The sequence below is a fragment of the Scandinavium sp. M-37 genome (assembly GCF_043558715.1).
Taxonomy (GTDB): Bacteria; Pseudomonadota; Gammaproteobacteria; order Enterobacterales; family Enterobacteriaceae; genus Scandinavium; species Scandinavium vulneris_A.
Window position 1 is genome coordinate 1 of sequence record NZ_JBIGIN010000018.1, and the last position, 104,246, is coordinate 104,246.

Consider the following 104,246-nt stretch of genomic DNA (forward strand, 5'->3'; position numbering starts at 1 on the left):
TGGCACTGAATGGCTTCACGCCGATGCAGCATATTCAGCGCATGAACTGATTCTACTTATCACCTCCGTTAAAAATGGGGGGATTACCGTGTAATCAGCGTTGCTGGTGTCACCTTGTGACAGAGCGATGCCCGCAACATGTGAGTTGCCGCTGATGTTGATATTGCTTTCAACATCCAGCGTAACCGCCGTGCCGATATCAGCGAAGCCCAGACGATGATCTTTGGTTTTCCCTTTGTCAGCATCCAGATAGGAATCGGTAAAGTAGAAATACTCGTAATCATCGTCAATCGTTGAATTGGCAATATTCAGAGTAAATACATCACCATCATTCCATTTGTAATCAACAGTGGTACCGTTATTCCAGCCGTAACCATTGGTGTCGACATCACCATCGCCGTTACTGCCGTAAACTTTTCCGGAAGTAATCATGCCATGAATAGTGGAGTTGGATATATTCAGCGTATTATCTGTACCCGCTGCATAGTCATTATTCAGGTAATATGTTGAAACAACGCCATTTACGACATCACCATTGAAGTTCTGATCGTAAGTACCGTTTGCTGCATTATTATAAATATAACCACTGTAACCCACATAATTGAGAGGGTCGGTATTGCCCCAATCACCCCAGCTATAAGCGGTATTGGCGTCATCGTGGTAAGTGAAAGTATCATAAATTTCTGCATTTGCCTGAGAAGCGATTGCCAAAGTGCAGGCTAATGCTATTTGTGATAGCGCAGTTTTATTTTTCCATGAGTGCATCTGTCATCCCTCCCAGGGACGTAATTTCGTTAATCCATCAATACAAATTAGAATTGCCGGGGGATTATGCTTTCGCGTGATGCAATAGTTCAATTATTCTCTGCGGAAAGTTTGATTGTGGACAATCCCATAAAAAATACAAAACAAAGATAAAAATGAGAGGCGAATCACGGTAACAATTACTTTCTCCATTCACATGAATAACAAACATCACACCCATAAAATAATGCTATTAGTTCCGTTATTAAACCGTTAAAACCCATTTGATATATATATACATCCGAAGATTAAAATACAACGAATACATAACCACCACTTTCGTGAAACATTTCCTCCCTGGTTAGGGTAAACTCGTGTGATTGTCCCATTAACATCAGGCCTATCATGACAGATTTGATCACTCGCCCTCGCCGCCTGCGCAAATCCGCTGCGCTGCGCGCTATGTTTGAAGAGACATCACTGACCCTTAACGATCTGGTGCTGCCTATCTTTGTTGAAGAAGAGATTGACGACTATAAGGCTATCGAAGCGATGCCTGGCGTCATGCGTATCCCGGAAAAACATCTTGCCCGCGAGATAGAACGCATTGCCAATGCAGGGATCCGCTCGGTGATGACCTTCGGTATCTCTCACCATACCGATGCCACCGGCAGCGACGCGTGGAAAGAAGATGGCCTGGTGGCGCGCATGTCGCGAATTTGCAAACAAACCGTGCCAGAAATGATTGTCATGTCGGACACCTGCTTCTGCGAGTACACCTCGCACGGTCACTGTGGCGTGTTGTGCGATCATGGCGTGGATAACGATTTAACGCTGGCGAATCTCGGCAAGCAAGCAGTGGTCGCCGCTGCGGCAGGCGCTGATTTCATTGCCCCGTCGGCAGCGATGGACGGTCAGGTTCAGGCGATTCGTCAGGCGCTGGACGCCGCCGGATTTACCGACACCGCCATCATGTCTTACTCCACCAAGTTCGCATCATCCTTCTATGGCCCGTTCCGTGAAGCTGCCGGGACTGCGCTGAAAGGCGATCGTAAAACCTATCAGATGAACCCGTTAAATCGCCGTGAAGCGATCCGTGAATCACTTCTCGACGAAGCGCAAGGCGCAGATTGCCTGATGGTCAAACCGGCAGGTGCCTATCTGGACATTCTGCGTGATATCCGGGAACGGACAGAATTACCACTCGGGGCTTATCAGGTGAGCGGTGAATACGCGATGATCAAGTTTGCCGCACAGGCGGGCGCTATTGACGAAGAAAAAGTGGTTCTGGAAAGTCTGGGCGCGATTAAGCGTGCGGGGGCGGACCTGATCTTCAGCTATTTCGCGCTCGATCTGGCTGAGAAGAAAATTCTGCGTTAATTCGCCAGCCCGGCGGCATTGCGTCGCCGGGCTAGTCTTCCATCATTAACTGGCCCGATAAAACGGCCTATCCCCAAGAATGGTCGCACGATGCATAATCCGCCGCTGCGGCAGATAATCCGCGTTAGCGTAATGTTGCGTCACCCGATTATCCCAAATCGCCACATCCCCTTCCTGCCAGCGCCAGCGGACCTGAAACTCCGGTTTTGTCACGTGGGCGAATAAAAAGCCCAGCAGCGCCTCGCTCTCTTTATCGGTCACGTCCACAATCCGGGTGGTAAACCCTTCATTGACAAACAACGCCTGCTTGCCAGTTACCGGATGCGTACGCACCACCGGATGCAGCAACGGCGGATTTTTTGCCACCGCATTCAGCCAGCGCTGATGCTCTGCTTCGCTCTTCAGATGCTTCCACTCAGGGAAGGATTTGCGGAAATCATGCTCGGCCCGTAAGCCGCTCAGCAGCGCTTTCAGCGGGGCGGAGAGTGCCTCGAACGCTGCAATCCCGCTGGTCCACAAGGTATCTCCCCCATTTTCCGGGAGCTGTTTAGCCGCGAGAATCGCCCCGGCGGGCGGCGTATCGATAAAGGTCACATCGGTATGCCAGTTATCGTTATCCGGCGGATTATCGTGGTGCGTATCGAGCACGATAATTTCTTCCACGCCTTCGGCATGCGGATACACCGGGTGAATGTGTAGATCACCGAAACGCAGCGCCAGACCGCGCTGCTGCTGCGGGGTAATCGGCTGCTCACGGAGGAAAACCACCTGATGGCGCAGCACCGCATGATACAGCTGTTCAAACTGGTTATCGCTTAACGGACGGGTTAATTCCAGCCCGGAAACCTGCGCGCCAATATAGGGCCCTAGCGGGCTAATTTTTAAACGCTCACTCATGCCATTTCTCCATGCCACGGCGTCAGGCGGCGTTGCAGCGCCCGCAGCCCCAATTCTAAAGCGAAAGCGATAACGGCAATCACCGCGATCCCGGCTAAAACCACATCGGTCGCCAGAAACTCCCCGGCGGATTGCACCATAAATCCTAACCCGCGGGTGGCGGCGATAAGCTCTGCCGCCACCAGCGTGGACCAGCCCACCCCGAGCCCGATGCGTAATCCGGTCAGGATCTCTGGCAGTGCGCCCGGTAAAATCACATACCAGAGGATTTGCGTCCGGCTGGCACCTAACGACTGCGCCGCCCGCAGGCGAACCTGCTGTGCGCTTTTCACGCCTGCCAGGGCCGACATCGCCACCGGCGCGAATATCGCCAGATAGATAAGCAGGATCTTCGAGGTCTCGCCGATACCGAACCAGATAACCATCAGCGGTAAATAGGCCAGCGGCGGAATCGGTCGATACAGTTCAATTAACGGATCGAGAATGCCGCGCACCGTAGGGTTCAGCCCCATGGCGATCCCAACGGGAATGCCGATCGTCACTGCCGCCAGCAGCGCAATCAGAATGCGCGTCAGGCTCGCCGCCAGATGCTGCCACAGCGTGGCATCCATAAATCCCTGCGGCCCGGCGATAGTGAGCAGTTTTTGCAGCACCTGCCCCGGCGGGGGCAGAAACAGTGGGGCAATAAGCTGTAAGGCAGTAACCGCCCACCACAGGGCCAGCAGTATCGCCAACGTGGAAAGACTCAGCGTCAGATGACGCGAAAGCGGCCAGCGCCAGCTGAAGGTCAATCGGCGCGGTTTATCGTTCGCCACAACGCTCATGAGAAAGCCTCCCGATGTTCAAACACGCGGCTCAGCACGTATTCGCGCTGGGCAATAAACTGTGGGCTGGACTTGATGCTGCGACAGGATTCCCCGGCGACAAAACGGCGGGCGAAATCCAGCGACAGCCGTTCGGTCACTTTCCCCGGCCCTGCGGAAAGCAGTACCAGATCGGTAGCCATAAACACCGCTTCTTCGATGTCATGAGTTATCAGCAGCACCTGTTTACCGGTTTCATGCCACAGGCGCAGGAGCAGGGTTTGCATTTGTTCCCGGGTAAAGGCATCCAGCGCACCAAAGGGCTCATCGAGCAGTAATAGCTGAGGATCGGCCGCCAGTGCGCGGGCGATCCCCACCCGCTGACGTTGCCCGCCGGAAAGCTGCCAGATGAAACGTTTTTCCGCCCCTTCCAGCCCCACTTTCTTCAGCATTTGCCGCGCAATCTCCAGCCGCGCGGGCTTATCCCAGCCCACCAGCTGCAGACCAAATGCCACGTTATCCTGCACGTTGCGCCATGGCAGCAGCCCTTCATTCTGAAACACCACCCCGCGTTCAGCGCCTGGTCCGTTAACCGCCACGCCGTTCAGGGTAATGCTCCCGGAGTGATACGGCAGGAACCCGGCCACCAGATTCAGCAGCGTGGTTTTACCGCTACCCGACGGACCGAGCACCACCAGCAGTTCACCGCGATCGACGCTGAGCGAAATGTCCTCCAGCACCGGTTTTCCGCCGTAGTCGGCGCTGAGATGGGAGAGTTGCAGCATGGTGGCCTCCGTTATTTCACAAATTTGTCGGTCACATACTGGCTGTAATCGGCGGCAACGGCGGGCACTTTGCCCTGCTCTTTCAGGAACTGAGCGGTATCCACAATCGCTTTGTTCACCGGGCCATTAAGCTGCTGTGCCTGCTGGCTGGCGGTCAGATAGGTGTTGCCTTTGACCAGCCCCGGCACGTCGGCTTCCGGCACGCCGCTCAGCTTCGCCAGCTTTTGCAGATTGGCCTGCTGTTGCAGCCAGCTGTCGGGGTTATCGATATAAGGACGCTGGGCTTCAATCGCACTACGGGCAAAGGCTTTGACCACCTCAGGGTGCTGTTGAGCAAAATCTTTACGCACCACCCACACATCCAGGGTCGGCGCCCCCCACTGGCCCACTTTGGCTGAATCCGTCAGCACCGTGCCGTCTTTTTCCAGCGCGTTGACGGCGGGTGCCCATACATACGCCCCGTCGATATCTCCGCGCTGCCAGGCGGCGACAATCGCCGGGGGCTGCAGATTCACAATTTGGACCTGATTTGGTTTGATGCCCCAGTGTTTCAGCGCGGCCAGCAGGCTGTAGTGGGTGGTGGAGATAAACGGCACGGCGATGCGTTTGCCAATCAAATCTTCCGGCTTAGTGATGTTCTTCTTCACCACCAGCGCTTCGGAATTGCCGAGCTGTGAGGCGAGCAGGAACACTTCAATCGGCACCTGCTGACTGGCGGCGACCGCCAGCGGGCTGGAGCCGATATTGCCGATTTGCACATCGCCGGAGGCCAGCGCACGCACCACGCTCGCCCCGCTGTCGAACTTCCGCCAGTCGACGGTCGCCCCGCTCTCTTTCGCAAAGGTGTTATCAGCTTGAGCGACTTTGGCAGGCTCGGCGGATGTCTGGTAAGCCACGGTGACGTTTACCGCCTGTGCCTGAGAGGTGATGAAGGCCAATGCGGCCAGGAATGAAAGATGCGATACGCGTGCCATGGTGACTGCTCCCCTTGTTGTCATGGGCGCAGTATTTCCGGCAGCGCAAAATTGATAAAGGAATTAAAAATTCTGGCTAATGCCATTCTGTTTTTAGAAAAAAACTGGCAAAGCTTATTCGTTCTTACGCACCAGAGCCAACTTTCCCCGACGACGAGACAGGAGCGGATGGGGTGTGGTTATCAAAAAAAGAAAGGGTCGCCAGGCCATACGAACCTCCTGCATCACTTTCTTTCAGCATGTGCCGTCCGTAACAAACTTGCCGTCAGCCAAAAGCCTGATTGCATGGGGGAGCTTCACCCTTTCGCCTCAGCCCTTGCCGTGGTGCAGGGTTGAGGAGGGCGTTTTTTTACTGGCTGATCAGTCACCCCTGCCAAAATTTATTTTTGAATTAATTTTCGCTTCCCACTTAAATAATAACCACTTCGTTTTAAAAATAACCATCATAATTTAATTTTGAATTACTGTGTATTTGTTCAAAGGCAAACCTTATGGTCTTCTGTACCCTGAAGGATACTTCCCCAACGTGCTATCTCCAATTCTGTTTTATTGCAGGAGTTTTAAATCATGCCCCTGGACTATGTCGCCCTGGCAATACTGACTGCGGTGATTCTTATTTTGTTTTACGGAATTATCGCTATCCACGATATTCCTTATGAAATTGCAAAGAAACGTAATCATCCCCATCAGGATGCGATTCATTATGCGGGCTGGGTAAGCCTGTTCACGCTACATGCGCTGTGGCCATTCCTGTGGATCTGGGCGACGCTCTGGCGTGACGACAGGGGCTGGGGAATGCATCGAATCAGCGAGGACCAACAGAGTATGCATCAGCAAATGGCGCACCTGTTGATGCAGATGGATCAGTTAAAAACCGAGCTAAACGACATCAAAAATGTAAGTAAAATTGCTCAACCGACGGTTATTAACAAGGAGGAAAAATAATGGAAACATTATTATTGCTTTGTTACGCCGCATGCTGCGTGGTTATTTTTAAAGTATTTAAGATTCCTCTGAATAAATGGACGGTACCAACCGCCGTACTTGGAGGAATTATTTTTATCTCGGTGGTTATTCTGGTGATGAACTATAACTACCCATTCAGTAATGTCGGCAAGCAGGCCTACCAGACGGTGCCGATTGTCTCTCAGGTTCGTGGCCGGGTGATTGACGTCCCGGTTAAACCGAACGTGATGCTGAAAGAGGGCGATGTTCTGTTCCGCATCGATCCTACGCCATTCCAGGCCAAAGTGGACGATCTGCGGGCGCAGGTGAAAGAAGCCAGTCAGAACGCGCTGTCGCTGGATTCCGGACTTAAGCAGGCGCAAGCCTCACTCAGCAAAGCCATTGCCGACCGCGACAAAGCACAACGTGAGTTTGCCCGTTATAACGAAGGCCACGCCAAAGGCGCGTTTTCCGATCAGATGGTCGATACCCGTCGCCAGACGTACAAAGCGACCGAAGCCGCCGTCACCGCCGCACAGGCGCAGGTTGAACAGGCCAAAAACAATCTGAACTCAGTGGTGAACGGGCAAAATACCAAAGTTGCCTCATTGTTAGCACAACTGCGTAAAGCCGAGTTTAAGCTCGATAATACCGTGGTGCGCGCCCCGGCGGCGGGTTACGTCAGTACCGTCGGTCTGCGTGAGGGCACCATGTCCACCGCGCTGGGTCTGGCACCAGTCATGACGTTTGTGCCGGTCGATGCCGAATCACAGAAGATGTACGTGGCGGCCTTCCGTCAGAACTCGGTTCAGCGGCTACAGCCTGGCTATCAGGCAGAGCTGATGTTCCCATCGATTCCGGGCACCGTGTTCAGTGGCGAAGTGGTCGAAGTCCTGCCCGCGATTGGTGAGAGCCAGTTCCAGGGCCAGGGCAAACTATTGACCACCGCGGATGTGGCCAATCAGGGCCGGGTTCTGGTTAAGGTCAGAGCTACCGATCCGCGTCTGGAAGAGTATCAACTGCCGCAGGGTTCGCAGGTCGAAATCGCCATCTACTCCGGCCACTTCAAAGAGCTGTCGCTGATTCGTAAAATTTTGATTCGCATGGCAAGCTGGGAAAACTACGTCTTCCTCGACCACTAATCCGCACTCCGTCTCCCGCCGCTGGCGGGAGGCCTTTCCGTTATGGGAGCGTAAATGCACACCCTAAAAAACAGGGACACCGAGAGCATCAGGGCAGACCGCACACCCGGTCTCGTCCGCTGTTTTTGGCTTCATACAGCGCCGCATCAGCCTGCGCCAGCATATCGCTTAACGCCTGCTGCCAGCCGGATGCCACGCCAAAACTGGCGGTAATCGAAAACGGTTCGCCCTTCGGCCCTTCGAAACGCAGACGGCGAATTTCGTTCTGAATGCGGGTAGTGTATCCGGTGATGTCTTCATGGCCTGGCGTGCAGAACATCACCGCAAACTCCTCCCCGCCCAGACGCCCGATCACATCCCCAGGACGACTGAATTTTTTCAGCGTCGTCGCCAACTGTACCAGCACCTTATCGCCGGTCGGATGCCCCCAGGTATCGTTGATCGACTTAAAGTGATCGACATCCATCATGATCAGCCACGCGGGCTGCTGAGGACTCGCCAGCTTGAGCAGATTCCCGCCCAGCGCATCAAATGCCCGGCGGTTAAACAAATTGGTGAGCGGATCTTCCTCCGACTGGCGCTGGAGCTTTTTACTCAGCCGCGTTTGTTCCCGCAGCTTATCGCCGAGCGTCCCGAGCGAAGAGAAAAGTTCCTGGACTTCTTCGGCGGTACTGTCATTCATCAGAGTATCTTGCTGTTTCCCGGCGATAATCCCGGTGGCAATTTCATTCAGGCGCAGAATCGGTCGCAGCACGCGGGAGCGTACGTAAAAGATGAGTCCCATCGCCAGCAGGTAGAGAACGATCAGGATAACCACCACCATCATCAGGTGCAGCAGGGCCTGTTGTTCCGTATAAACATAATGCTTCTTCACCCCCGCCAGATAGGTGTCGAGCAGCTCATTAAACGATCCCAGGCTGGCGTGATAACGAGTAGCAAAACTCGCAGCATCGACGCTGTAAGGCTGACCGCTCTCGCTTTCGGTCACCAGGGTATCGATCATCGCCACACCCTGTTTCTCAAACTGATCGCGCGTGCTCTCGAGCTGCTGCATAAAGCCCGGTAAATAGTCAGCCTCAGCGCCCTGGGTACGCAGCAGCCACCACAGCACGGCAATACGCTCCTTGCCGCGGCTGAGTGCTTCAATATTACCGAGCGGGATAGGCGTGTGGGTGGCGACCGGGATAATCAACTGTGACCCCAGACGCCCGGTGGCATCACGCAGTTCACCCAGCGCCTGGGCCCGCAAAATCGGCCCCAGCGCCGAAGGTTCTAACAGCAGAAATTCTGAGGTACGACGGAACAGAGCCTGATGATAAAAATCGGTCGCGGCGACCATGCTATCAATGGCACGTTGGGCGACAACCGGATCGCTCAGGGTCGCTTCACGGAACTGGTCCACTTTATTCCGCGCGGGTTTGAGCTGTTCGATGGTGGCACGCAGCAGCGCCGGAGAGAGTAAATCGGCAGGGATCTTCGCCAGGTCGCGGTCCGTTATCTGGCGGCTGTTGTCCAGTGAAGCCCCGGCCTGCGCTTTCTTCTCTTGCGGGCTCAGCACCAACTCATTGGCAAAAGCACGTTCACTCGCCAGATCGTTAGAGACCAGCAGCACCTGGTAAAAATTATCGAACTGAATCACGTTATTGCGCGCGCTATGCCATGCCGACCAGGAGCCGGAAAGCAACCACCAGGAAAGAATCGAGGTCAGAATAAGCGTTGCAGCCGTTGAGCCCCACAGATAGCGAAGGACGTTGGCAGAAGACGAGGCTTTTTTGAGTTTTTTCATTATGTCAGCAAAGAACAACAGATAGGCCTAAGTCTAACGCAGGCGTGGAGATTAGTGACAGATTATGGATGATTTTTCAGCGGATTCGGTTAATTGGATAGCAGAAGGCTATCGAGATTGTCGGCCCGGCAAGCAAAGCAGCGCCGCCGGGCGAACAGCGTTACTTAGGCATTCGCCACCGGTTTGGGCTCGGTTTTCACCTGGGCATTCGCCAGCATACGACGCACCGGCACGATAAGCACCGCCAGTACCGCCGCACAAATCAGCAGCGCGATGGAGCAGCGTGCGAACAGATCCGGCAGCATATCCAGTTGGTCGGCCTTCACATGGCCGCCAATCAGGCCCGCCGCCAGGTTACCCAGCGCGCTGGCGCAGAACCACAGGCCCATCATCTGACCCCGCATTCTTTCCGGGGCCAGCAGCGTCATGGTCGCCAGACCAATCGGGCTGAGGCACAGTTCACCCAGGGTCAGCATCAGGATACTGCCCACCAGCCAGAACGGGGACACGCCCGCGCCACCGTTGGTCAGCACGTTTTCCGCCGCCAGCATCATCAGGCCAAAGCCCCCTGCCGCACACAGAATCCCGATAACGAACTTGGTGATGCTGCTCAGGCGCACGTTGTTACGCGCCAGCATCGGCCAGGCCCAGCTGAACACCGGAGCCAGCAGAATAATGAACAGCGCATTAATAGACTGGAACCACACGGCCGGGATTTCAAAATCGCCGATCATACGGTTGGTGTAGTCATTGGCAAACAGGTTAAATGAGGTGGGTTTCTGCTCAAAGGCTGACCAGAAGAAGGCCGCCGACACCAACAGAATAAAGCACACCAGCAGGCGGGCGCGCTCTTTGCGGTTGAGGCCAGCAAACACAAACAGGTAGATAAAGTACAGCGCTACCGAGGCGGCAATCACATACACCAGCACGCTGGCAACGGCGACAGGATTGATGACAATCACGCCCTGGGCAATCAGCGCCACCACCACGGCCACGCCAACGGCCAGCGCCAGCAGCCAGGCACCCACGCCGTTTTTCTTCGCCACCGGGCTATTCCAGGTGGAGTCCAGACCGACTTCGCTGTCGTAGCGTTTCATTGCCGGCACGGCAAACAGGCGGAAAATAACCAGCGCCACCAGCATCCCGATACCACCGATACCAAAGCCCCAATGCCAGCCGTGGGTTTTAATCAGCCAGCCGGAGATCAACGGCGCGATAAACGAGCCCATGTTGATACCCATATAAAACAGCGAGAAGCCGCCATCGCGACGCGCATCGCCCTTTTTATACAGGGTTCCGACCATGACCGAGATACAGGTTTTGAACAGACCCGACCCCAGCACGATAAACATCAGGCCGATAAAGAACAGGCTGTCGCCCATCATCGCCGACAGCGCAATCGACAGATGACCGAGCGCAATCAGGATTGAGCCGTACCACACCGCCCGCTGCTGACCGAGCCAGTTATCCGCCAGCCAGCCACCCGGCAGCGCGGCCAGGTACATGCTACCGGCAAAAATCCCGACGATCGCCGAGGCATTTTCACGCGCCAGACCCATACCGCCGTCATACACGGTGGCCGCCATAAACAGGATTAACAGCGGACGAATACCGTAAAACGAGAAGCGCTCCCACATTTCCGTGAAGAACAGCGAGCCGAGCGGATACGGATGCCCGAAGAAGGTCCGACTCTCGTTTTTGTGAACAGAAGATTGCATAAATTCTCCCAAAGAAAGCGTGTTGTGATGCTCAAAAATAGCGAAATGCAGGGCAGCCCTTTCTCGAACCGACTGCTCTTTTTACATTCTGCGAGATATTATTTAACCATTTGATAACTGGTCAGTGGTTTTGTCTAGTACCAACCCTGGGACTTTAAGATAAAAATTCGACGATTGTCTAGTTTTGTAGATTTTTAGTTTGTCAGAGCGGAAAAGTGATTGACAGGCCGATACTGACAAAAACAAGCTTATTTTCACTTTTATTACAAATAGATACGCCCATTACTAACACGTTTACACTGCATAACCATGCCAACAATAACCGTAAAACAATTATTGAAATGGCAGGTTAGTTTTAAATCCCGACGCGGAGTCCGATAAACGGCTAACTGCGCATTCTGCCCTCGCCCCTCTCCGGGGAGTGATGACCTCACTTCATGACGCTTATGACGTTTTAAGAATAATCCCCACCCCAGTGCCGACTATGCTTAACGTTTAAAAAATCCATAGCAGTGCAGCAGTTCGCTTTTCTTTTTTCACTTCGATACTGGAGGCCTGGCATGAGCAGCCCTGAATCCCTCGTGACCCCAACGCCTGAGCACCTTCCCATCGCGTTTAACGTCAACGGCAAACGTTATCAGTTGGAGGTCGACACCCGCACCACGCTGCTGGATGCGCTGCGTGAAAATCTGCACCTGACCGGCAGCAAAAAAGGCTGCGATCATGGCCAATGCGGAGCCTGCACCGTACTGGTCAATGGCCGCAGGCTAAACGCCTGCCTGACGCTGGCGGTGATGCATCAGGATGCCGACATCACCACCATTGAAGGTTTGGGCACGCCCGATAATCTCCATCCGATGCAGGCCGCCTTTATCGAGCATGATGGCTACCAGTGTGGTTACTGTACCCCGGGGCAAATCTGTTCCTCGGTAGGGATGGTACAGGAGATCAAAGACGGCATGCCCAGCCATGTCACGCTCGACCTGGTTTCCCCCCCAGAGATGACCGCCGAAGAAATTCGCGAGCGGATGAGCGGCAATATCTGCCGCTGCGGGGCTTATGCCAACATGCTCGCCGCCATTGAAGACGCCGCCGGGGAGTTGAAACCATGAAAGCTTTTACCTATGAACGCGTCAAAACGCCAGCGGAAGCGGCGGCCAGCGCACGGCGTATCGCTGGGGCAAAATTTATCGCCGGTGGCACCAATCTGCTCGACCTGATGAAGCTGGAAATTGAGACACCCACGCATCTGATTGACGTTAATGGCCTTGGGCTGGACCGGATTGAAGCCACCTCCGAAGGCGGGTTACGCATCGGCGCTCTGGTACGTAATACCGACCTGGCCGCCGCGCCACCGATCCGTCGCGACTATGCGGTGCTCTCCAGAGCGCTGCTCACCGGGGCGTCGGGTCAGTTACGCAATCAGGCCACCACCGCGGGCAATCTTCTCCAGCGCACGCGGTGCCCCTATTTTTACGACCCCAACCAGCCATGCAATAAGCGCTCCCCCGGCAGCGGGTGTGCCGCACTTGACGGGTTCAGCCGCCAGCACGCGGTGGTCGGCGGGAGTGACGCCTGTATCGCCACCCACCCCAGTGATATGGCGGTCGCCATGCGGGTGCTGGATGCGGTGGTGGAAACCGTGAGCCCGGACGGCGCTGAGCGAAAAATCCCCCTCGCCGACTTTTACCTGACGCCGGGTTCAACGCCCCATCAGGAAACGGTGCTTCAACCGGGCGAACTGATTGTCGCGGTGACGCTGCCCGCTCCCACCGGGGGGACGCACATTTATCGTAAAGTGCGCGACCGCGCCTCCTATGCTTTTGCCCTGGTGTCAGTGGCCGCCATCGTGCAGCCGGACGGCAGTGGCCGCGTAGCATTGGGCGGCGTTGCCCCTAAACCCTGGCGCCTTGACGAGGCGGATGCGGCTATCCCGCAGGGGCCGCAGGCGGTGTATGACAGGTTGTTCGCCAGCGCGCATCCCACCGCTGAAAATGCATTCAAGCTCATTCTGGCGAAGCGCACGCTCGCCTCAGTGCTGACCGAAGCGAGGGCCTGACAGATGAAATTTGATAAACCGGCAGGTGAAAATCCTATCGATCGACTCACCGTGGTGGGCCGCCCGCACGACAGAATTGATGGTCCGTTAAAAACCACCGGCACGGCTCACTACGCCTATGAATGGCATGATAAAGCCGATGACGTGGCCTACGGCTATGTCGTCGGGTCCGCCATTGCGAAGGGACGTATCACCACCCTGAACGTGCAGGCGGCACAACAAGCGCCTGGCGTGCTGGGGGTGATCACCGCCGACAACGCCGGGCCGTTGGATAAAGGCGAGAGAAACACCGCCATGCTGCTCGGCGGCCCGGTAATTGAACACTACCATCAGGCCATCGCCCTGGTGGTGGCCGACACCTTTGAGCAGGCGCGCGCCGCCGCCGGGCTGGTGCAGGTAGAGTATCAGCGCGAGCCGGGAGAGTACTCACTGGCGCAGGCGAAACCCGGCGTCACCACGCCCCCCGAAGACACGCCGGATAAAAACGTCGGTGATTTTGACGCGGCTTGGTCTGCGGCTGCGGTGAAACTCGATGCCACCTATACCACGCCAGACCAGAGCCATATCGCGATGGAGCCTCATGCCTCAATGGCGGTCTGGGAAGGCGACACGCTCACACTCTGGACCTCAAACCAGATGATTGACTGGTGTCGAACCGATTTGGCGAAAACCCTTAAGTTGGCGAAAGAAAAGATCCGCATCATTTCCCCCTACATCGGTGGTGGCTTTGGCGGGAAACTGTTTTTGCGGAGCGACGCGCTGCTGGCGGCGCTCGCTGCCCGGGCGGTGAAGCGCCCGGTGAAAGTAATGCTACCCCGCCCGCTTATCGCCAATAACACCACCCATCGTCCGGCGACCCTTCAGCACATCCGGCTCGGCAGCGACAGCCACGGTAAAATTACGGCCATCGCCCATGATAGCTGGTCCGGTAATTTGCCGGGCGGCACCCCGGAGACGGCGGTTCAGCAAACAGAGCTGCTGTATGCCGGGGCTAATCGCCATACCGGTCTGCGGCTTGCCACGCTCAGCCTGCCGGAAGGCAATGCGATGCGTGCCCCGGGTGAGGCGCCAGGATTAATGGCGCTGGAAATTGGCATCGATGAACTCGCCGAGAAAGCGGGCATCGATCCGGTTGAGTTTCGCATTCTGAACGATACTCAGGTTGATCCGGCCGATCCCAGCCGTCCTTTTTCACGCCGTCAGTTGATCGAATGCCTGCGTACCGGTGCGCATCATTTTGGCTGGAAGCGGCGAAATTCTGTTCCCGCGCAGGTTCGTGATGGGCGCTGGCTGGTGGGTTACGGCGTGGCGGCGGGGTTTCGCAACAACCTGCTGGCCCCCTCCGGGGCGCGCGTGCATCTCGACGCCAACGGCAATGTCACCGTGGAAACCGATATGACGGATATCGGCACCGGCAGCTATACGATAATTGCCCAAACGGCCGCAGAAATGCTTGGCGTGCCGATGGCGAACATTGAGGTCAAACTCGGCGACTCGCACTTCCCGGTCTCCGCCGGTTCCGGTGGACAATGGGGGGCCAACACCTCGACCGCCGGGGTCTACGCCGCCTGCGTCAAACTGCGCGAAGCAATAGCCCACGCGCTGGGGTTTGACCCAAACCAGGCGACATTTTCTGAGGGGAAAATCAGGGATGCAACGCACAGCGCCCCGCTGACGGATGCTGCGAAAGGCGGCACCTTGACCGTGGAAGATACTATCGAATTTGGCGATCTCGATGAGCAGTATCAGCAGTCGACCTTCGCCGGGCACTTTGTCGAAGTCGGGGTGGATGTCGCCACCGGGGAAGTTCGCGTCCGGCAGATGCTGGCGGTGTGTGCCGCAGGCCGCATTCTTAATCCGAAAACCGCCCGCAGCCAGGTTATCGGCGCGATGACCATGGGGCTTGGCGGAGCACTGATGGAGGAGCTGGCGGTCGATAGCCGTCTGGGCTATTTCGTCAATCACGATATGGCGGGCTATGAAGTGCCGGTTCATGCCGACGTCCCGCAGCAGGAGGTGATATTCCTCGAGGATACCGACCCGATTTCTTCCCCGATGAAAGCCAAAGGGGTGGGCGAATTGGGGTTGTGCGGCGTTAGCGCGGCGATCGCCAATGCGATTTATAACGCGACGGGAGCCAGAGTGCGTGATTATCCCGTCACGCTGGATAAATTGCTCCACGCCCTGCCGGACGTGAGCTAAGGAGCCGCCATGCACAATGCTTCGCTGCTCGACAGCCCTGAAAACCGCCTGTTGCAGCCCGAACCGGCGTTTCTGACCGACGACAGCCGGGACGTTTTACGCTTCGCGGTGGAAGCGCTGACCTCGGGGAGGCGGGCGGCCCTGGTCACCCTGATCGACATTCACGACGGCGCGGCGCGACCCTTAGGCGCGCAGATGGCGGTGCGCGAGGATGGCCGTTACTGCGGATTTGTTTCCGGCGGCTGTGTGGAAAGTGCGGCCGCTTTTGAAGCGATGAAAGCCATCGCCGCCGGAGAGGACCGCCGGGTGTGCTATGGGGCGGGCTCGCCGTGGTTCGATATCGTCCTGCCCTGCGGGGGCGGCATAACCCTGAGCATTCATGTTTTGCGTTCTTATCAGCCGCTGCTGGCGGTGCTCAACAGCCTTGAACGGCGTCAGCCCTGTGGATTGCGTTACGATCCCCGAACCCAGACGCTACGCAGCCTCCCGGCCCGGCCACGAACGGGCTGGCATGATGACGGCTTTGAGGTGGGGTATCGGCCCGATGTACAGGTGCTGGTGTGCGGGCGCTCGGTTGAAGCGCAGATGACCGCCTCGCTGGCACAGGCCGCTGGCTTTGCGGTCCACCTCGGTGAGAGGTTCCCTCAGATTGATGCCGGGATCATGGATGCCGACACCGCGGTGGTGCTGCTCTGGCATGATTTGCAGCGGGAACTACCGCTGTTGCAGGCCGCCCGGGAAGCCGCGCCGTTTTACATCGGAGCGCTCGGCAGCCATCGCACCCACTGCCAGCGGGTACAAAAACTGAAGGCGTTGGGCTGGCGTGCGGATGAAATCGCGCAGATCAAAGCCCCGATTGGCATCTTCCCGAAAGCCCGCGATGCGCGTTCGCTGGCGCTGTCGGTGCTGGCGGATGTGGCAGCGGCGCGCCTCGCGTCAGGAGAGGCGTAGTGTCCTCCCCGGTGGTGATTATTCTCGCCGCAGGACGCGGAGAACGCTTTCTGGCCTCCGGGGCGACAACCCACAAGCTGGATGCCCGGTTAGGCACCCAGTCCGTCCTCAGCCACGTTATCCGGGCGGCAGAGGCCAGCGGGCTTGGCTGGCATATCGTCCGTCCGGAAGGCGGCACGCAGGGAATGGGGGAATCGATTTCGCTCGGCGTGTGCGCCACGGCCCACGCCTCCGGCTGGTTGATCCTGCCCGCTGACCTGCCCTTGATTCAACCGGCTACCCTGCAACGCGTGGCCGAAGGCTTGTCCGACAAACCGCTGGTCGTGCCCCATTACGCCCAGCAGCAAGGCCATCCGGTGGGATTTAGTCGCGCGTATCAGGCACAGTTGCGGGCACTCTCTGGCGAGGCCGGGGCAAGGGAAATTGTGCAACGCGCCCGTCAACGAGGCGAGGTGAGGGATCTTGCCCTTGCCGATTACGGCATAGTGCATGACATCGACACCCTGAGCGATTTGCAATGGGCTCAAACGTTGATAAATAAATCTAATTAATAAGTCTGGCATGCCCCCTATCTGAATAAGGTATCCCCACCCTATTTCAACTCAATTTTTCGCATCCCATTAATCTATCCCCGAGGCTTGATGATTCTTTCATCGGATATTTTTATCGTCACATAGTGAAAACAAATAATTCACACGTTTATTTTTACATGTTTGGGCAAATGAAACCGCGCTAATAATTCATTAAAATTTAACAAAGGTTCCCATCAGTAATTCTCCAACAGGACAAAAGTAAAGATGAATAAAACAAAGCTGTTATGCGTGGTCGGTACGCGTCCTGAAGCGATAAAAATGGCACCCGTCATTATGGCACTGCAAAATGACAATGCCTTCGACGTCCGCGTACTTGCTACCGCACAGCACCGGCATCTGTTGGATCAGGTCTTTAGCCTGTTTGGAATTGCCTATGATTACGATTTGGACGTAATGACACCGAATCAGACATTACCGGAGCTGACGGCAAAACTCATTACCGGGATTGATGCCGTACTGGACAGTTTCAAGCCTGATATGGTTATCGCCCAGGGCGATACCACGACGGTATTTACTGCCGCGCTGGCGGCGTTTTATCGCAAAACACCTTTTGCCCATGTTGAAGCGGGTTTACGCAGTAACGATATTTATTCGCCCTTCCCTGAGGAAGGCAATCGTATACTTGCCGGACACCTGGCGGCATTGCATTTTGCCCCCACCCACATGGCGCAGGATAATCTGATTCGCGAAGGGATTGGTGCCGATAAAATAGTGATGACCGGCAACACGGTCATCGATGCATTACTTGAAACAGCAAAACAAGATGTCGAGCCTGGCTTTACGTTACCCGAAAATGGCAGAATGATTTTGGTGACCTCACATCGCCGGGAAAACTTTGGCGAACCCTTGAAGCATATTTGCAATGCCCTGCGAAAAATCATCGCCAAATATGATGATGTTTGTATTGTATTCCCGGTGCATCCAAATCCGCACGTGCGGGAAACGGTTTACGGTATTCTCGCCGAAAATGAACGCATTAAATTAATTAATCCACTGGGCTACGAGCAGTTTGTCAGCGCAATGAAACGCGCGCATCTGATCCTGACGGATTCAGGCGGCGTGCAGGAAGAAGCCCCTGCCCTGGGCAAACCGGTGCTGGTATTGCGTCAGGAAACAGAGCGCACCGCGGCGCTGATAGCGGGTGCGACCTGCCTGACCGGCACCGAGGAACAAAGCATCATTGATAACGTCTCGCGACTGCTTGATAGCCCTGAGGAATACAATCAAATGGTGATTGGGACGTCCCCTTACGGAGATGGTCACGCCAGTATCAAAATTGTTAACGCTATCAAAGCGTATTTCCATCGCTAGCCACTCCTGCGCAGAACAATCTCTCTGTTAAATATCAATCATTGCTGGTGAAATAATGAGCGGGTTCATAGACGTTTTTTCAACTTACCTGTATGGACTCAAGATGGTTGCAATTGCATTGGCAATCATGATGCTGATCAGTGGATTAGATGATCTATTCATCGATATCATCTACTGGTTCCGCCGCATGGTCCGGGCGGTCACCGTTTACCGTCGCCATCCGCATATGGACTATCGCGCCCTCTATCAGCCAGATGAAAAGCCCCTGGCGATTATGGTGCCGGCCTGGAATGAGACGGGGGTTATCGGCAACATGGCCGAGCTGGCGGCCATGACGCTGGATTATGAGAACTACCATATTTTTGTCGGCACCTATCCCAACGATCCGGATACTCAACGCGACGTGGATGAAGTCTGTGCCCGTTTTCCTAACGTACATAAAGTCGTCTGCGCGCGCCCTGGCCCCACCAGTAAAGCGGACTGCCTGAATAATATTCTCGATGCAATTACCCAATTTGAACGCAGCGCAAACTTCACCTTTGCCGGATTTATTCTGCATGATGCCGAAGATGTTATTTCGCCGATGGAACTACGCCTGTTTAATTATCTGGTCGATAGAAAGGACCTGATTCAAATTCCGGTCTACCCGTTCGAACGCGAATGGCATCATTTCACCAGCATGTCTTACATTGATGAGTTCGCCGAGCTGCACGGCAAAGACGTCCCGGTTCGTGAGGCCATCGCCGGGCAGGTGCCTAGCGCGGGCGTCGGCACCTGCTTCAGCCGTCGCGCGGTCATGGCGCTGCTGGCAGACGGGGACGGGATCGCGTTCGACGTGCAGAGTCTGACCGAAGATTACGACATCGGCTTTCGCCTGAAGGCGAAAGGCATGACAGAGGTTTTTGTCCGCTTCCCGGTGGTGGATGATTCCGCACAGGCGAGAAAAGCGCGTAAGTTTCTGCAACGCAAGCGATCATCGTCAGTTATCTGCGTGCGTGAATATTTCCCGGACACCTTCACCACCGCCATGCGTCAGAAATCTCGCTGGATAATCGGGATTGTGTTCCAGGGGTTTAAAACCCACCGCTGGACCCAAAGTCCGACGCTCAATTACTTCCTGTGGCGCGATCGCAAAGGGGCTATCAGCAACTTCCTGAGCTTCTTCGCGATGATCATCATGATCCAGTTGGTGCTGCTGCTTATCTACCAGCGCGTCTGGCCTGATGCCTGGCAGTTCCTGTCCATTTTCACCGGCGGCCCGTGGCTGGTGACGTTGCTGTGGTGCAACTTTGCCCTGATGGTGAACCGCATTCTGCAACGTGTGATTTTCGTGACCGTGTATTACGGATTGCCACAGGGGCTGCTGTCCATACTGCGCCTGTTTTGGGGCAATATGATCAACTTTATGGCCAACTGGCGCGCTCTGCGTCAGGTCATCCAGCATGGCGATCCGCGCCGCGTCGCATGGGACAAAACGACTCACGATTTCCCGAGCGTGACCGGTGAAAACCGTGCCCTGCGCCCGTTGGGGCAGATACTGCTTGAGCAGAACGTCATCAGCAACGAACAGCTCGAGCATGCGCTGACCCACCGTGTTATCGGCTTACGCCTGGGTGGATCATTGTTCATGCAGGGGCTGATTACGGCTGAACAATTGGCCGTTGCCCTGGCAGCGCAAAGTGGCGTCCAGATGGAATCTATCGACGCCTGGGACATTGCCCCCGAGCTTATCGGCCAGATGTCTGCGGCGATTGCGCTGCGTTACGCGGTTCTGCCGCTGCGCAAAGAAGGCAAAACACTGACGGTGGCCAGCGAAGACGGGATCGATCCGGTCTCGTTGGCAGCGCTCGAACGCAAAATGGGCTGCAGCGTAAACTATGTCATCGTGCCACGCGGCCAGGTCGTGACCGGGCTTCGTTACTGGTATGCCCGCCGTCGTGAAGTTGACGACCGCGCCTTGCTGAACGCCGCCGTCACTAAAGGCTGGTTAGACGCACAGCGCGCCGATGCACTGTGGCAGCAATTCGTTCCTTATCAGCTGCTGTTTGCCGAAGTGTTAACCACCCTGGGACACATCAATCGCTCGTCGATGAGCGCCCTGCTGCTTCGCCACGAACGCAGTGAAAAACCGCTCGGTGAATTTTTAGTCTCTGAAGGAGTGGTCACACAGCAAACGCTCGATACGGTCCTGCAACGCCAGCAAGCGCTGCAGCTTTCGATGTCTTCGCTCCTCGAAAATGAAGGGCTGACCGACACCCAGCTGGCTGAACTGGCGCCCGAGCAGGAGCAACGCACATGAAAAGGGAACACGCCCCCAAACTGATTAGCCTGCTGATCGCTTCGCTGTTTAGCGGCAGCGTCATGGCGCAGACCGCACCGCTGGGCACCAGTGCGGCAGAACTTGGCCTCAGCGACTATCGCCATTTTGTGATTTATCCGCATCTGGAAAAAGCCCTACGGGCACAGAAACAAAACGATGAGCACTCTGCACTGCGGGAATTTCGCCATATTCATCAGCAAGCGCCAGACAATATCCCGCTGACGCTGTATCTGGCTGAAGCGTACCGCCATTTTGGGCATGACGACCTGGCATTCCAGCTACTTAATACCCAGTTGAAACTCCACCCGCAGGATGCCCGGCTGAAGCAACAGCTGGCCGCGATCCCGCGTAAAACCACGACGGTCACGACGGCGGCGCAACGTCTGGCGCGGGAAAATAACGCATTACAGCGCGCCATTTATCTCAAAGACTGGCGCAAAGCGGATGAAATCTTTGCGCGCAAGCACCGTCGCAAAATGCTGAATAGCGCCGAGAAAAAACAGTGGTTTAACGTCCTGATTGCTGGTGAACTGGACCAACGTCTACAGGCGCTTCAGGCCGAAGGTCTGTTCACCCGCGCCCCTGAACAGTTGGGTTGGGCCAGCACCCTGGCGACGCGAGGAGAAACGGCGAAGCTGCAGGCGTATCTCGCCACTCACCATCCGACGTTTGACCACGCCGGGCAGGAGACAAACTGGCTGTATCTGATCTCACGAAGCAATGCATCGCCACAGCTGCTCAAACAGTACCAGCCACAGTTTGCGACGAATGAAATCCTCGACAGGCTGAGTTGGCAGTTGATGCAAAACGGCCAGCATCGGCAAGCCGCGTCCCTGCTGCTTGAACACTATCCGTTCGCTGGCGCATCCCTGGAGACGGAAAAACTGATGCGTCGCCTCGCCGGTCTGCTGCAGCGTTATCCCGACCTGGCGACCCCCACGCAGATGGCTCGTCTGAGGGCGCCTTTGCCAACCACCACCTTACGCCAGTTACAAAGTCAGCTCCCCGGCGTGAACGCCGATTGCCAGACCACCCGCCAGCTTCTGGGCGATATGTCCCCACACTATGACGCCACGGCCTGGAACCAACTCGCGCAATGCGACCGCCATAGCCTGCCGGGCGTGGCGCTGTATGCTCTGCAACAGGCGCAAGCGCGTCAGCCGAGTGCCTATCAGCACCGGGCCGTGGCCTACCAGGCCTATGCGGTTGAGGATTACGCCACCGCGCTGCGCGCATGGAAATCACTGCCGGTGGCAGAAATGAGCGATGACGATTTGATGGCCGCCGCTAATACCGCTCAGGCCGCAAGTGATACCCGAGCGCGCGACCGTTGGCTGGATGAAGCGCAGACACGTGGGCTCGATAACCGCGAAAGCTGGTTGTGGCTCCATGCCCAACGCTACCTCCCTGCCCAGCCAGAATTAGCGCTGGCGGAACTCAATCGAGCCATCGCTATTCAGCCGACGGTAGCAACGTTGACCGCGCGTGCGACTGTCTACCGGGAACATCATCGCACAGAGGACGCTATCGCTGACCTGCAACAGGCTCTGCTCCTAGAGTCTGATAATAACGCCACACTGGCGGCACTGGGGTACGCCCTGTGGAGCAATCAGCAGTACGCTCAGTCCCGCGAGGTGCTGGAAAAAGCGCTCAAAGCCACCCCGGACGATCCACAGCTGATCCGCCAGGTCATGTATGTGAATGAGCGTTTAGGTGACATTCCACAGACGCAGCTTTATGCCCGTCAGGTCACCGATGAACTGAATGCCACTGCGGACGTCACGCCGTTAACTGCAGATCAAAATCAGGAACGCTACAACGTGCGTCGCCTGCATGAAGATATTGGCCGACGCTGGACCTTCAATTTTGATTCGTCGATTGGCCTGCGATCCGGGGCCAGAAGTTCAGCCAGCGCTCAACCCGGCGGCGCAGCTCCGGGGCAGAGCTATCGAAGCTACGGACAACTGGAAGCCGAATACCGCCTGGGCCGCAATATGCTGGTCGAGGGCGATATGCTGTCAGTCTACACCCGCCTGTTTGCCGATACCGGCGACAGCGGCGTCATGCTACCCGTGAAAAATCCGATGCTCGGGGCTGGCCTTCGCTGGAAACCGTTACACGATCAGACCTTCTTTTTGGCGGTGGAAGAGCAGTTCCCGCTGGATAAGCATCATGGCAAAACTGACACCATGCTGCGCGCCAGCGCCTCGTTCTTCAATGGCGGTAAATACAGCGATGAGTGGCATCCGAACGGCAGCGGCTGGTTTGCGCAGAACCTCTATCTCGATGCCGCGCAGTATGTGCGGCAGGATATTCAGGCCTGGACCGCCGACTATCGTGCCAGCTGGCATCAAAAAGTGGCATCCAACCAGACTCTCGAACCTTACGCTCACCTGCAGATTAACGGCTACCGCGATGGCCATACGGAAGGCGCTCAACTGGGTGGGATCGGCGTCCGCTGGAATATCTGGACCAGTCAGACGCAGTACGACGCCTGGCCGCATAAAGTCAGTCTGGGCCTCGAGTATCAGCGCACCTTCAAAACCATTAATCAGGAAGCAGGCGAGCGAAACAACGCTTTCTTAACCGTAGGAGTTCACTGGTAATGCTGAAAGTTCGTCATCTTTTACTGCTGATGATGCTGGTCAGCCCGTGGACGCATGCAATGAAAGCGATTTTCTGGCAACCGCAGCTGCGGGACAACACGGTGTCCAGCCCGCAATGGGCCACATTAATGCAGTCGTTGCGGGGTGAAGGCTTTGACACCCTGGTGTTGCAGTGGACGCAGTATGGCAGCGCGTTCGCCGATAAAAGTAGCAGTGAGCGACTTCAGCAGCGGGCCACCGCCGCCCAGGCCGCAGGGCTAAAAGTGATCGTGGGTCTCAACGCCGACCCTGAGTTTTTCACCCGGCAAAAGCAACCTGCCGCCGCGCTGAGTCACTATCTTGGCCGCCTGCGGGTCGCCGATATGCAACAGGCAAAACGCTGGACTGAGCGCGCAGATTTTCACCCCGACGGCTGGTATCTCAGTGCCGAAATCGACGATTTGAACTGGCGTAATCCTCAGGCCAGAGAACAACTGCTGCAATGGCTGGGCGATACGCGCCAGCAGCTGGCGCAGGTCGAGAATAAACCGGTGTATATCAGCAGCTTCTTCGCCGGACATATGACCCCGGCAAGCTATGCCGAAATGCTTACTGAAATTGAACAGCGCGGTATCGGCGTGTGGGTGCAGGACGGCTATGGGGTGAAGACGCTGACCCCGCCGCAACGACGGCTCTATCTGGACAGCGCCGCCGGTTGTCAGCCCACTACGCCTGCCCGTGGTGTTGTATACGAGCTGTTTCAGACCCAGCCGGGAAAGACGTTTAGTGCCACATCATTGGCACCAGAAGAGCTTAAAGCACGTCTGAGGCAAAAACCGAACTGTGGTAAAGACAGGCTCTATTTTTCGCTACGCTATTTACCGCTGGCGAAAGATTTGTTGGGGAGGTGAAGGGTTTGGGGAAGATGAAATGGTGCCGATAATAGGAGCAAAAAACCAACATAAAGATATTAATTTTTAATAACTTTGTTTTATTCGATCTTTTAGCATCCCCTCATAAGTACCCCCAAATGTCGGTATGCCGAACAGCTCTTTTTTTTAGTAGAGTTCAAAAGTATCAGGTATCAGCCTTGATATCTGAAATCATTCCTGTGGCATCTGGGGCTACTACTGGGACGAATTCTTGTTCACACGTTCATTCACCCGCCATAGATTTCATCGGATGCATTACAGCGTTTATTGCTGGGTTGCTCAACAAAGAGTTTGCTTCATCATCTTGTTTACTTGAGTGACCAGGGGCATATCCCCAGCCAAAAATGAGCGGATCGCACTGTCGATAATCTCGCGAGTGAGCACAGACTCATCCACGATGATTTGCAAACCAATGCCGCTACGATAGCCAGATTGAATACGGTAGCCAGGAGTAACTACAGGCGGATTATCGCGCATGACCTCGGCCAAGCGTTTATCAATGTAGTCGAAATAGGTTAACCCACCGAATTGAGGATAAGAAACGCGGGTACGTTCTACCACCGTATGGCCAACCACCTTCCCTTTCGCATTGTAGTTTGGCGTTGTCTCCATACGGGCTTCATCTTCCTGCTGGTTTTGGCTCAACATGGCATGCGCTTCTTCAAAAACCAGATTTTCCACAATATCCGCACGCGCCACGTCAATGGTAATGATTTCCGCATTCCAGTACATATCGGGCGAATTACCCAAGAATAAAACATCGCTCCAGGTCCACACCCAACCCGCAGCAATGGCCTCTGCATTTTCAGAATCGCAATCATCATAATGCAGCCCTCCGCAGCGGTGACGCTCGCGGTGGATCAGATTCTTGACGTGTTGTGTCCGGGCACGACGCCGACGGCGGGAAAGAGTATTAAATGGTTTGTTTCTGCGGATCATGGTTCGCTCTGCGCGTGGTCGCTGGGAGGAATCCAGCCGCACAGTTTAGCTAATGGAAATAAGGAAATCTACTTGCTAACAAGAGGGCCATTATGAAGACATGACTAACATCGCGGTGTGTTAATCAACGGGGAGCAGGTCACGGAAGCATCGCCGTACAACCTCGAACTAACCGAACAGCTTCGAGAGCGTCTGGAAGATGCCGAAGTTCGACAGCAATCCAAGCGAGGGCCATAACCATGGGTACGATCGAAGCCGAAAGGTCACTGTCCTCCTCGGCTTCGATGAACATCGAAGCCATTGCAAAAATGCATGTAGCCCGCGCAGCCCAGAGCAATCCGGCACTACGATAAGCAAACGTGAGCAGTTGCAGCGCTTCGATCAGAGAATCGGCATATTCTTTTTTAGTGAGTTGCCGCGCGGCTTTGCCCAACAAACGAATGATTTCGAAGTTATCTTCGAAATCGAGTTGTTGCGCTCGCTTGAGAAGCACTAACGCCCCCTGAGCCTCACCGGTACGTTCAGAAACAAACGCTGCTACCTCGTCAACCAGTTGGACATAACTATTGTCCTTACCGGCGACGAGCCCGAACACCTCAATCATTTTAGTCAAACGCTCAGCAGAAAACTCACCGAGACCTCTCGCACGCTTGACGACATCCGAGAACTGCGGCCATAGCGAACTCAGTTTTTCAGTATCTTGTTTAAGTATCGCCTGATTGACTTCTATGACGAGTAACGACGACAGGGCCTCCAAGGCATTATTTGGACGTTCTTTATTCTCAGCAATTAGCTTTAACCTCTCGGTCAATCTAGATGCTCGCTCTTCAAGCCTAGCCTCTTCGACCGTCAAATGCTGATGAATGACCGAGTTGAATAGCAATTGTACTAGATTACAAAGAAACTCAAGGTTTATGGCGTGATCCGTGTCGCTCACCAGATTCGCAAACTCGTCGTACCTTCCGTTCAAATACGCGATGTCATCGAACCACCAAAAGGCGGTCCAGATGGACTCGTAGTGCGCTTCCAACTTCTGGCGATAAGTTCCATCTTGTTCAGCGAGTCGAATTGCACGAGCAAACCGACCATCTGTCTCGATTCGTGGGAGCTCTAGATTACGCGACAACTTAGCTGCCACCAGAGATTCCGTAACTCGTTGCATTTTCATCCCAGAAAATGCCTCCGGATTGCCGAGCGTTTTCTCGATGTCTTCAAGTTGCTGTGAGCGGGAGTAATCTGTGGGCCCCAGACGCCTTGAGCCTGCAACCTCCTGCCCTACACCAAGGTAATTAAAGGCTAGGTCCTTACGATCATTACTGACGACCTGATCAACAATCCAACTCCGGTCAAGAATAGTGATGGTCACACCGTACTGTTTCGAAAGTTCATCCTCGACGCGGGCGCGATCCTTCGCCCGAGCGAACTGCGCTGTTACACAATAAACTTTCTGATAGCCACGCTGCGTAGCCACAATGCCTGCAACGTCATTGCGAACTTTCTCCGCCCACTTTCTCTTAGCACTGAAAGCGAATGCCCAACGCTCCTGTGCAGCATTTGCGTCCCCCACATACGTGAGAGTAGCAATCTCGTCGGCAATCGGAATAGTTTCTGAATCAGCTTTGCTGTCCCCTCCTCCCTCCGGACCGGTAGCAGGCTTCAAGTTTGGACAGATCGTGCGTTCGCACAACTTGCGACAAAATATCTCGAAATCATGGGTCTGGTTACGCGATGTAATACTATCGAGGTGGTACTCAAGTGCCGAGGCATCGAGCTGATATGCTGTGCGATCGCTGGTATCCGAGTAAAATTCAGGACGCAGTTCGCGCATGAATTTTGATGGCGCCACCCCTTTTTCTTGTTCTCTTTCAGCCATTCATTACCTCTTAAATACGAGTTCCACCATCGTATACATGCGAAGAAAATGTTCGAGAATGCCGCCATGCACTTTTGCGTCAAGCGTAGGATTCCATCACCTCTAAACCAATGCTCCCCGCTCGTTGTAACCAGAGTGTAAAGCGAGAACGTTTACCTATTCCCGAACAACTCATTTTTTATACAAAAAAAGATATTGAATTAGCCATCAAGATGCCTTAATGGCTGTTTTTTTTTGCTATGTTTGCTTCGTGATATTTACTTTTACAACAATTTTCCCATTTCTAGCCCATCAATAAAATTCCCGTACCACTGTATCATCTCCCTCCTTCCTTCCAGATACAACGCATGGTTATACGTCCCACGAATTGCATTCTTATCGACATGCGCAAGCTGGGTTTCAATCCATGCCGTATTGAACCCTTCCTCATGCAAAATCGTACTCATCGTATGGCGGAAACCATGCCCCGTTACCTTCCCCGTATATCCAATCCGCTTAAACACCTGATTAATACTCGCTTCACTCATCGTCTTGCGGGGATCATTACGTCCCGGGAACACCAGTGGATATCGCCCTGACATCACTTTGAGTTGCTGTACGATTTCCAGCGCTTGGGTAGAGAGGGGGACAAGGTGAGGCCGTTTCATCTTCATACGCTCTGTAGGGATTTCCCATACCGCTTTCTCAAGATCAAATTCACTCCAGAAAGCACCTCGGAGCTCGCCAGTACGAACTCCTGTAAGGATCAGCAGACGAGCGGCAAGAACAACTAACGGGCTTCCTGTGTAGCCTGCGAGAGCTTTAAAGAATTCTGGTAACTCCTCAACAGTAAGGAAGGGATAATGCTTCGATTCATGCCCTGACATTGCACTGGTAAGATCCGCTGCAGGATTGTATTCCGCACGACCGGTAACGATGGCGTAACGAAAGACTTCACTGCAACGCTGGCGAACCTTCTTGGCCTTCTCTGTCGCGCCACGGCTTTCCATTCGACGTAGCACATTCAGCAGAACCAAAGGCTTGATGTCATTCACCGGCAGTTGGCCAATATAAGGGAAAATATCTTTATTGAAGGCTTCGATAATGTCGGAGGCATAACCTTCTGACCACCGGCTCACCTTCGTTCCGTGCCATTCAAGTGCCACAGCCTGAAACGTATTATTGAGCTGCACATCGCGAACCAACTTTTCTTCTTTCTTGGCAAACGATGGATCGATACCTTCGGCCAGCTTTTTCTTGGCTTCATCACGTAGTGCCCTCGCTTGTGCAAGGGACACTGCCGGATAGACACCAAAAGCTATACGTTTCTCTTTTCCATTGAAGCGATATTTCATCCGCCAGTATCGAGAACCAGAAGGAACAACTTCAAGATACAAGCCTGCACCATCTGCTAGCTTGTAGGCTTTCTCTCTGGGTTTAGCAGCATCTACCTGTCGTGCATTAAGCTTCATTGGGGGCATCTCCCTGGACCGAACACAGAATGCCCCCACTTATGCCCCCAACTGCGACTTGATTTCGGTTGAGTCCAGTTGATAACAGGAGATAAGATACGGGCCAGAAACCGCAGTATACGGGCTTTTAGTTGATTTCGGTAGACTTGGGAAGAGTTTGAAATGGTGCCGATAATAGGAGTCGAACCTACGACCTTCGCATTACGAATGCGCTGCTCTACCAACTGAGCTATATCGGCACTGATACGGCAAAACACAGGGGATGTGCTTCGGGGTAAAAGGTTAAAACTCTGCGGGTGATGCGTCAATGGCCTTATGAATCAAACGCCTATTTTTGCATCACCCGTTTTTTAGTTAAGCACGAATTGTATCGTCGCCGAAGCCTATCCACTTATAGGTGGTCAGGGCTTCGAGGCCCATCGGGCCGCGCGCGTGCAGTTTCTGTGTGCTCACCGCCACTTCTGCGCCGAGGCCAAACTGGCCGCCGTCAGTGAAGCGGGTCGACGCATTGACGTACACCGCCGAAGAGTCGACTTCGTTGATAAAGCGGTCGGCGTGACGCAACGTGCGGGTCAGGATCGCATCAGAGTGCTGCGTGCCGTGCTGGCGAATATGCGCAATGGCGTCGTCCAGGTCATCAACCAGTTTGACGTTTAAATCCAGCGACAGATATTCGTCGTCATATTGCTGGCTCTCCACCGGCACCACGCTCGCCGGGCCATTGCGCAACGGGGTCAGCGCGTTGGCATCCGCGTGCAGCGTCACGCCGCTCTCGGCCATCTGCTTGCTCATTGCAGGCAGGAAGGTGTCGGCAATCGCCTTATGCACCAGCAGCGTTTCCACGGTATTACAGGTGCTTGGGCGCTGGGTTTTGGCATTGACGATAATCTTCAGCGCCGGTTCAAACTCTGCCGAATCATCAACGTAAATATGGCACACGCCAATCCCGCCGGTGATCACCGGTATGGTCGATTGCTCGCGGCACAGCTTGTGCAGGCCAGCGCCGCCGCGTGGGATCAACATGTCGATGTATTTATCCATGCGCAGCATTTCACTGACCAACGCGCGATCCGGGCTTTCAATCGCCTGCACCGCACCAGCCGGTAAGCCGCACTCTTCCAGCGCCTGCTGGATAACCTTCACGGTGGCCGCATTGGTGCGCCAGGTCTCTTTCCCGCCGCGCAGGATCGCCGCGTTGCCGGTTTTCAGGCACAGGGATGCGACGTCGACGGTAACGTTCGGCCGTGCTTCATAGATAACCCCAACCACACCAAGCGGGACGCGGCGACGTTCGATGCGCAGGCCGCTGTCGAGTTGCCCACCGTCAATCACTTGCCCAACCGGATCGGCCAGTTTACACACCTGACGCACGTCATCGGCAATGCTTTTTAAACGCGCTGGTGTGAGCGCCAGGCGGTCAAGCAGCGCCTCGCTCAGGCCATTGGCACGCGCGTCGTCGAGATCCTGGGCGTTAGCACGCAGGATGATATCGGTCTGTGCTTCCAGATAATCAGCAATCTTTTCCAGAACCTGATTCTTTTCACGCCCTGAAAGCTGCGCCAGTTTGTACGAGGCCGCTTTAGCAGCGATGCCCATTTGTTCCAGCATTACAGGCTCCTTAACGGGTGATCATGTCGTCGCGATGGACGGCAACAGGGCCATATTCATAGCCGAGAATGGCGTCGATTTGCTGCGAATGATGTCCGGCAATCCGGCGCAGCGCATCGCTGTTATAGCGGCTGACGCCGTGGGCGATATCGCGACCGTCGAGAGTTCGAATACGGATCACTTCACCACGGGAGAAGTTGCCTGTCACGCTTTTAATTCCTTTTGGAAGTAATGAGCTTCCTCTTTCCAGAATCGCGGAGACGGCCCCTTCATCAACGGTAATTTCACCGGCCGGTGGTGCGCCGAAAATCCAGCGTTTTCGGGTTTCCAGCGGTGAGGTCTGCGCGTGGAAACGGGTGCCGACGGCGATGCCTTCCATCACATCGCCAATCACGCCAGGACGGCTGCCCGCAGCGATGATGGTGTCGATTCCCGCACGGCATGCGACGTCCGCTGCCTGCAGTTTAGTGCCCATGCCGCCGGTGCCGAGGCCGGAAACACTGTCTCCGGCAATCGCCCGCAGCGCGTCGTCGATGCCGTGTACGTCCTGGATCAGTTCGGCCTGTGGATTGGTACGCGGATCAGCGGTATACAACCCCTGCTGATCGGTAAGCAGCAGCAGTTTGTCCGCACCCGCCAGAATAGCCGCCAGGGCCGACAGATTATCGTTATCACCGACTTTAATTTCAGCGGTGGCGACGGCGTCGTTTTCGTTAATCACTGGCACGATATGGTTATCGAGCAGTGCGCGCAGGGTGTCACGCGCGTTAAGGAAACGCTCTCTGTCTTCCATGTCTGCTCGGGTCAGCAGCATCTGGCCGACGTGAATGCCATAGATGGAAAACATCTGTTCCCAAAGCTGGATCAGACGACTCTGGCCGACCGCAGCCAGCAGCTGTTTTGAGGCGATAGTGGCAGGGAGTTCCGGGTAGCCAAGATGTTCGCGCCCGGCGGCAATCGCGCCAGACGTGACGATTACAATCCGATGCCCTGCGGCATGTAGCTGCGCGCACTGACGCACTAATTCAACGATATGGGCGCGATTAAGGCGGCGCGAGCCCCCGGTTAAAACACTGGTACCCAGTTTAATGACCAGCGTCTGGCTGTCACTCATGATTCTCTGCCATTCATCATTACGAAAAAGACGTTGTAACAGGACTCAGGCCACTTGCCAACTCCCCGAAGGCGTTGCGTGGCACTTTGTTGCGCGGGATCAGGAAGCGTAGCGGCAGAAAATGACTTTTTTATGACAGAAACACGCGATAACAGTTATTTAAAATTATTCTTACTTTGTCATAAAACTTTCATTTCGCAGAGTTACAACCCTTCCTGTTTTTTAAATCGGGCGAGTTCCCAAATTTTAGCGCGTATTTTGAACAGGGTTGAAAATGAAAAAAAGCACACTGGCATTAATGGTACTGGGCGTAATCTCTTCCACCGCTGCACAGGCCGCAGAAATCTACAATAAAGATGGTAATAAATTAGATCTGTATGGCCGCGTTAAAGCTGAGCATTATATGAGCGATAACGATGCTGTGGACGGTGACCAGTCTTATATTCGTCTGGGCTTTAAGGGCCAAACCCAAATTAACGATCAGCTGACCGGTTTTGGTCAGTGGGAATACCAGGTTGCCGCCAACAAAGTGGAAGGTGACCCGGCGACCACCAAAACCCGTCTGGCGTTTGCTGGCCTGAAAGCGGGTGACATTGGCTCATTCGACTACGGTCGCAACTACGGCGTGCTGTACAACGTCGCGGCTTACACGGATATGATCCCGGAATTCGGGGATGACTCCTTCGTGAAAACTGACAACTTCATGACCGGCCGCGGTAACGGCATGGCGACCTACCGCAACAACAACTTCTTTGGCCTGGTTGATGGTCTGAAGCTGGCGCTCCAGTATCAGGGCAAGAACGAGAACGACGGCCGCGCGGCAACCAAGGCGAACGGTGACGGCTTCGGTACTTCTCTGAGCTATGACTTCGGCGATTCTGGTTTCACCCTCGGCGCGGCCTATTCTAATTCCAACCGTACGCTGACCCAGCAGGACGGAACCTTCGGCAAAGGGTCTGACGCAGAAGCCTGGACCACCGGCTTTAAATATGACGCAAACAGCGTTTACCTGGCGGCGATTTATGCGGAAACCCGTAATATGACGCCAATTTCTGGTACCGCTTCTATCGGTGGTGTGGATACTAAAGTCAGCGGCTTCGCGAATAAAAACCAGGCGTTAGAACTGGTCGCGCAATATCAATTTGACTTTGGTCTGCGTCCGTCCATCGGTTATGTCCAGTCTAAAGGTAAGGATATTGAGGGCGTGGGCGATGCGGATCTGGTGAAATATATCGACGTGGCGGCCACCTACTACTTCAATAAAAATATGTCAGCCTTTGTTGATTATAAAATCAACCAGCTGAGCGACGATAATAAACTGGCACTGAATAACGACGACGTAGTGGCATTGGGTCTGGTTTATCAGTTCTGATTCTCTCCAAAGTAAAAGGCCCTTCAGTGATGAAGGGCCTTTTTTATGTGTTTCGCTTTTTACGCCGACAATCTGACCGGCTGTTTCACATCATCCGCAGGTTCGAGTGCCAGATCGAACGTCTTCAACAGATCGCGGGCACGAACGTGAAAATCACGCAGCGTCTGCTCCAGACGAGCGGTGACTTCAGCATCTTTGATAGCCGTAGGCTGCCAGTGACCTTCTTTATTGAACAGGCCAAACTGGTAGCTGTAGGTAAAATGCTTCTCGTGCGCTTCCATTTCCAGCCACCAGCCCCAGAATTCACGCAGCTCCGGTGCGGGTTTGACATTGACGCAGACGGCCAGGCAATCGAAAAAGAAGCGATTATCCTCACACTGCTCTTCGCGGATATACGGGCCAAGGGCAGTGAATTTCTTGATCAGTTTACTCTTCGGGTGTCCACTCGGTAACGTCATTACAGTCTCCTTTAGTGATGTAACTGTTTTACCAAATCAATAGAATTTAGCAATCTATTAACTAAATCTCTGATTGATCCATCCGGCAATTTCTTTCAACGCTTTATCGAAATTGCGGTAAACCGGCTTGAATGGGATCTGCATCAGCTTGCCATCCGCAGATGACGAGGTGATTAAGCGCGACTCTTCTTCCGGGCTAAACGGATCGTTCTGCCAGTAGCCGGACAGCATTGGCGTCGGGCACCGACGACCCAATAGCCCCTGCGTTTTCAACGAGTAGCGGTTAAGCTCAACGCGCAGCGCATCGTCGGAGGCATCATGCATGCCCAGACGCGAAGCCAACACGTCGAGATACATCTCCGGCACATGACTCTGCCGCTGCGGGTCACTCAACAAACCGTGAACCACCGGCCCCAGACACGCCACCGCTTTCAGACGCGATGATTCCAGATACGCTAGGCGTACCGCCACGTTCGCCCCGAAGCGGAAGCCAAACGCCGCGACGCGCGTGTGATCGACCCACGGAATGTTCGGCAGCGATTTCAGTACCTGCTGATGCAGGAAGCTGGAATCCTGAGTCAGTTTCCATTTCGACGAGAAGCCAATCGACGGCATATCCAGGGTCAGCATGGCTATCCCGAGCGGGGCAAGGTATCGCTCGAACAGGCTGTAGTTGTCGCTTTGCAAGGCATCCAGCCCGCCGCACATCAGCACCGTCGGGAAGGGTCCTTCGCCCGGCGGCATGTGCAGGAAGCCGCTCACCGATGCGCCGCCAGGAATGGTGAATTCGAGTTCACGCATTGAGCCGGGTAAACGCTGGGCGGCTTCTTCATAAGCCCGATTGGCCAGCGCCTGAGCCTGTTCGGCCAGGTCGTCGCCTTTCAGGTGCGGGTACGCGGCAATGCTGTAGAGATTAGAGGCATGCAGCCAGTGGCGGCCGCTGAGCGCATCGTCCTGTTCCTGCCCGGCTTTTTGCTGCCAGAGCATTGCCTGCTTAGACCATTCGTAGATCCAGTTCCCGCCGCGATAGCCCACTACGGTGTCGTACAGATCTTCGTTGGTGCGCTCATTGCTGCTCATGACGATGCGCGCCTGCACGTCGAGGATTTCCTGGGGCGAGACGCCGCGCCAGACCCACATCAGGCGGTTCATCATCCGATACCAGTGCGGCACATTTTTGCCGTCCAGTGCAGATTGCACCGCCGTTTCGGTGCCATGATTGAAGCGACGCACCAGCGTCGAGGTTTCCGGGTGCTTGAAACGTGGTTTAAAGAGAACTTCGCTGAGATTGGCTTCTGGCATCGCATAGACTCCATTAATACGACATAGCGTCTATTGTAACTCGCCCGGCGCTAAAAAGAACAACGCCCGGTAAACCGGGCGTTGTGATTTGTGATTTTTTTGTCAGCTGCGTGGATTAACGGCTGCTGATAGGCGGAACGAACACCACGCCCATATCCCACGGCTGCTCAATCCAGGTATCCTGCGGGATATCAATCACGTAGTCATCAACCAGCGGCTGACCTGCCGGCTTAGCGAAGATAGTGACGAAATGCGCTTTTGGATACATTTCACGGATAGCCACCGCGGTGCCGCCAGTGTCGACCAGATCGTCAATCACGATAAAGCCTTCACCATCGCCTTCCGCACGCTTGAGCACTTTCAGCTCGCGCTGGTTGTCGTGGTCGTAGCTGGAAATGCAGACGGTGTCCACATGACGAATACCCAGTTCACGCGCCAGCAGAGCGCCCGGTACCAGGCCTCCACGGCTAACGGCAATAATGCCTTTCCACTGCTCGGAGGGCATCAGGCGCGCGGCCAGTTTGCGTGCATGGATCTGCAACATGTCCCAGGTGACGACGTATTTTTCGCTCATGTGATTGTATCCCAGCCTGTTAATACGGCTTAAAAAATGTTCGGGGTGATTCCAGGTTGCGCGAGATTATAGAGATCTGGCGCACTAAAAACCAGTGCTTAACGGCCTTGCAGGGAGTTTTTGCACAGCCTGTACTAGCAGAGACAGCAGAAAGTGGTATTCTCAACGGCATCTCGCAAGTCAGGCCAGCGGCCTGGTTGTCATTGCTAACCCATTACCTGCAAGTCACTTTTGCAGGAGCCGTAAGGAGACTTACCGTGTCTGAACTGTCTCAATTATCCCCGCAGCCGCTGTGGGATATTTTTGCCAAAATCTGTTCCATTCCCCACCCGTCCTATCACGAAGAACAGCTTGCCGAACACATCATGGGCTGGGCGAAGGAAAAAGGTCTGCACGCAGAGCGCGACCAGGTCGGTAACATCCTGATCCGTAAAGACGCCACTAAGGGCATGGAAAACCGTAAAGCGGTGGTCATGCAGGCGCACCTCGATATGGTGCCGCAGAAAAACAACGACACCGTACACGACTTCACTAAAGATCCGATTCAGCCGTACATTGACGGCGAGTGGGTGAAAGCCCGCGGCACCACGCTGGGTGCAGATAACGGCATCGGTATGGCCTCTGCGCTGGCGGTGCTGGCTGATGACACCGTGGAACACGGTCCTCTGGAAGTGCTGCTGACCATGACCGAAGAAGCGGGCATGGACGGGGCATTTGGTTTACAGGCAAACTGGCTGCAGGCTGACATTCTGATCAACACCGATTCTGAAGAAGAAGGTGAGATCTACATGGGCTGCGCGGGCGGGATCGATTTCATCACCACCCTGCCGCTGACCCGTGAAGCGATTCCTGCGGGCTTCCAGAGCTTTAAGCTGACGCTGAAAGGCCTGAAAGGCGGTCACTCCGGCGGCGACATTCATTTAGGTCTGGGCAATGCCAACAAACTGCTGGCGCGCTTCCTGGCCGGTCACGCAGCAGAATTAGACCTCCGTCTGGTGGATTTCAACGGCGGCACCCTGCGTAACGCCATCCCACGTGAAGCCTTCACCACCGTTGCCGTTCCGGCAGCAAAAGTGGAAACCCTGAAAGCGCTGGCTGATGAGTACCTCTCAATCCTGAAAAACGAACTGGCGGCGAAAGAGAAGAATCTGACCGTGGTTCTGGAAGCCGTGAGCGCGGATAAAAATGCCCTGAGCGAAAAATCTCGCGATACCTTCATTCAGTTGCTGAATGCCACCCCGAACGGCGTGATCCGTAATTCCGACGTGGCGAAAGGCGTGGTTGAAACCTCTCTGAACGTCGGCGTGGTCACCATGCATGACGACAACGTGGAAATCATCTGCCTGATCCGTTCCCTGATCGACAGCGGTAAAGACTACGTGGTCAGCATGCTGGAGTCGCTGGGTAAAATGGCGGGCGCGCAAACGGCACCGAAAGGCGGTTACCCGGGCTGGCAGCCAGATGCGAACTCCCCGGTTATGCACCTGGTACGTGAAACCTATCTGCGTCTGTTCAACAAAACCCCGAACATTCAGATTATCCACGCCGGTCTGGAATGCGGTCTGTTCAAAAAACCGTACCCGGACATGGACATGGTTTCCATCGGACCAACCATCACCGGACCACACTCCCCGGATGAGCAGGTTCATATCGAAAGCGTGGGCCAGTACTGGACCCTGCTGACCGAACTGCTGAAATCTATTCCAGCGAAGTAAGTCTTTGATATTGCCCGATGGCGCTGGCGCTTATCGGGCCTACAAAACCTGTAGGCCGATGCCAGCTTAGCGCCGCCGGGCATTCAACCACGCTACAATCCCAACACCAACTGTCTTTCAAGCTGCGGATCGAGCAGCGTGACGTGTAATCCCACCAGCCGTACTCCGCGTCCACCGCGTCGTTCATGCCAGGCTTTATAGGCCGTGGCAATCAAATCTTCCTGATTGAGCTTCGGCCAGACGTGCTCCTGCGTGGTCTGCTGAAAATCGTTGAACTTGAGTTTTACGCCCTGACGGGCAATCAACAGATCCGGTTTAACCTTCGCCAGCCGACGCTCCAGTTCGGGATAAAGCTGTCGGGTGATGATCGCTTCGCAGTCTGCCCATTCATGAATGTCCTCCGCCAGCGTGCGCTCAACGCCAACCGATTTGCGCAGTCGCTCGTTGTTGACATCGCGCTCGTCGATGCCGTTACTGCGCTCCCACAGCACCCGACCAAATTTGCCAAAGCGTTTGAGTAGCATTGCCAAATCACTGTTCTGCACATCTTCACAGGTGCGCAGTCCCATGCCTTCGAGCTTGGCGGCAGAGACTTTCCCCACTCCCGGAATTTTCGACAGCGTCAGCGTTTTCAGGAACGCAGGCACTTCGTCAGGCGTTATCACGTACTGGCCGTTGGGCTTGTTGAGATCGGAGGCGATTTTGGCGAGAAACTTCACTGGGGCGACGCCCGCCGAGGCGGTGAGATTCAGTTCACGTTCGATGGTCTGGCGAATTTCCTGTGCCATCAGCGTGGCAGACCCCTGACAGTGCAGGCTGTCGGTCACATCGAGATAGGCTTCGTCGAGCGACAGCGGTTCAATCAGCGAGGTGTAGCGGGAGAAGATCTCCCGGATATGAATGGATGCCTCTTTATAGGCATCAAAGCGGCCCGGCAGCAGCGTCAGATGCGGGCAAAGTTTGAGAGCCATGCCGGTGGGCATTGCGCTGCGCACACCAAATTTACGCGCCGGATAATTGGCGGTGCTGATAACGCCGCGCCGTTCACGGCTGCCACCGATGGCAATCGGAATATCGCGCAGGGCTGGATTATCCCGCATTTCAACGGCGGCAAAAAAGCAGTCCATATCAACGTGGATAATTTTGCGCATACTCAGCCCTCACAGATTACTGTGTAAGTATACAGTATATTTATCAGGAATGAGAAGCGTGGGGTTTTGTAGGCCAGGTAAGCAGAGCGCCACCCGGCCTTTTTTGCCCGACGGCACTGCTTTTGCCGGGCCTACATCACGGACTAGAGGATACGGTTTTGCTGGCGCTGCGCTTCGCGGGCCATCCGTTTTTTCCGCGCATCGCAGGGTTCCGGACAGTCACACACTTTTTCCATCCCCAGCGACGAGATGCCGCCGCAGCTGCCCTGGATGCTTTTACGCTTCACCAGATAGCCGAGTGACATACCGAAGATGACCAGCACAAACACCACAAAGGTCGCCAGAAATACCGTTAACATCATCAGCCTCCAAAATCATCGAGCATGATGTTTTCATCCTCAACGCCAAGATCTTTCAGCATACGGATTACCGCCGCGTTCATCACCGGTGGCCCACACATATAGAACTCACAGTCTTCCGGCGCAGCGTGATGTTTGAGGTAGTTCTCATACAGGACGTTGTGAATGAACCCGGTATGCCCGGTCCAGTTATCTTCCGGCTGCGGATCGGACAGCGCCACGTGGAAGGTGAAGTTCGGGTTTTCCCGCGCCAGCTGTTCAAACTCCTCGTCGTAGAACATTTCACGCAGCGAACGCGCCCCATACCAGAAGCTGATTTTACGCTTGCTGCCCAGGCGCTTGAGCTGATCGAAAATGTGCGAACGCATCGGGGCCATCCCTGCGCCACCGCCGATAAATACCATTTCGGCGTCGGTATCTTTGGCAAAGAACTCACCAAACGGCCCGGAAATCGTCACCTTATCGCCCGCTTTCAGCGACCAGATGTAAGAGGACATAATACCCGGCGGCACATCCGGCGCTGACGGCGGCGGCGTGGCGATACGGACGTTAAGCATAATAATGCCTTTCTCATCCGGGTAGTTCGCCATCGAATAGGCGCGCAGCGTTGGCTCTTTGACTTCGGAAACATAGCGGAACAGATTGAATTTATCCCAGTCCCCGCGGTATTCGTCCGGCACGTCAAAATCGGCGTAGGCCACTTTGTGCGACGGGCACTCAATCTGAATATAGCCGCCCGCGCGGAACGGTACGCTTTCACCTTCCGGGATTGCCAGTTTGAGCTCTTTGATGAAGGTGGCTTTGTTATCATTGGAGATAACTTCGCATTCCCATTTCTTCACGCCAAAGATTTCTTCCGGCAGCTCAATTTTCATGTCCTGACGCACGGCGACCTGACACGCCAGACGGCAGCCCTCTTTCGCTTCACGCTTGCTGATGTGCGACAGTTCGGTCGGCAGAATATCGCCGCCGCCCTCTTTCACCGTCACCCGGCACTGGCCGCAGGAACCGCCCCCGCCGCAGGCAGACGACACGAAAATGCCGTTGCTCGACAGCGTGTTCAGCAGTTTGTCCCCCGCCGGGGTACGGATTTGCTTGTCGGCTTCGTTGTTGATTTCTATCACTACGTCGCCGGAATTCACCAGCTTCGCGCGCGCCGCCAGAATCAGCAGTGACAGCGCGAGAACAATCAGCGTGAACATCACCACGCCAAGAATAATTTCCATAACCTACGCCCTTATAGCTGCACGCCGGAGAACGACATAAACCCTAATGCCATCAGTCCGGTGGTGATAAAGGTGATCCCTAAGCCACGCAGTCCTGCGGGCACGTTGGCGTATTTCATCTTCTCGCGAATCCCCGCCATCGCGACGATCGCCAGCATCCAGCCGATGCCGGATCCAAAGCCGTAGACCACAGATTCAGGGAAGTTGTAGTCGCGCTGAACCATAAACGAGACGCCACCAAAGATCGCACAGTTCACGGCGATCAATGGGAGGAAGATCCCCAGCGCGGTGTACAGCGACGGGAAATACTTATCGAGGATCATCTCGAGAATTTGCACCAGAGCCGCGATCACCCCGATAAAGGTGATGAAGTTGAGGAAACTAAGATCCACCCCTTCAACCAGCGCACCGTCGCGCAGCACCAGGTTGTAAATCAGGTTGTTGACCGGCACAGAAATACCGAGAACCACCGTGACCGCCACCCCCAGGCCGAACGCCGTAGAGACTTTCTTCGACACCGCAAGGAACGTACACATGCCGAGGAAGAAGGCCAACGCCATGTTTTCAACGAACACTGCGCGGACAAAAAGACTAATGTAGTGAGCCATAATCGGTTACTCCTTCTCCTGCTGTTCCGGCTTCCAGCTACGCAGCGCCCAGATAATCAGACCGATGATGAAAAAGGCGCTCGGCGCGAGCAGGAACAGGCCATTCGGCTGATACCAGCCGCCGTTCTGCACGGTTTGCAGGACGGTGATGCCGAACAGTTTGCCGCTGCCAATCAGTTCACGCAGGAACCCGACAATCATCAGGATCGCGCCATAGCCCAGGCCATTACCGATGCCATCCATAAAGCTCGCCAGCGGCGGGGATTTCATGGCGTAGGCCTCTGCACGGCCCATCACGATACAGTTGGTGATGATAAGCCCAACGAACACCGACAGCTGTTTGGAGACTTCATAGGCATAGGCCCGCAGCAGCTGATCGACCACGATAACCAGCGAGGCGATGATCGCCATCTGCACAATGATGCGCACGCTGTTCGGAATGTGGTGGCGGATCATTGAGATGAACATGCTGGAAAACGCCGTCACCAGCGTCACCGCGATGGTCATCACGAAGGCCGTTTCCAGCTTGGTGGTAACCGCCAGCGCCGAGCAGACGCCCAGCACCTGCAGCGCAATCGGGTTGTTGGCGACCAGCGGCCCCGTCAGCACCCGTTTTACTTCTTTCATATCACCGAGCTCAGCCATTGTTCAGGCCTCCTTCACGCATCTGTTTCAGGAACGGACCAAAGCCCTGCTCCCCCATCCAGAAATCAAAACTGTGCTGTACGCCGTTCGACGTAAGCGTCGCACCGGAAAGCCCATCCACCGCGTATTCATCGCCCTGACGTGCGCCGCCCTTCACCACTTTCAGCGAAGGCATGCCGTTATCATCAAGGACTTTCTTGCCGATGAACTGCTGACGCCAGTTCGGGTTTTCGACTTCACCGCCCAGCCCCGGGGTTTCGCCCTGGTCGTAGTAAGTGATGCCTTTCACCGTGCGCCCGTCGGTGTCGAGGGCCACAAACGCATACATCATCGACCACAGGCCGTTGCCGTAAATCGGCAATACCACCTGCTGCACTTTCTGCTGCGGGTCTTTCACCAGATAGATTTCGACCACGTTGCTGCGACGTTTGATACCTGCAGGATCCTCACTGGCATCCAGTTGAGTGCTCTGTGCCGGATCTTTTAACGCCAGTCCCTGGTTAAAGGAAGCCGGGTCTTTATCCAGCAGCGTGCCGCTTTTCAAATCCAGCAGACGCGGCGTAATGCGTTCGGCAAAGAGTGAGGCCACGTCATTGGGCTTCATATCCGGCTGCATTAGCCCGGTGACGGCCAGAATATTGCGCTGTTTATCCAGCGCGCGCTGTTCCTGCTGGCGAGGTTTCAGCCCCACCGCTGACCCGGCTACGATAACCGAGCAGACCAGGCAAAGCACCAGCACCACCAGCAGCGTTTTGCCGATGCTATCGTTACTTTTCACTTCAGCCACGCGACTTCCTCCGCTTGATATTGGCCTGCACCACCAGGTAATCGAACAGTGGCGCAAAGAGGTTGGCAAACAGAATCGCCAACATCATTCCTTCCGGATAGGCCGGGTTCACGACGCGGATCAGCACGCACATCGCGCCAATCAGTGCGCCATAGCACCACTTCCCTTTATCAGTAAACGATGCCGACACCGGGTCGGTCGCCATGAACATCATGCCGAAGGCAAAGCCGCCGAGCACCAGATGCCAGTACCATGGCATGGCAAACATCGGGTTAGTGGCAGAGCCAATCAGGTTGAACAGCGTAGCGGTGGCGATCATGCCGAGCATCACGCCCGCGACGATGCGCCAGGAGGCAACGCGACCAAAAATAATGATCGCCCCTCCCAGCAGGATCATCAGGGTTGAGACTTCACCAATCGACCCCGGAATATTGCCGAGGAACGCGTCCATCCACGTCACCGGCTGCCCGGTGGTGATGTTGACCAACGCTTCTCCGCCCTTACTCGCCCACTGTGAAAGCGGGGTCGCACCGGAGAAACCGTCAGCGGCGGTCCACACCAGATCACCGGAGATTTGCGCCGGATAGGCGAAGAACAGGAAGGCGCGCCCGGCCAGCGCCGGGTTAAGGAAGTTACGTCCGGTACCGCCAAAGATTTCCTTGCCGATGACGACACCAAAACTGATGCCGAGCGCGGCCTGCCAAAGCGGTAGGGTCGGCGGCACAATCAGCGCGAACAGAATCGAGGTAACAAAGAAGCCTTCGTTGATTTCATGCTTGCGCACAATAGCGAACAGCACTTCCCAGAAACCGCCGATGATAAACACGGTGAGGTAAATAGGCAGGAAGAATACCGCGCCCAGCCCCATCATGCTTAGCCAGCCCGCGTCCGGGCCAAAGTTAACCCCCAGCCACTGCGCGGCGGCGTAATGCCAGTTCCCGGCGATGACCTGTTGTAATTGCTCTGGTCCGTACAGCTTATGCAGCGCCGGAATGGTTTGCAGGCCAACGTTGTACATGCCCCAGAACATCGCCGGGAACACCGCCAGCCATACCAGAATCATCATGCGTTTCAGGTCAATGGCATCACGGACGTGCGAGGCACCTTTGGTCACCAGACCTGGCGTATAGAAAATAGTCGCCGCGGCTTCATACAGCGGGTAGTACTTTTCCAGTTTGCCGCCGTGGGTAAAGTGCGGCTCAATTTTTTCCAGCAGATTTTTCAAGCCCATCACTTATCCTTCCTGCTCAATGCGGGTTAAGACGTCACGCAGCACCGGCCCATACTCGTATTTCGCTGGGCAAACGTAGGTGCAGAGCGCTAAATCTTCTTCGTCGAGTTCCAGACAACCCAGCGCCTGCGCGCTGTCGGTGTCACCGGCTAACAGGTCACGCAGCAGCAGCGTCGGCAGAATATCCAGCGGCATCACGCGTTCGTAGTTGCCAATCGGCACCATAGCCCGTTCGCCGCCGTTAGTATCGGTGGAGAAGTTGAACAGCTTGCGCTTAAGGAAATGCCCGAGCGTAGTGCGGGTAATCGAGAATTTGTCTTTGCCGGGCATCACCCAGCCAAACAACTCTTTTTCGCGCCCTTCTTTTACGACGCTCACCTGCAGGTGATAGCGCCCGAGGAAGGCGTTCGGTCCCTGAGCGTGCGTGCCGTTAAGCACCGATCCGGAAATCACCCGATTTTCACCGTCGGCCAGTTGGCCCTGCACCAGCTGTTCGAGGCTCGCCCCAAGCAGGGTTTTCACCAGACGTGGGGTTTTTACCTGCGGCCCTGCCAGCGCAATCACGCGTTCGGTCCACAACTCACCGTCGACAAACAGTTTGCCAATGGCGATAACGTCCTGGTAATTGAGATGCCACACCTGCTTATTCAGGCTGACTGGTTCAAGGAAGTGAATGTGCGTCCCGGGTAATCCTGCCGGATGCGGGCCGCCAAATTCGTTGTAGGTCACTTGCCCAAGCGGATGCCCGCCAAGCTTGCCACCGCTGGCCTGGCAGACGTGTACTTTGCCATCGGTCAGACGCGACAGTACCGTTAGCCCGGCGTTAAACGCATCGCGGTGCTGATAGATGACAGGCAGCGGATCGACCGCCAGCGGATTGGTGTCGATAGCGGTCACGAAAATGGCCACTGGAACGCTGTCAGGCGCAGGAATTTTGCTGAAAGGCCGGGTGCGCAGACTGGTCCACAGGCCGGATTCCAGCAGCTGCTGTTGAACCGCTTCGCGAGGGAGGGTGGTCAGTTCCGTCGAGTCCACACGGGGGAATGTGACGGCATCGTCGCCATCAATATCAATCACCACCGCTTGCAGGATACGGCGCTCGCCTCGATGAATGGCGCTAATGAGCCCGCTCGCCGGAGCGGTGAAACGCACCCCGGGATTCTTTTTGTCTTCAAAAAGCACCTGGCCTTTTAGCACCCGGTCGCCTTCCTGAACGGCCATGGAAGGGCGCATCCCCATATATTCTTCGCCTAGCACCGCCACGCGTGAGACGGCGGGACTGTCGGCTATGTGCTGTGACGGTGCGCCAGCGATGGGCAAATTTAGCCCTTTTGTGATTTTAATCATGTCGTTAGCAGGTATCCGTAAACGTTACAACTAAACCCAGCGTAGAGAAAAACAAGAAAGGAAAACCGATGCCAGAGTGCGCTGCTGACGGCAGTACGATGAGAGTAAAGCATCCTTTCTTAACCTGGTCGTGAATCGCGGGAAGTTTACAGGATATCGCACAGAAACGCAGCATTTACGCGGCTCGCAGGTCATTATTTGCGAGCGAATGCGCAAAGTTCTGACTGCTATTGCGATAAAAAGCAGGTATAACGCTAAAGTAATTTGTAAACCCCACTTTCCGGGCTTGCGAAAAACTTTGGTGATGATAATGTGAGCGCACCAAATCAAGATAATTCTGATTTTGAACCCTAATTTCGGGCCTCCCGGCCTGGCTTCACCGTTTTATCAAGGAACATGTAGTATGCGCAAAATCGCATTGTTACTTGCGATGCTGTTGATCCCGTGCGTTTCGTTTGCCGGTTTGCTTAGCAGTAATAGCTCGTCCACGCCGGTCAGCAAAGAATTTAAGCAGCAGTTAATGGGATCGCCGGTATATATCCAGATCTTCAAAGAAGAGCGCGCCCTTGATCTCTACGTGAAGATGGGTGAAACCTACCAGTTGCTCGACAGTTATAAGATTTGTAACTACTCCGGCGGCCTCGGTCCGAAACAGCGCCAGGGCGATTTCAAATCCCCGGAAGGGTTCTACAACGTCTCCCGCAGCCAGCTGAAACCGGATAGCCGTTTTTATAAAGCCATTAATATTGGTTTTCCGAACGACTACGACCGCGCGCACGGCTATGAAGGGAAGTATCTGATGATCCACGGGGCCTGCGTGTCGATTGGCTGCTATGCCATGACCGACTCCGGCATTGATGAGATTTTCCAGTTCGTGACCGGGGCGCTGGTGTTTGGCCAGTCAAGCGTGCAGGTCAGCATCTATCCGTTCCGCATGACCGACGCCAATATGCAGCGCCATAAGTTCTCTTACTACAAAGACTTCTGGGCGCAGCTGAAGCCGGGTTACGACTACTTCGAGCAGACCCATAAACCGCCGATGGTGACGGTTCAGAGCGGACGCTACGTCGTCAGCAAGCCGCTGAGTCACGAAGTCCGCTCGCAGCTGGCGTCAAACTACGCGCTCCCCGAGACAAAATAACGCCCACTCGCCTGGCATAATCTTGTGCCAGGTTTCATTACCGGTTAACGGCTGAGTGGCAATCACGGTGACCACATCGTTCGGTGTGGTTTCACTCTGAAAATCAATTTCCATGTCCTGATCCAGCAGCTTTGCCACGCCAAACGGCGCCCGACGCGTTATCCAATAGAGATGGGTCGAGCAGAACGCCATCACATACCGCCCGTCCGACAACAGCATGTTGAACACCCCTTTCTCCCGCAGTTCATCTGCCAGCGACGCAATGTATTTAAACACCCCATTCATATTGCCCGGCGTGCGCGGATAGCGGCTGGTCAGCTTGTGCAGCAGCCAGCAAAAGGCTTTTTCGCTGTCGGTTTCTCCAACGGGACGGAACTGGCCAGTTTCCAGCGACTTATAGCCGGTCAGCTGCCCGTTATGGGCGTAGGTCCAGTTACGGCCCCACAGTTCGCGGGTAAACGGATGGGTATTTTCGAGCGCCACTTCGCCACGATTCGCCTGACGAATATGGGCAATGACCGAACAGGATTTGATCGGATAATCCTGCACCAGTTTGGCGATAGGTGACTGGAAGCTCGGTTGCGGATCCTTAAATGTGCGACAGCCTTTACCCTCGTAGAAGGTAATTCCCCAGCCATCTTTATGCGGCCCGGTGCCGCCCCCGCGCTGTACCAGCCCGGTAAAACTGAAGCAGATATCGGTTGGCACATTGGCGCTCATCCCGAGCAGTTCGCACATAGTTCACCTCTCTCGCTCTAAATAATTCGAGCTGCAGGAAGGCGGCAAACCAGCTCACCTGCAGCTTAAAGTATGACGAGCGTACACATAAAACGGGGGCAAGCCCCCGCTAACACTTATGCTTTTACCATCTCTTTTTCAATCAGCATGATCAGGATGTGGATCACTTTGATGTGAATTTCCTGGATGCGATCGGCATAGCCAAAGTGCGGCACGCGAATTTCCACGTCGGCAGAACCGTCCATTTTGCCGCCGTCTTTGCCGGTCAGGGTGATCACTTTCATGCCCTGGGCACGCGCCGCTTCAATCGCTTTAATCACGTTGCCTGAGTTACCGGAAGTGGAGATGCCCAACAGCACATCGCCTGCACGGCCAACGGACTCAACGTAACGAGAGAACACATATTCATAGCCAAAATCGTTGCTGACGCAGGAGAGATGGCTGACGTCGGAAATGGCAATCGCCGGGTAGCCCGGACGGTTTTCACGGTAGCGACCGGTCAGCTCTTCGGCGAAGTGCATCGCGTCACAGTGAGAGCCACCGTTGCCGCAGGAAAGCACTTTCCCGCCCGCTTTGAAGCTGTCAGCCAGCAGCACTGCCGCACGCTGGATAGCGTGAATATTCGCTTCATCAGCGAGAAAATTGGTCAGCGTTTCAGCTGCTTCGTTCAGTTCGTTACGAATCAGATCCTGGTACATGAGGAGTGTCCTTCCGCTTAGATGTTTAACCCCAGCAGTGTAACGGATAGCGGATAAAGCGAGAAGCATTCACCTCAGTTATCCCCGCGGCTTTTGATCTTCCGTGCCCCCAAAAGCGACAACAGTGTGAGCCAGGTTGTAATTATTTTGTAAACACATTGATAAAAGAAATCACATCTACTACAACCATATCATCACAAGTGGTCAGACCTCCTACAAGCAAGGGAGCATTTCTTTATGATGATTTTGAGTATTGTTGCAACCATCGTGTTACTCGGGGTGCTCTTTTATCACCGGGTTAACCTGCTGCTCAGCAGCCTTATCCTGCTGGTGTGGACCGGTGCGCTGGCGGCCGCGGGCCTGTGGAATATCTGGCTGCTGGTTCCGCTGGCGCTGATTCTACTGCCGCTAAACCTGACGCCGATGCGTAAGGCGATGATTTCTGCGCCAGTGTTCCGGACGTTCAGCAAAGTGATGCCGCCGATGTCGCGTACTGAAAAAGAAGCGATCGACGCGGGCACCACCTGGTGGGAAGGCGATCTGTTCCAGGGTAATCCCGACTGGAAAAAGCTGCACAACTATCCGCAGCCGCGCCTGACGCCGGAAGAACAGGCGTTTATTGATGGCCCGGTGGAAGAAGCGTGCCGTATGGCGAACGACTTCGAGATAACCCATGAACTGGCGGATCTGCCACCGGAACTGTGGGCGTATCTGAAAGAGCATCGCTTCTTCGCGATGATCATTAAGAAAGAGTACGGCGGCCTTGAGTTCTCTGCCTATGCGCAGTCTCGCGTGCTGCAAAAGCTGTCCGGCGTGTCGGGGATCCTGGCGATCACCGTTGGCGTACCGAACTCCCTTGGTCCGGGCGAACTGCTGCAACATTACGGCACCGACGAGCAGAAAAATCATTACCTGCCGCGTCTGGCACGCGGCCAGGAAATTCCATGCTTCGCGCTGACCAGCCCGGAAGCGGGTTCCGATGCGGGTGCGATCCCGGATACCGGCGTGGTGTGTATGGGCGAGTGGCAGGGTGAGCAGGTTCTCGGTATGCGCCTGACCTGGAACAAACGCTATATCACCCTCGCACCGATTGCGACCGTGCTCGGTCTGGCATTTAAACTTTCTGACCCGGACAAACTGCTGGGCGGCGAAGAAGATTTAGGTATTACCTGTGCGCTGATCCCAACCGGTACGCCGGGCGTGGAAATTGGTCGTCGTCACTTCCCGCTGAACGTGCCGTTCCAAAACGGCCCGACCCGTGGTCAGGACATCTTTGTGCCGATCGATTTCATTATCGGCGGGCCAAAAATGGCCGGTCAGGGCTGGCGTATGCTGGTGGAATGCCTGTCCGTGGGCCGCGGTATTACCCTGCCGTCTAACTCGACCGGCGGCGTAAAATCGGTAGCGATGGCAACGGGGGCATATGCGCACATCCGCCGTCAGTTCAAAATCTCTATCGGTAAAATGGAAGGGATTGAAGAGCCGCTGGCACGTATCGCAGGCAACGCCTACGTGATGGATGCTGCGGCGTCGTTGATTACCTACGGCATTATGCTCGGCGAAAAACCGGCGGTGCTGTCGGCAATCGTGAAGTACCACTGTACCCATCGCGGTCAGCAGTCAATTATTGATGCGATGGATATTACCGGCGGGAAAGGCATCATGCTCGGTGAAGGTAACTTCCTGGCCCGTGCCTATCAGGGCGCACCGATTGCGATCACCGTCGAAGGCGCAAACATTCTGACCCGCAGCATGATGATCTTCGGTCAGGGGGCGATCCGCTGCCATCCGTACGTGCTGGAAGAGATGGCTGCGGCGCAGAATAAAGATTTGAACGCGTTCGACCAGCTGCTGTTTAAACATATCGGCCACGTCGGCAGCAATAAAGTGCGCAGTTTCTGGCTGGGCCTGACGCGCGGCTTGACCAGCAGCACGCCGACCCACGACGCTACCCGTCGTTACTATCAGCACCTGAACCGCCTGAGTGCCAACCTGGCGCTACTGTCTGACGTCTCGATGGCGGTGCTGGGCGGCAGCCTGAAGCGCCGCGAACGCATCTCTGCCCGTCTGGGTGATGTGCTGAGCCAGCTGTATCTGGCCTCTGCGGTGCTGAAACGCTACGACGACGAAGGTCGTAACGAAGCGGATCTGCCGCTGGTTCACTGGGGCGTTCAGGATGCGCTGCATCAGGCTGAACAGGCGATGGACGACCTGCTGCGTAACTTCCCGAACGGGTTTGTAGCGGGCATGATGCGCGTCGTTATCTTCCCGACCGGGCGTCACTACACCGCCCCATCGGACAAACTGGATCACGCCGTAGCGAAAATCCTGCAGGTTCCAAGCGCCACCCGTTCCCGTATCGGTCGCGGTCAATATCTGACGCCGAGCGCGCACAACCCGGTGGGTCTGCTGGAAGAAGCGCTGATTGACGTGATGGCAGCCGATCCGATTCATCAGCGTATTTGCAAAGAATTGGGTAAAAACCTGCCGTTCACCCGTCTCGATGAACTGGCGCGTAACGCGCTGGCCAAAGGACTTATCGACCAGGCAGATGCGGATGTGCTGATCAAAGCGGAAACCAGCCGTCTGCGCAGCATTAACGTTGACGACTTTGACGCCGACGCGCTGGCAACTAAGCCGGTAAAGCTGCCAGAGAAAGTGCGCAAGGTTGAAGCCGCATAAGGTTATTCCCTAACCTCATCGTCCGGCGACGCGTTGCTTATCAGCCCTAAAAGCGGAGAATCTTCTCCGCTTTTTTTATTGAAATCCTGATAAGGTAGAGCAGTGACTCGTTAGCCTGCAATCGGGAGTTTATAACTGTGCCCAATCTGAAAGTAACACTGTTACAACAACCTCTGGTGTGGATGGATGGCCCCGCCAACCTGCGTCATTTCGACAGACAGCTGGAACAAATCCACGGACGCGATGTGATTGTGCTGCCAGAGATGTTCACCACGGGTTTTGCGATGGAAGCGGCGGTCCAGTCGCTGCCGGAAGAAGACGTCATTGCCTGGATGCATGAAAAAGCACAGCAAACTAACGCTCTGGTGGCGGGCAGCGCCGCGCTGCAAACCGAGCGTGGTCCAGTGAATCGCTTCCTGCTGGTGGAACCGGAAGGCAGCGTGCATCGCTATGACAAACGCCATCTGTTCCGTATGGCCGATGAGCATCACCATTATGAAGCGGGCAATGAACGCGTGGTGTTTGAATGGCGCGGGTGGCGCATTCTGCCGCTGGTGTGTTACGACCTGCGTTTCCCGGTGTGGTCGCGCAACCGTAATGATTACGATCTGGTGCTGTACGTCGCCAACTGGCCAGCTCCGCGTTCCTTGCATTGGCAGGCGCTGCTCACCGCGCGCGCCATTGAGAACCAGGCTTATGTCCTTGGCTGCAACCGCGTCGGCACCGACGGTAACGGACATCACTATCGCGGCGATAGCCGGGTGATTGACCCGCAGGGTGAAATTATCGCCACCGCCGAACCACATCAGGCAACGCTGATCCATGCCGAACTGTCGCTGACGGCGTTAACCGACTATCGAGAGAAATTTCCCGCCTGGCAGGACGCCGACGCGTTTACCCTCAGTTGATACTTCCCTTCTGATTTCACCCCTATTAGCGCTTCTTTCCTCGAAGCGCTTAAATTTTAGTGCTGGTTGACGAGTGACAGTCTGGTTAATCATAGGGCTATGTTGATTCCTGGGAACAGGCCGCATACGGATGAATTGTTGATCAGAATTATGGAGCATAGAAATAAAATATAAATGGATTCCAAACATAATCCCTTTTCAACATATTCATGGAGTTATGCGGTAGTTCTTTCGTTCCAACAATCTTTATAAATTATATGCCCATCAACATTTAGCCATGTTATAGTTTCGTAACGCATCTGAATTTCCTCTGTATGCGTACTGACATTCCCAGTAGGTGCTAATAGAGGATTTATGGATACAATTTTAACGTTCTCCATCATTATATTAAAATATTCAACTTCCATACCCGCATCAACAATATGATATAACCTTATTGTGGCGCTCTTTAGTATTCTTCCTTCACATAACGCACGGTAGAGCATCGGTGTTGCCCTATCGAATTCTTTCTCGAACGTGATCGGTTGGTGGAGCCGCGTACCCGTCAATTTTCCAGTATTACCATCCGCTGGTATCCATATACCATGTGTGAATGATTTTATTTCAAATGACCCCAGACGCGTTGGCATTAAGCATGGCCCTGCAATTGGCGTATTTTTTTCATCGGTAAGCCACATATATGCTGGAATTGACATTTTCTTTCCTTAATATTTTATGTATTTTGCAATTATCATTGTTATTGCATAAACAACAATAACAACAACCCCAATAATTGGTATCGCAACTTTAGAATCAGGAATATATGCTATTACAAACAAAGATATGATTATTATTAAGAATACTGGAATATAACTCAAGAGGAAATCAACACATTCAAACCTAATAAATCTTTTGAGGAATAATTTCATGACCTCACCATTCTTGCTATAGAATTTGCGATCTCAGAATCACTTGCGTATGATTTGTTTATATATTGACTTTTATCTATGACAGGCTCAATCAAAAAGTACATCATTTCAATTTTTTTCACATATAATAAATCATAATAATGTGGTGAGCGCAATCTTAATATATCCGCACACTCAGCAGCATGTTGAAATACGCCATACATACCAAATCCACTAAGTCCTATCACACCATACTTTGTTATTAGCTTACTCAATGCAAAATCAATTGAAGTGTTTATATTTAAACTAAAACATATCGATTTTGTCAGTGAATAAACAAGCCCCCTTTTTGTTAGCTGCCCACTTGAGACATTAACATTCAAATACATCAAGTTACGTTGTATCGATGTTATGCTATCTGGATTTCTTCTTTGCAATAAGTCCTCGACGTAAATCCGTATCATTTCTGATATAATTTGTCTGTTTTTATAAATTTGACTAATACCTAACAGAAACCTGAAATCCTCCTCTTTCATCTTCATGCACACATCATCATAATTGTCAGTCAGGCAGGAGGCATAATAACTTAACCGTCTTGCCCCGTCGCCAATAGTGTTAAGCTGTTCAGAAACCAAGTCCTTTACTCCAGATAATGCACGTTCCAGTTTAAGCGCCAACGCTCTGTCAGACTCAATCCTGCTGATGATTAAATTACTGTGGTACATGTTATATCCCTATATAACCTCACTGTATCAAAGTACTTGTATATCACATGGTGATATACAAGTGTGACCGTCATCATAATTTCGTTAATGGGCAGTCAAATGCAAAAAAACCTTCTATTTCTATAATGCCAAATGATAGAAGGTTTTAATTTATTAGTTATGTGAATATTTAGTTATTATTTTAACTCGCACTGCATTCTAAGTTATTTTAATTTTTCTTCTCATATCAATACATCTCCATTTTTATAAAAACACTCAAATCTGCCGTAGTATTTTGACGAAATATCATTTTTGCAATGGTGTTGAATACGATCCCGAACTTCTTAGACACGCCATTTCCTGATACAGGCCAAGGCAATGGCGTATGTCACGATCCCCGATACGTCGACCAGCCCCACGGGGCAATCAAAAACGGTAAGTGGTAGTGTTCGCCGCTGCGGGGTAGCGTCACGTCAATTTGCGCACTCGGGTAGAGCGTTTCGCGCCCGGTCCGGGCAAACCATTCGCCGATTTCCGCTGTCAGCCGATAACGGCCTGGCGCGAGTTCTCCTTCGGCCATCGCGCCGATGCGTCCGTCGGCGTTGGTCTGTGCTTCTTTCACCCACTGCCAGCCGGTCGCGGTGTGCTTTTCGAGGCGGATCACGACCCCTGCCGCCGGTTTGCCGAGTGAAGTATCAAGAATATGGGTCGAAATATGGCTCATCGGGCGAATACTCCTTCCAGACGAAGCTGGGTGATTTGACGCAGTTGACGCAGCGCCTCCTGAATTTCGTCGGCGTCGCTATTTTTCAGCCGCTGGTTGAGATTGGCAAGGATTTCTTCCCCACTGCGCCCTTTGGCGCGGATCAGAAAGACGCGTCCAAATCGTGCCTCGTAGTCTGCATTCCCCTGCGCCAGCGCCTGAGCCAGCGCGGCGTCGTGGCTGTTGACCGAGGCTTGTTCCTGACGCGAGAACGACGATTCGGCTGACAGGTCCTTGGGCTTATCGCCGATGCGCGGATGCGCCTGTAGGGCAGATTCCAGCTCAGGCAATTGCCAGCGTTCACTGAGCGCAGCGGCCTTTTCCAAAATAGCGCCGAGGCTGGCATAGGGTCGGCCCGCCACCAGCGATTGCTGCCATTTCGGCAACGCCACGCAGGCGGCGATCATCCCCGTGGCCTGTGCCACGCTGGCACTGTTGAAAGCCCGGAGCGCATCCGGCTGAGCTGTCTCCTGTACCGCCAGGCTGTAGGCCTGCAAGGCCAGCGCCACGTCAGCTTGTTCAACCGACTCTGCCGGATGATGGCTGATCCCGCCCGCACAGCGCACAAACAGCATGGCCACCGGCCAGCGTTCTGCTAACGCCATTGAATCGTGCCCGGCGCCACTCGGCAAACTGAGCGCCCTGCCCTGCACAGTGTCGCAGGCGCGAGCCAGGGTGGTCTGGAGCACCGGGTCGCACGGTGTGGCAGGGGTAGTATAGAAAATATCATGGGAGAACGTCAGGCCGCGACGCTGGGCAATCTGCCGGGCTTTTTCCAGCAGGTTTGCCAGCAGCGCTTCGCGCGTGTCGTCAGACGGGCTGCGAATATCGAGGCTGAGCGTGACGCTGCCGGGAATGACGTTCACCGCACCGGGCTGGCAGTTCAGCGTGCCGACCGTCGCCACCAGCGTGGGGTCACTGGCCTGGGTGAGCTGTTCAATCGCCAACATCCATTCGGCGGCTCCGGCGAGTGCATCCCGACGATGAGCCATCGGCACCGTTCCGGCGTGTCCGGCCTGACCGTCAAAACGGCAGTTCAGGCGGCGGGCGCCGTTGATGGCGGTCACCACCCCGAGCGCTAAATCTTCGCCTTCCAGCACCGGGCCCTGCTCGATGTGCAGCTCCAGACTGGCGCTAAATTCTTCCGGTAAACGGGCGGCGTGGGCGATGCGTGCCGGATCTAATCCCGCATTGACCATCGCCTGCGCGACGCTGATGCCCTGCGCATCACAGCAGTCCAGCCACTCTGGCGGCCAGCTACCGGTCAACCCCCGACTGCCGAGCAGCGTGATGCCAAAGCGCGTGCCTTCTTCATCGCCAAACCCGACAATTTCGATGGCCTGCGCCAGACGCCGATCGTGGCGGTTCAGCCAGGCCACTATCTCAATCGCCGTCAGAACGCCGAGCATTCCGTCATAGCGCCCGGCGTTGCGGACGGTATCCAGATGCGAGCCGAGCAACAGCGCGGGAGCACCTTCCTGCTGCGCGTCGTAGCGCCCGCAGACATTGCCTACCGCGTCCTGCCAGGCGGTCATGCCCGCGTCGTTCATCCATTGCGCCACCAACGCGTTGGCCTGCAAATGTTCGGGCGAGAGGTAAACCCGGGTAAGCTCCCCGGGGGTTTCACTGATTTCTGCCAGCTGGTTGCTGCGCGCCATGACGCGTTCTGCCGCCAGACGCGCCTCTTCGGCATTCATTGGCATGATGTTCTGTGGCATGAATCACCCCTCGTAAGTGTCCCAGGCGGCCTGCATTGCCGCGCCCTGGATGGTGGCAAAGCCCAGACGATTCAGTACCGCTTCCAGCGCGGTCAGGGTTTGCAGAACACAATCTTTCCGGGCGTTGTACCCCATGGTGCCGATACGCCAGATTTTGCCCGCCAGGGGGCCAAACGAGGTGCCGATTTCAATGTGGAAATCATTGAGCAGGCGCTGACGCACTTCCTCGCCATGCACGCCCGCCGGGATAACCACCCCGAGCACGTTATTCATTTTGTGGCGGATATCGCCGAAGACTTCCAGGCCCATGCCCTGAATGCCATTCAGCATCGCGCGACCGTGCAGCTCGTGGCGAGCGATCAGGTTATCCATTCCTTCTTCAAGCATGATGCGCGCACATTCGCGGGCGGCAAACAGCATGCTGGTGGCTTCGGTGTGATGGTTCAAACGCTCCGGACCCCAGTAGTCCATCACCATCCCGAGATCGAAATAGTTCGACCAGATCATCTCGTCTTCACCATCCTGATGATCCCCGGTGCGGATCCCCTGCTCCACGCATTTACGTGCGCGGATCACCGCTTCCATTTCCGCGCTGAGGGTGATCGGCGAGCTGCCGGACGGGCCGCCGAGGCATTTCTGTAATCCGGCAGAGACCGCATCCAGCCCCCAGGCATCGGTTTCCAGCACGTTGCCCCCCAGTGACGCGGTGGCATCGGTATAAAACAGCACCCCGTGGCGGCGACAAATCTCGCCCAACGCCTGCAATGGTTGCAGCATCGTGGTCGAGGTATCACCCTGCACCGTCAGCAGCAGGCGCGGCTTAACGCGCTTGATAGCATCCTCGATTTGCTGGGCGCTGAACACCTCGCCCCACGGGACATCTATGGTGTGAACCTCAGCCCGACAGCGTCGGGCAATTTCACACAGCAAGTGGCCGAAACGACCAAACACCGGCACCAGCACCTTATCGCCGGGGCGAATGGCCGACAGCAGAATGGCTTCAATCCCGGCCCGGGAGGTGCCATCCACCAGCATGGTCCATTGATTTTCAGTGCGGAACACCCCGCGATACAGCGTCATCACTTCATTCATGTAGCCGGTCATTACCGGATCGTACTGGCCGATCAGTTGACTGGACATTGCCCGCAGCACTCGCGGATCGGCGTTGATCGGCCCCGGCCCCATCAACAAACGGTGCGGAGGGTTAATAGCGGAAGAAGGCTGAACCTCGAACATGAACACATCCTTTGGTCTGGAAACCGGTTATTGAAACGAATGATTCTTTGATATCGTTTTTGCAACGAATGTGCCAGCCCGCGTTTTCGCTTTTCATCGGGCGATCGCGGATGTTTCGCTCATCGCTGAATCAAAACGGAACCCTGCGCGGGTGCATTTGCACCATAACAGGGCATCAGCGCTGTTCCAGCTCGTCCAGGGTGTGATAGAGGTCGGCGATGTGGTGAATACGCTGGCGACCTTCGCTGAGCGTGCTGTGCAGCAAGGCATTGGCTAACAAATTCACCAAGCTCATGGCGCTGCTGTAGCTGTCGAACGCCGAAACGCTGTCCAGCGGGGCGGCAAAATGCCAACGGCAGCGGGTGCGAATGCTGGTGGCCTGCGGCTCGCTTATCACCAATACCTGCGCCTGCTGGCTCTGCAGCGCTTCCAGCAGCGGACGAATGACCCGCGGACGACGGCGGAACGCCACCACAATAACCAAATCTTCCGGGGTGATATCCACCACGTCTTCCGCCAGCGTCTGGCCTGGCTGCGGCATCAGCCAGACGTTGCCGCGACTTTGCATCAACTGCTGGCGCAGGTGTAACGCCACCGGGGCGCTGTTACGCAGGCCGACGATAAACACCCGCCCGGCGCTCGCCAGCGCGGCGATCACCTCATCAAACAGGCTGGCATCCAGGGCGTTAACCCACTGCGTCAGATTGGCCATTTCCTGTTTATAGTGACGCGCCAGCAGAGTGTTACCCTGCACCGCATCGCGTTCACCGGTCAGCGGCATCCCGCTCTGGCGCAGGGTTCGCAGCTCGTCGCGCATGTCTTTGAAGCGCTCATAACCCAAATGGCGGAACAGGCGGCTGACGGTGGCCTTCGAGACCCCGCTCAGCCGCGCCAGCTCGGCGCTGTTATAGCTCACCAGATCGTCAAAATGATCCATGATGAACGACGCGACGCGCTGTTCCTGCGGTGACAATTCGTTAAAGCACGCCCTCAGGCGCTCATCGAGCTGCTGCATACCCTCTCCTGCAACTTTTGTTTCACTTAAGCTGACACAGGCCAACGCCGGGCGTCAATCTGGAACGTTTTTTGCCTGATAACACCGAAGACCATCCACGGAGCAAAAATCATGCAAAGTAATCTGGCCCCGGGGGCCATGGCGGTTACCCCTCATCATCTCGCCAGCGAATCGGCACTTTCGGTCCTGCGCCACGGCGGGGATGCCATCGAAGCGATGGTCGCGGCGGCGGCCACCATTGCCGTGGTCTATCCGCACATGAACGGCATCGGCGGGGACGGTTTCTGGCTGATTGTGCCCCCAGGCGGCGAGCCGATTGCCATTGACGCCAGCGGGGCCGCTGGCGCATTAGCGACGCTGGAATATTACGCCGGACACGCTGCCATTCCGCATCGTGGCGCGAAAGCAGCGCTGACCGTGCCGGGCACCATCAGCGGCTGGGATGAAGCGCTGAAGATCTCCGCCAGCCTCGGCGGCGGGCAGCTGCCGCTCTCCCGCCTGCTAGCCGATGCCATTCGCTACGCCGCCGACGGAATGCCGGTCACCCGCTCGCAGGCCAGCGCTACGCAGGGCAAATACCATGAACTTTCCGGTGTGCCGGGCTTTGCCGGAACCTTTTTACAACGCGGCGAAGTGCCCACCGCTGGCAGCCGTTTTTGTCAGCCGCGTCTGGCCCGCACCCTGACCCGGCTGGCCAATGACGGTCTCGACAGTTTTTATCGTGGCCCGCTGGCGCAGCTGATGGCAGAAGAGTTTCAGGCGACCGGCTGCCCGCTGACCGGGCAGGATCTCGCCAGCCATCGCGCGCGGCGTCGCGTGCCGCTCAAACTTAGCCACCAGCAGGGCGAGATTTTCAATATGACGCCGCCCACGCAGGGGCTGGTGTCGCTGGCGATCCTTGGCATCACCGACCATCTGGAGATGGCCAACGCCGATGAAGTGCAGACCATTCACCGCATCGTTGAGGCCACCAAACGGGCCTTTAGCCTGCGCGATAAATACATCACCGATCCGCGCCACGTCACGCTCCCGGTCCAAAGCCTGCTGGAAAGCGCACCGTTGCAGGCGTTAGCCGCCAGCATTGACGATCACCGTGCCGCGCCGTGGGGCAAAGGCAAAGGCCCGGGGGATACCGTCTGGCTGGGCGTTGTCGACGGCAACGGCCTGGCGGTGTCTTTCATCCAGAGTATTTATCACGAATTTGGCAGCGGCGTGGTGCTGCCGGAAAGCGGCATTCTGCTGCAAAACCGTGGTGCGGCGTTCCAGCTCGACCCCAATCATCTCCTGGCGCTGGCCCCTGGCAAACAGCCGTTCCATACCCTTAATCCGGCGGCGGCGCGGCTGAAAGACGGCCGGACCATGGTGTACGGCACCATGGGCGGTGACGGGCAGCCGCAAACCCAGGCGGCGATATTCACCCGCCATGTGATTCAGGGCATGCCGTTGCAGGAGGCAGTTTGCGCCCCACGCTGGCTGCTTGGCCGCACCTGGGGCCAGGCAACGGACTCCCTCAAACTCGAAGGTGGCTTCAGTGAAGCGACGTTTACGGCACTGCGCGAGAAGGGCCACGACGTGGAATGGTTGCCCGGAATGAGTGAAGCGCTGGGCCATGCCGGGGCGATTGTGCGTCACCCCAACGGCATGCTGGAAGGGGCATTCGATCCGCGCAGCAACGGCAGCGCAGCCGGATTCTAAGGAGCGATGATGAACGACACTGAATTTAACTGGCCGCAATACATTCACCTGATGGAACAGCTGTTGGCGGTTCCCCTTGATTCGCCGCGCCGGGCCGAACTGGCGATTCAGCTCGAGCGGATTGCGGCGATCGCCGACCCCTTGATGGCCTTCCCGCTACCGCACCGCCAGGAAGGCGCAGGAGTGTATCAGTTATGACATTAAGTATTCGGGACATTCAGCAGGGCTTACGCTACCGCCAGTTCAGCGCCGTCGAACTGGCGCAGCAGACGTTAGCCCGTATTGAGCACGATAATCCGCAGGTGAACGCCTTCACCGAGGTGACCGCAGCGCGGATGCTGCGCGAAGCCGCTGACATCGACACGCGTCTGAGCCGGGGCGAGGCGCTCCCGCCGCTGGCCGGGGTGCCGTTTGCGGTGAAAAATCTGTTTGATATCGCAGGGGTGACTACGCTTGCCGGGGCGAAACTGTTCCGCGACCAGCCTCCGGCAACTGACGATGCCTTTGCCATCCGACGGTTACAGCAGGCGGGCGCAACGTTGGCGGGTGCGCTGAATATGGATGCCTACGCCTATGGGTTTACCACCGAAAACAGCCACTACGGCGCGACGCGTAATCCGCGAGATCTGCAACGCATTGCAGGCGGTTCATCCGGCGGGTCTGCCGCGGCGGTGGCGGCTAAGCTGGTGAATTTTACCCTCGGCACCGATACCAATGGATCGATTCGCGTTCCCGCCTCGCTGTGCGGCGTACTGGGCCTGAAACCAACCTTTGGTCGCCTGTCGCGGTCGGGCAGCCATCCGTTTGTCGCCAGCCTCGATCACATCGGCCCGTTGGCGCGCTTTACCGACGATTTGGCGCGGGTTTACGATGCGATGCAGGGGCATGACGCGGATGACAAATGGCAGTCTTCCCACGAGGTATCGCGGGTTTCTGACACCTTTTCGCAAACCACCCGGCTGCGCTGTGCGGTGCTTGGGGGCTGGTTTGACAACTGGAGCGACGCAGCCGCCCACGAGGCGGTCGCTCGCGTGGGGCGCGTGCTCGGGGCAACGGACAGCCTCGACCTGCCGGAAGTGGCGCTTGCCCGCTCGGCAGCATTTTTGCTGTCGGCAGCGGAAGGCGGCAATCACTATTTGCCCACGCTACGCAGCGAGCCGGAACGGTTTGAACCCAACTCCCGCGAACGTTTGCTGGCAGGGGCGATGACCCCCTCGGCGTGGTACACCCAGGCGCAGCGATTTCGGGCCTGGTTTCGCGACCGGACGCTGCCGCTGTTTAACGATTTTGATCTGCTGCTGGCCCCGGCTACACCGTGCAGCGCCACGCGCATTGGCGACGCGACGATGCGCATTAACGGCGTGGAGTTGCCGACCAAAGCCAGCATGGGGATGCTGACGCAGCCGATTTCGTTTCTCGGCCTGCCGGTGGTGACCGTGCCGCTTAAAACCCTCAGCGGTCTCCCGATTGGGGTGCAGATTATTGGCGCCCCGTGGCAGGAAGCGCAGTGTTTGCAGGCCGCCTGGCAGCTGGAGCAGGCCGGTATTCTTTATCAACAGGAAGACGTATGAATCCGCAACACATTGACCACCCGGCGGTGCTGGAAGCCGTCACCGCCGCGTTTTATCGCTATGAAAAAGCCTTAATCAGTAACGACATTGTCGTGCTGGATGAACTGTTTTGGGAGGATGCGCGCACGGTGCGCTTCGGAGCAACGGAGAATCTGTACGGCATCGCGCAGATCCGCGATTTCCGCAGTGCGCGCCCGTCACAAGGGCTGGAACGGCTGCTGCGCCATACGATGATCACCGCCTACGGCGAGGAGATGGCGGTGGCAAGCACTGAATTTACCCGTGAAAACAGCGAGCGCGTGGGCCGCCAGATGCAAACCTGGGTGAAATTCCCCTGCGGCTGGCGCATCGTGGCGGCACATGTCAGTTTGATGGGATGACGGAGGCGTTACTCCCCACCGGTCTCCCCCTCACCCTAACCCTCTCCCTAATGGAGAGGGGACCAGGGATGATGCTCAATCCAGTGGCGAGCAATATCCTCTCTGCGGCAGATCCAGACGTCGTCATGGCTTTGCACATAGTCGAGAAAACGCTGCAACGCCCGGAAGCGCCCCGGACGGCCTAACAGGCGGCAGTGCATGCCTATCGACATCATTTTCGGCGCGGTTTCCCCTTCTTCATACAGCACGTCAAAGCTGTCCTTCAGATAGGTATAAAACTGCTCGGCGGTGTTAAACCCCTGGGCGGTGGCGAAGCGCATGTCGTTCGCGTCCAGGGTGTAAGGCACAATCAGATGGGGTTTGCTGTCAACGGTGGTCCAGAACGGCAGATCGTCGCCGTAGTAGTCGCTGTCGTAGAGAAAATCGCCCTGCTCTACCACTAACCGGCGGGTGTTGGGGCTGTCGCGGCCGGTGTACCAGCCAAGCGGTTTTTTGTCGAACAGCGCGTCGAGGATTTCAATCGCCTGCTGCATGTGCTGGCGTTCGGTCTGCATGTCGACATTCTGATAATGGATCCAGCGCCAGCCATGGCTGACCACGTCGTAATCTGCGGCTTTGATAGCCTCGACGATCGCCGGGTTACGCGCCAGGGCCATCGCCACGCCAAACACCGTCAGCGGTAAGCCGCGCTTTTGAAATTCCTGATGAATACGCCAGAACCCGGCGCGGGAACCGTATTCGTAGAGGGAGTCCATCGACATGTGCCGCTCGGGAAAACTGGGTGCCCCGATGATGTCAGACAGAAACTGCTCCGAGCCACTGTCGCCGTGTAGCACATGGTTTTCGCCGCCCTCTTCAAAGTTGAGTACAAACTGGACGGCGAGACGGGCGCCGTTCGGCCACTGCGCATGAGGCGGTTGTCCGGCATAGCCCGCCATATCCCGAGGGTAGTTTTCACTAAAATGCCAGACGCGCTTATCCGTTGCTGATTGCATACTGATTCGACCTCTTTATCAGATGGCCGCCGTCGTCAGCTCAGCATTTCGAAGCCTCCGCTCAGCGGCTTTTTATTAGGGTACGCGAGGTCGCCGTGTTTGCTGGTGCCAAGCCCGAGAGCCACCAACGATTCGACCATTTTCACCGCCGCCGTGACGCCATCAATCACCGGGATCCCCAACTCCTGCGTCAGTTCCCGGGCCAGGTTCGCCATGCCGCCGCAGCCGAGCACAATCGCCCCACTGCCGTCTTCACGTTTTGCCTGCAAACAGCGCTCGCGTACCTTCATCTGAGCAAGACCCGTGCCATCTTCCAGCGCGAGCACCGGTAAGTCGATGGCGTGCAGGGCCGCGCAGTGATGTTCGAAGCCGTACTGCTGCAATAAATGACGGGCGATGATCACCGTTCTCGGTAAGGTGGTAACGATGGAAAAGCGCGTGGCCACCAGCGTCGCCATATGCATGGCTGCCTCGGCAATTCCCACCACCGGCCCGCTCGCCAGCTCACGCCCCGCCAGTAACCCCGGATCGCCGAAGCAAGCAATCACGTGCCCCTGCGCGCCCTGCTCTTTGCCGCGTTTGATTTGTTCCAGCACGCCAATCGCGGCAATCGCTTCATCATAATGACCCTCAATGGATTCGACGCCCTGCGTCGGGCAGGTCGCCAGAATGGTGGTTCCGGGGGCCGCGACGCTGCGTGCCGCCTCGCCGATGGTGTGGGTCATGGCGACGCTGGTATTGGGATTAATCACCTGAATCAACTGTGGCATGTTGCTGCTTCCTCTTCACTGTTCGCCCTACCGGGTAGCACCACGTCCGGGCAGTAATATGATTATTTGCACTGTAATAATGCACACTCTGCATCAATAGCGCCTGATTTGCGCGAATTATCGCCCCGAAAAGCCATTTGTTTCTTGATAACTGAATCTGGCCCGATTCATGCAACGAAAGTTGCAGACATTCCGTCAGTATCTGTTTTTTAAAGGAGCAGATTTCATGCCAAACCCGAAACCAGAGTACAAATCGAGCTACAGCCCAAGACTGACCAACAACGATCTGGCTCCCACGCGCCAGCAAAGCTGGTCGTGGTACAACATTTTTTCGTTCTGGATGTCCGATGTACATAGCATGGGCGGCTACGTGGTGGCCGCAAGCTTCTTTACCCTCGGCTTAGCCAGCTGGCAGGTGCTGCTGTGTCTGCTGGCGGGGATCTGTATTGTGCAACTGTGCGCCAATCTGGTGGCAAAACCGAGTCAGATGGCAGGTGTGCCGTATGCGGTTATTAGCCGCCAGGCGTTTGGCGTGTTCGGGGCGAATATTCCGGCGGTGATCCGCGGCCTGATTGCCTTTGCGTGGTATGGCATTCAGACCTATTTGGCGGCAAATGCGCTGATGCTGGTCGGGCTTAAGTTCTGGCCTTCTCTCGCCTCACTGACCACCGCCCATTTCCTTGGCCTGTCGCACCTGGGTTGGATCTGTTTTGGCATTATGTGGGTGCTGCAGGCGCTGGTGTTCTGGCACGGCATGAGCGCAATTAAACGCTTTATTGATATCGCGGGCCCGGCGGTTTACATCGTGATGATGGCGCTGGCGGGCTGGATTTTGTATCAGACCGGCCTGGACGGGATTTCGTTTACTCTCGCCAGCAAACAGCTTAGCGCCGGGGAACAAACCTGGCAGATGATCACCGCTACCGCGTTGGTGGTGTCCTATTTCTCTGGCCCGCTGCTCAACTTTGGCGACTTCTCACGCTACGGTAAAAGTATGCAGGAAATTCGCCGGGGCAACCGCTGGGGGCTGCCGTTTAACTTTCTGCTGTTCTCTATCGTGACGGTAATTATCGTTTCCGGCTCGCAGTCACTGTTTGGCCGCATGATAACCGATCCGATTGAAACCGTGAGTCACGTGGGCAATAGCGTGGCAATGGCGATTGGCCTGCTGACAATGATCACCGCCACTATCGGGATCAATATCGTCGCTAACTTCGTCTCCCCGGCGTTTGATTTCTCTAACTGTTCGCCGCAGAAAATCAGCTTCCGCACCGGGGGCATGATTGCCGCCGTTGGCTCCGTGCTGCTGACCCCGTGGAACCTGTTCCAGTCCCCGGAGCTGATTCACTATACCCTCGACGTGCTGGGCTCGTTTATCGGCCCGCTGTTCGGCATTCTGCTGGCCGATTTTTATCTGATTAAACGTGGCACCGTGGTGGTCGACGATCTGTTTACCGTCTCCCCGACCGGACGCTACTGGTACAAAAAAGGCTTTAACCCGAAAGCCATTGGCGCATTGCTGCCGTCTGTGGCGGTGTGTCTGGTCATAAGCTTTATTCCGGCACTGCACGAAGTGGCTAACTTCAGCTGGTTTATTGGCGCGTTCCTCAGTGCCGGGTGCTATCGCTGGATTGCGCGTCACGAGCGGGAAGGCGTGAATGACACCTTCACCAACGTGGAGACTGCCAAGGAGTAAGGTTTGTTTTGCCCATAGCCATAATTTGATCCCCTTCAAACTTTTATTCATCGCTCCCCCCTATGTTTTGCCCGTTTAGCGTTAACCATGACGCGGTGAAGGGGGGGGAGTTGTGACCTCCCTCGCCAAAAAACCGCTTTTTCCGCAGGCTGAGTCCAATTTGTTGACACCTCAGTGACGGCAAATTGGTTTTTTTATTGCCATTTTCCCGTAATAACCTGTGCTCAGACAGATGCATAGGACACTAGCGATGACCAACAACATTATTGCCAAAGAAAATATTGCGTTGAACGTCAGGGCAAACGACTGGCGTCACGCCATTCAACTTGCGGGTGGATTGCTGACTAAAAATGGCTACACAACGCAAGATTACACCAACGAGATGATCCATGCGGTGGAGACTCTTGGTCCCTATATCGTGGTAGCGCCGGGTATCGCGCTGGCACATTCCCGACCGGCTCCCAGCGTCATTAAAACCGGTCTCAGTCTTGCGACGCTTGTGGAGCCTATTAATTTCGGAAGCGAAGAGAACGATCCGGTTGAACTCGTGTTCGGCCTTTGCGCAACCGATAGCAACAATCACCTCCAGATTATTTCGCGTTTAGTGGAATTCCTGGATAACGAAGAGAACATCAAATTTTTAAAGCATTGTGCAGATAGCAACGACGTCTGGCTTGCCATTAATCGCGTTGAAGAAGGAGTTTGAAGATGAAAATTGTATGCGTATGCGGCATGGGCCTTGGCTCAAGTGTGATTGCCAAGATGAACATCGAACAGGTGCTGAAAAACATGGATCTCTCCGCCACTGTGGATACCTGTGATTTGGGCAGCGTGCGCAGCGTGCCTGCTGACCTGTATGTTACGACCCGTGAATTAGCGGCCAATATGCCTGCGGAAGTACAGAGCAAAACCATCGTGCTGACTAACTTTGTGCGCAAAGTTGAAATCGAAAGCAGCATTGGCGATTACCTCAAAAATCTGGCGTAACAACCTGCCTTAGAGGGAAACCACCATGAAGGATATTGTTGATTTTATTATTTTTCAGTTGCTCGATAAGGCACCATTATTCCTCGGGCTTATCGCGCTGACAGGGCTGATTCTTCAGGGAAAGAAAGCCAGCGAAGTGATTGATGGCACAGTCAAAACCATTATTGGTTTACTGGTCATCACCATCGGCTCGGGCACACTGTTGAAATCTCTGACCCCCATAATGGGGAAACTGAACAGCACGCTCGGTATTCAGGGCGTGTTACCCGCTAACGAAGCGGCATTTGGTGTGGCGATGCTGCACTTTGCTAATGACGTCACTATGACGTTCATTCTCGGCTTTTTGATCCATCTTCTGTTCGTCTGGATGATTCCGTTCAAACGCTGCAAAAACGTGTTCTTGACGGTTCACATTCAGCTTTTTCTGGCAACCTTTATGGTGGTCTCGCTTCCAGGAACCCTGGGATTGTCAGGCTTCCCACTGATTATTACTGGCGCAGTACTCTGTGCGCTGTATTGGACGATCACCCCAGCCATTACCCGCGTCCTTGCTCAGCACTTCGTTGGAGACGACCTGACACTGGGTCATAACCAACAGGTAGGAGCGTGGGTGGCAAGTCGTATCGCGAAAGTATGCGGTGATCCGCAGCAGGATGCCGAAGAGATGAAGCTGCCCGGATTTCTGGCGATGTTCCGTGATAACACCATTTCTCTCTCCTTCCTGATGCCGCTCATTTTTCTGGGGATTGGTCTGGCTGTCGGTGCCGAGGGTATTGGTCAACTGAGTGGTAAAACCAACTGGGTCGTCTGGCTATTAATGGAGGGCCTGACCTTTACCGCTGGCGTGGTGATCCTGCTGGTCGGTGTACGCATGTTTATCGGCTCGATTGTTCCGGCATTTAAGGGAATTTCGGATCGCCTGCTGCCGGACGCTGTGCCCGCCCTGGATTGCCCTGCGCTGTTCCCATATTCGCCGACAGGCGCGATGCTGGGCTTCATTGCATCTGTCGCCGGGGCGTTGCTGGTGATGGGGGCAACCATCCTGTTCAAATGCCCGATTATTGTTTTCCCAAGCCCGATAATCATGTTCTTTGATGGCTGCACTATGGGGGTATTTGGCAATAAATACGGGGGCTACAAGGGTGCGCTGGCCGCAGGCTTTGTCACCAGCATCATCGCGCATGCCGGCGTTATTCTGCTCTACCCAATGATGGGCTCTCTGTTTGGTTCCGGGCTGATGTTCTCCAACATCGATTTCACTCTGGTCTGGCTACCGCTGTTATATCTGCTCAAATTTGTTGGCACCGCTTTCGGTCTGGTGCTGTAACTGTCATGGAGGTGGCAATGAAAATTCAACTGGCTCTCGATTTACTCGATAGAGATCGGGCACTTGATGTGGTACGCGCGGCAGGGCCCTATGTCGATATTATCGAGGTGGGTACGTCACTGCTGAAGCTATGTGGCATTCAGATTGCACAAGACATTCGTGCCATTTGCCCGAATAAGCCGTTGTTTCTTGATATGAAAATCATTGATGGCCCGGAGCGTGAAGCGACACTGATGGCAAAATGCGCGCCGGAAAACTATTCGATGCTGGCTGTCGCCAGCGACACAGCGGTAAAAAAGGTGCTGGCAATCGCCAACGAAAATAACGCCACCGTGGTCTTTGATTTGCAATCTGTTCCTAATCCGGTTCAGCGCGCAAAAGAGCTAAAAGCATTGGGGGCCACGCAACTCTGCGTTCACAAGAATGCCGACTGCGGTGACGACCCAGAAGAAGCTTTCCGCGAATTCCTCGATGTGCGTGAGGTGACAGGACTGCCTGTCTCTTTGGCAGGGGGGATTAACCTCAACACCCTGCCCGTCATCAAAAAGCAACTTAACCCGGCTGTCGCCATTGTTGGCGGCGCCATTCTGAATGCGACTGACTGCCGCGAAGCGGCTATCGCCTTCCAGAACATTGCCCATTCCAGCGAAGTGTGAGGAGACCATCATGAGTCATGTAAACGAAATTACCCGTGAATCCTGGGTGCAAAATACCTTCCCGGAATGGGGAACCTGGCTGAATGACGAAATCAGTGCCGAAAACGTCGCACCTGACTCGGTTGCAATGTGGTGGCTAGGTTGTGTGGGTATGTGGGTGAAAACCCCTGGGAATGCCAATGTCAGTATTGATTTTTGGTGTGGCACCGGTAAGCGTAAAAAAAATCTGCCCAATATGAAGCCGAGCCATCAAATGGCGCGTATGAGCGGTGCGCGTATCGCACAGCCAAACCTTCGAAGCACCACCTTTGTTCTCGATCCGTTCTCAATTAAAGAGATCGATGCTGTGCTGGCCACGCACTACCACGCCGACCATATCGACATCAACGTCGCGGCAGCCGTCCTGAAAAACTGCGCCCCGGACGTGCCGTTTATCGGCCCGCAGGCGTGCGTTGATTTGTGGATGCAGTGGGGCGTGCCTGCGGCGCGTTGTCGGGTGGTAAAACCAGGCGATACCATCAAAATTAAAGATATGGAGATAGTGGTGCTGGAGTCGTCAGACCGTACCATTCTGATAACCGAACCGCCAAAACCGTTAGCTGATGAGGGCGCAACAATCCCGGATATGGATCTCCGCTCGGTGAACTATCTGTTGAAAACGCCGGGCGGCAATATCTATCACTCAGGCGATTCTCACTACTCCAATATGTACGCTCAACATGGCAAGCAGCATCATATCGACGTCGCGCTGGGTTCCTTTGGCGAGAACCCGATCGGTATTACCGACAAAATGACTGCGATCGACATTTTGCGCATGGGTGAGGCGTTGCGCACGGATGTGATGATTCCTTTCCATCACGATATTTGGTGCAACATGCTGGCGGATACCAACGAAATCCTGACGCTGTTTGAAATGCGCCGTCACCGCCTGCAATACCAGTTTGTACCGTTCATCTGGCAACCTGGAGGGAAGTTTACCTATCCACAAGATCGTAATCGCCGCGTATACCAGCACCCTCGCGGCTTCCCGGACATCTTCGAAGCGGAAACTGACCTGCCTTTCCCGTCCTTCCTGTAAATTGCTACTATGGATAGCTGGCACCTCTGGTGCCAGTTTTTACAGGAGAAAAAATGCAACTCGATCACCTTGCCGTGGAGATTCTGAAAAAAGTCGCGATAGAACCTGGAATGCCGCTGAAAACACTCTGCGAGCGAATAGGTCTGCCACTGCGCAATTTCTACTACCGACGTACACGCATAAACGACTGGCTGGCCGCAGAGGGTCTTTCGCCGCTGGATTGCGATGCTTATAGTGGCGTCAGGCTAAGTGAAGATGATGCGAAAAAAGTGTTAGCGAAGCTCAGCGAGATCCATATCCGATTTTACCGATACAGCGCTGATGAACGGCGCGACAATATTCTTCTTCACCTTGCCTGTCGGACACAACCCGCCTTCACCCAACATTTCAGCGAACTCAATCGCGTCAGTCGTAACACGACACTCGACGATCTGAGGTCATTAAAACAGCAGTTGCAGCACCATAACCTGAATTTGTCAGTGAGTAAGAAACACGGTTATTTCATTGAAGGTAGCGATTTGGCTTTACGTCTGGCGATTCAGCAGATGTTCCAGCACGCGTTGAAATATGCTGACCACCAGGCTGAACATCGAATTATGCAGACCCTGTTTACGCATTTACAGCGGGTTGGGTTGGACATCGAGGACATTTGTCTCATTGTCGATAGAGAGCTTTCACATGCTGAACAGCGTATCGAATGGGCTTTCTCCGATAAAGATAAGCGCTTGCTTCGCTATATGATCATGTTCAGCCTTGTCGATACACTCACAGGCAATATTCCGCACTTTACCCCGGCACAGTCCCAGTTTCTAAGAGATCAATTAGCCTGTGAGGTGGCTGCCAGTCTGAATGCCTCATTGAGTCAGAGGATTGGCCTTCAGGCGGTATCGGGCAATACGATGTTTTTTACCTTATTGTTCTCCGCCAGTAAAAGATTGATTCCAAACCATATTTCCATTGAAAATGATGTCCGTCTATTGCGCGCCGTCAGGCAACTGATTATCCAGTTTCAGGCTTTATCTGGCGTTTATCTTCAGGAATCAGAACAGCTCGAATCACAGCTTTTTTCGCATTTGGGGCCAGCGATACATCGCTGTTTATTTGGGATGCCCAGCGAAAATGCGATGCGAGAGGAGATCCTGGTTCGCTATCCGCTACTTTTCCGTCTCTGCCGACGGATAATCGTCAGCTTTGAACAGGAATATCAAATCCTCTTTTGTGATGATGAGCTGAGCTATGTCGTTATCAGTTTTGCTGCCTGGATGGACAGGCGGCCTGAGACATCAGAACAACATCTTTTGCTGGTTACTGAAGGCGGGCTCTCTTCGACGGCAATTCTTGAAAATCAGCTTCGCAACTTGACCATCCTACCTCTGCATATTGAACGTGTCTCTGCGAGCCAGCTTCAGCAACAGGACGTGGGGGAACATGTTCGTCTGGTGGTCAGTACCATTGCGTTAGATATTCCGCTTCCAGCGCATGTTCGATTTATTCAAACGCTGCACATGCTTAGCGAAAATGACAAACAGCAGCTGCGATTAATGCTGGAGCACAACATCGAAGCAACCGAGATTTCCCAGTTGACGGAGACGTTGGTGGCTTCTGTCAACCGGCTCGCCCCTCAACTGAAAGCAGCACTGCATCATGAATTCAGTACCATAATTAGCCAGTTTATGCAGAAGAGGCAGCACCGCACGTTGGCCCTGGCACCGACGGTGAACTCACGTGCCTTGTTCGTTAATTTTACGTCCAGCCGGTCGTCCTGGCGGCAGTTGATTCGTAAGGCCGCCAAACCACTGAGAGATAATGAAATCATTGATGAAAAGTATGTCCGTAATATCGTAAATAATATTGAGCGGGAAGGGATAACTACTTACTTAACACCGGACATCCTCCTGCTCCATGACGCGCCACCATTAGGTGTGACTGAAGGCGCCTTGTCAGTGCTGAAACTCAAATCCCCGCTGAGTTTTGATTTGCCCGGGGTGATGTTTATGCCGCGGATCATCATCATCCTGGTGCCTACCAAGAACCTTTCGCACATTTCGTTGCTCGAGACATTCAACAGGTTGATCAGTGATGATGACAGGCTGGAGCGTCTCCTGAATGCAGGGTCACTCCAGGCGGTAAACGCTGTATTTACGTCAATAGATTAATTAATCGGCAGCAGTAAAACAGTCTGGACCTCGATAAGAAATGGCCTTCAATTTTCTATTTTTTTAAATAGTTAATTCAATACCCATATCCCGTATACGATGGTAATGTATTTCACGTCGGAATACACGGAGCAGTCTGGTACTAGCGAGGTGACAGATCTATCTCTCAGAATGTATTACGACATCTTGCATCACGACACCACGTATAAAAAAAGAATCGCGAAAGAAGGATTTTTAATTGGCCCCAGATAACCTGGTGGCCTTTTTTTTTTGACAAAAATCAGCCCCCCAAAAAAATAAAAAAACCCCGTTCCCACTTCGGGGGAGGAACGGGGTGCTTAAGATGACACTCAGGCCCGGTTCTTAAGGCCGGATAATTTTATTATATCCTGACTTAATTTGTGGGATCCACTCACAGATCACCGGAATCCTCTTAATATCACTGGGTGTGACGTCCACTGGGAATTCCCTTACGTGAACATCATCAAGCCTGACACCCTATATTATGAGATGCCCTGCATAGGTCGTCATATTCAGACCGGCGGAGTTAATGGGCCAGACAAAACCTGAATCTCGTGGAGAAACAATACTTCATCTGGATCGGAGGCCAGTCTCCACATACCGAAAATGGACTCACCGGTTGTCACATCCTCGATTAACTCAGGTAAAAAAACAGCGATCTCCTTGCTGCCATTATGATTGATCCAAAAGTACTGATTGGGCATTTCGTTACACCTTAATGAACAAGATGGCGGAATATTACGCCTTTATTGATCTAAATCAATACGACAATTCTTGAGTCATGAACGAAAATACCAATCAATCACAAAGGTAAAACCTTAATAGCACAATACGATTTCCCAGCCCTGGGGAATGACATCGTTCAGGTGAACATTTTGCTCATGAAGGTTTTCAGCACGATGGGGAAGCGGCGCTGCTGCTTTTTAAGGACACTCGCCGCGTTAATATGCTCAATAACCACAGGCAAGGAGCTTGCCAGCATGTCTGCCGTGCCGGCAAGAGTTCGTCCGATGCTTGTGGCCAGAGAATATAAATCCACCATCCCAAAGACATCCTGGATCTGTTCACTGCTTATTGCTGAGTTCTGTTTTTTACTGAGCCAGGAGTCCATGATCAAACCTAAACCGGCAATTTCGAAACGTAACGTAAGAGACTTAATCCCTCCCAGGTATCTAACCCAGGTTATTATCTCTTTGACATCTTTAGCATTAATCCCTTTCTTCGGCAGGGAATCAGTAATCTGTTCAATAATGTCCACGTCGCATCCTCATTGAATTGAAAGCAATGACTAGATTTTTATTTAATGAAAGAGGGGGTTTATATAATTCGAATACATATGGGCAATATGCTGCACCAACATTGTTTTCCCTCTCTGTCATCACCCCCGCCTTAACTTTAATCGTTATGATGGCTTTGAAGGCTAGCCTATCGTACCGCTCAAATGGGGCCGCCGCTGTGAAAATTTCTTTTTTAATAAAAGAAATGTCAAAGATGCAGTTCTATCTAATAGAATAGTAGGCAGGAGAAGTGAGGAAGTGACAGGTAATTAAAGTCCAGAGGGATAATTAATTTCCCTCTGGATGTAGTTTATGAAATAAGATTTCCATCATATCAAACTAAACGTACAGCGCCCATATTTTAGAGTGGAGCGATTATTATTCATAACATAACATGTTCAATTCAGACGATAGGTCGTTTAACTCACAACTTACCTCCTTTAAAATACGGCACTCATCCTCCAACACAGACATCCGCTCATAAATATTACTTTCAATATCAACAATCCTCGAAAAAATATCTTCTGGGGTCGTCATAGCCCCTGCCGCATTCAAAATCGAACGAACCTCCTTGATTCTGTCGTTAATTTTATTAATATCATCACATTGAACATTTGATAACAGTGCAATCACTCCCTCCATGAGCAAATTGACATCTGAACATATTTTTACACTTCGAGTGTGCATGTATTTCTGACTCATCACATTCATCACATTCATCACCATCGTCGAAGTTAAACCTCTATATTTTCTATCCAAAGCAGAGTTTTGGTCTGTGGCTAAAAATACTTTCAATTTTAGAAATATTTTTTAAACCAACTAACCGACTATATGGTAGCGCACCCTTTCGGTTGAAAACAACGATCAAAAAAAAGTCAAAACATATTGAATTCATTAATAAAAAATATCTCTTCATCTTATATGTCAACCATAAATTGACTGAAATCAATTTATGCGGGATGTTAGGCCAGCTATTGTTCAAATGGCTCGACCTTAGGTTACCTTGCGGGATGTGCCGCGTCTGACGAGCGGCATCAAAGACGGATGCCAGCAATGATGGCGGGCAGGATACCGTACAACATAAGGCACGACGTGAATGAAACGAATTTTATCAAATGAGTTACCTCTGTTTCAAACCTTACCGATAAGCGCATCGATGAGCATGAACTAAAGAAAATCGCGCAAAACTGCTGGCAATTTTTAAAAAGGAATCACCGAAAGCCTCCGTGCGATAAAGACATACCTGATACTCTCTACTTTTTCCAGTCGATACCTTTTTTTACTTTCATTTAAGGCCTTAGAAACGGCCTGTTTGCTTATCTTTTTTAGTTTTGCTATCTCGCTTTGTGACAAGCCGGAAGAATAAAGAATAATAATTTCCAGTTGCCACGTGGTGAGTTCAGGGAAAATTTTATGGATGTTACTCAGTGAGCTACTATTCAGAATATCCATCTGACTACTCTCCTTTAAATCAACAATTAGCCGTTGAGTTGAACACAAAAAACAAAAAAGAATGCGCTAATAAATGGCTGTAATAGCTCGTTGGTGGAAACAATGAGCTTGAGCCATTCTCAAAGAGGATAGCATTATCATTGAGGGAAATGACATGAATGAGAAAATGACGTCGCAGGCATCTATTCGGTCAAGGAAGAATACGCATTAGGTGTTGTGAAGTGACACTTTAATTTTTAATGAATAGCAAAAAAAATGCCGGCAAAAATATGCCGGCATTGTCAGAGTATTAAATAATACTATTCATTACTACGCAGTGGTATGCAGTTCCAAACCCTGCTGAACAAGCAGTTCAGTAGATTCGTGGCCAGAGACAGAGTAAACGTCATACGTTACGCCGCCGCTGGTAACAGAACCATGCTGTGCAAGGCTATCTTCTGTCACGCCGTTCAGCTGAACCTGCTCACCGGCTTCACCTGTGACAGCGAATTGTTGCTTGCCATCATTGATGAAGAGGTTTTGCTCGCTGTGGCTCAGGACATCATTCACCGACAACTCCAGATGACCACCGGCCTGATGCGTGTTGTCTACCGCCAGGTTGTGATCAACCGCCAGGGTATCAGCCTCAAGAGGTGCTACCGCATCAGTATGGGCAGACTGCAGTGCAGTTGGCTCAACCTGAGTATCACCCCATGTGAAGTTATCCACACGAATCAGTGAGTTACCTGTTTCTGGACCCACTGTAATAGTGATGTAGGAGATAAGGTTGCTGCCTTCTGGAACTTCCCAGGAAACAGTGGCCGTATCTTTCTCCAATGCCAGAGGAATTTCATTGTGCCAAAGCTCAACACCTGAAGCATCGTAGTAAGTAACGATACCACCAGGGCCTGTAACACTCGATACATCAAGGCTTACAGAGTTAGTCTCACCACCAAAGTCCAATTTAGTCACGGAATTACCCAGCAACTGCAGGTTTTCGAAACCGAAGCTATCCGGACCAAAGAAGTAGAGGCCGACATCGGTAATACTGTTGTAATAGCCGTGGCCATCAACACCCAAGTCGAGACTGGTTAACGAAAGGCCATTGTCCAGCGTAATCGTTTGATTCAACTCAAGGTTCTGGTTTTGAAGACCTTCAAAGTTCATCGAGCCTTCGTTAACGATAGCGAACTTAACCGGTTCACTATTACCGCTTTGGTTACCAGCCTCATCGACAACAACCGTGTCAATCGAATGCTGACCATTATCCAACGGTTTATCTGGCGTGAAGCTCCAGCTACCATCCTCATTGACAATGGCAGTACCAATGAATTCACCATTATCGTTAATGATAACCGTTGTGCCAGGTTCACCCTGCCCATCAATGGTCGGCATTGTATCGTCAGTTGCGCCATTTGGAACAACAATACCCTGTTTATCCCCCTGGTCATCGTTGATGACAACGCCAGTAGCCGCATCTGGTGCAACAGTATCAACAGTGAAGTCGAACGGTGAAGAGGCTGTGCTCACGTTACCCGCTGCATCCGTTGCCGTCAGCGTGATTTCATGCTCGCCCTCTGCCAGCGCGGTTTTCGGCTTGAACGACCATGTACCGTCTGCCTGTACCTCGGCTGTGCCCAGGGCAGTACCGTGGTCAAAGATGGTGATGGTGTCACCTGGATGCTGATTCTTACCGGAGAAGTCCGGGTTCGCATCGTTGGTCACGCCGCCGTTGTCGATGTTACCAGTAACCGCCTGAATGTCATCGAACACCACCAGGTTATCCGGAGTAGTAATGTCAATCGGACCCGGAGCGATAGTATCGACGTTGACGATCCATGGATCAGTCTGTGTGCTTTCACCGGAAGTGGCCGTCACAACCGTTGCGGTGAAGGTATGCTCACCGTCGGCCAGTTTGATAGGAACGTCGAAACTCCACTTCCCATCAGCACTCACCCCAGCAGTCCCCAAGAACACATCATCCAGGTAGATATTAACATACGCATTGGCGGTTGCCGTACCGTTCAGCGTTGGCAGTTGATCGTTGGTGTAACCACCATTCTCAATCTCACCGGTGACTGGGTTAATATCATCCACGACGCTGTCGATGGACACAGTCTGCCCAATGGTATCAACGATAAAGCCGATAGCATCAGATGCTGTGCTTTCGTTACCTGCGCCATCCACCACCACGGTGTCAAAGCTGTGCGAACCATCAGCCAGTGGGGTTTCCGGCGTGAAGTTCCAGGTGCCGTCTGCTCCAACATCCGCAGTCCCGATAACCTCACCGTTATCACGAATCTGGACCTTGGTACCTGGTTCACCCTGACCGTCGAAGGTCGGCTGATTATCATCGGTGATCGTACCGTCGGTGATAGTTCCGGTAACCGGTCCAACATCATCACTCAGCACATCGCCCGTAGTGGCATCCGGGATAACGGTGTCTACGGTGAAGTCAAACGCAGCAGATTCATCGCTCACGTTACCCGCTGCATCCGTTGCCGTCAGCGTGATTTCATGCTCGCCCTCTGCCAGCGCTTTATCCGGAGTGAACGTCCACGTACCGTCTGCCTGTACCTCGGCTGTGCCCAGGGCAACACCGTGGTCAAGGATGGTGATGATGTCACCTGGATGCTGATTCTTACCGGAGAAGTCCGGGTTCGCATCGTTGGTCACGCCGCCGTTGTCGATGTTACCGGTAATCGCCGGAATGTCATCGAACACCACCAGGTTATCCGGAGTGGTAATGTCAATCGGATCCGGAATAGAGGTATCAATGTTAACCACCCAGGCATCAGTCTGGGCGCTTTCGCCCGCGGCTGCCGTCACGACAGTGGCGGTGAAGTCATGCTCACCATCCGCCAGCGCATCTTTCGGGGTGAATGTCCATTTGCCCTCAGCCGTCGCGATAGCAGTACCGATCAGGGCGTTGTTGTCATAGATATTGACCAGCGCACCGGCGGTTGCCGTACCGTTCAGGGTTGGCGTTGCATCGTTGGTTGCGCCGTTGTTGGCAATGTCACCCATCGCCGGATCAACATCATCCGCCACGCTGACAATCGCCACTTCCGGTACCGCTGTATCAACGATGAAGTTGATAGCATCGGAGGCTGTGCCTTCGTTACCTGCGCCATCCACCACCACGGTGTCAAAGCTGTGCGAACCGTCAGCCAGTGGGGTATTTGGCGTGAAGTTCCACGTGCCGTCTGCACCGACATCCGCAGTCCCGATAACCTCACCGTTATCACGAATCTGGACCGTGGTACCCGGTTCACCCTGACCGTCGAAGGTCGGCAGATTATCATCGGTGATCGTACCGTCGGTGATAGTTCCGGTAATCGGTCCAACATCATCACTCAGCACATCACCCGTAGTGGCATCCGGGATAACGGTGTCTACGGTGAAGTCAAACGCAGCAGATTCATCGCTCACGTTACCCGCTGCATCCGTTGCCGTCAGCGTGATTTCATGCTCGCCCTCTGCCAGCGCATCTTTCGGGGTGAACGTCCACGTACCGTCTGCCTGTACCTCGGCTGTACCCAGGGCAACACCGTGGTCAAGGATGGTGATGATGTCACCTGGATGCTGATTCTTGCCGGAGAAGTCCGGGTTCGCATCGTTGGTCACGCCGCCGTTGGCGATGTTACCAGTAACCGCCTGAATGTCATCGAACACCACCAGGTTATCCGGAGTGGTAATGTCAATCGGATCCGGAATAGAGGTATCAATGTTAACCACCCAGGCATCAGTCTGGGCGCTTTCGCCCGCGGCTGCCGTCACGACAGTGGCGGTGAAGTCATGCTCACCATCCGCCAGCGCATCTTTCGGGGTGAATGTCCATTTGCCCTCAGCCGTCGCGATAGCAGTACCGATCAGGGCGTTGTTGTCATAGATATTGACCAGCGCACCAGCGGTTGCCGTACCGTTCAGGGTTGGCATTGAATCGTTGGTTGCGCCGTTGTTGGCAATGTCACCCGTCACCGGATCAACATCATCCGCCACGCTGACAATCGCCACTTCTGGTACCGCAGTATCAACGATGAAGTTGATAGCATCGGAGGCCGTGCTTGCGTTACCTGCGCCATCCACCACCACGGTGTCAAAGCTGTGCGAACCGTCAGCCAGTGGGGTATTTGGCGTGAAGTTCCACGTGCCGTCTGGTCCGACATCCGCAGTCCCGATAACCTCACCGTTATCACGAATCTGGACCGTGGTACCCGGTTCACCCTGACCGTTGAAGGTCGGCAGATTATCATCGGTGGTCGTACCGTCGGTGATAGTTCCGGTAACCGGTCCAACATCATCACTCAGCACATCACCCGTAGTGGCATCCGGGATAACGGTGTCTACGGTGAAGTCAAACGCTGCAGATTCATCGCTCACGTTACCCGCTGCATCCGTTGCCGTCAGCGTGATTTCATGCTCGCCCTCTGCCAGCGCTTTATCCGGAGTGAACGTCCACGTACCGTCTGCCTGTACCTCGGCTGTGCCCAGGACAACACCGTGGTCAAGAATGGTGATGATGTCACCTGGATGCTGATTCTTACCGGAGAAGTCCGGGTTCGCATCGTTGGTCACGCCGCCGTTGTCGATGTTACCGGTAATCGCCGGAATGTCATCGAACACAACCAGGTTATCCGGAGTGGTAATGTCAATCGGATCCGGAATAGAGGTATCAATGTTAACCACCCAGGCATCAGTCTGGGCGCTTTCGCCCGCGGCTGCCGTCACGACAGTGGCGGTGAAGTCATGCTCACCATCCGCCAGCGCATCTTTCGGGGTGAATGTCCATTTGCCCTCAGCCGTCGCGATAGCAGTACCGATCAGGGCGTTGTTGTCATAGATATTGACCAGCGCACCGGCGGTTGCCGTACCGTTCAGGGTTGGCGTTGCATCGTTAGTTGCGCCATTGTTGGCAATGTCACCCGTCACCGGATCAACATCATCCGCCACGCTGACAATCGCCACTTCTGGTACCGCAGTATCAACGATGAAGTTGATAGCATCGGAGGCCGGGCTTTCGTTGCCATTGTTTGGATTGCGAACCACGGTGCTGAAGCTATGTTGGCCATCAGCCAGCGGTTTGTCCGGGGTGAAGCTCCACTTACCGTCCTCACTCACACGAGCAGAACCAATCACTGCACCATTGTCGGAAATGAACACCGTCGTGCCTGCAGCCGCCTCACCTTCAAACGTTGGCAGGTTATCATCGGTCGTATCATTTTCATGAATGGCCCCGGTGATATTCCCTACGTCATCCAGTAATACCTGGCTGGTCGATGCATCCGGCGTGGAGGTGTCATCCTTGTCCGCGCTTACATTGTTAAGGATGAAGTAGTCACTTCTGCCGCTTCGGTTACCGGCTTCATCATACTGCTCAGCAAAGAAAGTATGATTTCCTAATACATAGAGCCCTTGGATACCGTCCTTATTTTCAAACGTCCAGTGGCCCTCACTATCAACATCCGCTTGACCAATTCTGATGGTCCTGCCTTGTGAACCAATCTGGTACAAAATGATGGTGCCATTAGGCTCACCGGTACCTTCAAAGGTGATAGTCGTATCATCTGTCTTGCCGCCGTTGGCGACGTAACCCGTCTGAACGCCGACATCATCGAAAGCTACAGTGATCACTGGAGGCGCGACAACGGTATCTACCGTGATGTCGAATGCAGGGGAAACAGCACTTTCAGCACCATTGTTCTGGTTAACCACCACAGCGGTGAACTCGTGTTCGCCGTCAGCCAGTGGATCTTTTGGCGTGAACGACCAGTTTCCATCAGCACCCGCAATGGCAGTGCCAATCTCTGCGCCGTGATCGGAGATAATGACTTTGTCACCCGCAGTTGCCTGGCCGGAAATCACAGCATGGCTATCGTTGGTGAGGCCACCCTCTTCCAGTGCCCCCACTACGCCGCCTTTGACATTATCGGTCACTGTGATAGTGGTCGCATCCGGGATAGTGGTGTCATCCTGGTTGGTGTCAACACCGACAACGGTGTAGTCACTGCCTGCAGCCTGGTTGCCTGCGACATCCACCGCGGTAATGTGGAACACATTTTCACCGATCGACAGGGACTGCTCGGGAGTGAACTGGTACTCCCAGGAACCATCCGCGGCCACTGTAACAGAGCCAATAACAACTGATTTATCTTCAGCTGCCGAATACATGAAAATGGTAATCAGACTGTCCGCTTCACCCGTACCGTGGAGCAGAGGCTGCATATCATCGGTTTTGCCGCCGTTGGCAACATCACCCGTTTCAACGCCCTGATCATCTGTAATACCCGCAATGACCGGCGTGCCACAGACGGTATCCAGATCAACAATAAACTGATCGGAATGCACGGTTTCGTTTGTGCCGTCAGTCGCTGTTACCGAGATAAGATGCTGACCATCGCCAGACAACGGCTTAGGAGGCGTAAACGTCCAGATACCATCCGGGGAAGCAACCGCGGCACCCAGGAATGTGTCACCATCATAAATATTGACGGTGGCTCCGGCATCAGCAGTACCGGTAAAGGTTGGCGTGGTGTCATCGGTTGGGTGCGCGCTAGCCAATTCGCCCGTATAGATACCCGAATCATCACTGACATTGGTGATAACAGGAGCGCTGTAGTCAAATCCAGTGCTAAAGACGAAAGGTAAACCAATAAAGGTATCGCTACCGCCTGGGTTCACAAACAGTGCCTGGATGGTGAATTGGGAATCAGGTGGCAGTTCAGAAACGTCGAACGACCAATGGCCATTATCATCAACTCTAGTGGAGCCTAAATATAAGGTATTCGCATAAATATGAAGATACAGACCACCACCGTGCAGTACGGTACCTTCAATGGTTGGCGTCAGATCGTCGGTAACACCATTGTCTGAAACCGTACCCTGGTGCAGACCAAAGTCATCCACAAGGCCGATAATATCCAGATCCCCGGTATCGCCCGGATGTGGCAAATTGTCTGGCGCTGTCGCTTCACTGGTTTCCGAGATGGTGAATGGCATAGCGATTATAATAGAGCTACCGCCTGGGTTCTTCAGCAGCACCTGGAAGGTGTAGCTTGAATCCATTTCAAAATCAGCTGGCGGGGTAAATGTCCAGTTATCATTCTCGTCAACTTGCGCTGAACCGATAAGCACGGTGTTTGCGTAGATAAGCAGTATTGACAGGTGACCATGCTCAGCGTGCCCTTGCAGCGTAGGCGTCAGGTCGTTAGTGGTTCCGTCTTGACCAATTGAGGTACCGTTATCATCAACGGCATTATCCACGACGATTAAACCGGGTGCCCAAGGCACATTAGGTGTATCAGTCACAGTGGCAAGAGCCACAGGTTCTGCATCAACCTGAACGTTTTCTGTGGACACCGCCATCACCAGGTTGTTTTCCACAGGAACCGTCAGCATAGCCGGCGTTGAATAATAATCCTGGATAATCGCTGACGGCATCACCGCCTGCTCGGTATGGATATGCAATTCATCGCCATGACGTGACAGGGATAATCCAGCCATATCCTGAGAATCGTTCACGCCACCCAGAATGTACAGGCCGCTTTGACCCGCCGGGAGTGTAATAATATCTTCTACTGTCGTCGGCTCTTGCAGGTTAAATACCACAGACTGCTGCTTAGCATCTGAGGTTGTCAGTGTAAATCGACTCATGGAGTCTCCTTTTCGCATTTAAATTTCCGGTTATGACGACAATATTATTGCCACCATAATTATGTTGTTTTTACGTCCAGATACTTCCGTACCTAAATGCTTCTCCCTCCCTTGTCCTTCCTTTAAGTGTGTTCATGGCTTTATCAGGCTAGTTGTGAACATTGGAATACCAAAGCTACTCTAGAGATCTAACAATTCAGCGGATAGCGTCTTAATCAAAGGTCCCGCCTACGGCCTCACAACCCCTTACTTAAAACATCACCATTGATACTAAAACATAATTACAACCAATATTTAGAAAGAGATTTTTTAAAAAAGAAATGAAATTAGCAATCGCGGCACTCACGTAATAACATATAATCCATTTTCTAATTAACAAAAAAGCTCGGGGTGTACTAAATGCATAAAAACAAAATACAGAAATTAAAAAAACAACCAAATGGGAAATCACTAAAAAAGTTTGAGCAACTTGCTACAGAGTTCAAAACAGCAATGGCAGCCAATAATTTCCCCCGGGCCAGGCAGTGCTGTGAAGGCGTGTTAGCGATTTTGCCCGGAAACCCATCAGTATTGGGTGATTATGCGTTAACACTGATGCGGACCCATGAATATCAGCGATCTTACGAAATTTACCGTGCGATGTTTGCACAAAAGGAAAAGGTCCATTTCGCCGGTAATTGGATTGACGGCTTGGCAGAAGTCTGTGGCTGGTTGGGAAAACACGATGAGCTGCAATATTATGGCTCTTACTCCTTGAAAGCTGCCGATCAGACATATCGTGAAGGTCCTGTTTACCCTTTTCCTTCCGTGCAACCGCCTGCTTTCGACCCATTGCAAAAATCAAAAAATATTATTTCATTTAGTTTGTATGGTGCCAGCCCCAGATATTGTGAAGCATTAATTAAAAATGCTGAATTAAGCAGTGAAATTTACCCCGACTGGACTTGCCGCGTTTATCATGACAGCTCTGTCCCTGTTGAAGTTATCGAGCAATTAAGACGCCTCGGGGTTCAACTTGTTGATATGAGTAATGAAAAAACCATCCCGGCTACATTGTGGCGCTTTCTGGTTATTGATGATAATCAGGTTACACGCTACCTGGTCCGTGATGCCGACTCACTTTTTTCGGAAAAAGAAGCGGCTGCAGTTCAGCAGTGGCTTAGCTCTCCTTATTGGTTCCATCATATGCGAGACTATTTCACGCACACTGAACTGCTGTTGGCCGGCATGTGGGGAGGCTGTAATGGCATTTTCCCTTCCGTTCAAAAACTTATAGAAGCTTTTGTTGCCAGCTATACCGGTACCGCCCGCTTCACTGACCAATATTTCCTACGAGCAGCGCTTTGGCCTACCGTCAGGAACAGTATTCTCAATCATGATGAAATATTTCTGTTCCATCATGCCAAAAACTACCCTCCTCATTCTTCTGTTCGTTGGCAGCATGCCAATTTTCATATTGGAAGCAACGCTACCTATTCAGCTATCGCTGGAGAACTGACAATCCCTGATCAAAGTCGTAGTACGGCCCTGATAGAACTCGAATCTGATGATTTTGTACGTCGTTATACGGTCAATATTCACGATAAAAAATGGCAGTTGTCACTCCCGTTTTTCATGATTGACCAGTACAAAGAAGGGAAATTGAAGGTTAAATTCGTTACTGAGTCATGAACGATGCAGCTTTATTAGTATAATAACAAAAGTAGAAGGAGTCGTTAATGCGACTCCTTCTACTTTTGGATACTATTGATAAAAACGTCAAAAACCTTCCGCTTAAATCTAATTTTTCTTTTCTGGCAACATATTAATTAGTGTATCCAGGCACGCACTTACAAAAGATTTTCTTTTCGCCGAACGATGAAAATGCACATAAAGTGTCGAGGTCATTGTCGTCTCAAACGGTAAATCAAAAATTTTCACCGGCAGTGCTTCAATAAGGAATTCCTCCATATATTCAGGAACTAACATAATGTAATCAAAGGAGGAGCAAATCATAAGTGAGTTGAGCGAACTGGCCGATTTCAAGATAACATCCCTGGTATGTAATTCTTCTATCTGGTTTGCATTTCCGTCCTGTACTAACGTTTCATCCGGTTTCTGTACCCACTTAACATGTTTATTATTCACCCAATCTTCATACGACAAACTATCCCGAATCGTCGAATGATTGATACTGACCATAGCTTTAAACCGCGAAGAGCAGAGTTTGTGAGACACAATAGAGGCATCATTTGGTAAGAGACCACCAATATCAAAATCCACTTCATGATTTCTGAGTTTTGAGATTCGCGTCTCTTTACATGTAGGATACTTCACAAAATTCAAGCAAAGACTGTCGAGCTGAGTTTGCTGTTGATTGATAAAGTAGCAAAACCAATATTCAAAAAATGTATAAGTACTGATTGTTATATTCCTGAATACTTCAGACTCTTCGCCTTTTGAGGAGAGTTCAAGCCCATCATTAATCAGTGCAATTGCTTTGATATAGCGCTGGTTCAACTCTAAAGCAAGCGTGGTAGGCGTGATCCCGGTTTTCGAACGCGTAAAGATGGGATTGGATGTCGTTTTCCGAATTTTGTTAATGGCATAGGTGACCGATGATGGCGACATCGCCATCTTCTTGGCAGCAGCGGTTACACTGCCACATTCAATTACTGCATTTAGGATCAACAATGAGTTCAGATCAAATTCTTTTGAGTACATCTCTACCTTCCTGTTGTGTTTGGTAGCCTATTTTCATTTGCTTTTCGCTTATTTTTCGGCGATATACATTGATAAGTAAAATGCTTATTCTTCTGTTCCTTTGAGAACACACAGTGCCCTTTGTACCCGCATCATCAGCGCAGTTTGGTTTTTTCGAACTGGATAAACTGCTTCTTAATATTCATTACTCACTGCTCACCAAACTGCGACACTTAAAAAAACTAAAATGTAAAATACTGAATTCACAATTCAACACTTTAAAAACCAAAACCCAAAAATATGATAACACCAGCCACCAACACAAAAATAAAAATGACAATTTCACTTAACTGAAAATACGAGATTCAAGTTACGTGAAATGAACATTCACCATTTTAGAAAAATAGAAATAACACATAACAATCAACAACATAGCCATTTTTTACTTTTAAAACAATTTAATGAGGCCCGATAAGTAATTCTCTATACTATTGGCGAAAGTTAAGTTTTACATAAGACAGCCTGATTCATTTTATTTCACGAAAAATGGCGACTACATGACTTCGGGATATTAAGCCTGCGGCTATAGCAGCACGTTTATATCGACTGATTAGCACGCTCATACCTCCAATGGAGTCGTTATATTGCACCCAGAGAGTGTAAGCCGAGTCAACTTATTTTGATTCTCATACAGGAGTACGTAAGTGGAGAGTAACGCAGTAAAAATCGTAGTAATCGATGACAAGAAAATCGCAAAGGTCGTCGAATTACAAAATAACGCAAAGACCCCAGTTACACTGGATGCACTTGACCATGGCAAGTATTTAATTGCTGAGGACGGAACCGGCGTAGCTCCTGAAAACTTAACCACTAAACGTGTGGGTGATGACCTTTATGTGAGCTTTGAAGGCTCAGATACGGATCACCCACAGGTAATTATTCATAACTACTATCTCAATGATGGTGAGTTGGTTGGTAAAGGCGAGGATGGCCTTTATTACTCATATGTTACTGCCAATGGACAACCGAGTGCAGCTTTACCAGCCGATGCCGCTGAACCTCTCGCTTTGGGTGATGACGCCATTCCGGGGCTGGCTGACGGTCTCGTTGCCGATGACAGCAATCCTGACTTAATGTGGGCGCTGGCTGGATTGGGGCTTCTGGCTCTGGTTGGCGGAGGCATTGCCATTGCCAATAGCGGCGGTGGCGGCGATAGCCATCACAGTGATTCATCAAATGGTGGCAGCGGCGGTAATGACGCTGATGGTGGAAACGGCGGCAGCGGCGGCGATGATGCCAACGGTGGAAACGGCGGTGATGATGCTAATGGCGGAAACGGCGGCGATGATGCTAATGGCGGAAACGGCGGCGATGGTACTTCAACCGTCAGCGCCGGCACGCTCGACGCAATTACGGATAATGCAGGTTCTATCACTGGCGCTATCGAGAACAATGGCGTTACGGATGACAATACCCCGACGTTTAGCGGAAGCGGTGTGGAACCAGGCAATACGGTCATGGTGAAGGATGAGACCGGGGCGGTGGTTGGCTCAACAACAGCCAATGCAGATGGCTCATGGACTTATACCCCGGATTCACCTATTGCCGATGGCGCGCATGATTTCTCCGTTGTTGTCGTCGACTCTGAAGGTAATGAATCCGAGCCGTCTAATGATATCAATGTGGTAATCGACACCGTTGCACCGGGTCCTTCTGACCTTGCAGCCACTGACGACAATGGTAAAGCGATCACTACCGATCAGCCAACGAATGACGCCACCCCAACGTTTAGCGGCAATAATGCAGAGCCGGGCAGCACAATTATTATCTCTGACGGCGGAAAAGAGATTGGCACCGCGACGGTTGACGATAATGGCGCCTGGAACTTCACGCCTGAAAAACCACTGGACGATGGTGCTCACGACATTAGTGTTGTCGTCGTTGATGAAGCAGGTAACGTCAGCCCAGCGACCGATCTACCTATTACTATTGATACCGTTCCACCAGCGGCAACCGATGCTATCGCAACCGATGATGCGGGTAATCTCATTGATAATAGTGGTGCCACTTCCGACTCAACGCCAACGTTCAGTGGCGATAATGCAGAGCCGGGTAGCACAATTATTATCTCTGACGGCGGCAAAGAGATAGGCACTGCGGTTGTTGACGATAATGGCGCCTGGAACTTCACGCCTGAAAAACCACTGGATGATGGTGCTCACGACATTAGCGTGGTCGTCGTTGATGAAGCAGGCAACACCAGCCCGGCTACCGACCTCCCTGTCACTATTGATACCACCCCGCCAGCGGGAACTGATGTCATCGCAACGGATGACGCGGGTAATCCTATTGATAATGGTGGTGCAACTAACGACACGACTCCAACATTCAGTGGCGATGATGCAGAGCCTGGCTCGAAGGTCATTATTACCGATGGTGGCGAAGAGATAGGCACCGTTATCGTTGACGAAAATGGTGACTGGAACTTCACACCAGAAAATCCATTGGATGAAGGCGACCACGATATCGACGTTGTGGTTGTTGACGATGCCGGGAATACCAGCCCTGCCACTGACTTCCCAATTACCATCGATACCACCACACCAGATCCAGCGGCGAGCCTGATTCTGTATGACGATTTCGGCGAGTCTACGGGTAAAATTAACGACGGTGACATCACTGATGATGCTTCCCCGACCTACACAGGTAATGCTGAGGCAGGAAGTACGGTCATTATCTCCGACAATGGTGAACAGATTGGTGTAGTTACCGCCAATACTGATGGAACCTGGGCCTTCACGCCACCTAAGCCACTGGCTGATGGCGCTCACAGTTTTTCCAGTGTCGTGGTAGATAAGGCGGGTAATGAGAGCACCGCTTCAGACGCGATTAATTTCACCATTGATGTTCCGCCGGTACCTGTTATTTCCGGTTCCGAGAATTTCGAAAGCGTTCCGACGCATGTGTTTGATACCGTTGGTGATAGCCTCACCCTGGACAATGGCCTGACGGTTACTTTTGTCAGCGGCCCGACAGACGGTCAAGGTAGCAACTCGTTCACCGAAATCTCTGATAAGGGAATGTATTACTTTGGCCCTGATGGATTCGGTGAGAGGGCGTTGATGCTCGTTGCCAGCTCAGAAACGCATATTGATTTTGGCGGCCAGACAACTGCCGTAAGCTTCGATGTGAACGTCTCTAGCTTTTATGGCAGCGTCGTCAATTTCTATGATGCCGACGGTGGTCTGCTTAAACAGCTCGATTTCCCTGTTGAAACATCTGATTCAGAGGTGGTGAACCTCAGTTGGACAGCGCCAGAGGGCGAGTTTATTTCGTCTATGTCTATGGTTATGACCAATGGCCAAGGTACAAACGTTATTACCCGTGTGGACAACCTGCAATGGGGCGATGATGTCACATCAACCGTATCAGATGTCCATTCAATCGATACCCATACCCAGCCATTGGATTACTCAGCATTCTCTGACGTTTCTGACCTGGATGTCGCAGCTGCATCACAGCTTCATCATAACAGCATCGAGGTGCAGGGCCATGAGACCTTAACCTACGACCAACTGTTATCCGAAGCGGGCAAAGATATCTTCATTGCCGATGGTAAAGAGCAGGTTGCTATTACCGGCGAAGAAGGCAGTCATGTCACCCTTCAGGCTGATTCCTCGAACTGGCACGAAAATGGTCAGGTCACTGCCGGTGGCGTCCATTATGACGTTTACCAGCAGCAGGATTCATCGCTTGAGTTGCTTGTTCAGCATGGCGTTGAACTGCAGCACGGTTAAGTACGAATTCCCTGCCGTGATGGCAGGGAACCATTCTAATATTTTTATTTTCCCCCGGTAACCAGGCCGGGGTGGAGTTCAGGATGATCGATTTATCTAATAAAATGAAGTCACTCATTTTCTCAATGGCATGCGGTCTGATGGTCAGTTCGCCTGTGGCAATGTCAGCAACCAACGATGTCCTTTCGGTTGCCTATCAACCTGTGGCTGACGTCTCTCAGGATCAGGCGCAAATCGTTTGGTTCCATCCAGATGCAGCCATGGAAAAGCAAGGCAACGCGAATATTTATGTCGATGGTGAATTTCAGACTAGCCTGATTCCTGGCAGCTACACGGCATTTTGTGTAAAACCAGGTTCACACCGACTGTCAGCCTGGTTGGATGATGCGCCTCTGTATAAGGGGAAACAGGATATGAGAAACACTCTCAACGTTGAGGGTGGTAAAACATATTATATTCAAGCAGATAAAGACTCTACTACCGTAAGCAGCATGCTTTCTAAAGGTGAAGCAACGCCTTTACTGCAGCGCACTCGTATGCAGGATATTCTTTTATCTCGCGCATCCTCAGTGACGGCATGTCATTACACATTCAAAGACTACAATCTTGCCAGCGATATTATGTTTGGGTTCGGCAAGTCCTCAGAACGCGATATCACAACTGATGGTCGTGAAGGTGTATCCAAAATTGCTCAGGACATCAGCAAACAGGGCGCTAAAATTGTCGTCATTGGTCATACTGACCCTATCGGCTCCGTTAAGGCTAACCAGGCTCTGGGTTTAAAACGTGCCGAAACTGTTCGCGACCTGTTAGTTGAAAATGGCATTTCTGCCAGCAGCATCAGCGTCTCAACGGCAGGCAGCAGTGAACCAGTTGCAACCGGTTGCCAGGACCTGCGATCAAAGCAGGACAAGATCGCTTGCTACTCACCAGACCGCCGCGTTGTTGTTCGTAGTTATCTAAAGTAACTGCATCTACTGTCAGCATGACTCATTGAAAACACTCTATTGCACCCTGATTATTTTATATTCATAAAATAATGGGGTGCAATTATGGTTTTTTCACAAGGTCAGGAGGACCTATGCCCAGCAAAAAATGGCTTGCATCTTGCCATTGCCGAACTATAAATACCATGCGCCGGAAGATGGCAGAGATGTCAAGCCATTGGGAAGATAATGATCAGGTCATTGTTAACGAACTGCACAATCTCCTCGATCATCTTGAGAACTGCGAAAATCTTCTTTACTTCATCTCTAAAAGCAAAGATTAATTTTAATATCCTGCCGCGAAACTAACGCTCCGCGCATTATCATGCGATGAATTCTCATCAATTGAAATAGGATTAAAGTTTATCTTCAGTATCCTATACTGGCAAAAACCAGGAGAGACACTCATAAGATTGCCTCTCTCCCCCTCCCCTCATTATTTTACAACCCCAAATAGCATATTCAGCACATTCGAACTTATTACCCTAATTACACTCATTGCAAAAAACAAAAAACACTCGGACCAAAAAAATGCAATTGAACTAATTCATTAAAATCAGTCACTTACAGAAAAATACTCAACAGTATAACTAATCAAAAAATGCATTACAGAATTTTAAAATACGTTCTTGTGTATTCTTGAGGCATTGGGAAACAGTATCTTTATTTATTCTACAACGCAGAGTCATTGGCTAAATTTACAATCAGTCAGTACTCAATTTTACTTAATGAAAAATGGACGTTGACTTGCAATGAACGACAACAAACCAAGTAAGGATGAAACAGAGATGGAGCATCCCGAAGATAAAATCATCGTGGATGATACGCTGTTAATGAGTGTGTCATGGATATGCGACTATTATAAGCTCGGCGCTTCCAATGAAGCGTTAATGGCAGGTATCCCGAAAGCGCGCTTTCTGACTTCTTCACAGTCACTTATCGCACTTCAGAATGCCGGCTTCAATACGGGTCTGGTCGCCAGAGAGCTTTATGAAATTCCTGAGCAGCTCGCCCCGGTAATTCTGTTACGAAGCAATAACTCTGGTGGCTGCATTTTCCTCAGTAAGGAAAATGTGAAAGGTGAAGATGGTAGTAACAAAACATACTACAGCATTATTTTGCCGGAAATCAGCCCCGAGCCAGTCTCTCTTTCCGCAGAAGAAATGCAAAAGATCTATTCGGGCTACACTATTCTGGTCAAACCCAGACCCAAAGCAGATCATCGAGTAGAAGAGCCAGACCTGAAACCCAAAGGGCATTGGCTGCTGGGCACATTATGGCGCTACCGCAGCTATTATCGTAGCGCGGCTATCGGCACGGTACTGATAAATTTTCTGACCCTCGCCAGTATCTTCTTCACCATGAACGTTTATGACCGGGTGATTCCGAACCAGGCGTTTGTGACGTTGTGGTCTCTCGCCGCAGGTGTGTTGACCGCCATGATGTTTGAAGCGTTCGCTCGTTACATTCGCGCCCATTTGATCGATGTCGCAGGGAAGAAGGCCGACTTAATCGTCGGAACCATCCTGTTTCGTAAAATGCTGGCCGTTAAAATGGAACATAAACCTTCCTCGTCCGGTTCCTTTGCTAACCAGTTAAGGGAATTTGAGTCGGTGCGTGATTTTGCCACCTCGGCAACGCTTTCGGCCATCGCTGACCTTCCTTTCGTCCTGTTTTTCATCGGCGTCATCTTCACCATTGGCGGCTACCTCGGATTTATTCCGCTGATACTGCTGCCACTTATTGTCACCGTCAGTGTGCTTATTCAGTGGCCATTAGCAAAAACGATGAAGGAGAATCTCCGCGAGACATCGCTGAAACAAGGGGTACTGATTGAATCCATTGAAGGGATGGAAACGCTGAAAGCGGTGGGTGGAGAACCCCATATGCAGCGCCGTTGGGAGAACTTCAGTGCCCTGGCGTCAAATACCAGCATGAAATCTCGCCGTCTGTCTTCAATTGCCACCGGTTGCTTTGCTTTTTTCCAGCAGATTCAGACGGTATTCATTGTCATCGTCGGGGTGTATCTCATTAGTGACGGCATCATGACTCAAGGTGCCCTCATCGGTACAGTCATGCTCGCAAGCCGTGCCACCGCCCCATTGGGTCAGATAGTCGGCCTGGCGGTACGCTATCAGCAGGCAAAAGCAGCGATGGAGTCGTTAAACGGCCTAATGGAGAAGCCAGTGGATCGCGATGAGCGCATTGATTATCTGCCCTCACCTGAGCTCAGCGGCAATATTGATCTGAAAGGCATCAACTTTGCTTATCCCGCGCCACCAATGCAGCCTGCCGTTCCTGTGCTGAAAGATATCAGCTTCAAAATCAAAGCGGGTGAGCGGATAGCTATCCTCGGCAAAATCGGCAGCGGAAAATCAACGCTTCTGCGTGTGATGGCCCGACTCTACACCGCAACCGGCGGGCAGATACTTGCAGATGGTCTGGATGTTTTGCAAATCGACCCTATTGACTGGCGCAAACATGTTGGCTTTGTCAGCCAGGAGTCACGTCTGTTCTACGGCTCTCTGCGCGAGAATATCCTCATCGGCAGTCCGGCGGCCACAGCAAAGGAGTTTTTGCGAGTACTGAAATTGACTGGCCTTGATCAAATGGCAGCAAAACACCCCCTTGGCATTAACTTACCCATTGGTGAAATGGGCGATGGCCTCTCTGGTGGTCAACGTCAGTTGGTCGCGCTGGCTCGCAGCCTACTCTCCCGCCCTGCGGTATTGCTGCTGGACGAACCAACCAGCTCCATGGATATGCAAACTGAAAACCAGTTTATCGCTCATCTTAAAAAGGCAACTGACAACCAAACGATGATCGTGGTTACCCATCGTCCCTCTCTCCTTTCATTAGTCGACCGCATTATTGTTATCGATGACGGCAAACTGGTGATGGATGGGCCTAAAGAGGTCGTACTCGCAAAAATGCAGGGTAGACAGGCTAAACCGGCCTCCGTCAAGCCTGCAGAGCAGAAATCCACCACCATTGCTACAGGCAGTAACGGCGTCAGCATCTCAACGACAAAACAAATCGCCAGCAGTGAAAGCAATCCAGCCACGGAGGGAGAACCATGCTGAACCTAAAGAAAAAGCGCAAAGAGGAAACACTGTCAAAGGATGATGCAGTCTTTATGGAGGATGTCAGGGCATCATTACTGGCCCAAAAGACGCCACGCTCAAGACTGGTACTACAACTGATCGGCGCTCTGTTTATTTCGGCTTGTATCTGGGCTCACTTTGCCCGTGTAGAAGAGATTACCCAGGGTGAGGCCAAAATTATTTCGAAGAGCCGTGAACAGGTTATCCAAAGTCTTGAAGGTGGCATCCTGGGTGAAATGGATGTACGTGAGGGCCAGATTGTAGAAAAAGGCCAAACACTTTTAAAACTGGATCCGACCCGTTCAGATTCAAACTATAAGGAAACACTCTCTAAGGTAACGGGTCTGCAAGCACAGATAGACCGCCTGATGGCTGAGGCAAATAGCCAGCCGCTAAAATTCAGTGCATCGGTAACGGATCCCAATGTTATCAAGAACGAAACGGATGCTTACAACACCCGTAAACATGACCTCGATGAGGGGATCAAAGCACTCAGACAAAGCTACGCGCTCACTATGCGAGAGGTCAATCTGTCGAGCCCTCTTGTTCAGCAAGGCCTAATGTCACAAGTTGAGTTGTTAAGGACCCGTCGACAGGCCACCGATCTGCTGTCGCAAATTGTTGAGAAGGAAAGCAAATTCCGTGCAGATGCGAATAGTCAGTTAGCCAGTTTGCAACTGGAGCTTTCACAGGCCAAAGAAACACTGATTGGACGCAAAGATGTTCTGACCCGAACCATCATTAAGGCACCGGTGCGTGGAACGATCAAAGACATAAAATTCAATACGCGTGGCGGTGTTATCCAACCCGGGGAACACATCATGAATATTGTTCCTTTAGAAGATCAGTTGCTGGTGGAAGCGAAGATCAAACCGTCTGACGTTGCATTCTTGCATCCCGGCCTTCCGGCCACGGTCAAAATTACCGCCTATGACTTCAGTATTTACGGTGGGCTGAAAGGGACAGTGCAACAGATAAGTCCAGGCACATTAAAAGATGAAGAAAAGCAGGCAAAAGGCCGACCGGATAATACCTATTATCAGGTGATGGTACTGACCGATTCCAGCACCCTGCATGTTAAAGGAAAAGAGCTTCCGATAATTCCAGGAATGATTGCCCGGGTAGAAATCCGCACGGGTGAAAAAACCATTCAGGATTACATCCTCAAGCCGATTTTCAAAGCACGTGAAGCCTTCAGGGAACGATAAGCAAGATGAAAAGCAAATACGAATTTAATATGTTGTTTTTGAGTCTTATGACTGTGACGGGGATGGTGTATTGCGCAGGCGCTCGCGCGGAAGCCACTCTGCCTGACTCGAAATCGGTATTCGCCGGCAGCGCCTATTACTCGGTCTCTGATGCCGATACGGGAGCCGAGGATGGTGTGCCGTCGCTGCAAGGGCATCAGGCAAGTCTGCAATCCGTAAAAGCCTATCTCGCTCAGATGGTACAGACGGCCAAAGCCTACACGCCACAACTCCGTGATGCGCAAGCTGGATTTTACGCTGCCAACGCCGATACAGACCAGGCAAAAGGGGCGCGTTTGCCGCAAATCGATGTCGGGCTACAATCAAATCCGGTTCAATTTGGCTCCGGTGAAAAGGTCCCCAACGAGCAGTTAACCAACGGTGTATCCGTTAATATGACGACTCCAGTGTTTGACTGGGGTTACAACAGCAAGAACATCCAAAGTAAAGAGCTCACGGCAAAGGCGGCAGAAAACTATTATCGCGCCCAGTTTGAAAATACGTCCTATCAGGTTTGTACTGAGTTGGCCGAGCTCGCCAAGCAGAAACTGATTTTTCAAATCAGTCAGGCCTACGTTGATCGCATGGATCGCCTCGTTCGTATGATTGGTGACATCAGTAAAGTGGATGCCGGCCGCGTGAGTGAACTGACCCAGGCACAGGCTCGACTGTTACAGGCAGAAACCTCTCGCGATGATGCAGAGTCTAAAATAAAAGATGCGCAAATTGCCCTGCAAAAACTGACAGGCAGAACTCGTTTTGACGGTCTACCAACGGATCCGGCCTGGAATATCAAAATCGATAATCCAGATAAATTACTGAAGGCCATCAATCGCCACCCCACTATCGAGCAGGCCCGAAACCAAGCAAAATCTGCATTGATGCAGGCAAAAGCGGTAAAGGCAGGTAATTTACCGAAATTAAACTGGGTAGTCAGTAAGACGGTACCTATCAACAGTGGTGCATATGAAGAGGAATGGAAGACCTACCTGAACGTTAGTTGGGGGATCTTCCGTGGCGGTGCGGCCAATGCGCAGGAAGAAGCTGCGGCATTACGTGCGGAACAAGCGAAAGAGAAAATCACTGAGCAACAGATTGATCTCGCTAATAAAGTCCGTTCGTCACTGCATACCATGCGCTCGATGCTGTCCCAGGCAGAACAGTATCACCGTCTGGTGCAGGCTACCGGGCAGGTACGTAAGGACTTTTTCGAACAGTGGCGACAACTTAGCACCCGCACCCTGCTTGATGTATTAACCGCAGAAAGCGACTACTACAACAATCAGGTCAGTGAAGTTACTACCCGTTTTAATGCTTACAGTTCAATGTTCACTGGCTATGCCAATGCTGGCCTGTTGAATGACTGGTTGGGTGTAAATTAACCCTCACCTCACGATTTAAACGTTTTAGAAAGGTAGTGACAGTCACTAAATATGATTAATTAAATGGCCGTAGCCGCAGATGCTACGGCCATTTTTTATTATCAATAGGTTCAGTAGAGAGAAATGACCTAGGGTTCGACACGGCTATCACGATGCGTATTTAGTCATATCAAATGTTATGGGGCGAGGAAAAAGAAAAAGCCAGGAATATCTCGATGATATCCCCGACTTTTATATAATAGGAAATAAATATTCAGCTGAGCATTATACTGATTGTCTCAACGGAGAGGAAGAGAATGCAACAGGAAATCCAATCAGCATAACGCTCATGTAAATATAATTTGGTGCCGATTACCGGAATCGAACTGGTGACCTACTGATTACAAGTCAGTTGCTCTACCTACTGAGCTAAATCGGCTTTATGTGTTTCAACGCCAGCTATACTAGCGAAACGTGACAGCACTGACAACAGCAAAAAATTGAAAAGGGTATTCAGAAAAACGGGAAAGCCGTAAGTCATCATAGCCCCAACTAATCGGGGCTCAATATAGTGACTTGGCATTTACATGGGTTGGCGTTCAACCTGGTGGCACAAGTGAGCCGACAACAGAGCGACATCAACCATGGACAACTCCTCATCAGGATTAGACATCAATCGCTATAGGCCAAAAATTTTTTCACTGGTCGTCACATCTTCGACAACTTCAGGTAAGAAAACTGCAAGTCCATGAACATGAGTTATTCAGAAGAAAGCATTGCCTGTAATCTGGTAATAACATCACGAATCGATTCTAAAAGCTCAGGCTCTTGCGTCAGTTTCTCATGGAAGTGCAGATAGCAATCTGAATTGAGCTTAAGTCCAACAGGGAGTGAAAGTTGATGAAGAGCAAACAGTTTCATCAACATGGGGGCAACAAGGCTGGGTACCAGCATAATACAATCATTTTTAGCACATACTGAGGCCATATTTACCATGTTGGAGGAAATGAATTTTACATTCCGGGATTGCATAAAATCTGTCGCCCGAATCGCCCCTTCCACGTTCTCGCTGTAGAAATCAACCGATCCTGCCCACACGGCATGTCTGGAGGACTCCCACTCCTGTTGACTCAACTGGAGAGTCCCATTTTCGGGTAACTTACCCGCAAGAATTATCACATCAGATGAGAAAAGCTTAATCGCCGTCACATTGTTGTCGGGGGGTAATTTGCTGCCAATATCAACATCGATCTGATAGCTTTTAAGAGCACTGACCCTACTATCAACATCATTGACATACGACTGAAATTTATACTGAAAAGGCAACGGTGATGTTTGATCAAGCGAGGCATTCATCAAATAAATCATCTCAAGCAATGGCCAGCTATTCACATTGATCACCGCCCTGGATGATGGGCTACCGGGCTCCAAAGACGCTGAATAAATGTCGATATACTTCTGATATCTTTGGCTTAACTCCAGAGCAGCAGGTGAGGGACTCATACCTAGCTTGGTCCTAACGAACAACTCTGAATTCACTATTTTACGGGCTTTCGCCAGTTGATAGCTGATATTCCCAGGTGATTGATTGAGTATGCGAGCGGCCTCAGTTACTGAACCACATGACACAATAGTATGAATAGTCTTGAGTAATTTTAAATTTATTTCATCTTTCATATACTTGTCATCCCTTATTTGATGAATACTTCCCCTTCTGTATACATGTCTTCAGATGGCAAGGCATTGCTTCTTTCGATAATTATCCCGACGCCAGGGTAAAAAGTACCACCCCATACTCACAGACTGAAACCAAAATCGCTTTTCTGTCATTTTAAATATACATTCGTGACCTTGTGCAGTGTTTCTCATACTTCCATCACTGACACTGAGAAAAAACCCACATACATACAATAATTAATAGAGGAAAATCAATAAATCAGAGTTTCATTTCGACGTGCTGAAATGAATAACGAACTATTTATTATACAAGCCATTTCTCACGCCAACTTATGCATTTAAATTTCTCAATGTTATCTTTTAAAATTCGCCCAATTTAAAAACCCTGACACCCGGACTACATTGCCGCAAGATAATGAAACGATACATTCATCATAATAAATCAGACGCTACGTAAAAATGAATGGACATTCATTTCGTGACGCAAGATATTGAATAATTTAGATTATAGAGTTATGGAGAGCTGGTAATATATCAGATTCAACTAAAAACCTGTTCTTTAATCAGTCCAGGTCATTATGACAAAATTCGACTAACATCAAACAGGCTCGATACAAACCGAACAATGATGGCATGCCACAAATTCCAGGCATGAAAAAGGGCCATGTTATAAATAACATGGCCCTGAATAGTGGCGGAACGGACGGGACTCGAACCCGCGACCCCCTGCGTGACAGGCAGGTATTCTAACCGACTGAACTACCGCTCCACTGCTCCCTTGGGAACGAGGCGAATATTACGTACTCACCGAATTCCCGTCAACGCTTTTTGTTATGTTCTGAATCGTTTGATGAAAAAACCAACAACTCGCTGATTTTACGCACACTTTTGTCGATATCAGGCACGCCAGAGGCAGCTTCCACCTTTCTTTTGCACCAGATCGAGCCGCGTTTCATGGGCCGCCAGCTCTTCATCACTGGCGGAAACCACGCGTAATTGACCGCCTGCACGCACAATGCGCTGGATTCCAGTATCACCGGCACGCTGGTTGCTGTCGCCTTCCATCGCGAATTTCATGGTTGTTTGCCCACCGGTCATGAGCAGATACACGTCGGCCAGGATTTGGCTATCGAGTAATGCGCCGTGCAGCGTACGCTTGCTGTTGTCTATCTCATAGCGCGAACATAACGCATCGAGGCTGTTACGCTTGCCGGGGAACATTTTACGTGCCAGCGCCAGGCTATCGGTCACCTTGCAGAAGGTGCTCGTTTTAGCGATTCCGCGATTGAGCTTGGCAAATTCGTAGTCCATAAAGCCGATATCGAACGATGCGTTATGAATGACGAGTTCTGCGCCCTTGATATAGTCGATAAACTCATCGGCAACGTCGGCAAAGGTCGGTTTGTCGAGCAGGAATTCATCGGCAATCCCGTGAACGCCGAAGGCTTCAGGGTCCACCAGCCGGTCAGGCTTGAGGTAAACGTGGAAGTTATTACCCGTCAGACGGCGGTTGATCACCTCGACCGCTCCGATCTCGATGATCTTATGTCCCTCGTAATGCGCGCCAATCTGGTTCATACCGGTGGTTTCGGTATCGAGGACTATCTGTCGGGTAATTGCAGTGCTCATGTCGCTCATTTATGTCAGACTTACCGTTTACATATCGAATTCAATTACAGGAAGTCTACCAGAGATGCTTAAACAGGTAGAAATTTTCACCGACGGTTCTTGCCTCGGTAACCCAGGACCTGGCGGCTACGGCGCGATTTTACGCTATCGTCAGAATGAAAAAACCTTTAACGAAGGCTACTACCTGACCACCAACAACCGCATGGAGTTGATGGCCGCCATCGTGGCGCTGGAAGCGCTGAAGGAACATTGTGAAGTGGTGCTCAGTACCGATAGCCAGTACGTCCGTCAGGGCATCACCCAGTGGATCCATAACTGGAAAAAACGCGGCTGGAAAACGGCAGACAAAAAGCCTGTGAAGAATGTCGACCTGTGGCAGCGTCTCGACGCCGCCCTTGGCCAGCATAAAATTCAGTGGGAATGGGTAAAAGGCCACTCAGGTCATCCAGAAAACGAACGCTGCGATGAACTGGCCCGCGCCGCCGCGATGAGCCCGACGCAGGAAGATACGGGCTACAAGCCGGAAAGTTAATCCTGTGGTTTTCGATATTGACGGGTGGCACCCACCGCGTGGCGTAATGGGTTTTTGGCTTTGCTTTGCCGCATCGGATTGAGCGTTAACGGCACCGTTCTTTTTCGGGCAACAATCACCTGTAAACAGCCGAGGGCGGGCAAATGGGTACTCAGGACTCGCCCCCCCTGTCGTGTCCAGGGCAGCACCTGGATCCGGCTGTGGTGCATCACTTCAAAATTGAGCAGCCCCAACCAGTCGAGCTGGCGCGTCAGGCTGAACATCCGGCTATTATAAGGCATGCGATTGCGCAGAATCGGCACCATTTTGCGTAATCCCATCAGGCTAAGCGGGTTGAACGCTGTCAAAATCAGCCAGCCATCGTCGATCAGCACGCGGTCAGCCTCACGCAGCAAGCGGTGAGGATCCTGACACCAGGGCAAAGTGTGCGCCAACAGGCAGGCATCAACCGATTTTTCGGCAAAGGGTAAATGCAGCGGATCGGCCATCACCTGCAGGGGGTCACCGCCCAGCGAGACGTTGACCTGGTGGGAGATAGCGCACGCATCGGTATTGATTTCCGCGCTCAAGTTGCCAATCTTAAGCAGATGAAAGCCATAAAGTTTTGCCATCCACGGCTTTAACTGTTGTTCCAGCGCTTCACGATAGTATTCGCCCCAGGGCATTTCCGCCCAGTGGCCTGGCGCCGTAACTGTCAGAGGTATCCTTGCCGGTTTCATCACAACCTTCCGCGACATTATGAGAGGTATTTTATGAATCTTATCAGTATTCCCGCGTTTCAGGACAACTACATCTGGGTTCTGAGTCAGGATGACGGGCAATGTTTGATTGTCGACCCGGGCGAAGCGGCACCGGTTCTCGCGGCAATCGACAAAAATCAGTGGGCCCCACAGGCCATTTTGCTGACGCACCACCACCACGATCATGTTGGCGGCGTGAAAGAACTCACGCAAAAATATCCGGGTCTAGTGGTGTACGGTCCGGAGGAAACACAAGATAAAGGGGCAACTCATATCGTCAAAGAAGGTGATGTTGTCGATGTTTTGGGATGCGAATTTTCTGTAATTGCGACGCCGGGTCACACTCTCGGCCATGTTTGTTTCTTTAGCGATCCTTATTTGTTCTCCGGCGACACGCTGTTCTCCGGCGGCTGCGGACGACTGTTTGAAGGCACAGCAGATCAGATGTATCAATCATTTAAAAAATTAAGCAAGCTTCCAGAGCATAGCCTCGTGTGTTGCGCTCATGAATATACATTAGAAAATATGAAGTTTGCTGTAAGCATTCTGCCTCATGATCGAGCCGTAAATGAATACTTCAAAGAAGTTAAAGAGTTAAGGGCGAAAAATCAAAAGACACTACCCGTAACTCTGAAAAAAGAGCGCAGTAATAATGTTTTCATGCGCACCGATGACATTGATTTAATTAAAGAAATAAACAAAGAAACAAATTTGCAACAACCTGAGCAGCGATTTGCCTGGTTACGCTCAAAGAAAGATAACTTCTAGCCACCAGGGTTGCCTTTTAAAATTTTCGCCGTTATGCTTGGTCGTCTTTTAAGCAACTATTGACCACACACATGAAGGTACGAGCGATTTTACTCGCCTCTGTCCTGCTGGTGGGTTGCCAGGCCAATCGAGATGGTAATGTACAACAGCACGCGCAGAGCCTTTCAGCGGCTAGTCAAGGGGAAGCAGGAAAGTTTGCAAGCCAGGCGAGATGGATGGACGATGGGACATCCTATGCGCAGGATCAGGACTTGTGGGCTTTCATTGGCGACGAGCTAAAGATGGGAATTCCGGATAATGGCCGGATTCGCGAACAGAAACAGAAGTATTTACGCAATAAGAGCTATCTCCACGATGTAACTTTACGGGCAGAGCCGTATATGTACTGGATAGCAGGGCAAGTTAAGAAACGTAACATGCCTATGGAACTGGTACTACTACCCATAGTGGAGAGCGCTTTTGACCCCCATGCAACGTCTGGCGCCAATGCCGCAGGCATCTGGCAGATCATTCCGAGCACAGGGCGCAATTATGGTTTAAAACAGACCCGCGCATACGACGCGCGTCGTGATCTTGTTGCTTCTACAACAGCAGCACTCGACATGATGCAACGTCTGAACAAGATGTTTGACGGCGACTGGTTGTTAACGGTCGCAGCGTACAACAGCGGCGAAGGTCGTGTTATGAAGGCAATTAAAGCGAATAAATCGCGAGGGAAACCTACCGATTTCTGGTCGCTCTCTTTGCCTCGGGAAACGAAGATTTACGTGCCTAAGATGCTGGCATTGAGCGATATTCTCAAGAATAGCAAACGCTATGGCGTTCAACTGCCGACGGCAGATGAAAGTCGTGCCCTGGCTCGTGTTCGTCTGGATAGCCCGGTCGACGTGAAGCAGGTGGCGGATATGGCCGGTATTTCAGTCACCAAGCTGAAGGCGTTTAATGCAGGCGTTAAGGGTTCTACCCTTGGAGCCAGCGGACCAAAGTATGTCATGGTTCCGCAAAAACATGCCGATCAGCTGCGTGAGTCCCTGGCCTCGGGTGAAATTGCCGCGGTTCAGCCGACTCGCTTAGCGAAAAACAGCGATAGCATTACCTATCGTGTTCGCAAAGGTGATTCGTTGTCGAGTATCGCTAAACGTCATGGGCTCAACATTAAAGATGTTGTGCGCTGGAACGACGATACCGATAACCTGAAGCCGGGCGATCAACTGACGTTGTATGTTAAAAACAACGACAGGCCCGATTCCTGATAACTCTGTTTAACGAAAAAGGCACCGATTCCCCTGGTGCCTTTTTTATTTATGCCGCTTTATGTGCTTCGGCCATGATGGTATCGCTGGTAAACGATCCGTCAGCCTGTAATTCAAAATAGTCCTTCACTTCCAGGGAAGCACTTTCCTGATACAACCGAATGGCAGTGCACAGCGCTTCTGGCGTACGCATCCGCGCTACCCAGGAACCGTATTCCAGCGGCAACCGATCGGTAATCAAACTGTCGGTAATTAATCCGGCGTCATTGATCATCGAGAACCATTCGCCGCTTGAGTAATTTCGTACGTGCGAAGTATCGCGCAACGCTTCTACCGTCTGTAACCAGATATCCCGCAGCGGGTGGCCAGGTGACATGATATCCATAAGAATAAAGATGCCGCCCGGCTTCAGCACACGTTTAATTTCCCGCATTGCCTGGCCGACATCATGCCAATGGTGAGCCGAATAGCGACTGATCACCACCTCATAGGAGGCATCGTCAAAGGGCAAAATCTCAGCGTACCCCTGCGATGTCGTAATGTTATTCAGCCCTCTATCAACGGCAGCCTGCTTCACCACATCAAGCATTTGTGCCGACAGATCGTAAGCTGTTACCTGCGCCACGTGCGCGGCGGCAACGAAGCTGGCATGCCCTGCCCCGCAGCCCAAATCCAGCACCGTTGCCTGCGGGAAGGCGCTCAGTCGCTCTGCGAGGCGTTGCAGATCACGCCCGGTTGCGTGCACGGCACTGGTTAAATAGGCGCTTGCCTGGGAGCCAAACTGTTTATCGACGTTATTGTGGTGAGATTGTGTTGTCATTGTGCTGTCCTTCGGTTGGATGAATGATAAAAGGGCAGCACCTTAGGTGCACAGGTCTGCCCCACGGCAGACCTGACTTACCTTTTATCGCTCAGGTTTGCCGGGACTGAATTCCACTAGTAGTGGGTTGTGATCGGATGCACGCGTGACCAAAACTGAGGCTTCGTGCACATTCAAACCACGGTAGAACACAAAATCGAGCGGGCGACCAAAGGCACGACGCCGCTGATCGTCGGTAAAGCGGACTTCACGCAGCGACATTTCGCGCGCGAAGCGGTAAAGGGCATTCATTCGCGGACGGCTCCAGGCATTGAAGTCGCCTGCCATGATAATGGGGCCGCTGTGATGCGCAATTTGATCGCCTATCGGCAATAATTGTTTGCTGTAGACATCCACGCCGAGGCTGAAATTGACCGCGTGGATATTCACAACCATCAGCAGACGCGCGTCCGGCAAGGGATAAACCGTCACCAGCGCCGACTTTGCCAGGCGTAAAATCGGTTCTCGCTCGCGTAACGGGCAGCAATAGACGGGATGGGCCGAGGATAAGGTCATGACACCCGACGGGTGCTGTGGCAATAAAAAGGCAGGAACCTGATCGGCTGCCAGATAATTGGTGGTGGCAAACCGCACCAGTTCGGGCGTCGTTTGCGCTTCCTGAAGTAAAACCAGATGCGCGTCTTTGCCGAAATTCTTCAGCACCGATAACCATTCGGCACGTTGCTGTTTGAAAATGTTCCATACCAGGACGCGAATTTTTGCTTCGCTACTTAATGGCTCCCCGGCGGGCAATGCCTGACCAATAGTTGCGAACGAACCGGGAGGTAAGATCCTCTCGGCTGGTTGTCCGGCAACATAGCGCATGGCATAGGTATTTTTTCGCACGGTAGATTTCTGACCTCAATAACAGAAAAACCACGCTGACATCACAGTGTGGTTCTTCTGTTATAGGGACTATTGCTCACAGTTTCAACGCTATTTTTCAGAAAGATGCGCACCATACTGTAAGCAAATAAGGACTCTCCCTTTAGCCAAGGGCAACTTTGGCTGACTTATCAAGCCGACCACTGACCCCGATTAACAGGAAGGCAGCCAGTACGATCACCGAGCCAATCCAGGGTGTTTGCGCCAGACCATAATGTTCAACGGTTTGGCCGCCAATGACAGACCCGATTGCAATCCCGACGTTGAAGGCGGCGATGTTCAGACCCGAAGCCACATCGATGGCAGATGGAGTGTAAATCTCAGCTTTCTGTACGACATACACCTGCAAACCGGGCACATTACCGAAGGCGAAGACGCCTATCCGCTCTGGATGAGAATCCCGCCAGGTGTTGCATCATCGGGGCGAAGTAGCGCCAGTGGCATAATTTACTCCGTATCATCAGGATTAAGATGACACGCAGTATGCGCCAGTGTTTAAATAACAAAAATGGTCAAAATATCAATATAATTTTGCAGCTGGAGCAACAATGAGAGCCACATCAGAAGAAATCGCCATCTTTATTGCCGTGGTCGAAAGCGGCAGCTTCAGCCGCGCCGCAGAGCAACTCGGCCAAGCCAATTCGGCGGTCAGTCGGGCCGTTAAAAAACTGGAATCGAAGCTTGGTGTGAGTTTACTCAACCGTACCACGCGCCAGCTCAGCTTGACCGAAGAGGGGGAACGCTATTTCCGCCGTATGCAGGGCGTTTTGCAGGAGATGGCTGCGGCTGAAAACGAGTTGATGGAGACTCGGCATACGCCGCGCGGACTGCTGCGCATTGATGCGGCGACCCCGGTTATCCTGCATTATCTGATGCCGCTGATTAAACCGTTTCGCGAGCGCTATCCAGAAATTACGTTGTCGCTGGTGTCGTCTGAAACGTTCATTAATCTCATTGAACGCAAGGTAGACGTGGCTATTCGGGTAGGTACGTTGACGGATTCCAGCCTGCGCGCTCGACCGCTATTTGCCAGCTATCGCAAAATTATTGCTTCGCCGGACTATCTTGAGCGCTTCGGAACGCCCGAGACCGTTGACGATCTGAAGCAGCATTTATGTCTTGGGTTTACAGAACCGGCGTCGTTGAATACGTGGCCATTAGCCTGCTGTGACGGACAATTGCATGAAGTGACATCGGGGATTTCATCGAACAGTGGCGAAACGCTGAAACAGCTTTGCCTGAGCGGGAATGGCATCGCCTGCCTGTCTGACTATATGGTAGATAAGGAAATTGCCAGAGGTGAGTTTGTCGAACTGCTGGCAGATAAACGGCTACCGGTGGAGATGCCATTCAGCGCTGTGTATTACAGTGACCGGGCGGTCAGCACACGCATCAGAGCATTTATTGATTTCCTGAGTGAACACGAAACACAGCGCAAAGCAATAAACGGGAGCGCGAACGCCCCCACGTTGAATTAATCCCAGTCTGGTGCCAGACCTTCAGGGCTGACCAAGCGGTCATTACATTCCAGAGCCGCAATCACAGTTCGGTCAGCCTCATCCAGGGTAAGCGCCTGTGCCTGTAGGTTGCTGGCCAGGTTTTCACGTTTCGTCGAGGATGGGATCACCGCATATCCTTCTCCCATCGCCCATGCAAGAATAACCTGCGCTGGCGTGCCGTTATGTTTCGCAGCAATTTTCGCAATAACTCCATCTTTCAACGCGTTGCCATAGGCCAAAGTCATATAAGACGTGATATGGATACCGTGCTGTTTGGCCCATTCTACGACGCGGCGGTTTTGCAGATACGGTGAGAGTTCAATCTGATTGGTGGCGATATTTTCTGCCCCTACCGCGGCGATGGCTTTTTCCATCAGTGGGATAGTGAAGTTTGAAATCCCAATCTCACGCGTCAGCCCGCTATTTTTCGCTTCCAACAACGCCTGCATAAACTCTTCGACTGAAACGGCATCATTAGGTGATGGCCAGTGAATCAGCGTTAAATCGACGTAGTCAGTCCGCAGCTTGTTCAGGCTCTCTTTCAGGCTTGGGATCAGCGCATCTTTGCTCAGGTTTTCAATCCAGATTTTTGTCGTGATAAACAATTCACTGCGCGGCACGCCACTTTCAGCAATCGCCTGACCAACAGCCGCCTCGTTATCGTAGATCTGGGCGGTGTCGATAGCCCGATAGCCAAGCTCAAGTGCCGTCTTCACGGAGGTGATTACCACTTCGTCTTTCAGACGGAATGTACCTAAACCAAATGCAGGGATTGTCATAACTTCCTCTTTAATTACTTTATATGTGTATTCAGACAATTATGACGAGCAGAAGGGATGAGAAAAAGAGTCGAAAGCGCAGAGGATTTTTGCGATATGAGCAATAATGAGGTTTTTTACAAAAGAAAAAGCCCTGAGCAAATGCTCAGGGCTCTTAATAAGTGGCGGAACGGACGGGACTCGAACCCGCGACCCCCTGCGTGACAGGCAGGTATTCTAACCGACTGAACTACCGCTCCACCGAATTTCTCTACAACCACCGGTTTATTGCCCCGGTTTACTGCTTAATTTGATGCCTGGCAGTTCCCTACTCTCGCATGGGGAGACCCCACACTACCATCGGCGCTACGGCGTTTCACTTCTGAGTTCGGCATGGGG

Annotated in this window: 82 protein-coding genes, 4 tRNA genes and 4 pseudogenes; 40 read left to right on the plus strand and 50 right to left on the minus strand. The window is 52.8% G+C overall.

All coding sequences use genetic code 11. The features are described from left to right. Positions 1 to 90: 90 nt before the first annotated feature. Positions 91 to 765 (minus strand): annotated as a pseudogene (locus ACG0Z5_RS14125) (autotransporter outer membrane beta-barrel domain-containing protein); the annotation flags it as partial. Between the two features lie 384 nt (positions 766 to 1,149). On the opposite strand from ACG0Z5_RS14125, the gene hemB reads away from it, so the two are divergent. Next, positions 1,150 to 2,124 (plus strand): porphobilinogen synthase, encoded by a 975-nt coding sequence (gene hemB, locus ACG0Z5_RS14130; protein ID WP_394448259.1) that lies wholly within the window; start codon positions 1,150 to 1,152, stop codon positions 2,122 to 2,124. Positions 2,125 to 2,169: 45 nt separating this feature from the next. Here hemB and tauD read toward each other — a convergent pair whose 3' ends face one another. From tauD to tauA, 4 genes are read right to left on the minus strand one after another with little or no spacing between them, the layout of a single operon-like run. Beyond that, positions 2,170 to 3,021, minus strand: a complete 852-nt coding sequence (tauD, locus tag ACG0Z5_RS14135; RefSeq protein WP_394448261.1) for a taurine dioxygenase — start codon at positions 3,019 to 3,021, stop codon at positions 2,170 to 2,172. Next, positions 3,018 to 3,845: a taurine ABC transporter permease TauC gene (gene tauC, locus ACG0Z5_RS14140; protein WP_394448263.1), complete on the minus strand. Its 828-nt coding sequence runs from the start codon at positions 3,843 to 3,845 to the stop codon at positions 3,018 to 3,020. Before tauC ends, tauD begins: the two co-directional genes overlap by 4 nt. Then, complete coding sequence (tauB, locus tag ACG0Z5_RS14145; RefSeq protein WP_394448265.1) at positions 3,842 to 4,609, minus strand: taurine ABC transporter ATP-binding subunit; 768 nt, start codon at positions 4,607 to 4,609, stop codon at positions 3,842 to 3,844. Before tauB ends, tauC begins: the two co-directional genes overlap by 4 nt. Before the next feature lie 11 nt (positions 4,610 to 4,620). Continuing rightward, the gene (gene tauA / locus ACG0Z5_RS14150; RefSeq protein WP_394448267.1) at positions 4,621 to 5,583 is read right to left on the minus strand and encodes a taurine ABC transporter substrate-binding protein; all 963 of its coding nucleotides are present in this window, start codon (positions 5,581 to 5,583) and stop codon (positions 4,621 to 4,623) included. Between tauA and ACG0Z5_RS14155 the strand changes: the two genes are divergently transcribed. The 3 genes from ACG0Z5_RS14155 to ACG0Z5_RS14165 all read left to right on the plus strand — a co-directional run bounded on the left by ACG0Z5_RS14155 (position 5,566) and on the right by ACG0Z5_RS14165 (position 7,670). Beyond that, positions 5,566 to 5,919, plus strand: coding sequence for a hypothetical protein (locus ACG0Z5_RS14155; RefSeq protein WP_394448269.1), 354 nt, complete (start codon positions 5,566 to 5,568; stop codon positions 5,917 to 5,919). The two genes, tauA and ACG0Z5_RS14155, sit on opposite strands and share 18 nt — an antisense overlap. Before the next feature lie 231 nt (positions 5,920 to 6,150). Next, positions 6,151 to 6,528: a DUF3302 domain-containing protein gene (locus ACG0Z5_RS14160; RefSeq protein ID WP_394448271.1), complete on the plus strand. Its 378-nt coding sequence runs from the start codon at positions 6,151 to 6,153 to the stop codon at positions 6,526 to 6,528. Then, the gene (locus ACG0Z5_RS14165; RefSeq protein WP_394448273.1) at positions 6,528 to 7,670 is read left to right on the plus strand and encodes an HlyD family secretion protein; all 1,143 of its coding nucleotides are present in this window, start codon (positions 6,528 to 6,530) and stop codon (positions 7,668 to 7,670) included. Before ACG0Z5_RS14160 ends, ACG0Z5_RS14165 begins: the two co-directional genes overlap by 1 nt. A gap of 88 nt (positions 7,671 to 7,758) precedes the next feature. Here the strand turns inward: ACG0Z5_RS14165 and ACG0Z5_RS14170 are convergent, their stop codons facing one another. Continuing rightward, the gene (locus ACG0Z5_RS14170) at positions 7,759 to 9,456 is read right to left on the minus strand and encodes a GGDEF domain-containing protein (protein WP_394448275.1); all 1,698 of its coding nucleotides are present in this window, start codon (positions 9,454 to 9,456) and stop codon (positions 7,759 to 7,761) included. A gap of 164 nt (positions 9,457 to 9,620) precedes the next feature. After that, the gene (locus tag ACG0Z5_RS14175) at positions 9,621 to 11,174 is read right to left on the minus strand and encodes a peptide MFS transporter (RefSeq protein ID WP_394448277.1); all 1,554 of its coding nucleotides are present in this window, start codon (positions 11,172 to 11,174) and stop codon (positions 9,621 to 9,623) included. 560 nt (positions 11,175 to 11,734) lie between these two features. On the opposite strand from ACG0Z5_RS14175, the gene paoA reads away from it, so the two are divergent. The 9 genes and pseudogenes from paoA (at position 11,735) to ACG0Z5_RS14220 (ending at position 24,106) form a co-directional block, all read left to right on the plus strand. Further along, positions 11,735 to 12,286, plus strand: a complete 552-nt coding sequence (gene paoA, locus ACG0Z5_RS14180) for an aldehyde dehydrogenase iron-sulfur subunit PaoA (RefSeq protein WP_394448279.1) — start codon at positions 11,735 to 11,737, stop codon at positions 12,284 to 12,286. Further along, a complete protein-coding gene (locus ACG0Z5_RS14185) occupies positions 12,283 to 13,233 on the plus strand; it encodes an FAD binding domain-containing protein (RefSeq protein ID WP_394448281.1) in 951 nt (316 codons plus the stop codon). Before paoA ends, ACG0Z5_RS14185 begins: the two co-directional genes overlap by 4 nt. Positions 13,234 to 13,236: 3 nt before the next feature. After that, positions 13,237 to 15,435: an aldehyde oxidoreductase molybdenum-binding subunit PaoC gene (gene paoC / locus ACG0Z5_RS14190; RefSeq protein ID WP_394448282.1), complete on the plus strand. Its 2,199-nt coding sequence runs from the start codon at positions 13,237 to 13,239 to the stop codon at positions 15,433 to 15,435. A gap of 9 nt (positions 15,436 to 15,444) precedes the next feature. Beyond that, positions 15,445 to 16,405: pseudogene (locus ACG0Z5_RS14195) on the plus strand (XdhC family protein); the annotation flags it as partial. Then, entirely contained in the window at positions 16,386 to 16,937 is a 552-nt protein-coding gene (locus tag ACG0Z5_RS14200) for an NTP transferase domain-containing protein (protein ID WP_394448283.1), read from the plus strand. The pseudogene ACG0Z5_RS14195 and the gene ACG0Z5_RS14200, both read left to right, overlap by 20 nt. Positions 16,938 to 17,183: 246 nt before the next feature. Continuing rightward, positions 17,184 to 18,290, plus strand: a complete 1,107-nt coding sequence (gene wecB, locus ACG0Z5_RS14205) for a non-hydrolyzing UDP-N-acetylglucosamine 2-epimerase (RefSeq protein ID WP_394448284.1) — start codon at positions 17,184 to 17,186, stop codon at positions 18,288 to 18,290. Positions 18,291 to 18,345: 55 nt separating this feature from the next. Beyond that, positions 18,346 to 20,589 carry a cyclic di-3',5'-guanylate-activated glycosyltransferase NrfB gene (gene nrfB, locus ACG0Z5_RS14210; RefSeq protein ID WP_394448286.1) on the plus strand — a complete coding sequence of 748 codons (2,244 nt, stop codon included), beginning with the start codon at positions 18,346 to 18,348 and terminating at the stop codon, positions 20,587 to 20,589. Between the two features lie 311 nt (positions 20,590 to 20,900). Continuing rightward, positions 20,901 to 23,216 (plus strand): annotated as a pseudogene (locus ACG0Z5_RS14215) (NfrA family protein); the annotation flags it as partial. Continuing rightward, a complete protein-coding gene (locus ACG0Z5_RS14220) occupies positions 23,216 to 24,106 on the plus strand; it encodes a DUF4434 family protein (RefSeq protein ID WP_394448287.1) in 891 nt (296 codons plus the stop codon). The pseudogene ACG0Z5_RS14215 and the gene ACG0Z5_RS14220, both read left to right, overlap by 1 nt. A 300-nt stretch (positions 24,107 to 24,406) precedes the next feature. Here ACG0Z5_RS14220 and ACG0Z5_RS14225 read toward each other — a convergent pair whose 3' ends face one another. The 6 genes from ACG0Z5_RS14225 to proB form a co-directional block, all read right to left on the minus strand. Continuing rightward, entirely contained in the window at positions 24,407 to 25,066 is a 660-nt protein-coding gene (locus ACG0Z5_RS14225) for a hypothetical protein (RefSeq protein ID WP_394448288.1), read from the minus strand. Between the two features lie 139 nt (positions 25,067 to 25,205). After that, entirely contained in the window at positions 25,206 to 26,939 is a 1,734-nt protein-coding gene (locus ACG0Z5_RS14230; protein ID WP_394448290.1) for a hypothetical protein, read from the minus strand. Positions 26,940 to 27,202: 263 nt separating this feature from the next. Next, positions 27,203 to 28,390, minus strand: a complete 1,188-nt coding sequence (locus tag ACG0Z5_RS14235; RefSeq protein WP_394448292.1) for a tyrosine-type recombinase/integrase — start codon at positions 28,388 to 28,390, stop codon at positions 27,203 to 27,205. Between the two features lie 163 nt (positions 28,391 to 28,553). Further along, positions 28,554 to 28,629, minus strand: a tRNA-Thr gene (locus tag ACG0Z5_RS14240). A gap of 115 nt (positions 28,630 to 28,744) precedes the next feature. Beyond that, positions 28,745 to 29,998 (minus strand): glutamate-5-semialdehyde dehydrogenase, encoded by a 1,254-nt coding sequence (gene proA / locus ACG0Z5_RS14245; RefSeq protein ID WP_394448293.1) that lies wholly within the window; start codon positions 29,996 to 29,998, stop codon positions 28,745 to 28,747. Positions 29,999 to 30,008: 10 nt separating this feature from the next. Then, entirely contained in the window at positions 30,009 to 31,112 is a 1,104-nt protein-coding gene (gene proB / locus ACG0Z5_RS14250; protein WP_394448295.1) for a glutamate 5-kinase, read from the minus strand. A gap of 274 nt (positions 31,113 to 31,386) precedes the next feature. On the opposite strand from proB, the gene ACG0Z5_RS14255 reads away from it, so the two are divergent. Then, entirely contained in the window at positions 31,387 to 32,484 is a 1,098-nt protein-coding gene (locus tag ACG0Z5_RS14255) for a porin (RefSeq protein ID WP_394448297.1), read from the plus strand. A gap of 59 nt (positions 32,485 to 32,543) precedes the next feature. On the opposite strand, the gene crl is transcribed toward ACG0Z5_RS14255, so the two are convergent. From crl to gpt, 3 genes are all read right to left on the minus strand, one after another. Further along, complete coding sequence (crl, locus tag ACG0Z5_RS14260; RefSeq protein WP_394448299.1) at positions 32,544 to 32,942, minus strand: sigma factor-binding protein Crl; 399 nt, start codon at positions 32,940 to 32,942, stop codon at positions 32,544 to 32,546. Positions 32,943 to 32,999: 57 nt separating this feature from the next. Beyond that, complete coding sequence (gene frsA / locus ACG0Z5_RS14265) at positions 33,000 to 34,244, minus strand: esterase FrsA (RefSeq protein ID WP_394448301.1); 1,245 nt, start codon at positions 34,242 to 34,244, stop codon at positions 33,000 to 33,002. A gap of 115 nt (positions 34,245 to 34,359) precedes the next feature. Further along, complete coding sequence (gene gpt, locus ACG0Z5_RS14270) at positions 34,360 to 34,818, minus strand: xanthine phosphoribosyltransferase (RefSeq protein ID WP_097161350.1); 459 nt, start codon at positions 34,816 to 34,818, stop codon at positions 34,360 to 34,362. A gap of 257 nt (positions 34,819 to 35,075) precedes the next feature. Between gpt and pepD the strand changes: the two genes are divergently transcribed. Then, positions 35,076 to 36,533 (plus strand): cytosol nonspecific dipeptidase, encoded by a 1,458-nt coding sequence (gene pepD / locus ACG0Z5_RS14275; RefSeq protein ID WP_394448303.1) that lies wholly within the window; start codon positions 35,076 to 35,078, stop codon positions 36,531 to 36,533. Positions 36,534 to 36,625: 92 nt separating this feature from the next. On the opposite strand, the gene dinB is transcribed toward pepD, so the two are convergent. The 8 genes from dinB to ACG0Z5_RS14315 form a co-directional block, all read right to left on the minus strand. Then, on the minus strand, positions 36,626 to 37,684 hold the full coding sequence (gene dinB / locus ACG0Z5_RS14280; RefSeq protein ID WP_394448305.1) for a DNA polymerase IV: 1,059 nt from the start codon (positions 37,682 to 37,684) through the stop codon (positions 36,626 to 36,628). A 143-nt stretch (positions 37,685 to 37,827) separates the two neighbouring features. Next, positions 37,828 to 38,043 carry a (Na+)-NQR maturation NqrM gene (gene nqrM / locus ACG0Z5_RS14285; protein ID WP_394448428.1) on the minus strand — a complete coding sequence of 72 codons (216 nt, stop codon included), beginning with the start codon at positions 38,041 to 38,043 and terminating at the stop codon, positions 37,828 to 37,830. A 2-nt stretch (positions 38,044 to 38,045) separates the two neighbouring features. Then, the gene (gene nqrF, locus ACG0Z5_RS14290; protein WP_319626600.1) at positions 38,046 to 39,269 is read right to left on the minus strand and encodes an NADH:ubiquinone reductase (Na(+)-transporting) subunit F; all 1,224 of its coding nucleotides are present in this window, start codon (positions 39,267 to 39,269) and stop codon (positions 38,046 to 38,048) included. Between the two features lie 11 nt (positions 39,270 to 39,280). Next, positions 39,281 to 39,877 carry an NADH:ubiquinone reductase (Na(+)-transporting) subunit E gene (nqrE, locus tag ACG0Z5_RS14295; protein ID WP_319626599.1) on the minus strand — a complete coding sequence of 199 codons (597 nt, stop codon included), beginning with the start codon at positions 39,875 to 39,877 and terminating at the stop codon, positions 39,281 to 39,283. A gap of 6 nt (positions 39,878 to 39,883) precedes the next feature. Further along, complete coding sequence (locus ACG0Z5_RS14300) at positions 39,884 to 40,522, minus strand: NADH:ubiquinone reductase (Na(+)-transporting) subunit D (RefSeq protein ID WP_319626598.1); 639 nt, start codon at positions 40,520 to 40,522, stop codon at positions 39,884 to 39,886. Continuing rightward, positions 40,515 to 41,309, minus strand: coding sequence for a Na(+)-translocating NADH-quinone reductase subunit C (locus tag ACG0Z5_RS14305; RefSeq protein WP_394448308.1), 795 nt, complete (start codon positions 41,307 to 41,309; stop codon positions 40,515 to 40,517). Before ACG0Z5_RS14305 ends, ACG0Z5_RS14300 begins: the two co-directional genes overlap by 8 nt. After that, entirely contained in the window at positions 41,302 to 42,540 is a 1,239-nt protein-coding gene (locus tag ACG0Z5_RS14310) for an NADH:ubiquinone reductase (Na(+)-transporting) subunit B (protein ID WP_394448431.1), read from the minus strand. Before ACG0Z5_RS14310 ends, ACG0Z5_RS14305 begins: the two co-directional genes overlap by 8 nt. 3 nt (positions 42,541 to 42,543) lie before the next feature. Next, positions 42,544 to 43,887, minus strand: coding sequence for a Na(+)-translocating NADH-quinone reductase subunit A (locus ACG0Z5_RS14315; RefSeq protein ID WP_394448310.1), 1,344 nt, complete (start codon positions 43,885 to 43,887; stop codon positions 42,544 to 42,546). A 403-nt stretch (positions 43,888 to 44,290) separates the two neighbouring features. Between ACG0Z5_RS14315 and dpaA the strand changes: the two genes are divergently transcribed. Then, on the plus strand, positions 44,291 to 45,028 hold the full coding sequence (gene dpaA, locus ACG0Z5_RS14320) for a peptidoglycan meso-diaminopimelic acid protein amidase (protein ID WP_394448313.1): 738 nt from the start codon (positions 44,291 to 44,293) through the stop codon (positions 45,026 to 45,028). On the opposite strand, the gene ACG0Z5_RS14325 is transcribed toward dpaA, so the two are convergent. Then, on the minus strand, positions 44,999 to 45,766 hold the full coding sequence (locus ACG0Z5_RS14325) for a class II glutamine amidotransferase (RefSeq protein WP_319626594.1): 768 nt from the start codon (positions 45,764 to 45,766) through the stop codon (positions 44,999 to 45,001). The two genes, dpaA and ACG0Z5_RS14325, sit on opposite strands and share 30 nt — an antisense overlap. A gap of 116 nt (positions 45,767 to 45,882) precedes the next feature. Continuing rightward, complete coding sequence (gene lpcA / locus ACG0Z5_RS14330; RefSeq protein WP_319626593.1) at positions 45,883 to 46,464, minus strand: D-sedoheptulose 7-phosphate isomerase; 582 nt, start codon at positions 46,462 to 46,464, stop codon at positions 45,883 to 45,885. Positions 46,465 to 46,701: 237 nt separating this feature from the next. On the opposite strand from lpcA, the gene fadE reads away from it, so the two are divergent. Together fadE and ACG0Z5_RS14340 are read left to right on the plus strand one after the other, a co-directional pair. Continuing rightward, the gene (fadE, locus tag ACG0Z5_RS14335) at positions 46,702 to 49,146 is read left to right on the plus strand and encodes an acyl-CoA dehydrogenase FadE (RefSeq protein ID WP_394448318.1); all 2,445 of its coding nucleotides are present in this window, start codon (positions 46,702 to 46,704) and stop codon (positions 49,144 to 49,146) included. 137 nt (positions 49,147 to 49,283) lie between these two features. Then, positions 49,284 to 50,054 (plus strand): amidohydrolase, encoded by a 771-nt coding sequence (locus ACG0Z5_RS14340; protein ID WP_394448321.1) that lies wholly within the window; start codon positions 49,284 to 49,286, stop codon positions 50,052 to 50,054. Between the two features lie 215 nt (positions 50,055 to 50,269). Here ACG0Z5_RS14340 and ACG0Z5_RS14345 read toward each other — a convergent pair whose 3' ends face one another. From ACG0Z5_RS14345 to ACG0Z5_RS14370, 6 genes are all read right to left on the minus strand, one after another. Further along, positions 50,270 to 50,749, minus strand: coding sequence for an Hcp family type VI secretion system effector (locus ACG0Z5_RS14345; RefSeq protein ID WP_394448323.1), 480 nt, complete (start codon positions 50,747 to 50,749; stop codon positions 50,270 to 50,272). A 209-nt stretch (positions 50,750 to 50,958) separates the two neighbouring features. Beyond that, positions 50,959 to 51,666, minus strand: coding sequence for a hypothetical protein (locus tag ACG0Z5_RS14350; RefSeq protein ID WP_394448326.1), 708 nt, complete (start codon positions 51,664 to 51,666; stop codon positions 50,959 to 50,961). 367 nt (positions 51,667 to 52,033) lie between these two features. Next, entirely contained in the window at positions 52,034 to 52,369 is a 336-nt protein-coding gene (uraH, locus tag ACG0Z5_RS14355; protein WP_394448329.1) for a hydroxyisourate hydrolase, read from the minus strand. After that, entirely contained in the window at positions 52,366 to 54,111 is a 1,746-nt protein-coding gene (gene hpxK, locus ACG0Z5_RS14360) for an allantoate amidohydrolase (protein WP_394448433.1), read from the minus strand. The genes uraH and hpxK overlap by 4 nt, the downstream gene beginning before the upstream one ends. Before the next feature lie 18 nt (positions 54,112 to 54,129). Further along, on the minus strand, positions 54,130 to 55,362 hold the full coding sequence (locus ACG0Z5_RS14365) for a pyridoxal-phosphate-dependent aminotransferase family protein (RefSeq protein ID WP_394448333.1): 1,233 nt from the start codon (positions 55,360 to 55,362) through the stop codon (positions 54,130 to 54,132). A gap of 175 nt (positions 55,363 to 55,537) precedes the next feature. Continuing rightward, positions 55,538 to 56,377, minus strand: coding sequence for a MurR/RpiR family transcriptional regulator (locus ACG0Z5_RS14370; RefSeq protein ID WP_394448336.1), 840 nt, complete (start codon positions 56,375 to 56,377; stop codon positions 55,538 to 55,540). Between the two features lie 108 nt (positions 56,378 to 56,485). Here ACG0Z5_RS14370 and ACG0Z5_RS14375 point away from each other — a divergent pair, with 108 nt between their 5' ends. From ACG0Z5_RS14375 to hpxZ, 4 genes are read left to right on the plus strand one after another with little or no spacing between them, the layout of a single operon-like run. Then, on the plus strand, positions 56,486 to 58,072 hold the full coding sequence (locus ACG0Z5_RS14375; protein WP_394448435.1) for a gamma-glutamyltransferase family protein: 1,587 nt from the start codon (positions 56,486 to 56,488) through the stop codon (positions 58,070 to 58,072). A gap of 9 nt (positions 58,073 to 58,081) precedes the next feature. Continuing rightward, positions 58,082 to 58,270, plus strand: coding sequence for an oxalurate catabolism protein HpxX (gene hpxX, locus ACG0Z5_RS14380; RefSeq protein ID WP_394448338.1), 189 nt, complete (start codon positions 58,082 to 58,084; stop codon positions 58,268 to 58,270). Next, positions 58,267 to 59,643: an AtzE family amidohydrolase gene (locus ACG0Z5_RS14385; protein WP_394448341.1), complete on the plus strand. Its 1,377-nt coding sequence runs from the start codon at positions 58,267 to 58,269 to the stop codon at positions 59,641 to 59,643. The genes hpxX and ACG0Z5_RS14385 overlap by 4 nt, the downstream gene beginning before the upstream one ends. After that, entirely contained in the window at positions 59,640 to 60,023 is a 384-nt protein-coding gene (hpxZ, locus tag ACG0Z5_RS14390) for an oxalurate catabolism protein HpxZ (RefSeq protein ID WP_394448344.1), read from the plus strand. The genes ACG0Z5_RS14385 and hpxZ overlap by 4 nt, the downstream gene beginning before the upstream one ends. Positions 60,024 to 60,070: 47 nt before the next feature. Here hpxZ and puuE read toward each other — a convergent pair whose 3' ends face one another. Then, positions 60,071 to 61,018 (minus strand): allantoinase PuuE, encoded by a 948-nt coding sequence (gene puuE / locus ACG0Z5_RS14395; protein WP_394448346.1) that lies wholly within the window; start codon positions 61,016 to 61,018, stop codon positions 60,071 to 60,073. Positions 61,019 to 61,053: 35 nt separating this feature from the next. Continuing rightward, the gene (gene hpxA, locus ACG0Z5_RS14400) at positions 61,054 to 61,788 is read right to left on the minus strand and encodes an allantoin racemase (protein WP_319626584.1); all 735 of its coding nucleotides are present in this window, start codon (positions 61,786 to 61,788) and stop codon (positions 61,054 to 61,056) included. Positions 61,789 to 62,014: 226 nt separating this feature from the next. On the opposite strand from hpxA, the gene ACG0Z5_RS14405 reads away from it, so the two are divergent. The 7 genes from ACG0Z5_RS14405 to ACG0Z5_RS14435 all read left to right on the plus strand — a co-directional run bounded on the left by ACG0Z5_RS14405 (position 62,015) and on the right by ACG0Z5_RS14435 (position 69,688). Then, entirely contained in the window at positions 62,015 to 63,484 is a 1,470-nt protein-coding gene (locus tag ACG0Z5_RS14405) for an NCS1 family nucleobase:cation symporter-1 (protein WP_394448350.1), read from the plus strand. Positions 63,485 to 63,734: 250 nt separating this feature from the next. After that, a complete protein-coding gene (locus ACG0Z5_RS14410; RefSeq protein WP_394448352.1) occupies positions 63,735 to 64,190 on the plus strand; it encodes a PTS sugar transporter subunit IIA in 456 nt (151 codons plus the stop codon). A gap of 2 nt (positions 64,191 to 64,192) precedes the next feature. Continuing rightward, the gene (locus ACG0Z5_RS14415; protein ID WP_394448355.1) at positions 64,193 to 64,471 is read left to right on the plus strand and encodes a PTS sugar transporter subunit IIB; all 279 of its coding nucleotides are present in this window, start codon (positions 64,193 to 64,195) and stop codon (positions 64,469 to 64,471) included. Positions 64,472 to 64,496: 25 nt separating this feature from the next. Next, positions 64,497 to 65,798: a PTS ascorbate transporter subunit IIC gene (locus tag ACG0Z5_RS14420; protein WP_394448358.1), complete on the plus strand. Its 1,302-nt coding sequence runs from the start codon at positions 64,497 to 64,499 to the stop codon at positions 65,796 to 65,798. 17 nt (positions 65,799 to 65,815) lie between these two features. After that, positions 65,816 to 66,454 (plus strand): orotidine 5'-phosphate decarboxylase / HUMPS family protein, encoded by a 639-nt coding sequence (locus ACG0Z5_RS14425; RefSeq protein ID WP_394448360.1) that lies wholly within the window; start codon positions 65,816 to 65,818, stop codon positions 66,452 to 66,454. A 10-nt stretch (positions 66,455 to 66,464) separates the two neighbouring features. Then, positions 66,465 to 67,532: an L-ascorbate 6-phosphate lactonase gene (gene ulaG, locus ACG0Z5_RS14430; RefSeq protein WP_394448363.1), complete on the plus strand. Its 1,068-nt coding sequence runs from the start codon at positions 66,465 to 66,467 to the stop codon at positions 67,530 to 67,532. A gap of 53 nt (positions 67,533 to 67,585) precedes the next feature. Then, positions 67,586 to 69,688, plus strand: a complete 2,103-nt coding sequence (locus tag ACG0Z5_RS14435) for a PTS sugar transporter subunit IIA (protein ID WP_394448366.1) — start codon at positions 67,586 to 67,588, stop codon at positions 69,686 to 69,688. A gap of 533 nt (positions 69,689 to 70,221) precedes the next feature. Here ACG0Z5_RS14435 and ACG0Z5_RS14440 read toward each other — a convergent pair. The 5 genes from ACG0Z5_RS14440 to ACG0Z5_RS14460 form a co-directional block, all read right to left on the minus strand. Then, the gene (locus ACG0Z5_RS14440; RefSeq protein WP_394448369.1) at positions 70,222 to 70,413 is read right to left on the minus strand and encodes a hypothetical protein; all 192 of its coding nucleotides are present in this window, start codon (positions 70,411 to 70,413) and stop codon (positions 70,222 to 70,224) included. A 158-nt stretch (positions 70,414 to 70,571) separates the two neighbouring features. After that, positions 70,572 to 70,967: a YidB family protein gene (locus ACG0Z5_RS14445; protein ID WP_394448372.1), complete on the minus strand. Its 396-nt coding sequence runs from the start codon at positions 70,965 to 70,967 to the stop codon at positions 70,572 to 70,574. Between the two features lie 397 nt (positions 70,968 to 71,364). Continuing rightward, positions 71,365 to 71,619 carry a hypothetical protein gene (locus tag ACG0Z5_RS14450; RefSeq protein ID WP_394448375.1) on the minus strand — a complete coding sequence of 85 codons (255 nt, stop codon included), beginning with the start codon at positions 71,617 to 71,619 and terminating at the stop codon, positions 71,365 to 71,367. Positions 71,620 to 72,186: 567 nt separating this feature from the next. Beyond that, positions 72,187 to 72,438: a hypothetical protein gene (locus tag ACG0Z5_RS14455; RefSeq protein ID WP_394448378.1), complete on the minus strand. Its 252-nt coding sequence runs from the start codon at positions 72,436 to 72,438 to the stop codon at positions 72,187 to 72,189. 309 nt (positions 72,439 to 72,747) lie between these two features. Next, complete coding sequence (locus tag ACG0Z5_RS14460) at positions 72,748 to 80,070, minus strand: Ig-like domain-containing protein (protein WP_394448381.1); 7,323 nt, start codon at positions 80,068 to 80,070, stop codon at positions 72,748 to 72,750. 399 nt (positions 80,071 to 80,469) lie between these two features. On the opposite strand from ACG0Z5_RS14460, the gene ACG0Z5_RS14465 reads away from it, so the two are divergent. Beyond that, on the plus strand, positions 80,470 to 81,741 hold the full coding sequence (locus tag ACG0Z5_RS14465) for a tetratricopeptide repeat protein (protein ID WP_394448384.1): 1,272 nt from the start codon (positions 80,470 to 80,472) through the stop codon (positions 81,739 to 81,741). A gap of 108 nt (positions 81,742 to 81,849) precedes the next feature. Here ACG0Z5_RS14465 and ACG0Z5_RS14470 read toward each other — a convergent pair whose 3' ends face one another. Then, positions 81,850 to 82,773, minus strand: coding sequence for a LysR family transcriptional regulator (locus ACG0Z5_RS14470; RefSeq protein ID WP_394448386.1), 924 nt, complete (start codon positions 82,771 to 82,773; stop codon positions 81,850 to 81,852). A gap of 683 nt (positions 82,774 to 83,456) precedes the next feature. Between ACG0Z5_RS14470 and ACG0Z5_RS14475 the strand changes: the two genes are divergently transcribed. The 6 genes from ACG0Z5_RS14475 to ACG0Z5_RS14500 all read left to right on the plus strand — a co-directional run bounded on the left by ACG0Z5_RS14475 (position 83,457) and on the right by ACG0Z5_RS14500 (position 93,268). Continuing rightward, entirely contained in the window at positions 83,457 to 86,549 is a 3,093-nt protein-coding gene (locus tag ACG0Z5_RS14475; protein WP_394448389.1) for an Ig-like domain-containing protein, read from the plus strand. Between the two features lie 83 nt (positions 86,550 to 86,632). Beyond that, on the plus strand, positions 86,633 to 87,517 hold the full coding sequence (locus tag ACG0Z5_RS14480) for an OmpA family protein (protein ID WP_394448390.1): 885 nt from the start codon (positions 86,633 to 86,635) through the stop codon (positions 87,515 to 87,517). Positions 87,518 to 87,630: 113 nt separating this feature from the next. Next, positions 87,631 to 87,819, plus strand: a complete 189-nt coding sequence (locus ACG0Z5_RS14485) for a hypothetical protein (RefSeq protein ID WP_394448392.1) — start codon at positions 87,631 to 87,633, stop codon at positions 87,817 to 87,819. A gap of 468 nt (positions 87,820 to 88,287) precedes the next feature. After that, complete coding sequence (locus ACG0Z5_RS14490) at positions 88,288 to 90,618, plus strand: type I secretion system permease/ATPase (protein ID WP_394448394.1); 2,331 nt, start codon at positions 88,288 to 88,290, stop codon at positions 90,616 to 90,618. Next, the gene (locus ACG0Z5_RS14495) at positions 90,612 to 91,847 is read left to right on the plus strand and encodes an HlyD family type I secretion periplasmic adaptor subunit (RefSeq protein WP_394448395.1); all 1,236 of its coding nucleotides are present in this window, start codon (positions 90,612 to 90,614) and stop codon (positions 91,845 to 91,847) included. Before ACG0Z5_RS14490 ends, ACG0Z5_RS14495 begins: the two co-directional genes overlap by 7 nt. Positions 91,848 to 91,852: 5 nt before the next feature. Beyond that, positions 91,853 to 93,268: a TolC family protein gene (locus ACG0Z5_RS14500; protein WP_394448398.1), complete on the plus strand. Its 1,416-nt coding sequence runs from the start codon at positions 91,853 to 91,855 to the stop codon at positions 93,266 to 93,268. Between the two features lie 342 nt (positions 93,269 to 93,610). Here ACG0Z5_RS14500 and ACG0Z5_RS14505 read toward each other — a convergent pair. The 4 genes from ACG0Z5_RS14505 to dnaQ all read right to left on the minus strand — a co-directional run bounded on the left by ACG0Z5_RS14505 (position 93,611) and on the right by dnaQ (position 96,553). Beyond that, positions 93,611 to 93,686, minus strand: a tRNA-Thr gene (locus ACG0Z5_RS14505). Positions 93,687 to 94,006: 320 nt separating this feature from the next. Beyond that, positions 94,007 to 94,924 carry a LysR family transcriptional regulator gene (locus tag ACG0Z5_RS14510; protein WP_394448400.1) on the minus strand — a complete coding sequence of 306 codons (918 nt, stop codon included), beginning with the start codon at positions 94,922 to 94,924 and terminating at the stop codon, positions 94,007 to 94,009. 692 nt (positions 94,925 to 95,616) lie between these two features. After that, positions 95,617 to 95,693 (minus strand) — tRNA-Asp (locus tag ACG0Z5_RS14515). 128 nt (positions 95,694 to 95,821) lie between these two features. After that, positions 95,822 to 96,553: a DNA polymerase III subunit epsilon gene (gene dnaQ, locus ACG0Z5_RS14520; protein WP_394448402.1), complete on the minus strand. Its 732-nt coding sequence runs from the start codon at positions 96,551 to 96,553 to the stop codon at positions 95,822 to 95,824. 64 nt (positions 96,554 to 96,617) lie between these two features. On the opposite strand from dnaQ, the gene rnhA reads away from it, so the two are divergent. Further along, positions 96,618 to 97,085, plus strand: a complete 468-nt coding sequence (gene rnhA / locus ACG0Z5_RS14525; RefSeq protein WP_394448405.1) for a ribonuclease HI — start codon at positions 96,618 to 96,620, stop codon at positions 97,083 to 97,085. Here the strand turns inward: rnhA and ACG0Z5_RS14530 are convergent. Beyond that, positions 97,082 to 97,804, minus strand: coding sequence for a class I SAM-dependent methyltransferase (locus ACG0Z5_RS14530; RefSeq protein WP_394448408.1), 723 nt, complete (start codon positions 97,802 to 97,804; stop codon positions 97,082 to 97,084). The two genes, rnhA and ACG0Z5_RS14530, sit on opposite strands and share 4 nt — an antisense overlap. Before the next feature lie 33 nt (positions 97,805 to 97,837). Here ACG0Z5_RS14530 and gloB point away from each other — a divergent pair, with 33 nt between their 5' ends. Both gloB and mltD read left to right on the plus strand, forming a co-directional pair. Further along, a complete protein-coding gene (gloB, locus tag ACG0Z5_RS14535) occupies positions 97,838 to 98,593 on the plus strand; it encodes a hydroxyacylglutathione hydrolase (RefSeq protein ID WP_394448412.1) in 756 nt (251 codons plus the stop codon). A 71-nt stretch (positions 98,594 to 98,664) separates the two neighbouring features. Beyond that, on the plus strand, positions 98,665 to 99,846 hold the full coding sequence (gene mltD / locus ACG0Z5_RS14540) for a murein transglycosylase D (protein WP_394448414.1): 1,182 nt from the start codon (positions 98,665 to 98,667) through the stop codon (positions 99,844 to 99,846). 49 nt (positions 99,847 to 99,895) lie between these two features. Here the strand turns inward: mltD and ACG0Z5_RS14545 are convergent, their stop codons facing one another. The 3 genes and pseudogenes from ACG0Z5_RS14545 to ACG0Z5_RS14555 form a co-directional block, all read right to left on the minus strand. Further along, complete coding sequence (locus tag ACG0Z5_RS14545; RefSeq protein ID WP_394448417.1) at positions 99,896 to 100,666, minus strand: class I SAM-dependent methyltransferase; 771 nt, start codon at positions 100,664 to 100,666, stop codon at positions 99,896 to 99,898. An 84-nt stretch (positions 100,667 to 100,750) separates the two neighbouring features. Then, positions 100,751 to 101,551, minus strand: a complete 801-nt coding sequence (locus ACG0Z5_RS14550) for an endonuclease/exonuclease/phosphatase family protein (protein WP_394448420.1) — start codon at positions 101,549 to 101,551, stop codon at positions 100,751 to 100,753. A gap of 142 nt (positions 101,552 to 101,693) precedes the next feature. Beyond that, positions 101,694 to 101,972, minus strand: a pseudogene (locus tag ACG0Z5_RS14555) (MFS sugar transporter); the annotation flags it as partial. A 166-nt stretch (positions 101,973 to 102,138) separates the two neighbouring features. Between ACG0Z5_RS14555 and yafC the strand changes: the two are divergent. Next, positions 102,139 to 103,068: a DNA-binding transcriptional regulator YafC gene (gene yafC / locus ACG0Z5_RS14560; protein ID WP_394448422.1), complete on the plus strand. Its 930-nt coding sequence runs from the start codon at positions 102,139 to 102,141 to the stop codon at positions 103,066 to 103,068. On the opposite strand, the gene dkgB is transcribed toward yafC, so the two are convergent. Further along, the gene (gene dkgB / locus ACG0Z5_RS14565) at positions 103,065 to 103,868 is read right to left on the minus strand and encodes a 2,5-didehydrogluconate reductase DkgB (protein ID WP_394448425.1); all 804 of its coding nucleotides are present in this window, start codon (positions 103,866 to 103,868) and stop codon (positions 103,065 to 103,067) included. The two genes, yafC and dkgB, sit on opposite strands and share 4 nt — an antisense overlap. Before the next feature lie 162 nt (positions 103,869 to 104,030). Then, positions 104,031 to 104,107, minus strand: a tRNA-Asp gene (locus tag ACG0Z5_RS14570). Between the last annotated feature and the right edge of the window lie 139 nt (positions 104,108 to 104,246).

Excerpts from the sequence above, each read along its gene's own strand:
- ACG0Z5_RS14160 (WP_394448271.1), top strand. The coding sequence starts at position 6,151 with ATGCCCCTGGACTATGTCGCCCTGGCAATACTGACTGCGGTGATTCTT.
- ACG0Z5_RS14545 (WP_394448417.1), bottom strand. The coding sequence starts at position 100,666 with ATGACAACACAATCTCACCACAATAACGTCGATAAACAGTTTGGCTCC.
- nqrE (WP_319626599.1), bottom strand. The coding sequence starts at position 39,877 with ATGGCTCACTACATTAGTCTTTTTGTCCGCGCAGTGTTCGTTGAAAAC.
- ACG0Z5_RS14310 (WP_394448431.1), bottom strand. The coding sequence starts at position 42,540 with ATGGGCTTGAAAAATCTGCTGGAAAAAATTGAGCCGCACTTTACCCAC.
- tauC (WP_394448263.1), bottom strand. The coding sequence starts at position 3,845 with ATGAGCGTTGTGGCGAACGATAAACCGCGCCGATTGACCTTCAGCTGG.
- ACG0Z5_RS14465 (WP_394448384.1), top strand. The coding sequence starts at position 80,470 with ATGCATAAAAACAAAATACAGAAATTAAAAAAACAACCAAATGGGAAA.
- uraH (WP_394448329.1), bottom strand. The coding sequence starts at position 52,369 with ATGAGCCATATTTCGACCCATATTCTTGATACTTCACTCGGCAAACCG.
- ACG0Z5_RS14255 (WP_394448297.1), top strand. The coding sequence starts at position 31,387 with ATGAAAAAAAGCACACTGGCATTAATGGTACTGGGCGTAATCTCTTCC.
- tauD (WP_394448261.1), bottom strand. The coding sequence starts at position 3,021 with ATGAGTGAGCGTTTAAAAATTAGCCCGCTAGGGCCCTATATTGGCGCG.
- crl (WP_394448299.1), bottom strand. The coding sequence starts at position 32,942 with ATGACGTTACCGAGTGGACACCCGAAGAGTAAACTGATCAAGAAATTC.
- hpxK (WP_394448433.1), bottom strand. The coding sequence starts at position 54,111 with ATGCCAATGAATGCCGAAGAGGCGCGTCTGGCGGCAGAACGCGTCATG.
- ACG0Z5_RS14225 (WP_394448288.1), bottom strand. The coding sequence starts at position 25,066 with ATGATCCGCAGAAACAAACCATTTAATACTCTTTCCCGCCGTCGGCGT.
- puuE (WP_394448346.1), bottom strand. The coding sequence starts at position 61,018 with ATGCAATCAGCAACGGATAAGCGCGTCTGGCATTTTAGTGAAAACTAC.
- ACG0Z5_RS14230 (WP_394448290.1), bottom strand. The coding sequence starts at position 26,939 with ATGGCTGAAAGAGAACAAGAAAAAGGGGTGGCGCCATCAAAATTCATG.
- ACG0Z5_RS14155 (WP_394448269.1), top strand. The coding sequence starts at position 5,566 with ATGCGATACGCGTGCCATGGTGACTGCTCCCCTTGTTGTCATGGGCGC.
- ACG0Z5_RS14435 (WP_394448366.1), top strand. The coding sequence starts at position 67,586 with ATGCAACTCGATCACCTTGCCGTGGAGATTCTGAAAAAAGTCGCGATA.
- hemB (WP_394448259.1), top strand. The coding sequence starts at position 1,150 with ATGACAGATTTGATCACTCGCCCTCGCCGCCTGCGCAAATCCGCTGCG.
- ACG0Z5_RS14345 (WP_394448323.1), bottom strand. The coding sequence starts at position 50,749 with ATGTCAATTCCAGCATATATGTGGCTTACCGATGAAAAAAATACGCCA.
- ACG0Z5_RS14470 (WP_394448386.1), bottom strand. The coding sequence starts at position 82,773 with ATGTACTCAAAAGAATTTGATCTGAACTCATTGTTGATCCTAAATGCA.
- ACG0Z5_RS14405 (WP_394448350.1), top strand. The coding sequence starts at position 62,015 with ATGCCAAACCCGAAACCAGAGTACAAATCGAGCTACAGCCCAAGACTG.
- hpxX (WP_394448338.1), top strand. The coding sequence starts at position 58,082 with ATGAACGACACTGAATTTAACTGGCCGCAATACATTCACCTGATGGAA.
- ACG0Z5_RS14410 (WP_394448352.1), top strand. The coding sequence starts at position 63,735 with ATGACCAACAACATTATTGCCAAAGAAAATATTGCGTTGAACGTCAGG.
- ACG0Z5_RS14235 (WP_394448292.1), bottom strand. The coding sequence starts at position 28,390 with ATGAAGCTTAATGCACGACAGGTAGATGCTGCTAAACCCAGAGAGAAA.
- yafC (WP_394448422.1), top strand. The coding sequence starts at position 102,139 with ATGAGAGCCACATCAGAAGAAATCGCCATCTTTATTGCCGTGGTCGAA.
- ulaG (WP_394448363.1), top strand. The coding sequence starts at position 66,465 with ATGAGTCATGTAAACGAAATTACCCGTGAATCCTGGGTGCAAAATACC.
- ACG0Z5_RS14175 (WP_394448277.1), bottom strand. The coding sequence starts at position 11,174 with ATGCAATCTTCTGTTCACAAAAACGAGAGTCGGACCTTCTTCGGGCAT.
- gloB (WP_394448412.1), top strand. The coding sequence starts at position 97,838 with ATGAATCTTATCAGTATTCCCGCGTTTCAGGACAACTACATCTGGGTT.
- ACG0Z5_RS14365 (WP_394448333.1), bottom strand. The coding sequence starts at position 55,362 with ATGTTCGAGGTTCAGCCTTCTTCCGCTATTAACCCTCCGCACCGTTTG.
- ACG0Z5_RS14500 (WP_394448398.1), top strand. The coding sequence starts at position 91,853 with ATGAAAAGCAAATACGAATTTAATATGTTGTTTTTGAGTCTTATGACT.
- ACG0Z5_RS14495 (WP_394448395.1), top strand. The coding sequence starts at position 90,612 with ATGCTGAACCTAAAGAAAAAGCGCAAAGAGGAAACACTGTCAAAGGAT.
- ACG0Z5_RS14530 (WP_394448408.1), bottom strand. The coding sequence starts at position 97,804 with ATGAAACCGGCAAGGATACCTCTGACAGTTACGGCGCCAGGCCACTGG.
- ACG0Z5_RS14315 (WP_394448310.1), bottom strand. The coding sequence starts at position 43,887 with ATGATTAAAATCACAAAAGGGCTAAATTTGCCCATCGCTGGCGCACCG.
- ACG0Z5_RS14165 (WP_394448273.1), top strand. The coding sequence starts at position 6,528 with ATGGAAACATTATTATTGCTTTGTTACGCCGCATGCTGCGTGGTTATT.
- ACG0Z5_RS14480 (WP_394448390.1), top strand. The coding sequence starts at position 86,633 with ATGATCGATTTATCTAATAAAATGAAGTCACTCATTTTCTCAATGGCA.
- ACG0Z5_RS14350 (WP_394448326.1), bottom strand. The coding sequence starts at position 51,666 with ATGTACCACAGTAATTTAATCATCAGCAGGATTGAGTCTGACAGAGCG.
- hpxA (WP_319626584.1), bottom strand. The coding sequence starts at position 61,788 with ATGCCACAGTTGATTCAGGTGATTAATCCCAATACCAGCGTCGCCATG.
- dnaQ (WP_394448402.1), bottom strand. The coding sequence starts at position 96,553 with ATGAGCACTGCAATTACCCGACAGATAGTCCTCGATACCGAAACCACC.
- ACG0Z5_RS14455 (WP_394448378.1), bottom strand. The coding sequence starts at position 72,438 with ATGGATATTCTGAATAGTAGCTCACTGAGTAACATCCATAAAATTTTC.
- ACG0Z5_RS14460 (WP_394448381.1), bottom strand. The coding sequence starts at position 80,070 with ATGAGTCGATTTACACTGACAACCTCAGATGCTAAGCAGCAGTCTGTG.
- tauB (WP_394448265.1), bottom strand. The coding sequence starts at position 4,609 with ATGCTGCAACTCTCCCATCTCAGCGCCGACTACGGCGGAAAACCGGTG.
- ACG0Z5_RS14370 (WP_394448336.1), bottom strand. The coding sequence starts at position 56,377 with ATGCAGCAGCTCGATGAGCGCCTGAGGGCGTGCTTTAACGAATTGTCA.
- proA (WP_394448293.1), bottom strand. The coding sequence starts at position 29,998 with ATGCTGGAACAAATGGGCATCGCTGCTAAAGCGGCCTCGTACAAACTG.
- ACG0Z5_RS14485 (WP_394448392.1), top strand. The coding sequence starts at position 87,631 with ATGCCCAGCAAAAAATGGCTTGCATCTTGCCATTGCCGAACTATAAAT.
- nqrM (WP_394448428.1), bottom strand. The coding sequence starts at position 38,043 with ATGTTAACGGTATTTCTGGCGACCTTTGTGGTGTTTGTGCTGGTCATC.
- ACG0Z5_RS14170 (WP_394448275.1), bottom strand. The coding sequence starts at position 9,456 with ATGAAAAAACTCAAAAAAGCCTCGTCTTCTGCCAACGTCCTTCGCTAT.
- ACG0Z5_RS14185 (WP_394448281.1), top strand. The coding sequence starts at position 12,283 with ATGAAAGCTTTTACCTATGAACGCGTCAAAACGCCAGCGGAAGCGGCG.
- ACG0Z5_RS14490 (WP_394448394.1), top strand. The coding sequence starts at position 88,288 with ATGAACGACAACAAACCAAGTAAGGATGAAACAGAGATGGAGCATCCC.
- fadE (WP_394448318.1), top strand. The coding sequence starts at position 46,702 with ATGATGATTTTGAGTATTGTTGCAACCATCGTGTTACTCGGGGTGCTC.
- nqrF (WP_319626600.1), bottom strand. The coding sequence starts at position 39,269 with ATGGAAATTATTCTTGGCGTGGTGATGTTCACGCTGATTGTTCTCGCG.
- paoC (WP_394448282.1), top strand. The coding sequence starts at position 13,237 with ATGAAATTTGATAAACCGGCAGGTGAAAATCCTATCGATCGACTCACC.
- dkgB (WP_394448425.1), bottom strand. The coding sequence starts at position 103,868 with ATGACAATCCCTGCATTTGGTTTAGGTACATTCCGTCTGAAAGACGAA.
- ACG0Z5_RS14425 (WP_394448360.1), top strand. The coding sequence starts at position 65,816 with ATGAAAATTCAACTGGCTCTCGATTTACTCGATAGAGATCGGGCACTT.
- proB (WP_394448295.1), bottom strand. The coding sequence starts at position 31,112 with ATGAGTGACAGCCAGACGCTGGTCATTAAACTGGGTACCAGTGTTTTA.
- dinB (WP_394448305.1), bottom strand. The coding sequence starts at position 37,684 with ATGCGCAAAATTATCCACGTTGATATGGACTGCTTTTTTGCCGCCGTT.
- ACG0Z5_RS14325 (WP_319626594.1), bottom strand. The coding sequence starts at position 45,766 with ATGTGCGAACTGCTCGGGATGAGCGCCAATGTGCCAACCGATATCTGC.
- tauA (WP_394448267.1), bottom strand. The coding sequence starts at position 5,583 with ATGGCACGCGTATCGCATCTTTCATTCCTGGCCGCATTGGCCTTCATC.
- ACG0Z5_RS14385 (WP_394448341.1), top strand. The coding sequence starts at position 58,267 with ATGACATTAAGTATTCGGGACATTCAGCAGGGCTTACGCTACCGCCAG.
- frsA (WP_394448301.1), bottom strand. The coding sequence starts at position 34,244 with ATGCCAGAAGCCAATCTCAGCGAAGTTCTCTTTAAACCACGTTTCAAG.
- paoA (WP_394448279.1), top strand. The coding sequence starts at position 11,735 with ATGAGCAGCCCTGAATCCCTCGTGACCCCAACGCCTGAGCACCTTCCC.
- ACG0Z5_RS14510 (WP_394448400.1), bottom strand. The coding sequence starts at position 94,924 with ATGAAAGATGAAATAAATTTAAAATTACTCAAGACTATTCATACTATT.
- hpxZ (WP_394448344.1), top strand. The coding sequence starts at position 59,640 with ATGAATCCGCAACACATTGACCACCCGGCGGTGCTGGAAGCCGTCACC.
- wecB (WP_394448284.1), top strand. The coding sequence starts at position 17,184 with ATGAATAAAACAAAGCTGTTATGCGTGGTCGGTACGCGTCCTGAAGCG.
- ACG0Z5_RS14415 (WP_394448355.1), top strand. The coding sequence starts at position 64,193 with ATGAAAATTGTATGCGTATGCGGCATGGGCCTTGGCTCAAGTGTGATT.
- ACG0Z5_RS14440 (WP_394448369.1), bottom strand. The coding sequence starts at position 70,413 with ATGCCCAATCAGTACTTTTGGATCAATCATAATGGCAGCAAGGAGATC.
- ACG0Z5_RS14220 (WP_394448287.1), top strand. The coding sequence starts at position 23,216 with ATGCTGAAAGTTCGTCATCTTTTACTGCTGATGATGCTGGTCAGCCCG.
- lpcA (WP_319626593.1), bottom strand. The coding sequence starts at position 46,464 with ATGTACCAGGATCTGATTCGTAACGAACTGAACGAAGCAGCTGAAACG.
- mltD (WP_394448414.1), top strand. The coding sequence starts at position 98,665 with ATGAAGGTACGAGCGATTTTACTCGCCTCTGTCCTGCTGGTGGGTTGC.
- dpaA (WP_394448313.1), top strand. The coding sequence starts at position 44,291 with ATGCGCAAAATCGCATTGTTACTTGCGATGCTGTTGATCCCGTGCGTT.
- gpt (WP_097161350.1), bottom strand. The coding sequence starts at position 34,818 with ATGAGCGAAAAATACGTCGTCACCTGGGACATGTTGCAGATCCATGCA.
- rnhA (WP_394448405.1), top strand. The coding sequence starts at position 96,618 with ATGCTTAAACAGGTAGAAATTTTCACCGACGGTTCTTGCCTCGGTAAC.
- ACG0Z5_RS14420 (WP_394448358.1), top strand. The coding sequence starts at position 64,497 with ATGAAGGATATTGTTGATTTTATTATTTTTCAGTTGCTCGATAAGGCA.
- ACG0Z5_RS14300 (WP_319626598.1), bottom strand. The coding sequence starts at position 40,522 with ATGGCTGAGCTCGGTGATATGAAAGAAGTAAAACGGGTGCTGACGGGG.
- nrfB (WP_394448286.1), top strand. The coding sequence starts at position 18,346 with ATGAGCGGGTTCATAGACGTTTTTTCAACTTACCTGTATGGACTCAAG.